Annotated in this window: 107 protein-coding genes and 1 pseudogene (2 of these 108 running past the window's edge); 69 read left to right on the top strand and 39 right to left on the bottom strand. The window is 62.9% G+C overall.

Features of this window, described 5'->3' with window-relative positions:
• The 7 genes from ABIE35_RS02375 to ABIE35_RS02345 all read left to right on the top strand — a co-directional run.
• Window positions 1-215, top strand: the 3' portion of a protein-coding gene (locus ABIE35_RS02375) for a carbohydrate ABC transporter permease (protein ID WP_354512263.1). Its footprint begins 658 nt before the window's first position; only the last 215 of its 873 coding nucleotides appear in the window; its start codon lies beyond the left edge, outside the window; its stop codon occupies window positions 213-215.
• A 41-nt stretch (window positions 216-256) separates the two neighbouring features.
• Window positions 257-928, top strand: a complete 672-nt coding sequence (locus tag ABIE35_RS02370; RefSeq protein WP_354512262.1) for a rhamnogalacturonan acetylesterase — start codon at window positions 257-259, stop codon at window positions 926-928.
• The gene (locus tag ABIE35_RS02365; RefSeq protein WP_354512354.1) at window positions 928-1,632 is read left to right on the top strand and encodes a DUF1961 family protein; all 705 of its coding nucleotides are present in this window, start codon (window positions 928-930) and stop codon (window positions 1,630-1,632) included. The genes ABIE35_RS02370 and ABIE35_RS02365 overlap by 1 nt, the downstream gene beginning before the upstream one ends.
• Before the next feature lie 51 nt (window positions 1,633-1,683).
• Window positions 1,684-2,715, top strand: a complete 1,032-nt coding sequence (locus ABIE35_RS02360; RefSeq protein WP_354512261.1) for an acetylxylan esterase — start codon at window positions 1,684-1,686, stop codon at window positions 2,713-2,715.
• A gap of 223 nt (window positions 2,716-2,938) precedes the next feature.
• Window positions 2,939-4,093 carry a 3-deoxy-7-phosphoheptulonate synthase gene (locus ABIE35_RS02355; RefSeq protein ID WP_354512260.1) on the top strand — a complete coding sequence of 385 codons (1,155 nt, stop codon included), beginning with the start codon at window positions 2,939-2,941 and terminating at the stop codon, window positions 4,091-4,093.
• Window positions 4,094-4,306: 213 nt separating this feature from the next.
• Window positions 4,307-4,519: a helix-turn-helix domain-containing protein gene (locus ABIE35_RS02350; RefSeq protein ID WP_017199160.1), complete on the top strand. Its 213-nt coding sequence runs from the start codon at window positions 4,307-4,309 to the stop codon at window positions 4,517-4,519.
• Window positions 4,520-4,683: 164 nt separating this feature from the next.
• Window positions 4,684-4,782, top strand: coding sequence for a 30S ribosomal protein bS22 (locus ABIE35_RS02345; protein WP_003792170.1), 99 nt, complete (start codon window positions 4,684-4,686; stop codon window positions 4,780-4,782).
• A gap of 230 nt (window positions 4,783-5,012) precedes the next feature.
• Here ABIE35_RS02345 and ABIE35_RS02340 read toward each other — a convergent pair whose 3' ends face one another.
• Entirely contained in the window at window positions 5,013-5,381 is a 369-nt protein-coding gene (locus ABIE35_RS02340; RefSeq protein WP_354512259.1) for an endonuclease domain-containing protein, read from the bottom strand.
• Window positions 5,382-6,123: 742 nt separating this feature from the next.
• Window positions 6,124-6,972: an HAD family hydrolase gene (locus ABIE35_RS02335; protein WP_354512258.1), complete on the bottom strand. Its 849-nt coding sequence runs from the start codon at window positions 6,970-6,972 to the stop codon at window positions 6,124-6,126.
• A 262-nt stretch (window positions 6,973-7,234) separates the two neighbouring features.
• Between ABIE35_RS02335 and ABIE35_RS02330 the strand changes: the two genes are divergently transcribed.
• Both ABIE35_RS02330 and ABIE35_RS02325 read left to right on the top strand, forming a co-directional pair.
• A complete protein-coding gene (locus ABIE35_RS02330) occupies window positions 7,235-7,489 on the top strand; it encodes a glutaredoxin family protein (protein ID WP_354512257.1) in 255 nt (84 codons plus the stop codon).
• 73 nt (window positions 7,490-7,562) lie between these two features.
• A complete protein-coding gene (locus ABIE35_RS02325; RefSeq protein WP_502921343.1) occupies window positions 7,563-8,270 on the top strand; it encodes a redox-sensing transcriptional repressor Rex in 708 nt (235 codons plus the stop codon).
• Window positions 8,271-8,319: 49 nt separating this feature from the next.
• On the opposite strand, the gene ABIE35_RS02320 is transcribed toward ABIE35_RS02325, so the two are convergent.
• From ABIE35_RS02320 to ABIE35_RS02310, 3 genes are all read right to left on the bottom strand, one after another.
• A complete protein-coding gene (locus tag ABIE35_RS02320) occupies window positions 8,320-9,066 on the bottom strand; it encodes a hypothetical protein (RefSeq protein WP_354512255.1) in 747 nt (248 codons plus the stop codon).
• A gap of 260 nt (window positions 9,067-9,326) precedes the next feature.
• Window positions 9,327-10,040, bottom strand: coding sequence for a hypothetical protein (locus ABIE35_RS02315; RefSeq protein WP_354512254.1), 714 nt, complete (start codon window positions 10,038-10,040; stop codon window positions 9,327-9,329).
• A 180-nt stretch (window positions 10,041-10,220) separates the two neighbouring features.
• On the bottom strand, window positions 10,221-10,772 hold the full coding sequence (locus tag ABIE35_RS02310; protein ID WP_026267054.1) for a YceI family protein: 552 nt from the start codon (window positions 10,770-10,772) through the stop codon (window positions 10,221-10,223).
• A gap of 207 nt (window positions 10,773-10,979) precedes the next feature.
• On the opposite strand from ABIE35_RS02310, the gene ABIE35_RS02305 reads away from it, so the two are divergent.
• The 10 genes from ABIE35_RS02305 to ABIE35_RS02260 all read left to right on the top strand — a co-directional run bounded on the left by ABIE35_RS02305 (window position 10,980) and on the right by ABIE35_RS02260 (window position 24,982).
• Window positions 10,980-11,645, top strand: coding sequence for a histidine phosphatase family protein (locus ABIE35_RS02305; protein ID WP_354512253.1), 666 nt, complete (start codon window positions 10,980-10,982; stop codon window positions 11,643-11,645).
• A gap of 4 nt (window positions 11,646-11,649) precedes the next feature.
• On the top strand, window positions 11,650-12,255 hold the full coding sequence (locus tag ABIE35_RS02300; protein ID WP_354512252.1) for a TlpA family protein disulfide reductase: 606 nt from the start codon (window positions 11,650-11,652) through the stop codon (window positions 12,253-12,255).
• A 5-nt stretch (window positions 12,256-12,260) separates the two neighbouring features.
• Window positions 12,261-13,016 (top strand): cytochrome c biogenesis CcdA family protein, encoded by a 756-nt coding sequence (locus ABIE35_RS02295; protein ID WP_014922639.1) that lies wholly within the window; start codon window positions 12,261-12,263, stop codon window positions 13,014-13,016.
• Window positions 13,016-14,725, top strand: coding sequence for a cytochrome c biogenesis protein ResB (resB, locus tag ABIE35_RS02290; RefSeq protein ID WP_354512251.1), 1,710 nt, complete (start codon window positions 13,016-13,018; stop codon window positions 14,723-14,725). Before ABIE35_RS02295 ends, resB begins: the two co-directional genes overlap by 1 nt.
• Entirely contained in the window at window positions 14,725-15,792 is a 1,068-nt protein-coding gene (ccsB, locus tag ABIE35_RS02285; protein WP_354512250.1) for a c-type cytochrome biogenesis protein CcsB, read from the top strand. The genes resB and ccsB overlap by 1 nt, the downstream gene beginning before the upstream one ends.
• Window positions 15,793-15,996: 204 nt before the next feature.
• Window positions 15,997-17,997 carry an Hsp70 family protein gene (locus ABIE35_RS02280; protein ID WP_354512249.1) on the top strand — a complete coding sequence of 667 codons (2,001 nt, stop codon included), beginning with the start codon at window positions 15,997-15,999 and terminating at the stop codon, window positions 17,995-17,997.
• A 3-nt stretch (window positions 17,998-18,000) separates the two neighbouring features.
• On the top strand, window positions 18,001-20,070 hold the full coding sequence (locus tag ABIE35_RS02275; RefSeq protein WP_354512248.1) for a LuxR C-terminal-related transcriptional regulator: 2,070 nt from the start codon (window positions 18,001-18,003) through the stop codon (window positions 20,068-20,070).
• A gap of 175 nt (window positions 20,071-20,245) precedes the next feature.
• Complete coding sequence (locus ABIE35_RS02270; protein WP_354512247.1) at window positions 20,246-21,481, top strand: IniB N-terminal domain-containing protein; 1,236 nt, start codon at window positions 20,246-20,248, stop codon at window positions 21,479-21,481.
• A gap of 142 nt (window positions 21,482-21,623) precedes the next feature.
• Window positions 21,624-23,510, top strand: coding sequence for a dynamin family protein (locus ABIE35_RS02265; protein WP_354512246.1), 1,887 nt, complete (start codon window positions 21,624-21,626; stop codon window positions 23,508-23,510).
• Window positions 23,507-24,982 carry a dynamin family protein gene (locus tag ABIE35_RS02260; protein WP_502921348.1) on the top strand — a complete coding sequence of 492 codons (1,476 nt, stop codon included), beginning with the start codon at window positions 23,507-23,509 and terminating at the stop codon, window positions 24,980-24,982. The genes ABIE35_RS02265 and ABIE35_RS02260 overlap by 4 nt, the downstream gene beginning before the upstream one ends.
• On the opposite strand, the gene ABIE35_RS02255 is transcribed toward ABIE35_RS02260, so the two are convergent.
• Entirely contained in the window at window positions 24,963-25,589 is a 627-nt protein-coding gene (locus ABIE35_RS02255; protein ID WP_354512244.1) for a hypothetical protein, read from the bottom strand. The genes ABIE35_RS02260 and ABIE35_RS02255 overlap by 20 nt on opposite strands.
• Before the next feature lie 6 nt (window positions 25,590-25,595).
• Complete coding sequence (locus tag ABIE35_RS02250; RefSeq protein ID WP_089596062.1) at window positions 25,596-26,036, bottom strand: PLD nuclease N-terminal domain-containing protein; 441 nt, start codon at window positions 26,034-26,036, stop codon at window positions 25,596-25,598.
• An 84-nt stretch (window positions 26,037-26,120) separates the two neighbouring features.
• Here ABIE35_RS02250 and ABIE35_RS02245 point away from each other — a divergent pair, with 84 nt between their 5' ends.
• Window positions 26,121-26,432, top strand: coding sequence for a DUF4229 domain-containing protein (locus ABIE35_RS02245; RefSeq protein ID WP_089596061.1), 312 nt, complete (start codon window positions 26,121-26,123; stop codon window positions 26,430-26,432).
• A gap of 61 nt (window positions 26,433-26,493) precedes the next feature.
• On the opposite strand, the gene ABIE35_RS02240 is transcribed toward ABIE35_RS02245, so the two are convergent.
• From ABIE35_RS02240 to ABIE35_RS02225, 4 genes are all read right to left on the bottom strand, one after another.
• Window positions 26,494-27,375: a 1,4-dihydroxy-2-naphthoate polyprenyltransferase gene (locus tag ABIE35_RS02240; protein WP_354512243.1), complete on the bottom strand. Its 882-nt coding sequence runs from the start codon at window positions 27,373-27,375 to the stop codon at window positions 26,494-26,496.
• Window positions 27,376-27,436: 61 nt separating this feature from the next.
• Window positions 27,437-28,576, bottom strand: coding sequence for an AMP-binding protein (locus ABIE35_RS02235; RefSeq protein ID WP_354512242.1), 1,140 nt, complete (start codon window positions 28,574-28,576; stop codon window positions 27,437-27,439).
• A gap of 9 nt (window positions 28,577-28,585) precedes the next feature.
• Entirely contained in the window at window positions 28,586-29,548 is a 963-nt protein-coding gene (locus tag ABIE35_RS02230) for a 1,4-dihydroxy-2-naphthoyl-CoA synthase (protein WP_354512241.1), read from the bottom strand.
• 21 nt (window positions 29,549-29,569) lie between these two features.
• The gene (locus tag ABIE35_RS02225) at window positions 29,570-30,007 is read right to left on the bottom strand and encodes a VOC family protein (protein WP_354512240.1); all 438 of its coding nucleotides are present in this window, start codon (window positions 30,005-30,007) and stop codon (window positions 29,570-29,572) included.
• Between the two features lie 65 nt (window positions 30,008-30,072).
• On the opposite strand from ABIE35_RS02225, the gene ABIE35_RS02220 reads away from it, so the two are divergent.
• On the top strand, window positions 30,073-31,026 hold the full coding sequence (locus ABIE35_RS02220; RefSeq protein ID WP_354512239.1) for a hypothetical protein: 954 nt from the start codon (window positions 30,073-30,075) through the stop codon (window positions 31,024-31,026).
• Here the strand turns inward: ABIE35_RS02220 and ABIE35_RS02215 are convergent.
• On the bottom strand, window positions 31,023-31,751 hold the full coding sequence (locus ABIE35_RS02215) for a CPBP family intramembrane glutamic endopeptidase (RefSeq protein ID WP_354512238.1): 729 nt from the start codon (window positions 31,749-31,751) through the stop codon (window positions 31,023-31,025). The two genes, ABIE35_RS02220 and ABIE35_RS02215, sit on opposite strands and share 4 nt — an antisense overlap.
• 51 nt (window positions 31,752-31,802) lie before the next feature.
• On the opposite strand from ABIE35_RS02215, the gene ABIE35_RS02210 reads away from it, so the two are divergent.
• Genes ABIE35_RS02210 through ABIE35_RS02200 form a run of 3 tightly spaced genes read left to right on the top strand, consistent with a single transcriptional unit; the run spans window position 31,803 to window position 34,345 of the window.
• The gene (locus ABIE35_RS02210) at window positions 31,803-32,747 is read left to right on the top strand and encodes a metal ABC transporter substrate-binding protein (RefSeq protein ID WP_354512237.1); all 945 of its coding nucleotides are present in this window, start codon (window positions 31,803-31,805) and stop codon (window positions 32,745-32,747) included.
• Window positions 32,744-33,478, top strand: a complete 735-nt coding sequence (locus tag ABIE35_RS02205; RefSeq protein WP_354512236.1) for a metal ABC transporter ATP-binding protein — start codon at window positions 32,744-32,746, stop codon at window positions 33,476-33,478. The genes ABIE35_RS02210 and ABIE35_RS02205 overlap by 4 nt, the downstream gene beginning before the upstream one ends.
• A 3-nt stretch (window positions 33,479-33,481) precedes the next feature.
• Window positions 33,482-34,345: a metal ABC transporter permease gene (locus ABIE35_RS02200; RefSeq protein ID WP_354512235.1), complete on the top strand. Its 864-nt coding sequence runs from the start codon at window positions 33,482-33,484 to the stop codon at window positions 34,343-34,345.
• A 1-nt stretch (window position 34,346) separates the two neighbouring features.
• Here the strand turns inward: ABIE35_RS02200 and ABIE35_RS02195 are convergent, their stop codons facing one another.
• Window positions 34,347-35,213: a DUF4097 family beta strand repeat-containing protein gene (locus tag ABIE35_RS02195; protein ID WP_354512234.1), complete on the bottom strand. Its 867-nt coding sequence runs from the start codon at window positions 35,211-35,213 to the stop codon at window positions 34,347-34,349.
• Window positions 35,213-35,719, bottom strand: coding sequence for a histidine kinase (locus ABIE35_RS02190; RefSeq protein ID WP_354512233.1), 507 nt, complete (start codon window positions 35,717-35,719; stop codon window positions 35,213-35,215). The genes ABIE35_RS02195 and ABIE35_RS02190 overlap by 1 nt, the downstream gene beginning before the upstream one ends.
• 204 nt (window positions 35,720-35,923) lie before the next feature.
• Between ABIE35_RS02190 and ABIE35_RS02185 the strand changes: the two genes are divergently transcribed.
• The 5 genes from ABIE35_RS02185 (at window position 35,924) to ABIE35_RS02165 (ending at window position 42,645) form a co-directional block, all read left to right on the top strand.
• Complete coding sequence (locus tag ABIE35_RS02185; protein ID WP_354512232.1) at window positions 35,924-37,606, top strand: ABC-F family ATP-binding cassette domain-containing protein; 1,683 nt, start codon at window positions 35,924-35,926, stop codon at window positions 37,604-37,606.
• 155 nt (window positions 37,607-37,761) lie between these two features.
• Complete coding sequence (locus ABIE35_RS02180) at window positions 37,762-38,109, top strand: molybdopterin oxidoreductase (RefSeq protein ID WP_089596049.1); 348 nt, start codon at window positions 37,762-37,764, stop codon at window positions 38,107-38,109.
• The gene (gene nirB / locus ABIE35_RS02175) at window positions 38,109-40,589 is read left to right on the top strand and encodes a nitrite reductase large subunit NirB (protein ID WP_354512231.1); all 2,481 of its coding nucleotides are present in this window, start codon (window positions 38,109-38,111) and stop codon (window positions 40,587-40,589) included. The genes ABIE35_RS02180 and nirB overlap by 1 nt, the downstream gene beginning before the upstream one ends.
• Window positions 40,586-40,942 (top strand): Rieske (2Fe-2S) protein, encoded by a 357-nt coding sequence (locus ABIE35_RS02170; RefSeq protein ID WP_354512230.1) that lies wholly within the window; start codon window positions 40,586-40,588, stop codon window positions 40,940-40,942. The genes nirB and ABIE35_RS02170 overlap by 4 nt, the downstream gene beginning before the upstream one ends.
• Window positions 40,943-41,181: 239 nt before the next feature.
• The gene (locus tag ABIE35_RS02165; protein ID WP_354512229.1) at window positions 41,182-42,645 is read left to right on the top strand and encodes an amino acid permease; all 1,464 of its coding nucleotides are present in this window, start codon (window positions 41,182-41,184) and stop codon (window positions 42,643-42,645) included.
• A 108-nt stretch (window positions 42,646-42,753) separates the two neighbouring features.
• On the opposite strand, the gene ABIE35_RS02160 is transcribed toward ABIE35_RS02165, so the two are convergent.
• A complete protein-coding gene (locus ABIE35_RS02160; protein ID WP_354512228.1) occupies window positions 42,754-43,623 on the bottom strand; it encodes a DUF1295 domain-containing protein in 870 nt (289 codons plus the stop codon).
• A gap of 95 nt (window positions 43,624-43,718) precedes the next feature.
• Between ABIE35_RS02160 and ABIE35_RS02155 the strand changes: the two genes are divergently transcribed.
• The 13 genes from ABIE35_RS02155 to paaZ all read left to right on the top strand — a co-directional run bounded on the left by ABIE35_RS02155 (window position 43,719) and on the right by paaZ (window position 56,602).
• A complete protein-coding gene (locus ABIE35_RS02155) occupies window positions 43,719-44,198 on the top strand; it encodes a MarR family winged helix-turn-helix transcriptional regulator (protein WP_354512227.1) in 480 nt (159 codons plus the stop codon).
• Complete coding sequence (locus tag ABIE35_RS02150; RefSeq protein WP_354512226.1) at window positions 44,195-46,063, top strand: AMP-dependent synthetase/ligase; 1,869 nt, start codon at window positions 44,195-44,197, stop codon at window positions 46,061-46,063. Before ABIE35_RS02155 ends, ABIE35_RS02150 begins: the two co-directional genes overlap by 4 nt.
• Window positions 46,060-46,479 carry a DUF2177 family protein gene (locus ABIE35_RS02145; protein WP_354512225.1) on the top strand — a complete coding sequence of 140 codons (420 nt, stop codon included), beginning with the start codon at window positions 46,060-46,062 and terminating at the stop codon, window positions 46,477-46,479. Before ABIE35_RS02150 ends, ABIE35_RS02145 begins: the two co-directional genes overlap by 4 nt.
• Before the next feature lie 9 nt (window positions 46,480-46,488).
• Entirely contained in the window at window positions 46,489-46,947 is a 459-nt protein-coding gene (locus ABIE35_RS02140) for an SRPBCC family protein (protein WP_354512224.1), read from the top strand.
• A complete protein-coding gene (locus ABIE35_RS02135; RefSeq protein WP_354512223.1) occupies window positions 46,947-47,603 on the top strand; it encodes a pentapeptide repeat-containing protein in 657 nt (218 codons plus the stop codon). Before ABIE35_RS02140 ends, ABIE35_RS02135 begins: the two co-directional genes overlap by 1 nt.
• 154 nt (window positions 47,604-47,757) lie before the next feature.
• On the top strand, window positions 47,758-48,984 hold the full coding sequence (locus tag ABIE35_RS02130) for a thiolase family protein (protein ID WP_354512222.1): 1,227 nt from the start codon (window positions 47,758-47,760) through the stop codon (window positions 48,982-48,984).
• Entirely contained in the window at window positions 48,984-49,811 is an 828-nt protein-coding gene (locus ABIE35_RS02125; protein WP_354512221.1) for an enoyl-CoA hydratase/isomerase family protein, read from the top strand. The genes ABIE35_RS02130 and ABIE35_RS02125 overlap by 1 nt, the downstream gene beginning before the upstream one ends.
• The gene (locus ABIE35_RS02120) at window positions 49,808-50,671 is read left to right on the top strand and encodes a 3-hydroxyacyl-CoA dehydrogenase family protein (protein ID WP_354512220.1); all 864 of its coding nucleotides are present in this window, start codon (window positions 49,808-49,810) and stop codon (window positions 50,669-50,671) included. Before ABIE35_RS02125 ends, ABIE35_RS02120 begins: the two co-directional genes overlap by 4 nt.
• A gap of 26 nt (window positions 50,672-50,697) precedes the next feature.
• Window positions 50,698-51,294, top strand: a complete 597-nt coding sequence (locus ABIE35_RS02115; RefSeq protein ID WP_354512219.1) for a GNAT family N-acetyltransferase — start codon at window positions 50,698-50,700, stop codon at window positions 51,292-51,294.
• 268 nt (window positions 51,295-51,562) lie between these two features.
• A complete protein-coding gene (locus ABIE35_RS02110) occupies window positions 51,563-52,450 on the top strand; it encodes an SGNH/GDSL hydrolase family protein (protein ID WP_354512218.1) in 888 nt (295 codons plus the stop codon).
• Window positions 52,451-52,605: 155 nt separating this feature from the next.
• Window positions 52,606-53,346: a tyrosine-protein phosphatase gene (locus ABIE35_RS02105; protein WP_354512217.1), complete on the top strand. Its 741-nt coding sequence runs from the start codon at window positions 52,606-52,608 to the stop codon at window positions 53,344-53,346.
• Complete coding sequence (locus tag ABIE35_RS02100) at window positions 53,343-54,359, top strand: glycosyltransferase family 2 protein (RefSeq protein ID WP_354512216.1); 1,017 nt, start codon at window positions 53,343-53,345, stop codon at window positions 54,357-54,359. Before ABIE35_RS02105 ends, ABIE35_RS02100 begins: the two co-directional genes overlap by 4 nt.
• Window positions 54,360-54,502: 143 nt before the next feature.
• A complete protein-coding gene (gene paaZ, locus ABIE35_RS02095; RefSeq protein WP_354512215.1) occupies window positions 54,503-56,602 on the top strand; it encodes a phenylacetic acid degradation bifunctional protein PaaZ in 2,100 nt (699 codons plus the stop codon).
• Window positions 56,603-57,408: 806 nt separating this feature from the next.
• Here the strand turns inward: paaZ and ABIE35_RS02090 are convergent.
• The 3 genes from ABIE35_RS02090 to ABIE35_RS02080 are packed head-to-tail and all read right to left on the bottom strand — an operon-like array spanning window position 57,409 to window position 59,863.
• Window positions 57,409-58,011, bottom strand: coding sequence for a TetR/AcrR family transcriptional regulator (locus tag ABIE35_RS02090; RefSeq protein WP_089596031.1), 603 nt, complete (start codon window positions 58,009-58,011; stop codon window positions 57,409-57,411).
• A 30-nt stretch (window positions 58,012-58,041) separates the two neighbouring features.
• Window positions 58,042-59,391, bottom strand: a complete 1,350-nt coding sequence (gene paaK, locus ABIE35_RS02085; protein ID WP_354512214.1) for a phenylacetate--CoA ligase PaaK — start codon at window positions 59,389-59,391, stop codon at window positions 58,042-58,044.
• A 7-nt stretch (window positions 59,392-59,398) separates the two neighbouring features.
• Entirely contained in the window at window positions 59,399-59,863 is a 465-nt protein-coding gene (locus ABIE35_RS02080; RefSeq protein WP_354512213.1) for a hotdog fold thioesterase, read from the bottom strand.
• 108 nt (window positions 59,864-59,971) lie between these two features.
• On the opposite strand from ABIE35_RS02080, the gene ABIE35_RS02075 reads away from it, so the two are divergent.
• The gene (locus tag ABIE35_RS02075) at window positions 59,972-60,550 is read left to right on the top strand and encodes a GNAT family N-acetyltransferase (protein ID WP_354512212.1); all 579 of its coding nucleotides are present in this window, start codon (window positions 59,972-59,974) and stop codon (window positions 60,548-60,550) included.
• Here ABIE35_RS02075 and ABIE35_RS02070 read toward each other — a convergent pair.
• Together ABIE35_RS02070 and ABIE35_RS02065 are read right to left on the bottom strand one after the other, a co-directional pair.
• Window positions 60,543-62,096 (bottom strand): putative bifunctional diguanylate cyclase/phosphodiesterase, encoded by a 1,554-nt coding sequence (locus tag ABIE35_RS02070; protein WP_354512211.1) that lies wholly within the window; start codon window positions 62,094-62,096, stop codon window positions 60,543-60,545. The two genes, ABIE35_RS02075 and ABIE35_RS02070, sit on opposite strands and share 8 nt — an antisense overlap.
• 2 nt (window positions 62,097-62,098) lie before the next feature.
• On the bottom strand, window positions 62,099-63,151 hold the full coding sequence (locus ABIE35_RS02065) for a hypothetical protein (RefSeq protein WP_354512210.1): 1,053 nt from the start codon (window positions 63,149-63,151) through the stop codon (window positions 62,099-62,101).
• A 107-nt stretch (window positions 63,152-63,258) separates the two neighbouring features.
• Here ABIE35_RS02065 and ABIE35_RS02060 point away from each other — a divergent pair, with 107 nt between their 5' ends.
• Window positions 63,259-63,429 (top strand): hypothetical protein, encoded by a 171-nt coding sequence (locus ABIE35_RS02060; protein ID WP_172323700.1) that lies wholly within the window; start codon window positions 63,259-63,261, stop codon window positions 63,427-63,429.
• A gap of 162 nt (window positions 63,430-63,591) precedes the next feature.
• Here ABIE35_RS02060 and ABIE35_RS02055 read toward each other — a convergent pair whose 3' ends face one another.
• Window positions 63,592-65,256 carry an ATP-binding protein gene (locus ABIE35_RS02055; RefSeq protein ID WP_502921342.1) on the bottom strand — a complete coding sequence of 555 codons (1,665 nt, stop codon included), beginning with the start codon at window positions 65,254-65,256 and terminating at the stop codon, window positions 63,592-63,594.
• A 180-nt stretch (window positions 65,257-65,436) separates the two neighbouring features.
• On the opposite strand from ABIE35_RS02055, the gene ABIE35_RS02050 reads away from it, so the two are divergent.
• Window positions 65,437-65,820 (top strand): DUF7793 family protein, encoded by a 384-nt coding sequence (locus ABIE35_RS02050; RefSeq protein ID WP_354512352.1) that lies wholly within the window; start codon window positions 65,437-65,439, stop codon window positions 65,818-65,820.
• 19 nt (window positions 65,821-65,839) lie between these two features.
• Window positions 65,840-66,649, top strand: coding sequence for a class I SAM-dependent methyltransferase (locus ABIE35_RS02045; RefSeq protein WP_354512209.1), 810 nt, complete (start codon window positions 65,840-65,842; stop codon window positions 66,647-66,649).
• Between the two features lie 63 nt (window positions 66,650-66,712).
• On the opposite strand, the gene ABIE35_RS02040 is transcribed toward ABIE35_RS02045, so the two are convergent.
• Complete coding sequence (locus ABIE35_RS02040) at window positions 66,713-68,932, bottom strand: S9 family peptidase (RefSeq protein ID WP_354512208.1); 2,220 nt, start codon at window positions 68,930-68,932, stop codon at window positions 66,713-66,715.
• Window positions 68,933-69,124: 192 nt separating this feature from the next.
• On the opposite strand from ABIE35_RS02040, the gene ABIE35_RS02035 reads away from it, so the two are divergent.
• The 8 genes from ABIE35_RS02035 (at window position 69,125) to ABIE35_RS02000 (ending at window position 79,248) form a co-directional block, all read left to right on the top strand.
• Window positions 69,125-69,922, top strand: a complete 798-nt coding sequence (locus ABIE35_RS02035; protein WP_354512207.1) for a glycosyltransferase — start codon at window positions 69,125-69,127, stop codon at window positions 69,920-69,922.
• The gene (locus tag ABIE35_RS02030; RefSeq protein ID WP_354512206.1) at window positions 69,919-71,361 is read left to right on the top strand and encodes a glycosyltransferase family 4 protein; all 1,443 of its coding nucleotides are present in this window, start codon (window positions 69,919-69,921) and stop codon (window positions 71,359-71,361) included. Before ABIE35_RS02035 ends, ABIE35_RS02030 begins: the two co-directional genes overlap by 4 nt.
• A 46-nt stretch (window positions 71,362-71,407) precedes the next feature.
• Window positions 71,408-72,973, top strand: a complete 1,566-nt coding sequence (locus ABIE35_RS02025) for a lipopolysaccharide biosynthesis protein (protein ID WP_354512205.1) — start codon at window positions 71,408-71,410, stop codon at window positions 72,971-72,973.
• Window positions 72,970-74,115, top strand: a complete 1,146-nt coding sequence (locus tag ABIE35_RS02020; protein WP_354512204.1) for a glycosyltransferase family 4 protein — start codon at window positions 72,970-72,972, stop codon at window positions 74,113-74,115. Before ABIE35_RS02025 ends, ABIE35_RS02020 begins: the two co-directional genes overlap by 4 nt.
• Before the next feature lie 30 nt (window positions 74,116-74,145).
• The gene (locus tag ABIE35_RS02015) at window positions 74,146-74,925 is read left to right on the top strand and encodes a PIG-L deacetylase family protein (protein ID WP_354512203.1); all 780 of its coding nucleotides are present in this window, start codon (window positions 74,146-74,148) and stop codon (window positions 74,923-74,925) included.
• Window positions 74,922-76,505, top strand: a complete 1,584-nt coding sequence (locus ABIE35_RS02010) for an ArnT family glycosyltransferase (RefSeq protein ID WP_354512202.1) — start codon at window positions 74,922-74,924, stop codon at window positions 76,503-76,505. The genes ABIE35_RS02015 and ABIE35_RS02010 overlap by 4 nt, the downstream gene beginning before the upstream one ends.
• Before the next feature lie 5 nt (window positions 76,506-76,510).
• Window positions 76,511-77,827: a hypothetical protein gene (locus ABIE35_RS02005; protein WP_354512201.1), complete on the top strand. Its 1,317-nt coding sequence runs from the start codon at window positions 76,511-76,513 to the stop codon at window positions 77,825-77,827.
• Between the two features lie 158 nt (window positions 77,828-77,985).
• A complete protein-coding gene (locus tag ABIE35_RS02000; RefSeq protein ID WP_354512200.1) occupies window positions 77,986-79,248 on the top strand; it encodes a right-handed parallel beta-helix repeat-containing protein in 1,263 nt (420 codons plus the stop codon).
• 19 nt (window positions 79,249-79,267) lie between these two features.
• Here ABIE35_RS02000 and ABIE35_RS01995 read toward each other — a convergent pair whose 3' ends face one another.
• Window positions 79,268-80,182, bottom strand: a complete 915-nt coding sequence (locus ABIE35_RS01995; protein WP_354512199.1) for a GGDEF domain-containing response regulator — start codon at window positions 80,180-80,182, stop codon at window positions 79,268-79,270.
• Window positions 80,179-83,598 carry a PAS domain-containing hybrid sensor histidine kinase/response regulator gene (locus tag ABIE35_RS01990; RefSeq protein WP_354512198.1) on the bottom strand — a complete coding sequence of 1,140 codons (3,420 nt, stop codon included), beginning with the start codon at window positions 83,596-83,598 and terminating at the stop codon, window positions 80,179-80,181. Before ABIE35_RS01990 ends, ABIE35_RS01995 begins: the two co-directional genes overlap by 4 nt.
• A gap of 223 nt (window positions 83,599-83,821) precedes the next feature.
• On the opposite strand from ABIE35_RS01990, the gene ABIE35_RS01985 reads away from it, so the two are divergent.
• Window positions 83,822-84,244, top strand: coding sequence for a VanZ family protein (locus tag ABIE35_RS01985; protein WP_354512197.1), 423 nt, complete (start codon window positions 83,822-83,824; stop codon window positions 84,242-84,244).
• On the opposite strand, the gene ABIE35_RS01980 is transcribed toward ABIE35_RS01985, so the two are convergent.
• On the bottom strand, window positions 84,241-84,870 hold the full coding sequence (locus ABIE35_RS01980) for an arsenate reductase/protein-tyrosine-phosphatase family protein (protein ID WP_354512196.1): 630 nt from the start codon (window positions 84,868-84,870) through the stop codon (window positions 84,241-84,243). The two genes, ABIE35_RS01985 and ABIE35_RS01980, sit on opposite strands and share 4 nt — an antisense overlap.
• Window positions 84,867-86,396 (bottom strand): tyrosine-protein kinase domain-containing protein, encoded by a 1,530-nt coding sequence (locus ABIE35_RS01975; RefSeq protein ID WP_354512195.1) that lies wholly within the window; start codon window positions 86,394-86,396, stop codon window positions 84,867-84,869. Before ABIE35_RS01975 ends, ABIE35_RS01980 begins: the two co-directional genes overlap by 4 nt.
• A 140-nt stretch (window positions 86,397-86,536) precedes the next feature.
• Between ABIE35_RS01975 and ABIE35_RS01970 the strand changes: the two genes are divergently transcribed.
• The 4 genes from ABIE35_RS01970 to lepB all read left to right on the top strand — a co-directional run bounded on the left by ABIE35_RS01970 (window position 86,537) and on the right by lepB (window position 90,232).
• Window positions 86,537-87,421 carry a helix-turn-helix domain-containing protein gene (locus ABIE35_RS01970; RefSeq protein ID WP_354512194.1) on the top strand — a complete coding sequence of 295 codons (885 nt, stop codon included), beginning with the start codon at window positions 86,537-86,539 and terminating at the stop codon, window positions 87,419-87,421.
• Between the two features lie 191 nt (window positions 87,422-87,612).
• On the top strand, window positions 87,613-88,254 hold the full coding sequence (locus ABIE35_RS01965; RefSeq protein WP_354512193.1) for a hypothetical protein: 642 nt from the start codon (window positions 87,613-87,615) through the stop codon (window positions 88,252-88,254).
• A 152-nt stretch (window positions 88,255-88,406) separates the two neighbouring features.
• Window positions 88,407-89,525 carry a PqqD family peptide modification chaperone gene (locus ABIE35_RS01960; RefSeq protein WP_354512192.1) on the top strand — a complete coding sequence of 373 codons (1,119 nt, stop codon included), beginning with the start codon at window positions 88,407-88,409 and terminating at the stop codon, window positions 89,523-89,525.
• Between the two features lie 2 nt (window positions 89,526-89,527).
• Window positions 89,528-90,232 carry a signal peptidase I gene (lepB, locus tag ABIE35_RS01955; RefSeq protein WP_354512191.1) on the top strand — a complete coding sequence of 235 codons (705 nt, stop codon included), beginning with the start codon at window positions 89,528-89,530 and terminating at the stop codon, window positions 90,230-90,232.
• Between the two features lie 28 nt (window positions 90,233-90,260).
• Here lepB and ABIE35_RS01950 read toward each other — a convergent pair whose 3' ends face one another.
• The 5 genes and pseudogenes from ABIE35_RS01950 to ABIE35_RS01930 all read right to left on the bottom strand — a co-directional run.
• Window positions 90,261-91,397 (bottom strand): hypothetical protein, encoded by a 1,137-nt coding sequence (locus tag ABIE35_RS01950; RefSeq protein WP_354512190.1) that lies wholly within the window; start codon window positions 91,395-91,397, stop codon window positions 90,261-90,263.
• Window positions 91,394-92,452 (bottom strand): polysaccharide pyruvyl transferase family protein, encoded by a 1,059-nt coding sequence (locus ABIE35_RS01945; RefSeq protein ID WP_354512189.1) that lies wholly within the window; start codon window positions 92,450-92,452, stop codon window positions 91,394-91,396. The genes ABIE35_RS01950 and ABIE35_RS01945 overlap by 4 nt, the downstream gene beginning before the upstream one ends.
• Window positions 92,449-93,492, bottom strand: a complete 1,044-nt coding sequence (locus ABIE35_RS01940) for a glycosyltransferase family 4 protein (protein ID WP_354512188.1) — start codon at window positions 93,490-93,492, stop codon at window positions 92,449-92,451. Before ABIE35_RS01940 ends, ABIE35_RS01945 begins: the two co-directional genes overlap by 4 nt.
• Window positions 93,489-94,094 (bottom strand): glycosyltransferase, encoded by a 606-nt coding sequence (locus tag ABIE35_RS01935; protein ID WP_354512351.1) that lies wholly within the window; start codon window positions 94,092-94,094, stop codon window positions 93,489-93,491. The genes ABIE35_RS01940 and ABIE35_RS01935 overlap by 4 nt, the downstream gene beginning before the upstream one ends.
• Before the next feature lie 15 nt (window positions 94,095-94,109).
• Window positions 94,110-94,397: pseudogene (locus ABIE35_RS01930) on the bottom strand (glycosyltransferase); the annotation flags it as partial.
• Between the two features lie 528 nt (window positions 94,398-94,925).
• Between ABIE35_RS01930 and ABIE35_RS01925 the strand changes: the two are divergent.
• Together ABIE35_RS01925 and ABIE35_RS01920 are read left to right on the top strand one after the other, a co-directional pair.
• On the top strand, window positions 94,926-96,035 hold the full coding sequence (locus ABIE35_RS01925) for a nucleotidyltransferase family protein (protein ID WP_354512187.1): 1,110 nt from the start codon (window positions 94,926-94,928) through the stop codon (window positions 96,033-96,035).
• Between the two features lie 84 nt (window positions 96,036-96,119).
• The gene (locus ABIE35_RS01920; RefSeq protein WP_354512186.1) at window positions 96,120-97,505 is read left to right on the top strand and encodes an O-antigen ligase family protein; all 1,386 of its coding nucleotides are present in this window, start codon (window positions 96,120-96,122) and stop codon (window positions 97,503-97,505) included.
• Here ABIE35_RS01920 and ABIE35_RS01915 read toward each other — a convergent pair.
• From ABIE35_RS01915 to ABIE35_RS01905, 3 genes are all read right to left on the bottom strand, one after another.
• The gene (locus tag ABIE35_RS01915) at window positions 97,499-98,962 is read right to left on the bottom strand and encodes a sugar transferase (protein ID WP_354512185.1); all 1,464 of its coding nucleotides are present in this window, start codon (window positions 98,960-98,962) and stop codon (window positions 97,499-97,501) included. The genes ABIE35_RS01920 and ABIE35_RS01915 overlap by 7 nt on opposite strands.
• A gap of 391 nt (window positions 98,963-99,353) precedes the next feature.
• Window positions 99,354-100,430 (bottom strand): LCP family protein, encoded by a 1,077-nt coding sequence (locus tag ABIE35_RS01910; protein WP_354512184.1) that lies wholly within the window; start codon window positions 100,428-100,430, stop codon window positions 99,354-99,356.
• A gap of 191 nt (window positions 100,431-100,621) precedes the next feature.
• Window positions 100,622-102,274, bottom strand: a complete 1,653-nt coding sequence (locus ABIE35_RS01905; RefSeq protein ID WP_354512183.1) for an alkaline phosphatase D family protein — start codon at window positions 102,272-102,274, stop codon at window positions 100,622-100,624.
• A 125-nt stretch (window positions 102,275-102,399) separates the two neighbouring features.
• On the opposite strand from ABIE35_RS01905, the gene paaA reads away from it, so the two are divergent.
• Genes paaA through ABIE35_RS01870 form a run of 7 tightly spaced genes read left to right on the top strand, consistent with a single transcriptional unit; the run spans window position 102,400 to window position 108,289 of the window.
• Entirely contained in the window at window positions 102,400-103,395 is a 996-nt protein-coding gene (paaA, locus tag ABIE35_RS01900) for a 1,2-phenylacetyl-CoA epoxidase subunit PaaA (protein ID WP_089596004.1), read from the top strand.
• Window positions 103,392-103,820: a 1,2-phenylacetyl-CoA epoxidase subunit PaaB gene (gene paaB, locus ABIE35_RS01895; protein WP_354512182.1), complete on the top strand. Its 429-nt coding sequence runs from the start codon at window positions 103,392-103,394 to the stop codon at window positions 103,818-103,820. The genes paaA and paaB overlap by 4 nt, the downstream gene beginning before the upstream one ends.
• A complete protein-coding gene (gene paaC, locus ABIE35_RS01890; RefSeq protein ID WP_354512181.1) occupies window positions 103,817-104,734 on the top strand; it encodes a 1,2-phenylacetyl-CoA epoxidase subunit PaaC in 918 nt (305 codons plus the stop codon). The genes paaB and paaC overlap by 4 nt, the downstream gene beginning before the upstream one ends.
• Window positions 104,735-104,739: 5 nt before the next feature.
• Window positions 104,740-105,300: a 1,2-phenylacetyl-CoA epoxidase subunit PaaD gene (gene paaD / locus ABIE35_RS01885; protein WP_354512180.1), complete on the top strand. Its 561-nt coding sequence runs from the start codon at window positions 104,740-104,742 to the stop codon at window positions 105,298-105,300.
• An 8-nt stretch (window positions 105,301-105,308) separates the two neighbouring features.
• Window positions 105,309-106,514, top strand: coding sequence for a 1,2-phenylacetyl-CoA epoxidase subunit PaaE (gene paaE / locus ABIE35_RS01880; RefSeq protein WP_354512179.1), 1,206 nt, complete (start codon window positions 105,309-105,311; stop codon window positions 106,512-106,514).
• A gap of 9 nt (window positions 106,515-106,523) precedes the next feature.
• A complete protein-coding gene (locus ABIE35_RS01875) occupies window positions 106,524-107,303 on the top strand; it encodes an enoyl-CoA hydratase/isomerase family protein (RefSeq protein WP_354512178.1) in 780 nt (259 codons plus the stop codon).
• 41 nt (window positions 107,304-107,344) lie between these two features.
• A complete protein-coding gene (locus tag ABIE35_RS01870) occupies window positions 107,345-108,289 on the top strand; it encodes a lipid kinase (protein ID WP_354512177.1) in 945 nt (314 codons plus the stop codon).
• 283 nt (window positions 108,290-108,572) lie between these two features.
• Here the strand turns inward: ABIE35_RS01870 and ABIE35_RS01865 are convergent, their stop codons facing one another.
• Entirely contained in the window at window positions 108,573-108,998 is a 426-nt protein-coding gene (locus ABIE35_RS01865) for a hypothetical protein (protein ID WP_354512350.1), read from the bottom strand.
• A 224-nt stretch (window positions 108,999-109,222) separates the two neighbouring features.
• Between ABIE35_RS01865 and ABIE35_RS01860 the strand changes: the two genes are divergently transcribed.
• On the top strand, window positions 109,223-110,686 hold the full coding sequence (locus ABIE35_RS01860) for a protein adenylyltransferase SelO (RefSeq protein WP_354512176.1): 1,464 nt from the start codon (window positions 109,223-109,225) through the stop codon (window positions 110,684-110,686).
• A 3-nt stretch (window positions 110,687-110,689) separates the two neighbouring features.
• On the opposite strand, the gene ABIE35_RS01855 is transcribed toward ABIE35_RS01860, so the two are convergent.
• The 4 genes from ABIE35_RS01855 to ABIE35_RS01840 all read right to left on the bottom strand — a co-directional run.
• Entirely contained in the window at window positions 110,690-110,869 is a 180-nt protein-coding gene (locus tag ABIE35_RS01855; protein WP_354512175.1) for a hypothetical protein, read from the bottom strand.
• 153 nt (window positions 110,870-111,022) lie between these two features.
• Window positions 111,023-111,439 carry a MarR family winged helix-turn-helix transcriptional regulator gene (locus tag ABIE35_RS01850; RefSeq protein WP_354512174.1) on the bottom strand — a complete coding sequence of 139 codons (417 nt, stop codon included), beginning with the start codon at window positions 111,437-111,439 and terminating at the stop codon, window positions 111,023-111,025.
• Window positions 111,440-111,552: 113 nt separating this feature from the next.
• The gene (locus tag ABIE35_RS01845; RefSeq protein WP_354512173.1) at window positions 111,553-112,065 is read right to left on the bottom strand and encodes a hypothetical protein; all 513 of its coding nucleotides are present in this window, start codon (window positions 112,063-112,065) and stop codon (window positions 111,553-111,555) included.
• A gap of 127 nt (window positions 112,066-112,192) precedes the next feature.
• Window positions 112,193-112,351, bottom strand: partial view of a DUF1349 domain-containing protein gene (locus ABIE35_RS01840; RefSeq protein WP_354512172.1) — the end only. It continues 420 nt past the right edge of the window; 159 of the gene's 579 nt are visible here — the last part of the coding sequence; its start codon lies beyond the right edge, outside the window; it ends in the stop codon at window positions 112,193-112,195.

Here is a 112,351-nt window from a genome sequence, read left to right as displayed (position 1 = left end):
ATAACAACATGTGGACCTTGCAGATGTACCTGCGCCAAGTCACGGCTGCCTCGGACCTCCTGGGTACCGGCAACGTGGATCCCTCCTATATCCCGCCGGAACAAGGCATCAAATTCGCCGTGATCGTGGTGGCCACGCTGCCCATATTGATCTTCTACCCCTTCCTGCAGAAGCACTTTGCCAAGGGCATGCTGATCGGTTCCGTCAAGGGCTAAGCGCGGTTCCGCTTCACGCCGCATCAACTGAAAGGACACCCATGAAAATCCTCCTCGCGGGCGACTCCACCGTTGCCGCCTGCCCCAGTTTCGAGTACCCCATGAGTGGTTGGGGTGCCCACCTTGCGCCCGAAACCTACTGGTGGGCTGCCGTCCATAACTACGCCAAGGGCGGTGCCACCACGGAGTCGTTCCGCGAGGAGGGTCTCTGGTATCAACTGATCAACCAGACTGTCCACGGAGATTTGGTGCTCATCCAGTTCGGGCACAACGACCAGAAACGTGAACACCTGGCCGCGCGCACGGGCTACACCGACAACCTCAAGCGCATGGTGGCCGAGGTCCGCAGCAAGGGCGGCATTCCCATCCTGTGCACCTCAGTGGAACGCAGGCATTTTTCGGACGGGCAGCTGGAGGTCACACTGGGGGACTACCCTGTGGTGGTCCGGGAGCTTGGCCTGGAGCTCGGCCTGGACGTTATCGACCTCAATCAGTGGACGCGCTCGCTCTACCAGGAACTGGGGGAGGAAGGTTCCAAGGAGCTCTTCTTCCACTTCGCACCGGGCGAGCACGCACACTGGGCCGGTGGCCTGGAGGACAACACCCATTTCCACAAGAAAGGTGCCAGGCGGATCGCTGCCTTCGTGGCGGAGCACCTGGAATCCCTCGGCTACGGTTTGTCTGCGACCCTTAGCGCGGGGGCGCGTGCGTGATGCACTGCAACCCGCTGCGGGGTCCTGCGGATGTGGCTGATTGGGTGGCAGAGGGGCCGGTTCAGTTCGGAACGCATGAGTTGGGAACGGACGAGTTGGGAACGGACGACGACGGCGGCCCGGTCTCGGGTGGCGACGGCAACACCGCTCTGGTCCTGTCGGGCTCCCTCGATGCGGAGGAGCACGGCGACCACGCGCATTGGACGCTCTGGTGCCCGGAGGAACTTCCCGATCACGTGAGGATCTCGTGGGAGTTCCTCCCGTTGGAGGAGCCCGGCCTGGCCATGGTGTTCTTCGCAGCCGCCGGCCACAGGGGCGAAGATCTGTTCTCTCCGACTTTGGCGCCCCGCACAGGCTTCTATCCGCAGTACCATTCGGGAGATATGGACGCCCTCCACGTCTCCTACTTCCGGCACAAGCACGCTTCCGAGCGCGCGTTCCGAACCTGCAATCTCCGCAAGAGCGCAGGCTTCGAGCTCGTGGCGCAGGGAGCCGACCCGCTTCCACCCACCGGGGATGCCGATGGGTTTTATCGCATGGAAGTGATCAAGGACGGCCCTCGGGTAGCCTTCTCCATCAACCAGCTGTTGCTCTTTGAATGGACCGATCCCGCGGACGTACCCCTCCGGGGCGGTTACTTCGGAATTCGCCAGATGGCACCCCTGAAAGCCGCCTACAGGAACCTCTCCATCAGCCAGCTGTAGCCCCTGACGCCCTGTGATGGCGCACACGAAACCATGACGTAGGATGTCCACATGCCCCTCTTTGACCTTCCCCTTGAGCAGCTCCGCGACTACACCTCAAACGTGGTCCCGCCAGCAGATCTCGATGCCTTTTGGGACCGCACCATCACCGAGGCCAGGGCCTTGCCGCTTGATGCTGTGTTCGAACCCGTGGACAACTACCTCTCAGTGATCGACACCTTCGATGTGTCCTTCGCCGGCTTCGGGGGAAACCGCATCAAGGGCTGGCTGCACCTGCCGGCACACCGTGAGCCGGGCCAGCAGCTTCCCGTGGTAGTTGAGTACATTGGCTACTCCGGTGGCCGCGGGCTGGTCAACCAGAACACCCGGTGGGCCCAGGCCGGCTACGCACACTTCATCATGGACACCCGCGGGCAGGGCTACGGTGGCGTCTCGGGCGACACTCCGGATCCGCACCCGTCAGCCGGTGGAAACAACTATGCCGGGCTCATGACGCGGGGTGCCGACCACCAGGACAACTACTACTTCCGACGGGTGTACGTGGACGCGTTCCGTGCCGTAGAAGCGGCGCAGAGCCATCCCGCCGTCGACCCCTCCAAGGTAGTCCTGGCAGGTGTCAGCCAAGGTGGCGGCATTACTGTTGCCGCCGCTGGGCTGACGGCTGGAAGACTCGACGGCGTCATCGCCGCGCTGCCCGACGTCCCGTTCCTGCAGGACTTCCCCCGCGCCATTGACATCACCCCACGGGGGCCCTACCCGGAGATCGCCGGTTTCCTGGGCCGGCACCGCGAAAAGTATGAGCCCACCCTGGCCGTCCTGAACTACTTCGACGGCGTACACCTGGGCCGTGCCGCCACCGTTCCTGCACTGTTCTCCGCTGCGCAAATGGACGACATCTGCCCTCCGTCCACCGTTTTCGCGAGCTACAACAGCTACGGCACCGGCTCCTCGGGTGCCCCGGACGGTGCGCCCGGCGGTGCGCCCGAAAAGGACATCGAGGTCTACCGCTTCAACAACCATGAGGGCGGCCAGGAACACCACTGGATCAAGCAGTTGCAGTTCCTGCGCAAACATTTGTCATGATGGCGGACGCGATTTGCCCGGTGTGAAGAACCGCGGTTATGGTGTGGCTATGACAAACCGTTGGTATGCGTATTTTTCGTTGGCTCTGGAGGGGCCCGCGTCTAACTGACACGCATCCAACTTTCCTTCAGAGCCAACAGGGCAGAGATCATTCTCTGCCCTTCGCCATATCCGGCGGGTTCTGAAAAGGGGCCCGCTCCGCATCCCGGAACAGGACCCAGACATGACCAGCATCGCTGCAGAACCCACCGAATCGCTCGAATCCCCTGACGCGGGAGCCGCTGACGCCGCGCATCCTTCCACCTCCAACCTTCGGGTGGCACGCTTCGAGCCGCTTCCGGCGCCCCAGGACCTCATCGCCGAGTTGCCGCTGGATGCCCGCTCAGCAGCCGTCGTCGACCGCGGCCGCGACCAGGTCCGCGCCATCATGGACGGTGTGGACGACCGCCTCCTGGTCATCGTTGGCCCGTGCTCCATCCACGATCCCAAGGCCGGGCTCGAATACGCCCGCCGTTTGGTGAGCCAAGCGGAGAAGCACAAGGAAGACCTGCTGATCGTCATGCGGACCTACTTCGAGAAGCCCCGCACCACGGTCGGCTGGAAAGGGCTCATCAATGATCCCCACCTGGACGGCAGCCACGACATTGCCGCCGGCCTTCGCGCAGCCCGTGGATTCCTGAAGCAGGTAACCGCCCTCGGACTGCCCACGGCCACCGAGTTCCTCGAACCGATCAGCCCGCAATACATGGCTGACCTCGTTTCCTGGGGAGCCATCGGTGCGCGCACCACTGAAAGCCAGATCCACCGCCAACTCGCCTCCGGACTGTCCATGCCCATCGGCTTCAAGAACGGCACCGATGGTGACCTGCAGGTGGCGATTGACGCTTGCGGCGCCTCTGCCGCCGAGCAGGCCTTCCTGGGAATCGACGACGACGGCCGCGCGGCCCTCGTAGCCACCTCCGGCAACCCGGACACCCACGTGATCCTGCGCGGCGGACGCAAGGGCCCCAACTACTCCCAGGATGATGTCGCGGCTGCTACCGCCAAGCTCGCTGCCAAGGGCTTGAACCCGCGCCTGATCGTGGACGCCAGCCATGCAAACAGCGGCAAGAGCCATCACCGCCAGGCTGAGGTTGCCTTGGAAATCGGTGCGCAGCTCGAAGCCGGGGAGACCTCGCCGATCGCCGGCGTCATGCTGGAGAGCTTCCTGGTGGGCGGAGCCCAGAACCTGGACACCGCCAAGCAGCTTGCGGGGGAGCAGGAACTTGTTTACGGCCAGAGCGTCACCGATGCCTGCATGGAATGGGATGTCACGGCCTCGGTGCTGGAGCAGCTCGCAGCCTCGGCCCGGAAGCGTAGGGCTGTGGTCGCGGCGTAACGTGCCCGATTCGGGGGTTCCCTGCGCATCATGACGTGCGCGCGGATTGCTGGCAGGGAACCCCCCTAAATGGCGAGATCAGAGCTGCGGGCTCTTTCACATTGGCCCCATCAGCCTCTAGAGTATCTAGCACATGGTTGTTTGATGGCTCAGCATCGGCACACCGTTCTACTGGGGGTGTCCTAACCGGCTGAGAGCAAAGGAATATGGGAAATGTCCGCAGAGACTAACTTCTCGAATGCGCGTTTCATGACGGTGGCCGAAGTGGCCGACGTCCTGCGTGTTTCCAAAATGACCGTGTATCGCCTGGTCCACTCAGGGGAAATGCCCGCCGTGAGGTTCGGGCGTTCCTTCCGGGTTCCTGAAGAGGCCGTTGCCCAGTACCTCAAGGGTGCCGTGGTGGACGGACAATCCGAGACCGCCTGAGGCTGCCGGGGTCCGTCCCGCGGACCGTGGTCACAGGGTGCCCCTCTGAAGCGGTACTCTGTTAAGGAACGTTTTACGTCAATGTAAGAATCTGTCAGTTGTACTTGTCTGCTTCCGCGGATCTGTTCCAACAGACAGGAACTTCTAGTTTGTAAGGAACTTTCGTGGGTTCAGTTATTAAGAAGCGCCGCAAGCGTATGGCCAAGAAGAAGCACCGCAAGCTGCTTCGCAAGACTCGCCACCAGCGCCGCAATAAGAAGTAGAGATACTTCATCAAGCGTGAATGCCCGTTGCCTCTCGAGGTGGCGGGCATTTTTGCACCCCAACCCTCTCTCACGTCCCTCGGGTTTGGTGGGGTTCTTCTCTCACGTCCCTCGGGTTTGGTGGGGTTCTTCTCTCACGTCCCGCGGGTTTGGTGGGGTTCTTCTCTCACGTCCCGCGGGTTTGGTGGGGTTCTTCTCTCACGTCCCGCGGGTTTGGTGGGGTTCTTCTCTCACATCCCTCGGGAAAAACCCGAACTGACCGCGGGATCCCGCCGTGCTGACCTGAGAGAGCTCTTGATCTTCTTCGTGGCTGAAGAAAAGTTGTCCGCCAAGTCATCCTTTCCGAATTTCAGGACCGTCCAGCCTGCTGCTTCGAACGCCTTGTCGCGTCGCCGATCGCTAAATATCTGGTCCCGTCCAAGATGATGGCCGCCGTCGTACTGTATTGCTACCCGCCAGCCGCGGAACCCCAAGTCCGCAGAAGGCGAAAATGGATCGTCCGGCCGGAGGCGCAACTGAAGCTCCGGTTCGGGGATGCCGGCGTCCAACATTGCCAAGCGGAGCAGTGACTCCGGCGCAGAGTCGGAGCCAACACGCATGAGCTCTAATGCTTCTCGTGCCCTAACGACGCCCTGTAGATTCCTGTGCCTGCCCACCATCTCGCGAAGTGCCTCCAATGTGGTGAACGGGGTATCACGTTCTTCGAAGTCCGGCCTGGGTCTGCGAATGAGCTCGTCACCCATACAGACGAGGTCGCCGAGCGGAAGGCGTCTGGCAAGATCCAACCAGGTACGCGACCGAGTGCTGATCCGGATGCCTTGAAAATTCTCTATCTCGTCGGCGGAGGCCACTACCGTGTGTCCGATGACGCCCTTGCGGCGGACGGACGGGAGATGCCGCGGCTTACTGAGATGCAACTCATTGGAATCAGACAGCCACGGTGGGAGGCGCACACCATGCAGCCTCGCAGCCGTTACATGGGATATCCATGCCCCTGGACTTGCGGCCGACAGCGACCTTGCAGCCGCCGATAGCTCGAAATCCCAATCCGATGGACGATAAAGGCCACGGCTGACTCCATCTATTCCTACACGATTCCAGAGGTGCGATTGCTTCAGGCCTGCGGCCTTGGCCTCGGCAATTGTGAATGGTGCGTTGGTAAGTCGGGGCGGAAGGGGCATCGCGTTCTGCATATCTGGCATTCTCGCCCAGAAACGCTTGAGTCATCGTAAGTTATCCACAGGCTCGGCGAGGCAGTCGAGGGATGTGAGAGAAGGTTTGGTTTAAGCCCGAGGGGTGTGAGAGAGGGGTTGGCTCAAGCCCGAGGGATGTGAGAGAAGGTCAGATGCGGGGGCCGCGGAACCTTGAGAAACCCCGCCACAGGCCATATACCGCTCCGCCAACTGTGGCGGCCTTGAGGCCGAGCGTTGCTGCGCGGCGACCGGAACGGAAGTCGTACACGGGCCAGTTGTTCTCGCGGGCGTGCCGGCGCAACTTGGCGTCAGGGTTGATCACCACGGGGTGACCCACCATGGTGAGCAAAGGTATGTCGTTGGCGGAATCGCTGTACGCCCAGCAATGATCCAGATCCAGGCCCTCGCGATCAGCGACGAGCTGGACCGCGACTGCCTTCGCCGGTCCGTGCAGGATGTCGCCCACGAGTTTCCCTGTGTACATGCCGCCTTCCACTTCTCCCACGGTGCCAAGGGCACCGGTCAGTCCGAGCCGGGTGGAAATAACCGTGGCCACCTCGATCGGTGTCGCCGTGACGAGCCAGACCTTGCGTCCAACCCTGAGATGCTGTTCCGCGAGTGCCTTGGTCCCCGGCCAGATCCGCGACTCGATCATTTCGTCGTAGACCTCTTCGCCCAAGGCTTTGATGTCATCCACGGTGATGCCGGCAGCAAGGGTAAGCGCCGAGTCGCGGACCGAGTGGACGTCTTCCATGTTCTCGCCGCGCATGACGAATTTGAACTGCTTCCAGGCGAATCCTGCCGCTTGCGACAACGTGAAAGCCTTGCGTTCGTACATTTTGCGGGCTACGTGGAAGAGGCTGGCGCCCTTCATCAAGGTGTTGTCGACGTCGAAGAAGGCGGCTTCGCCCGTGCGCTGCTGCACTTTGTCCTTCTGCGCAGCGGGCTTCTGCACCAAGGCATCTGCGACCACGGCGGCGTTCTTCTCCTCGGGCATGACTTGAGTCTAGTCAATCGCCGCGGTCAGCGTTCGAGGACGCACGGCGGCGTCACAGTAGGGCGGCGGATGTGAGAGAGGGTTGGCCGGTAGGGCGGGGGATGTGAGAGAGGGTTGGCCGGTAGGGCAGGGGATGTGAGAGAGGGTTGGCCGGTAGGGCGGGGGATGTGAGAGAGGGTTGGCCGGTAGGGCAGGGGATGTGAGAGAGGGTTGGCCGGTAGGGCAGGGGATGTGAGAGAGGGTTGGCCGGTACCTTTGAGACATGGCTATTCCCGACGTCGTTCTCCTCACCAAAGCTGACTGCCACCTGTGCACCGAGGCGCGTGCCGCCGTCGAGCGTGTCACCAGAAGTCTTGGCGTGCAGTGGAAGGAGCAACGGATCGACGGCGATCCCCAACTGCAGGAGCGTTTCGCGGAAGAAATTCCGGTGGTGCTGGTGGACGGTATCCAGCGTGATTTTTGGAAGATTGACGAGGAACGGCTCACCCGCACCCTCAAGAAGGCCCTGGAGGGCTGAAGGGTTACCCGTTGGTAATGGCTTTTGTTGAGTCCGGCCCGGGGGTCATAGAGTGGAACAACAAAGCGACGCAATGGAGAATACCGTGACTGCGCTGGAACCGTCCCCGGAGGCTGCAACCGGGGACAATGAACCTGCCACCAAGCAGATCCCGCCCGCGGCTGTGGCCCGGATGACGCTCTATTTGCGCGCGCTCAACTCCCTGTTGGCCGAAGGCGTGGAGCGGGTCTCGTCCGAAGCGTTGGCGGAAGCATCAGGTGTCAGCTCGTCCACCCTGCGCAAGGATCTTTCCTATGTAGGCTCGTATGGGACGCGCGGTGTCGGCTATGAAGTCCAGTACTTGAGCCGCCACATTGCCGCCGCCCTTGGCCTGACCCATGACTGGAAAGTCGCCATTGTGGGCGCCGGTAACCTGGGCAAGGCCCTGGCCCGGTATGGCGGCTTTGAGTCCCGCGGCTTCGACGTTGTAGCCATCTTCGACGCCGACCCCATGGTGATCGGCAACGAAGTAGGTTGGCTTCGCGTCAGCGACTCCGCGGAGCTTGAGCGGGTTTTGGAACGCACCCACACCAACATGGTGGTGCTGGCGTTGCCCGCCACCGTAGCCCAGTCAGTATGCGACCGCGTGATTGCCGCCGGGATCCGGAGCATCCTAAGCTTCGCTCCGGTGCTGTTGCAGGTTCCTCCGCACGTGAACCTCCGCAAGGTGGACATGGCCACGGAGCTGCAGATTTTGGCGTACCACGCACAACGGGCGCAGACACCGGGCCAGGCTGTTTAGCCTTCGCCGGGTCCGCGCCCGCGCTTGAAGCGTCTGGAACTCTGAGTGTTTAGCGGCCGTACGGGTTCTGGTAAGGGTTGCCGAACGGCTGCGCCTTGCGGAAGTACGGGGCCGACGCCGGCAGGTACAGCATGACGATCGCCGCGACTCCCAGCAGGATCACAATGAGCTGCAGGATGCCGTAGGTGGCACCGAACTGGAACAGGCCGGTGAGGCCCAGGACGGAGATGGCGGCGAAGACGGTCCCCAGGATCCGTGCCCAGTTCTTGCCCTTGCGGACGGGGAAAGCGACCAAGGCGTAGAGGCCGAGGGCCAGAATCGCGCCGACGACGGCGCTGACGCCGATCACACCGCGCATGCTTTCCATGGACCCTGCGGGGATGTCGGTACCCTGCTGGCTTGCCTGCTGGTTCATGGCGTTGATGAAGGCATCAGCACCAGTGGTGGCCAACAGGAGCGAGCTGATGGCGGAAAGAACGCCGGCTGCGACGATCATCCAGAAGGCGTAGTTGACCATGGGCGGCACAGCGGTGGGACCGGGCTGCTGGCTTGGCCAGTTGGTGTCCTGTCCGTATTGCGGAGCGGCGGGAGCCTGACCGTACGTGGGTGACTGCTGGCCGTACTGCGGTGCGGCTGGGCTTTGCTGGCCGTACTGCGGCGCGGCTGGGCTTTGCTGGCCGTACTGCGGTGCGGCTGGGCTCTGCTGGCCGTACTGCGGTGCGGCAGGCTGGGTGCCCGGCTGCTCGGGCTGGTTGGCATCGCCCGGGTTTGACGGCGGGTAGGGAGGGTTGCTCATGGCATTCCTTTGCTTGTTCGACTGCTGGTGCGGCCGCCGGGATCAGCAAAATGACCCTGCCCCCAGCGTGGTTCTGCTTCCACCGTACCTCCCGGGTCTGACGCTGCAGGTGATCCCACGCAGGTATTTCCGGCTCACGGCAAAAATCATCATGTTGGCTTACGCCTTCATGATGAAAGCCGCGGCAATCCGAGAGGATTTACCGCGGCCTTCAGCCTGTACACCGTCGATAAGGCACGACGACGGCAGTTGCGTCAGCGCTAAGCGTGACCCTTGACTGCCTTGAACCAGAGTTGTGAATTCGGAAGCCACATCAGAACTACGGCTACGGCGCTGACGAGGAAGCCGAACCAGTTGCTACCAAGGCCCGTGCTGGAGCCGCCGGCGCTGGCCGCACTGAAAATGGTGAGGAGCAAGGAGATGCCGGCCACGATGGTGAGGGCGAGGCGGGCCCACTCTTTCCCTTCCTTCATCTTCATCGCCAGGACTACCTGCGCCGCTGCCACGGCCAGGGTGAGAATCAGGATGATCAGCAGGATGGCTGCAACGCCGGGTGCGAACGCGAAGAGGGCAATGATCGCGAAGAATCCGATCAGCCCGAACAGCAGGCCAAGGAGTCCGGAGATCACCCAGATGAAGTACGAAACCTTCAGCTCGGTGGGAAGGCCCTGGGTCTTGAACATTCCCGAGAATCCGCCCTGGGGCATGACGTCGTTGAAGTTGCGGGGTCCGTCAGTGGGCATTTCGAAGTGGAAACCAGGCTGCCCCGGGGCGGGCTGTCCAGGGCCTGCCTGCGGTGGACCGGACTGGGCCGGACCGGGCTGTGAGTATTGGCCCGGTTGCGACGGCGGCTGGTAACCCTGGGGTGGCTGGTAGCCCTGCGGAGGCTGGTAACCCGCAGGAGGAACATTGCCGGGCTGCGGAGGCTGGGAGCCGGGCTGCTGTGGCTGTGGTGCTTCGTCTGGGGTACTCATGGCATCACTGTAGACCGCAGGTTGTAGGTTGCATAGGAACTTCGGAGCCAACTCGCAGGGAAATACAGGCTGTTTGCCGAACAATTGCGGGGTGACTTCCGTAAAAGCGAAACGGCGCCCCCGCACAGCCGGAGACTGTGGGTGGCGCCGTTGGGGTGAATCCGCCTCAGGAGCGAGGGCCTATGCAGCGGCCGGCGCGATGAAGGCGAGTTCCAGGTTGATGACAACCTTGTCGCTGACCAGCACGCCACCGGCTTCGAGGACGGCGTTCCAGGTGAGGCCGAAGTCCTTGCGGCTGATGGTGGTTTCGCCGGAAACGCCGGCGCGGGTGTTGCCGAAGGGATCCACTGCGACACCGTTGAATTCGGTTTCGATGGATACTTCCTTGGTCACGCCCTTGATTGTGAGATCGCCCACGAGGTCGAAGCTGTTGCCGTTGGCCTTGACGTGGCGGGACACGAAGGTGATTTCCGGGAACTTCTCCACGTCGAAGAAGTCTTCGCCCTTGACGTGGCCATCGCGGTTGACGTCTCCGGAGTCGAAGCTGGCAGTCTGGATGGTGGCGCTGACCTTGGAATCGGTGAGGGTTTCGCCAACCTCGAGGGTGGCCGAAGCGTCCTTGAACTGGCCGCGAACCTTGCTGATGCCTGCGTGGCGGACGGTGAAGCCGATTTCGCTGTGCGAAGCGTCGAGGGTCCAGGTGCCGGTGGTGACGGAAGCGGGGAGAGTCATCATGGTGTTGCTCCTATATCGATTGGTAGGTACTGCGTGCTTGCCCGGTCGAACTCATTGCTTGAAGCGTCAACCGAGCTTCGTGTCTAGTATAAACATGCATATGCATCTTTTATTCCAACTCCGGGGAACATTTCGGAAAAACTTTGAGTTCTACTAGCGGTAGAAGATTTCGGATCGCCCCGCTTCTTTGAGAAACTGGTAAACATGCCCCAAGCAACTGTCCACCTGCTTCGCCATGGCGAGGTCCATAATCCCGACGGCGTCCTGTACGGCCGCCTGCCGGAATTCCACCTCTCCGAGCGTGGCCGGGAGATGGCCCGTATGCTGGCGGACCACTTTGTGGCACGTGCCGGCCAGGGTGCCAAGATTGTCCACTTGGTCGCCTCACCGCTGACCCGTGCCCAGGAAACGGCCATGCCCACTGCAGAGGCCCTGAACCTGGAGATCACCACCGAGCCCCGCATCATCGAGGCCGAGAACCACTTTGAGGGGCTCCACCCCACCAAGAGTGAATTCCTGAAGCCCAAGCACTGGTTGTACTTCCGCAATCCGCTGCGGCCATCCTGGGGCGAGCCGTACAAGGAGCAAGCGGCCCGGGTTCTGGCCGCAGTTGAAGACGCCCGGGTCAAGGCGGTTGAACTGGGTGGCGACGGCGCCGAAGCCATCCTCGTGAGCCATCAGCTCCCCATCTGGTCAACCCGTTTGACGGCAGAGGGACGCCGCCTGGCGCACGATCCCCGCAAGCGCGAATGCACGCTCACCTCCCTGACGTCCCTGACGCTGGACGGGAACGGCAAGATCGTGCGCGTTGAGTACACCGAACCTGCTGCCGTCCTGCTTCCGGGCGCGGCGAGCACCCCGGGGGCATAGAAGCATGGACAACAACCTCTCACGTCGCGGTGTGCTGACTGCCGGTGGCGTCCTCCTCGCAGGACTGACCATGGGTTTGTCCGCGTGCGCCCAGGAAGACTCCCTCGCCAAGCAAGCCAAAGCCGGCGATAACAAGAACTACGTTGCCGGTGACGGTTCGGTGACCGAATTCGCCAAGGCGGACCGTGCCGCCCCAGTGGCGCTGAAGGGCACCCTCTTCAACGGCAACCAGGTCAAGCCGGAAGACCTGCAGGGGAAAGTCACGGTCTTGAACTTCTGGTTTGCTGCCTGTGCACCTTGCCGCATCGAGGCGCCCCAACTTGAAGCCCTGCACCAGGACTTCAAGGACCAGGGCGTCCAGTTCTTCGGCGTCAACCTGCGCGACGAACAAGCTACCGCTGAGGCCTTCGACAAAACCTTCAACATCACCTACCCGAGCTTCAACGACAAGGACGGGGCTGTGCTCCTGTCCGTGTCCGGCATTGTTCCGCCGGGTGCAGTGCCCACAACATTGGTCCTGGACAAGGATGGCAAGGTTGCCTCCCGCGTGCTCGGCGAGATTGAGAAGAGCACTTTGAAAGCCCTCATTACTTCCGCAGTGGCCGAGTAGCACCCATGAACAGTCCCTTCGCCGAGACGATCCTCAACGGATCGCTGCTGCTGGCTGTGCCGGTGGCGTTGCTGGCCGGGCTGGTCTCCTTCCTTTCGCCATGCGTGCTGCCACTGGTCCCCGGTTACCTTGGCTACGTCACTGGACTGACCGGCGTCGACCTCCAAAAGCAGCGGCGTGGCCGCATGCTGGCCGGAATCGGCCTGTTCGTCCTGGGCTTCTCGGTAATTTTTGTTCTCCTGGGCGGCGCCTTCGGGCAGTTGGGCACGTTGCTGACCGGCCCGCAGAACGCCTGGATTACGCAGTTGCTGGGCATCCTGGTGATCATCATGGGCGTGGTGTTCATGGGCGGCTTCGGCTGGTTGCAGCGCGACGCGAAGATCCATGCCAAACCGCCGGCCGGCCTCTGGGGCGCACCGCTCCTGGGATTGACCTTTGGCCTGGGCTGGGCGCCCTGCATTGGACCGACGTACTCCGCGGTACAGTTGCTGAGCTTGTCCGGTGGTTCCTCGGCAGCCAAGGGCGCGCTCCTGGCGTTCGTCTATAGCCTTGGACTGGGCATCCCGTTCCTCCTGATTGCGCTGGCCGTCCGCCGGGGCATGGGCGTCATGTCCTTCTTCCGCAAGCACCGTCTGGCCATCCAGCGGATCGGCGGAGGCATCCTGATTTTGCTCGGCATCCTGATGGCCACCGGCGTGTGGGGAACCTGGGTGACCGAGTTGCAGTACTGGTTCCAAAACGATGTGAAGTTGCCAATCTGATGAGCGAGTCCGTGAAAGCCACAAAGAAGTCACCGTCCGCTGAAAGCACCCGCACAGCGGAAGGGAAACTCCAGCAGGCCAAGTCCGAGGCCGCACTTCCTGCCCTCGGGTTCAAGGGCATGCTCCGGTGGGCCTGGACCCAGCTGACCAGCATGCGCACAGCGTTGTTCCTGCTGCTCCTCCTCGCCGTTGGAGCAGTGCCTGGCTCCCTGTTCCCGCAGCGGCCGGCGAACCCTTCGGTGGTCACGCAGTACATCAAGGACAACCCGTCCTACGGCGAGCTCCTGGACGCGTTGCAGCTTTACGACGTCTACTCCTCGGCCTGGTTCTCGGCCATTTATATCCTGCTCTTTATCTCGCTGATCGGCTGCGTCACCCCCCGCGCCATCGCCCATTACAAGGCCATGAAGTCCCAGCCGCCCCGCACCCCCAAGCGCCTTTCGCGCCTGCCGGAGTACGGTACCTTGGCGGTACCCGCCGACGCCGGGATCCCGGCGTCGAAGGCCATCAACGATGCCGCCGGGCTGCTGAAGAAGCGCGGCTACCGCGTGGAAGTCAGGGACGTCGACGGCGCCCTGCCGTCCTTGGGTGCCGAGCGCGGCTTCCTGAAAGAAGTGGGCAACCTGGTCTTCCACACCTCGCTGATCGGTGTGCTGGTGTCAGTGGCCATCGGCGGCCTCTACGGGTACAGCGGCCAGCGGATCCTGGTGGAGGGCGACACATTCGTCAACACCCTGGTGGGCTACGACCAATTCACGCCCGGCACCAACTTCCAGAGCAGCGCGCTGCAGCCGTACTCCGTCCAACTGGACAAGTTCGAAGCCAAGTTCGACCGTGAATCCCCAGGCAAAGCAGGCCAGCCGATCGACTACACGGCCGAGGTATCCACCAAGGAAGGACCGGATTCGCCGGTCAAGAAGGAAACCCTCAAGGTCAATGACCCCGTTTCCCTCGGTGGTACCAGCCTCTACCTGACCGGCAACGGCTACGCACCCATGGTCACCGTCCGCGACGGTGAGGGAAATGTTTCCTTCCAGGGTCCCGTCACGGCCAAGGTCCAGGGCGACAACTACTACTCGTCTGTGGTCATCAAGGTCCCCGACGCGAAGCCGGAACAGCTTGGCTTTGTGGGCTTCTTCCTTCCCACGGCGTTCGTCACCGAAGACGGCACCTCGTTCAGCGCTTCGCCGGAACTCTTCAACCCCCAGCTGAGCCTGAATTCCTTCTACGGAGACCTCGGCCTGGACAAGGGCGTGCCCCAGAACGTGTTCGAACTGGACGTCAAGGACTTGAAACCGCTCAATGCCCGGGACCTCGCCGCAGGCGGCATCACCTTGACTCCCGGGGCTACCGTGGACCTGCCCGAAGGCAAAGGCAGCATTACCTTCGATGGCGTCAAGAAGTACATCGGCGTGGACATCCACCACAACCCCGGCCAGCTCTACGCGTTGATCTTCGGTTTCCTCGCAGTCGCAGGCCTGGTCATGTCGCTATACATCAACCGCCGCCGCGTCTGGGTCCGCACCGGAACCCACGCGGACGGCCGCACCATGGTGGAATACGGCTTGCTGGCCCGCGGTGAAGATCACCGCCTGGCCGGCGAAGCAGCAGCACTACGCGAGATCTTTGCCCGGGAATGGAACATCCCACAGACGCAGGACACCGCTACAGGAACAGCAGGATCTTCCTCAACCTCGAAGGACCAGTAATGCCCGTCATCAACGAAACCCTGGGTCAATACAGCGAACTGTTCATGCTGTTGGCCGCCGGCACGTACACCGTGGCGTTCATCGCCTTTGCCTGGGACCTGGCCAAGAGCAGCAAGATGCTCCGCGCCGTGGACCTGAAGGCTGCGGCCAGCACTGCGGGCGAGAAGGTCACGGTTGCTGCAGGCCGCGTCGCGGGAGGCTTGGGAGGCCCCGACGCCGGTGGGCCGGCAGGCCGCGCTGAGCGTCCGACGTCGGGCCTCACCTATGAGGGCGGCACCGCCGCCGGCGACATGAAGTACGCTGGCGAACGCCGCGCCCCTGCCCGCGTGGCCGTGGCCCTGACGGTGTTGGGTGTCCTCATCCACGGCGCGGGCGTTGTCACCCGTGCGTTCGGTGCAGGGCGTGTGCCGTGGGGCAACATGTACGAGTTCCTCACTACAGGTGCCTTTGTGGCGGTAGCTGTCTTCCTGATCGTCCTCATCCGCCGAGACCTGCGGTTCCTGGGCACGTTCGTGATCGGGTTGGCCATCATCATGCTGGTGGCCGCATCGGCTGCTTTCTGGACCCCGGTGGGTCACCTGGTTCCGGCACTGCAGAGCTACTGGCTGATCATCCACGTCTCCATCGCAGTGCTCTCCTCAGCGTTGTTCACACTGACGTTCGCCATGTCCGTGCTGCAGTTGCTGCAGTCGTACCGCCAGAAGAGCCTCGCTGCGGGCCGTGCGGACAAGCTGGGCTTCATGCGCCTGGTCCCCAACGCGCTGAGCCTTGAGAATCTCTCCTACCGCATCAATGCCATCGCCTTCATCGGCTGGACGTTTACCCTCATGTTCGGCGCCATCTGGGCTGAAAAGGCCTGGGGCCGCTTCTGGGGCTGGGACCCCAAGGAAGTGTGGACCTTTGTGATCTGGGTTGTCTACGCCGGCTACCTGCACGCGCGGGCCACCCGCGGCTGGACCGGAACACGCGCAGCCTGGTTGTCTATTGTTGGCTACGCCTGCGTCATCATCAACTTCACTCTGGTGAACACGGTCTTCAACGGCCTGCATTCCTACTCCGGGCTCTAAACCAATTACCCAGCCGTCATAGGGACCAGAGCCCCGGTCCGGGCCTGAGCAGGGGCGTTGTCCCTGGCTTGGGCCCGTCCCTCGAGAAACAACAAAACGGTGCACTAAACAAGCCTTTTGCCTGTCCAAGGCAGGTGCTACCTTGTTCAGAACCCGCTTGTGATGCAGCCCGCTAGCGACGCGCCGTGTTCTTTTGAGGTAGCTATGAACTATGTTCTCGCCATTGACGTCGGGACGAGTTTTACCGCAGCAGCCCTGGTTAAGCCTGACCAGGGTCCAACCCCTACACCGGAAATCCTCCCGTTGGGATTACATGGCAGCGCCGTGCCCTCGGTGTTGTTCTACGCCGACGACGGCCGTGTGCTGGTAGGCGAAGCGGCCGAACGCCGGGGCCTGGACGATCCCCACCGTATGGTGCGTGAGTTCAAACGCCGGATCGGGGATTCCGTTCCCCTCGCTGTCGGCGAGGGGTGGCTGGCCCCGGAGACTGTGTACGCCACCATGGCCCGGTGGGTGGTGGACAGGGCCGGGGAGCGGGAGGGGACGGCGCCGTCGTCGATCATCATGACGCACCCCGCCGCCTGGGGCCAGCACCGGACCTCGGTGGTCCTCGCAGCCCTCAACACGGCAGGTCTTCAGGACATCACCCTGATCAGTGAGCCGGAAGCTGCGGCCCTGCATTACGCCTCCCAAACACGGGTGGAAGACGGCAGCATCATTGCTGTTTACGACCTCGGCGGAGGTACGTTCGACACCGCCATCCTGCGCAAAGCCGGAGCCGGGAACTTTGAGCTGCTGGGACGTCCCGACGGTATTGAAACCCTTGGAGGCGCGGACTTCGACGCCGCCGTCCTGCGGCACGTGATGGACCACGTCCAGGCATCAGGGGACGTGGATCCTGAGGCGCCGGGCACCCTGGCAGCCCTTTCGAGGCTGCGGCGGGAGTGCCGTGAGGCCAAGGAAGCGCTGTCCCTGGACAGCGAATGCAGTGTGGCAGTTTCGCTGCCGGGCACACAGCAGTCTGTGCGGTTGGTCCGCGCCGAATTCGAAGCGCTGATCGAGGAACCCCTTCGGGAAACCGTGGAAGCACTGGAACGAAGCTTGCAGAGCGTCACTGTGGACTCTCAGGATCTGAGCGCCGTGCTGCTCATCGGTGGGTCATCGCGCATTCCCCTCGTGGCCCAGATGATTTCGGTGGAACTTGGCCGGCCCATCGCCGTCGACGCCGACCCGAAGTCCTCCATCTGCCTGGGTGCGGCGGTGGCTGGTTTGCGCTCAAGGGGCGAAGTCGCCGTGGATGCGGCGGTTGCGGCCGCTGGAAGGGCAGCGGCTGACGCCGTGGTGGCAAGTGTTCCGCTGGAGCGTCCGCATACCGCCAGCCGGGCCCCGGCCCTGGGCGTCCTCGCAGCAGCGTCCACAAAGCCCGGCCGTCATGCTCCCCGACCGCGTGTCCGGCTGGCAGCGGCTGCGGCTGTAGCGGCGGCCGCATTGACCATCGCTACGGCGACGGCGGCACAGAGTCCCGAAGGCAGTGGACTGTTGGCTGCCGTGTTGGGCAACCAGGCCGCTGATGTCATGCGCGACGGCGGTCCTCAGGCTTCCGGGGGCCAAAGCAGTGATGCTGGTGGCGGGAAGACCGGGGAAACCCCGACGGCCGGCAAGCCAACGGGCGGACTTGAAGCCAGCGCCAGGGCCGGGGTTACCAAGTCAGGGGATGGGATGAGGAAGAGCCCGGCCCGGACCGGAACCACGAATGCCGGAACTGGATCGGGGGCCGCTGCGGGACCCGGCGCAGGATCTGCCGCCGGACCTGCCACCGGCACCTCCCCGGGCACCTCATCCGGTGGAACCGCCACCGCCACTCCTGCGGCGCCGGGCACGGGAACCCCCGCTGCTCCGGGCACCACCCCGGCTCCCAGCACACCCACACCGGTGCCTTCTGGTGGCGCCGCCAGTGGGCCTACCCCGCCCCCCACCACGCCACCACCGGTCATAGAACCTACGACCCCGGCTGATCCTGTCACGCCACCGCCGTCGCCCGAGCCAACAGTGCCGCAGCCTGAACCGACGCTCACGCAAGACCCCCCACCGCCGTCACCCGAGCCAACGCCGGAACCGGTACCCCCGCCTATCACGGCTGATCCCTTACCCGAGCCCTCGGAAACGGGCACCATTCCGGATCCAGCGATGCTTCCGGCGGTGTAGCCCATGACGGGACATGACCCTAAGCCCGGGCACCTTCCACCCGGGCCGGACGATCACCCGTTCAAGGAACCTGCCGCCCTTCACGAGGCAGCGCCACACCCTGTTCCGGAGCTTTCCGGGGATTCCGCGAAGGTCCGCGAGCTGCTCCTCGCCCTATCCGTGGGGTTCACGCTGCCTTCACCCCTGCCGCGTGGCCTTGAAGGCCATGATGGCCTGGACTCGATCATCACTGCAGCCATGGATGCGGGCTTGCTGCTGGCCGACGGGTCCGTAGTGGGGACGGTCCAGCATGCCTTGCTGCATGGAACCCCGGCCTCCCGCATCCGTGCGCTGCAGCGTGAGCTCGTGGACAAGGTCCTGGACGAAGGCCGTCCCTTGGGAGACCTGGCCCGCGACCTCGCCAGAAGTGGGATGCAGGATGCCCGCGTTGCCGCGGAACTCGAAGAGGTGGCAAACAGCGTCCTGGACTCGGATCCGCGTCTGGCCGTGGATCTCTATGCCGAAGCGCTTCTTGCCGGGAACAAGGAGCTCCACATTGCCGCGAAGCGTGCCCAGGCCTTGGCCGCCACCGGGGATCTGGACGAAGCTGGCAGGATCGTTGACAGGCTGCTCGCCTTGCCCGAACCTCCCCACCTTCGCCTGGGGGTGGACGTGGCCGCCGCCGTGTGGGCACAGCGGGGAATGTTGTCCCGGAGTGCTGACACGTACAGCTGGCTGGGGCCGGACAGGTTGCAGGGGTCTGCCCCGCTGGCCGCAGTGGCTATGATCGGCGCCGGAAATGCCGTGCTGGCTGAAGAGATCATGGCTGCCGCCGTGCCGTCCGGTTCGCCAACGCTGCTGGCGGTGGCTTTGACGCTCACCCAGGAGGGCCTGCGGCAGACCCTTGGCCCCAACCCTCAATTGGCCCTGCCGGAGCTCATCAGGGCCTCGGACATGATGAACGCCTCTGGCGCAGCGATTCCTTTGCCGGAGACCCCGGGGGCCCTGGCGGCCCTCTGCGCACTCCACAGTGGGGAACCGGCGGTAGCAGACACTGTGCTCAGGGCGGCGTTGGCCGCGGGCCAGGGCGGGGATGCTGCCCGACCCCGGTTGTTCCTCCTGCAGGCCTGGACTGCCATGCAGCAGGACAACTCTGATGAGGCCCGATTGGCCATCAACGAGGCAGTCAAGGCAAACCATTGGTCCTTGGCGCCCCGCGACGAACTGCTGCTGTCAGCGCTGGAGGTGGGGCTCGCACGGCGTGGCAGCGACGTGCACGCTCTGGTGTTGGCGTGGGACCGGGCCCGGGAAGCCATGATGCACGTAGCTGTGGATCTCTACAGTCTCCTGCCGTGGGGTGAGCTGATGGTTTCTGCTGCACGGCTGCGCGAGACACGTCGGGTCTCGCACTATTTGGACGGCGCCTGGGAGCTCTTACAAAGGTTGGGGAACCCGCCACTGTGGTCAGTGCCGCTGCACTGGGCGGCAGTGCAGGCCGCGCTGCTGAGCGAAAGCCCCGCTGAGCTTGCGCCGCACGCTGCCGCGCTGGTTCGGGCTTCGGAACACAGCCACCTGGCGTCCGTTCTTGCCGTGGGTGGCAAAGCCTGGGTTTCGGTGTTGGCCGGCCGGTTTGAAGCGTCCGACGTCGAAGCGGCGGCCCGCGGGTTGGCCGCCGTCGGGATGCCTTGGGAAGGGGCGCGACTGGCGGGCCATGCCGCCGCGCACGCGGAGGAACGGCGCGACCTGGTGCGCCTGCTGGCCTGCGCCAGGGACATCCATCCCCAGGGCGCTTTGGCCGGGGCGGGCCACGATCGGCTGGAGGAGCCGCACCATGGTGGTGCGGGTACCCCTGCACCGGACGGCACCAGCCCGGGTGCGGGGGATCCGTCCGGGCTGAGCGCCAGGGAACGCGAAGTGGCTCGGCTTCTTCTTGAAGGCAAGACGTACCGGGAGATCGGTGAAGCCATCTACATCTCGCCACGCACTGCCGAACACCACGTGGCACGCATGCGCAGGCGCTTGGGGGCCGACAACCGATCGGACCTCCTGGTCCGCCTGCGCCTTGCCTTGGGGGAGGGGTACCCGCCTCCGTGAGCGGCAACCCCCTCCACCCCCTAACGGAAAACCCCGCTATCCCCTAACGCTGGGGCAGGCGGTAGGGGGACCACCCCCGATGCCCGGTCCCTCACCACGGCCATACGTTGAAGGGGAGCCCGGCAAAGGCGCCGGGCCATTTACCACCCACCACAGAATTTGAGGGAGCATTCCAATGCCTACACTCGCACAACAGCTCGTGCAGTTCCTGATGAGCCTGTTCAACGATCCCGATGCAGCCGAGGACTTTGTCCGCGACCCCGAGGCTGCCTTGGCCGCAGCCGGCCTCCGTGACGTTTCCTCGGCCGACGTCGATGCTGTTCGCCCGGTGGTCCTGGACTACGCACCGATCAACGCCCGTTCGTCGTTCGACCGCGAATACAACACCGGCGGCAACCATGCCTCCACTGGCGGCGGCGGTGGCTGGGGTGGCCATGATGACGACGACGATCACGGCCACGGTGGTGGCGGTGGCGGCGGTGGCTGGGGTGGCCATGATGACGACGACGATCACGGCCACGGTGGTGGCGGTGGCTGGGGTGGCGGAGACGACCACGATGACCACGCCCACGCCGTTCAACAACTGGTCCACGTGGTGAACAACTACTCCTACACCACCACTATCGATGACCGCGATACGATCACCGATCAGTCGGTAAACCAAAACATCTGGGCTGACGGCGATGTCACGCAGCTCTTCAACCAGGACGCTGTCATCGCCTCGGGCGACGGTGCCATTGCCGCCGGCGACGACGTGAAGGACTCCGGCAACACCACCTCCACCGATGACCACTCAACAGATAATTCGCTGACCATCAATGAGTCGGGCCCTGGCGACGTCGAGGTGGGCAACACGGACATCGAGGTCAAGGATTCGTTCAACGACAATTCGGACAACTCGGTGACCAAGGACTCCTACAACACCGACGTTGATGTCGACGTGGACATCGAGGACTCCTTCAATGAGGACAACTCCTCCCACACTGACAACTCCCACACCAACATCCACAACACCGATTCGTTCAACAAGGACTCCTACAACACGGAGAACGAGTTGGAAGTCGGCGACGTGGACGTGGAGTACACGAACATCGAGAACTCCACCATCATCAAGGACAACGAGGTGGAGCTGGAATACACCAACGATCACTCCACCAACGTGGAACTGGAGGACGTCCAGGTCAACTACGACTCCACGGTGATCCAGGACAACGAGTTGGAGATCGACAACTCCAAGGAAATCGACGTGGAGGACGTCCAGGTCAACTACGATTCCACGGTGATCCAGGACAACGAGCTCGAGGTTGATAAGTCGAGCTACACCAACATCGAGGACAACGAAGTTGACGTCGAATACAACGACATTGACCATTCGAACGTCATCGCCAAGAACGACGTTGAGATTGACTAGCGGAAAAGAGGTCCACACGGCGTAGCGGGAGCTGCGGCGCAGAGCACCCCCAGCAGTGCCCGGCAGGCGGATGGACTCCTGCCGGGCACTTCGTGGCCCCTCCGGACAGCAGCACCGGAACAGGCAGAACAAAGGACACACCGTGGCGGAAACAGTACGGATGACCACATTGGTGGAGCAGGGCATGGCGCTGGTGGGGGAGCGGAACGACCTTCGACGACGCTTGGAAAACACGCGCAACCGCCTCCAGGATCCCAGCGTTCGCGTGATCGTGGTGGGTGAGTTCAAGCAAGGCAAGAGCCAACTGATCAATGCTTTGGTAAATGCGCCCGTCTGCCCTGTTGACGACGACATTGCCACCACTGTGCCGACGGTGGTACGGCAGGGGGACCCGGCGTCGGCCGTTGTCCTGGTTCCCGCTGCGGATGGTGGCACGCTGGAAGGCGCTCGTGCGGAACTCGAAAGCGACGGCCACGAACGAACGCTTGAACGCCAGCCCGTGCAGTTGGACCACCTTGCGGACTACGTCTCCGAGAAAGGCAATCCGGGCAACACGAAGAACATCGTGGCGGCGGAGGTTGTGTTGCCAAGGAAACTGCTGGCGGGCGGACTGACAGTAGTGGATTCGCCCGGGGTGGGTGGGCTGGGGTCAACGCACGCACTGACCACCCTGACGGCCCTTCCGACAGCGCATGCCATGGTGTTTGTCTCCGATGCGTCCCAGGAATACACCGAACCGGAGATGCGGTTCCTGCGCCAAGCCATGCGCATCAGCCCCAACGTGGTGTGCGTGCTGTCCAAGACCGACCTCTATCCGAGCTGGCGGCAAATCGAGGACCTCGACCGGAAACACCTTGCCGAGGTGGGGCCGGACATACCCCTGTTCCCTGTCTCTTCGGAGCTTCGCCTCCAGGCGGCGCGTCTGCAGGACACGGAATTGAACGCCGAATCAGGGTTTCCTGCGCTGATCCACCACTTGAGAAACAACATTGTGGGGGAGGCCGCCAGAATTCAACGTCGATCCGTTGGCCATGATCTCTTGTCCGTGGCCGAAAACCTGAGGCTCGCCCTGCAATCGGAGCTTGGTGCCCTGGAGAATCCCGAGGGCACGCCGCAGATGATCGCCGGCCTCAACGCGGCCAAGGAGGACGCGGATTCGCTGCGCAAACGGTCGGCGCGCTGGCAGATCACCCTCAACGATGGCATCGGGGACCTCATCGCGGACATGGAGTACGACCTGAAGGACAGGTTGCGCCGGATCCAACGCGACGCGGAAACCGCCATTGACCAGGGGGATCCCGGACCCGCCTGGGAGCAGTTCACCCAGTGGCTGGAACAGAGCACGGCTGCTGCGGTCTCGGATACCTTCGTCTGGACCAGCGAACGGGCCCAGTGGCTGGCCACCCAGGTTGCGGATCACTTTTCCGAGGACGAGGTAGCCCTCCCGGCGCTGAAAGTGGCCGACACGGGCGGCGTGCTGGACCCCGTGGCTGACATCCAGGAGATGGACAACGGGCGTCTGGGACCCCTGCAAAAGGTGCTGATCGGGATGCGCGGATCCTATGGAGGCGTCCTGATGTTCGGCCTCCTGACTGGCATCTTTGGGATGGCCCTCATCAACCCGCTCTCCGTCGGTGCCGGCCTCCTGCTGGGACGGAAAGCCTTCCGCGAGGACAAAGCGGCCCGGCTCAAGCAGCGCCAGGCCGAAGCCAAGATTCTGGTCAGGAAGCACGTGGACGATGTTGTGTTCCAAGTCGGAAAACAGCTGAGGGACAGGCTGCGGCTGGTCCAACGGGCCACACGGGACCACTTCACCGAGATCGCCGAGGAGCACCATCGCTCCTTGTCTGAATCCGTGGCGGCTGCCCAAAAAGCTGCCGCAACCTACGCCGTGGAACGGGACATGAGGATCAAGGAGATCCGGGGCCATCTCAAGGCAGTGGACACCATGGCCAGGGAAGCACAGCAATTGCTTGAAACTCCGTCCATGGAAAACCAACCCAAAACCTCAACCGTCCCGGCCGGCTGATGGAACCCGGGATTGCCGGAGCCACGGACCTGCTCCGGCACGCACGGGAAGTCTTCCGCGATGACGCCGCTGCGCTGGCGGTGGTGGACGAGTTGGACAGACGGCTGGAAGGGCCGTTGCGCATCGCTGTTGCCGGGATGGTCAAGGCCGGGAAATCAACACTCCTCAACGCGATCATTGGCGAGGAAATCGCGCCCACTGACGCCGGCGAATGCACCCGCGTGGTCACGTGGTACCAGTACGGACACACTCCGAAAATCACGGTGTATCCGTTCAGGGGCGGACCTCAGAACCGCCCCGTGACCCGCGGGGACGGCCGCCTGGTGTTGTCCTTGGGCGATATTCCGGCTCAGGATGTGGAGCGTCTGGTGGTGGACTGGCCATCAGCCAGCCTGAAGAACCTCACCTTGATCGATACTCCCGGCATAGCCTCGTTGTCCGAGGACATTTCCGGGAGATCGGCGGCTTTCCTGATGCCGGAAGACGAACCCACGGCAGCTGACGCCGTCATTTATCTCATGCGGCACCTGCACGCCTCCGATGTCCGGTTCCTCGAATCCTTCAAGGACACCGCCGCCGGACGATCCGGTACCGTCAATGCCTTGGCCGTCCTGTCCCGGGCCGATGAGATCGGCGCCGGAAGGATCGACTCCCTGATTTCCGCAGCGGTCATCGCCGACAGATACAGCCGGGACCAGAACCTCAAACCCCTGGCCCTGGGTGTGGTCCCCGTGGCCGGACTGCTGGCACAGAGTTCACGGACCATGCGCCAGGCGGACTATGAGGCCATGGTGATGTTGGCGCAGATGGACCGGAACCAGCGGGAACGAATGATGCTGTCCGCAGACCGTTTTGCCCGTTTCGAGGATCCGCAAGGCCTCCACCCGGCCACCAAGGCATCGCTGGTGCAAAGGTTTGGCCTGTTCGGGATCCGGTTGGGTGTTGCCCTGATCCGGGGCGGGACCACTGGTCCCACTGAACTGGCCCATGAACTCGCACGTCGCAGCGGGCTGGGAACCTTGCAGGACGCCATCAGCTATCTCTTCCAGACCCGTGCCGACGCACTCAAGGCGCGTGCCGTCGTCGTAGGTTTGGAGTCATTGGTCCGCGGAGCTCCCCGGGAGCGGGCGGCGTCGCTGGAATCGGCGCTGGAACGGCTTCAGACTGGCGCCCATGAGTTCCGGGAGCTCAAACTCCTTGCCGCTTTGCGTACGGGTGGCGTGGGACTGGACGACGAGCTGGAAGCTGAAGCTGAACGCCTGGTGGGTGGTCGCGGCAGCACTCCCTCGCTGAGGTTGGGCGTGGACCCGGATACGGTCCCCGGTCAGATCAGCGAGGCTGCCCGGGCCTGCTTGAACCGTTGGCGGCTGATCGCGGAAAATCCCTTGACCGAGCCGTCGGCGTTGGAGGCGTGCCGCGTTGTCATGCGAAGCTGCGAAGGAATGCTGGCGGCTATGCCGGCCCATCGCTGAGCCGTTCGCTGAATTTTTCGCTCAGGAGCCAGGCGGTGGTCGAGGGGAAAAACAGCAGGATCAGGCCTGCCGCGGCAAGGATGAACTGGGACGCCAACAACACCGTGGCCAAGACGCCGTCCGGGCCTGGAGCCACCACAAAGTCGGCCGTGATGACTGTGACGACCGCGTGCAGGAGGACCAGGGGCGCGAGTGTCCACCGTGCCCAGACGCGGCGTTTGAAAAGGACCGCCAGCAGGACCGCTTCCATGGCCACCACCAACGTAATCATGGCGAGACTGCCCAGAAATACGACGGCGGTGGACCCCTCGACAGCTTGGGCGTCACCGTCGGGAACCATGCCTCCTATGACGCCTTTCAGGCGTTCAAAGTGGGCGTCACGGCCAAGGAAGCCAAAGACGACGACGGCGATTCCCGCCACAAAGCTGGCGACCCAGAGGGAGCGGGAGAGCCGTGCGGTGCCTGGAGGCACTACGGCCGCGGTAATGGGAGGCGGCACTGACAGGGACATGCCTGGACGGGGTGGTGGTGCGGGACGCGCTGTTGGCCCGATGGCTGATGGTGTGGTGGAAGGTAACTGCCGTGAACCATCAGCTTGCTGGGCCATGTTCGCCTACTTCAGCTCGTCGGTGTCATGGGGATCCGGCTCACTGCGCTTGGTGTCGCCGGGTTTGAAGCCGTTGCCTGTTGCCTCACCGGAACCATCGGAGGGTTTGTCGCCGAGCTCGCGTTCCTTGGCTTCAAGGTCTGCCTTGAGCTTCTTCAGGCGGTCATCCTCGGCCTGGTTGCGGCGGCGGGTTTCCAGGTTACGGAGGAATTCGGGGTCATCGTCCGGAGCAGTGGGATAGCGGCGGACCGGCTTTGCCGTGGGCTTGCCATAGGGCCGGCCGAAGATGAACCAGAGGATGGCGCCCAGCAACGGCAGGACAATCATCACGATGATCCACGCGGGTTTGGAAATACCGCGTGTTTGGTGGCTGTCCGTGCGGATGACGTCCACCAGGGCATAGACGAAGATGACCAGAACAATGACGACGCCTACAACCCGGAGCATGCACCAAGTCTAGTCGCCGTAAGCCCATCACTGGACGCCCTCTACCGGCTGTGATCAGAGTGCAACCATGGCGGCTAAACTTGGATGGTGGCTTTCCTGAAGTATTCCCTCATTCGCCTGGCGCTGTTCGTGCCGTTGTTCGTACTCTTCGCCTTTTTGGGGGTTGGCTGGATCCTGGCGGTCATCTTTGCCGGGCTGATCGCGTTCGCCATCAGCTACCTCTTCTTCCAGAAACAGCGCGACGCCGCCACTGCAGCCATGCGCGAACGATTCTCCGGGCGGGCCAAGCCCATCCGCACTGCCGGCGAAGTTGAGGACGCCGCCGTCGAGGACGGCTTGGTGGAAAAGAACCCGGACATCGCCGTCAACAACGACAAACGCCCGGGTTCCGTCTAGGAGTTTTTGTACAGCTAACGCCCCCAAGAAGCCTTCTTGGGGGCGTTAGCTGTACAAAAACTTAGAAGCCGCGGCTCAGGATCAGTCCCAGCGAGAACAGCAGGCTGTAACCGAGGTTGATCATGCCGGTCTGCTTGAGCACGGGGATGAGGCTCTTGCGCTTCTTCCCATTGACCATCAGCCACGCCGGCATCAAGCACGCTGGGATCAGCAGCAGGACGATGAGCATCCAGGGCTTGGTGGGCGCCAGCACGATGACCAGCAGGATGGCGACGGCCAGCATCAACACGTAGCTTTCACGGGCGTGCCGGTCGCCAAGGCGCACCGCCAGGGTCCGCTTTCCGGCGGCTGTATCAGTGGGAATGTCCCTGACATTGTTGGCCATCAGCAGGGCGCAGGCGATGAGGCCTGTACCAATCGCACCGATCACGGCGGCCAGGCTGACCTGGCCGGCCTGGGTATAGGTGGTGCCGAGGGTGGCCACGAGCCCGAAGAACACGAACACGAAGACATCGCCCAAGCCCATGTAGCCGTAGGGATTCTTGCCGCCCGTATAGCCCCAGGCTGCCAGGACGCAGCCGATACCCACCAGGATCAGCCACCACGTTTGGGTGATGATCACCAGGATCAGGCCACAAATCATCGCGGCGCCGAACAGCCCGAACGCGGCCCACTTCACTTGCTCCGGCAGCGCTGCGCCGGAGCCTACAAGACGCAGGGGACCGACGCGGTCCTCATCGGTGCCACGGATGCCATCGGAGTAGTCATTGGCGTAGTTGACGCCGATTTGGAGCATGAGCGCCACGAGCGCAGCCAGGATCGCGTTCGGCAGCCGGAACGCTTGGAGCTCGTACGCCGCTGCCGAACCGATCAGGACGGGCGCGATGGCCGCGGGCAGTGTGCGGAGCCGGGCTCCTTGGATCCATTGTGCAGCTGTCGCCACGTGTAGTACCTCGTGTATTTCGCGGTTGATCTTGAGTCAGTTTAGGGAGGGAAGAACGTGTCTATTGTCCCTGATGCAATTCGGAAAGCCGTTCAATCATGGCCAGCCGGTCCGGTTTCCCGTTGGGCAGCATGAGCAGTTCCTTGTCAGCGAACACTGTTTTCGGCGCCAGGACTCCCAGTGCGGCCTCGCGTCGGGACGTGAAGCCCTTGATGCCTTCGGGGCTGGGATCGGTCACTGCTACGAACGCTGCCACGGCTTGCCCCCACTCGCGCGACGGGACACCGGCGACGAAAGCCGCGGTGACGCCGTCGAGCTCCTCCAGCTTGCCCTGGATGTAGGCGGCGGAGGCTTTGACGCCGCCGGTGATGATGACATCGTCTGCCCGGCCCAGCACGGTGAGCTTGCCGTCCTCGTCCAGCTCGCCGAGATCGCCGGTGACGTACCAGCGCACGCCGTCTTCCTCAAAGAAGGCGGCCTTCGACGCGCGGGCTGCGTCAAGGTAGCCGGCGGCCACGGTGTCGCCACCGAGCAGGATGCGGCCTTCCAGCTCGCCCTGGCCAATGCGGACCTCGACGCCGTCCAGCGGCTGGCCGTCGTACACGCACCCGCCGCAGGTCTCGGCTGAGCCGTAGGTGGTGACCACCTTGAGTCCCTCCGCATGGGCGGAGGCAAGGAGATCCGGCGACGCCGGTGCGCCGCCCAGCAGGATTGCGTTGAAGCGGCGCAGCACGGCCAGGGTTTCGGGCGCGGGGGAGTCCAGGAGCCGTTGCAGCTGCGTGGGAACCAGGGAGGTGAAGCGGACCTTGTCCGTGAGTTCCTCAGCCGCCGCGGTGAAGGCCTCGGGCGTGAAGCCGTCAGACTGGTCCATGACCCACGGCCGGGTGCCTGCGTACAGCGACCGGACCAGGACCTGCACTCCGGCCACATACTGCAGCGGGAGCGCGAGCAACCACTGGCCCTCACCGCGCAGGGCCATGGCAGTGGACACGGACGAGGCCGCGAGGGCGTCGATGGTCAGGACGGTTGCCTTGGGCGTGCCCGTGGAACCGGAAGTGCGGACCACCACAGCGGCATCCTCGACGCCGGTCTCCACCGGGATCGCCTGCGGCTCGCCGTTGTCGCCAGTGACGATTTCGACGGCGGGGCCCTCGCCGTGGAGGGCAGCCATCAGTGCTTTGAGTACGGGATCGATGTCCACAGGGGAGTCCTAGAAGTAGTAGGGGAAGCTGGACCAGTCGGGGTCGCGCTTCTGGAGGAACGCTTCCTTGCCCTCTACGGCCTCGTCGGTCATGTAGGCCAGGCGGGTGGCTTCGCCGGCGAAGACTTGCTGTCCTGCCAGGCCGTCGTCGGCCAGGTTGAAGGCGAATTTGAGCATACGGATGGCCTGCGGGGACTGGCGGGCAATGTCCGCAGCGTACTCCAGGGCCACTTCCTCCAGGCGTGCGTGGTCCACGGCCTCGTTCACGGCGCCCATCCGCACCATGTCCTCGGCGGAGTACTCGCGGGCCAGGAAGAAGATCTCCCGCGCCGCTTTCTGCCCGATCTGGCGGGCCAGCAGCGCAGAGCCATATCCGGCGTCGAAACTTCCCACCGTGGCGTCCGTCTGCTTGAACTTGCCGTGCTCGCGGGAGGCGATGGTGAGGTCGCTGACCACGTGCAGTGAGTGGCCGCCGCCCGCCGCCCAACCATTGACGACGGCGATGACCACCTTGGGCATGGTCCGCATTAGCCGCTGCACTTCCAGGATGTGGAGCCTGCCGGCACGGGCGGGGTCGATAAATTCAGCAGAGTCTCCCGGGGCGTCTTCTACGGCATAGCGGTAGCCATCGCGCCCACGGATCCTTTGGTCTCCACCCGAGCAGAAGGAGTGCCCGCCGTCCTTCTCCGAGGGCCCGTTGCCGGTGAGCAGCACCGTGGCGACGTCAGGGGTCATGCGTGCGTGGTCCATGGCGCGGTAAAGCTCGTCCACGGTTCCCGGGCGGAAGGCGTTGCGGACTTCGGGGCGGTTGAAGGCGATCCGGACCGTGGGGAGGTCCTTGGCCGTGCCGTCCGCGGAACGCTCTACCTGCCGGTGGTAGGTCATGTCCTTGAAGTCATCAAAGCCGGAAACAGTGCGCCAGCGTGAGGGGTCAAAGACGTCGGAAACCTTGGCAGGGAGTTGGTTGTTCACAGTCCGAGTCTAGTAATGGCCTTAGCTGATGCAGAACTCGTTGCCCTCGGGGTCCGCCATGGTGTGCCACTCGTGGGGTCCCTGGCTGGCGGTCCAGAGGTGTTTTGCTCCACGGGCCTCCAATTGTTTCCGCACCTCATCCTTGTCCCGGCCGTCCAGGCGGACATCCCAGTGCACGCGGTTCTTGACGGTCTTTTGGTTGGCATCGGTCTGGAACAGGATGCGCCGGCCGGTCTTGGGGTCCGTGTCCTCGGCAGGCACGATCGCGCAGCCTTCGGCCCAGACCAACTTGCCGTTGTGAGTGATGGTCTGGTCTTCGGTGGCGTAGCCCTGCTCGATCATGGAACGGATGAACGCCTCGTCCTGTGGTTCCACGCTCCACTCAAGGGTCTCGGCCCACCAGTCGGCGAGGTCATGGGGCTTCTTGCAATCGACTACTACCTGGATGTTCAGTGTCATGCTCCCCACGCTATTCCCGACGCCGGATGGCTGGTAGGTCTTTGCGGTCATTTTTGGTCCGGGTTTTGGAAGGTCTGCTGGTCACGGCCAATCAGGACCGGAATGGAGACTTCGCTGCTGCTGCGGCATGGTTAGGGCAATTCCCGCTGCTGGAACCGGCCAAGGCCCTGGCGAAGGTTCGGCTGGATGCGTGGTTGGCCGCCGAGCTTCCTCCCGTGGAGGCGTGGGAAAGCCTTCCGGCAGCGATGGCTCCCGGGCATGCCTGCTTGGCCAGCTCTGGAATCCATCGGTTCCGCGGTGGCCGGAGCGTGATGTCAGTCTTTGGCGGGTGTGACGACGTTTCGTCCGGCATCAGCTCCGGACTGGCCACCAATCCCACCTTCCTGCGCTTCGGTCAAGGTGAAGCGGTCCTGACTGATGTGCGGCTGTCGCGAAGCTTCTTCGACCTCGGGCCGTTCCGCAGCCAACGCGCCGTTGTTGATGGTCCCGCGATTCGCCTCGGCGATGAGCTGAGCGCCAACTTCTACCTTCCGCTGCCGGTGGATGTGCAGCGTTCCGACGGCATCTATCCTTTGGTCCACGAAGGACGCTTCAGCGCCTCCATGGACTTCGACAACCGGCCCACCGTGGAGCACCGCTTGGCAACGTCCATCACGGTCACACCGAATGCTGCGGACGGAACGGTGGAACTGGAGCTGGACTTCGACGGCGCCGAAACCTCGTACGCCCTGGAGCTGACCTTCCGCGCGGGTGGGCAGCTCAGCGGGGTGGAGGAGGCCGGTACCGTGTCCGGGACCTTCCAGCTGACCTCCGGGATGGGTGCCTACCGCGTGGGGAATGACGTGATCGAGTTTGGCCCCGGCAACGCCGCAGACCCGGACAGCCCGCCTGTGTATAACCCGGGGGAGGCCTACCGCTATCCAGGAGGCTCGAACGCCAGCTACGGCGTGAAGGTCTACATCACAGGGCGGACCTCGGGCAGCCACCGGGTGGTGCTGACGGGCAAGAGCGTGTCTTAGCTGGGCAGCAGCTCGGACGGGATGGCGTAGATCAGGACAACAGCCATGAGGTTCTTGGCGGCGTGGACAAAGTAGGAGAACATCAGGTTCTTCCCCGTCCAGACATAAACCGCCACCAGGACCACGGCCATGCCCAGGTATGGTGCCAGCGCGGACAGCACCAGTCCTTCGCGGCCCACTACGTGGATGGAGGCAAAGACCACCACGGAGATCACGCAGCAGATCCAGATGTTCAGGTACCGCGACAACTTGCCGATCAGCAAATGCCGGAACAGATATTCCTCAACAAAGGGGCCCAGCAGCACCAGCAGGGGCACCATGAGCCATGCAGGCACCTGCTGCAGGAGACCTTGGATCCCCAGTTGGTTCTCTGAGCTTTGAGCTGTGCCGAAGGCCGCCACCAGCAGGGCCGTGAAGATGAGCATCACCACGATCGCCAACGGGACCATGCCCAGGGTGAACCATGGGCGGGTGCCCAGGATCTTAAGGTCCCTGCCGATCACCCGCCAGGCTGAGGTCACCGCGAATATTCCGACGCCGGCATAGAAGACCGCATTGACGGCGTAGGATGCGGTGGCAGGGTCCGGAAAGAGCTGCAGCATCAGCTGCTCCACGGATTCACCCGCCAACGTGAAGTAGGCGGTAAAGGCGAGGTAGGCGGCCACTGCGGCGGCGTCAAGGGCAGTGAATCTGTACAAAGATGCCTTGGTGGAAAGAGTGCCCATATGACCAGCCTAGCTTTGCCGGGTGGGCCTCGCTTGGCTACACTTTTCGGTATGCCTAACTTTTCGTTTCGGCGCGCCAAAGATGTCCGCCGTTTCGCTGCTGTCCTGACCGTCATTGCCCTTGCCCTGGGGATCTCCGCCTGTGGCGGGAATTCCTCCGCGGGAGGTGATGACAAGCCAGTGGTGCTCACAACGTTCACTGTGTTGGCCGACGTCGCCAAGAACATTGCCGGGGACAAACTCCGGGTCGAGTCCATCACCAAGGCCGGGGCCGAAATCCACGGCTACGAGCCCACACCCGGCGACATCCGCAAAGCAGCCCAAGCGGACCTGATCCTGGACAACGGGCTCAACCTCGAAGCCTGGTTTGCCCAGTTCGTGGAAGACCTGGACGTGCCGCACGCCGTGGTGAGCGACGGCGTCGAGGTCATGCCCATTGCCGAGGACTCCTATCAGGGCAAGCCCAACCCGCACGCCTGGATGTCGCCCAAGAACGTCCAGATCTACGCCAACAACATGGCCAAGGCCTTTGCGAAGCTGGATCCATCCCATGCTTCAGAGTTCGAAGCCAACGCCAAGGCCTACAACGCCCAACTGCAGAGCGTGCAGGACGAGATGGTGTCCAAGCTTTCCGTTCTCTCGGAGAAGCAAAGGGCCCTGGTCACCTGCGAAGGCGCTTTCTCCTACCTGGCCCGCGACGCCGGCCTCAAAGAGGTCTACATCTGGGCAGTCAACGCAGAGCAGCAGGCCACACCACAGCAGATCACCCGGGCCATCGAGTTCGTGAAGGAAAACCAGGTACCTGCAGTCTTCTGTGAATCCACGGTGTCGGACGCCCCCATGCAGCAGGTGGTGGGCGCAACCGACGCAACATTCGGTGGGACCTTATACGTGGATTCCTTGTCCGAAGCTGACGGACCGGTTCCCACCTACCTCGACCTGATCCGCCACGACGCCAAGGTCATCACCACGGCACTCACAGGAGGAACATCATGAGCACCCCCGCGATTGCCGTAGAGAACGTCACGGTCCACTATGGTGAGGTCCTGGCCCTGGACTCTGCGTCCCTGACCCTGGAACACTCCCGGATCTGCGGCTTGGTGGGGATGAATGGCTCGGGCAAATCCACCCTTTTCAAGGTCATCATGGGCATGGTGAAACCCGATTCAGGCCGGGTACTCATCAACGGAGAGCCACCCGTGAAGATGCGCAAGGACGCCGGGATCGGCTACGTCCCCCAAAGCGAAGACGTGGACTGGGCCTTTCCCTTGTCCGTCCGGGACGTGGTGATGATGGGCCGCTACGGGCATCTCGGATTCACGCGCCGGCCCCGCAAAGCCGACCGGGACGCCGTCGAGCACGCCTTGGAGCGGGTGGAGCTGAGCGAATTCGCCGACCGGCAGATCGGTCAGCTGTCCGGTGGACAGAAGAAAAGGGCCTTCGTGGCCCGTGGGATTGCCCAGGGAGCAACCATGATGCTGCTGGATGAGCCCTTCGCGGGAGTGGACAAGCGGTCCGAGGCCACCATCACCCGGCTCCTCCGTGAGTTGGCGGAGGACGGCGCCACCATCCTGATTTCCACCCACGACCTCCACGCCCTGCCCCAGCTCTGCGACGAAGCAGTGTTGCTGATGCGCAAGGTCCTCATGCACGGCAGCCCGGACACCGTGCTCCAGCCCGAAAACCTGGCCATGGCCTTCGGCCTCGACGTCATGAACAGGGGCTGAACCGTGGAGTTTCTCCTGGAACCCCTGAGCTACGACTTCATGGTGCGGGCGCTCGCAACCACGGCCATCGCCGCAGTGGTCTGTGCGGTGCTGAGTTGCTGGCTCGTCCTGATCGGCTGGTCCCTGATGGGCGACGCCGTCTCTCACGCGGTGCTTCCCGGCGTCGTCCTCGCATATATCGTGGGTGCCCCGTTCGCGTTGGGTGCTTTGGTGTTCGCGCTGGTCGCGGTGACGTTGATCGGGGTGGTCCGCAACACCAGCCGGGTCAAGGAGGACGCTGCGATCGGCATCGTGTTCACGTCGCTGTTTGCCTTGGGCCTGGTCCTGATCTCGGTGACTCCAAGCCAAACCGACCTGAACCACATCATCTTCGGCAACCTGCTGGGCGTCAGCATCCCCGACCTTATCCAGGTGGTGGTGCTGGGCGTGGTGGCCTTTGCGATCCTGATTCTCAAACGCCGGGACCTTACGCTCTTCGCCTTCGACCCCACGCATGCCCATGCGATCGGCCTCTCGCCCCGAAGGCTTGGCGCGCTGTTGCTGGGTTTGTTGGCACTGACCTCGGTTGTTGCCCTCCAGACTGTGGGCGTGGTGTTGGTGGTGGCCATGCTGATTATCCCGGGCGCCACCGCCTACCTGCTGACGGACCGGTTCTCGCGGATGCTGGTTATTGCACCGGTGATCTCCGTGGTGTGTTCCGTGGCCGGGATCTACCTCAGCTATTACCTGGACACAGCATCGGGGGCCATGGTGGTGCTAACCCAAGGCGTGGTGTTCGCGTTCGTGTATCTGTTCAGCCCGCGGCAGGGGCTGATAGGGACTCGTCTGGCGAAGGTTCGTCGGAAGCGGGCTCTCGCCTCGGTGTAGCTCAGGCGTGCGTTGTTGATGGTGAACGCGTCACTGTGATGTCGCCGAAGGCGTTGCGGGCACGGATCTCCACTGTGTCCGAAGATTCGCCAGGTCCATGGGTGACGTCGAGTGCGTTGCGTACCCGTCCATATTTGGTCTTGAGGTCAAGCCATGCCGCAGTACCCTCGCGCACGCCGATGGATAGCGCGCCCGCTGCCGTCTGCACCGTGAGGGCACCCGCGGCCACTTCCCCTACCGTGATGTCACCGTTGGACGTTTTGGCTGTTGTGGAGAGGCCGGCCCGTTCCAAGGAGACGTCGCCGTTGGCGGCGCTGATGCTGAGCTCGCCGGAAGCGTGCGAGATGTAGGTGTTGCCGTTCCCGTTCTTTACGGTGGCAGCCCCGTCGATGTGACGGACGCGGATCTTGCCCGAGCCGGTCTTGATCCTGGAACGTCCTGACGTGCGTTCCACCGTGACGTCACCCATGTCCGTGTGGGCTCGGAGCTCCCCGCAATGGTCGATACGGATGTGGCCCAAGTCGGTCTTCAGGTCGGCGGTGCTGAATTCGCCCTCGCAACGGAGGTCTCCCATGGCGGTCTTCAACTCCAGGCTGCTGCCGATGGGCACCTCCACGGCGATCTCCACTGCGCCACCGTCGCTGAACCAGCTGTGGCGGAATGCGGGGTGAAGCCTGACCTGCAAGCGGCCGTCCAAGTACTCGACGGTGGTTTGCTCAGCCATCCTGACGTCCAGGCTTCGTTTTGCCTTGCGGGGCTGGACCGTCACCTCGGTTTCGGGGTGGTCGCGGGCCACGACCCGGATATCACCGCGGACGGAGACGTCCACCACGACGGCGATCGGCTGGGGAGTCTGGAAGGTCGCCATCAGCGGGCCCATCCCGTGAAGTTCTGTTCGCCGGGTTCGCGGTCGGTTTTTCTGGGTGAGCGGGTGCCGTGGAGCGCTTCGGTGACCGCCCGGACCAGCCACGAGTTCACGGACACACCATCCCTGACGGCGGCCTCCTCAACGTGTTGCTTGAGCTGATCCGGAAGTCGGAGCGTAGTGCGCGAGATGCTGGTGCCCTCGAAGTCTTCCGGGGCGATGGTGCCCAGGACCGATTGCTCGATCATTGCCTCGAAGTCCCCGCTTGGGGGATTGTTGACCACGAATTCCGGGTCGCGGCCGCGGAGCCTCACTTCCACCGAGCCGGGGGCAAGCTCCAGGGTGATCTCGCTTGCGGCGTCGGAGAGAGCCTCGAGGAGGACCAGCCGAACTGTGGACTCCACCGCGGCGGTGAGCCGTTCGCTGAGGGCCCGTGCTTCCGGACCTCCGGCCTCGGCAGCGGTGTCCAGTTGGTGCTGGACGGCGGTGACGTACTGGCTAAGCTGCATGGCACCATTGTGACGTCATGATGGTGTCATTACAAGAGTTTTCTGTCTCCCCGTGGTGTCGCTCGTTGTGCCCCAGCTTGACGGCGCAACGTTCGGCGGGCAGGCTGGAGCGATGAAGTCTTGAGCGCAGCCCATTATCAACGGCTGCATCCCCAGTACCCACACGGCTTTAGGCCACCCACTGCGGACTTGCGAGGATTCCTCTTGACTGACCACCTTTACCTTTCCGGCGTTTCCCACGGCTACGGGGACCGCGAACTCCTCAACAACGTTGACCTCGTTATCCACCACGGCGAGCATGTGGCAATCGTCGGCGAAAACGGCGCGGGAAAGTCCACGCTGCTGCGGCTGCTGTCCGGCGTGGAAACGCCCGACGACGGCGCGGCTGGCCTGAGCGGAAACCCCGGCTACCGCGTGGGCTACCTCGCGCAGACCCATGGTTTCTCCGAGTCCGTGACCGTAGGAGATGCCATAGACTCCTCCCTGGCGTCGCTGCGCTCCCTGGAAACCCGCATCCTGGACCTCGAATCAGGCCTGGCCGACGCAGACGCCGAGGAGCTTGAACTCTACGGAAGCCTGCAAACGGCGTACCAGCTTCGCGAGGGCTACGCTGCCGAATCCCGGGTGGAAGCAGCGCTGGACAAGCTGGGGCTGGGAGGCCTGGACCGCCGTCGAACGCTTGGTTCTTTGTCCGGCGGCGAGCAGGAGCGGGTGGCGCTGGCATGCTTGCTGGCCGATCCTGCCGAAGCGTTGCTCCTGGACGAGCCCACCAACCACCTGGACGCGAACGGTACCGCCTGGCTTGAGTCCCGGTTGGCTGCACATCGCGGCACAGTAGTAGTGGTCTCGCACGACCGTGTCCTGCTGCGCAAAGTGGCCACCACCATCATCGAAGTTGACGCCGACCGTCGGTCTGTGAACCGCTACGGGAACGGCTACGAAGGCTACCTCCGCGAGAAAGCCGCCGAACGTGCCCGTTGGGTCCAGGAGTACGACGAATGGCTGGACGCCATGGCTGCCGAACGGCTTCAAGCTGCCACAGTTGCCGACCGTATGGGATACGGACGCAAGCGCGACAACGACAAGATGGGTTTCGGGTTCAAGGCCGGAACCTGGCAGAGCGCGGTCACCAGCAAGGTCCGCAACGCCCAGGAACGGCTCCGCCGGCTCGAAGAGAATCCGGTGGACCGCCCACCGGTGCCGCTGACACTGGCAGCTCCGCTGGGTTCTGTGACTGGGGTGATGTCCGAACCCGCGGTGGAAGCCCACGGCGTCAGCGTCCCTGGGAGGCTTCAACCCACCGATCTTAGGATTGAAACCGGCCAGAAGGTACTCATCACCGGGCCCAACGGAGCCGGCAAATCCACGTTGCTGTCCGTACTGACGGGGAACCTGGAGCCGGTCGCGGGGTCTGTGGCCATCCACGGCAAGGTGGGCTATCTGCAGCAGGAGCTCGACGTTCCCACGCGGCCGGGGCTGCGGTTGCTTCCCGCATTCGCCGCTGGTCTCGGTGGCAACATCGATGAACATGCGGAAGGCTTGCTTCGCCTGGGTCTATTCCGGCCCGCCGAGTTCCACGTGCCGGTTGGTGGCCTGTCCGCGGGGCAGCAACGCCGCCTCGCCTTGGCCCGGCTGCTCCTGGGCGGGTACCAAACCATGGTTGTGGATGAGCCCACCAACCATCTGGCACCAGTATTGGTGGAACAACTGGAGGCAGCATTGGCCTCGTTCGCCGGGACCCTGGTAATCGTGAGCCACGACCGAGCCTTGGGCGAGTGGTTCGATCACTGTGCCCGCGTCGACGGCGGCCGTGCCGCCGTCTCCGGACGGAGCCCGTCGGCGGGTTCATGGGTCCGCTATGGGATGCAGGGCGGCGAACTGATGTAGTGCTCGTTGCGCTGGTCCTCACGCGTTTTCCGCCTGTGTGAGTTGTTCGCAAAGGGATCGTTACCCCCTGTCCTGCGGGCGGAAACACGGCATCGAGTGTCCTGAAACAACGGCGGAGCACCATGGGAAGGGAACCGGCCGAAAGGACTTGTCCCGTGATCATCCAGAATCTCTTCCTGCAGGGTATCTACCACTTTGAAGGAACCGGGCTGGATAAACCGGTTCCCATCCACGCCGAACTCTCGCACTTTGTTCCGGATGGCGTGGTCAACCAGACGCTGTACTTCCGTGGTGGCAATTCCAGCCCCGAACTGATCACCGTGGTGTTGATGCGCGACCGCATTCCCCTGCGCTATTTCCCCATCGGGGCCAAGGGCGATGTCCACATCCCGCTCAGGGTGGTGGAAGACACCGAAGGCGGGTCCGTGATCGAACTGTTCATCGTGGCCCCTGCCGGGGTGCGGGGAACCGTGGTGGTGGATCTCGGCATGGTGGAGCACTGATGAAAAAGCGGCTGGTAGTGATCGGAAACGGCATGGCCGGCGCCCGGGCCGTGGAGGAAATCCTGGCACGGGGTGGTGCCGGTCTTTTTGACATCACCATGTTCGGCGACGAGCCCTATGGGAACTACAACCGGATCATGCTCAGTCACGTCCTGTCGGGCGAGGAAAGCGATGCGGACATCTTCCTCAATGCCCTGCCCTGGTACCAGGAAAACAACATCACCCTCCACGCCGGCGTCCGCGTGGATCGGATCGATAAGTTCAGCCGGCATGTCTTCGCCGCCAATGGCCGTGTGGTCCAGTACGACTACCTGATCATCGCTACGGGCAGCCGCTCCTTCCTGCCACCCATGGAGGGCATCTACACGCCCAGCGGGACGGTCCGGCATGGCGTCTTCACCTTCCGGACCATGGACGATACCCGCAGGATGATCCAGTTTGCCCAGCACCAACACCAGCGCGATCAGCAGAGCAGGGCTGTTGTGATCGGTGGTGGATTGCTGGGGCTGGAGGCAGCGCGGGGGTTGCAGGCCTACGGCCTGGACGTGGCCGTGGTCCACTCGGGTGGGCACCTGATGAGCGCCCAGATGGGGCCCGACGGCGGTGCGATACTGCGGCGAAGCGTGGAGGCGCTGGGCATCGAGGTCCACACCGGAAGCCGGACTACGGCGATCCTGGGATCGGACCGTATCACCGGAGTGGGCCTGCGCGAGCAACCCGACCTCGACTGTGACATGGTGGTGGTCACCGCAGGCATCAGACCCAACGTGGATGTCGCCGTCGTCAGTGGTTTGGCTGTGGAGCGCGGAATCGTGGTGGATGACCACCTGCTGGTGATGGACGAAGAGGAGATCTACGCCGTGGGGGAGTGCGTCCAGCACCGCGGTGAGGTGTATGGGCTGGTGGCGCCTTTGTGGGAGCAGGCCGCCGTGCTGGCCGACCATGTCACGGGCGTGGACCGCTCGTCGATGTATCTGGGGTCCAGGACCGCCACCAAGCTGAAGGTGGCCGGCGTCGACGTCGCTTCAATGGGACTACATGGCCCGGAACGGGACAGCGACGAGCACATCGTGTTCTCGGAACCCAGCCGTGGTGTGTACAAGTCGATCGTGATCCGCGACAACAAAATGGTGGGTGCCACCCTGCTGGGTGACAGCCGCAAGGTGGCCTACCTGACCCAGGCTTTTGATCAAGGCTTGCCCCTTCCGGAGGAGCGGCTCTCGCTGATGTTCGACCTCGGGTCACCTGGGGAGGAAGAGAGCGTTGCCGAGTTGGCGGAGAACGCCCAGGTCTGCAATTGCAACGGCGTCTCCAAGGGGGCGTTGGTGTCCGCGGTCCATGGTGGGTGCACATCGGTGTCCGCTGCCATGGATGCCACCCGGGCTGGAAAAGGCTGCGGCTCGTGCAAGCTCATGGTCACCCAAGTGGTGGAGTGGGCCGCCGGCGGTGCTGTGGAGGAAGACCCGGCGGCCAACTACTACGTGCCCGGAATTCCGTTGGACAAGGCTTCCCTGATGGTGGAGATCCGGTCCCGTGGACTCCGTTCCGTGTCGGAGGTCTTTGCCGCCCTGGCTCCGGGCAGCGCTGAGGATGCCAGATCCAAGATGGGGCTGGCATCGCTGATGAAAATGATGCTGGCCGGGGACTATGTGGACGAACGCGACGCCCGGTTCATCAACGACCGCGTCCACGCCAACATCCAGCGCGACGGCACCTTCTCCGTGGTCCCGCAGATGAAAGGCGGGGTGACTTCGGTGCAGCAGCTACGGCGGATCGCGGACGTCGCCGAGAAACACAACATTCCCTTGATCAAGCTGACCGGCGGGCAAAGGATCGACCTCCTGGGGGTGCCCAAGGAAGAGCTTCCGCAGGTCTGGGCCGATCTGGACATGCCCTCGGGGTACGCCTACGGCAAGAGCTTCCGCACGGTCAAGACTTGTGTTGGGAAGGACTATTGCCGGTTCGGAACAGGGGATTCCACGGGATTGGGGATCGGGTTGGAGTCCAGGTTCCAGGGAATTGAAGCGCCGGCCAAGCTGAAACTCGCCGTCTCCGGTTGCCCCCGCAACTGTGCGGAGTCCTTGGTCAAAGATGTGGGTGTGGTGGCCGTGGAAGGCGGCCGCTGGGAAATTTACATCGGCGGAGCCGCGGGCGCCCATATCCGCAAGGGCGATCTCCTGGGGACTGTGGATACTTCGGAAGAGTTGACCCTCCTTGCAGGCCGGTTCATGCAGTACTACAGGGAGAAGGCCAACTGGCTGGAGCGGACGTATGCGTTTGTGCCGCGGGTGGGGATCGAGCACCTCCGCAGCGTCATCATGGACGATTCCGAGGGGATCGCGGCCCGCCTGGATGCTTCCATGCAAGCCTCGGTGGACAGCTATGTGGACCCTTGGAGCGAACGTGATGATCCGCTGACGCCTGGCCAGTTCCGTACCTCCCTGCCCTTGACGGTCCTGCCGCAGGTGCCGGTCCGATGAGTTCGCAGCCAGTGAGCGCCGGGTCCGTGTCTGCCGCTGAAACGAACATCCAGCGCGTACTTGGCCCCGTTGACCAAATTCCGTTCGGTGAAGGCCGGGCGTTTGGCGTCGACGGGGAGCAGGTGGCGGTGTTCCGCCTGCGGGATGGAAACCTGCGGGCCGTCTCGGGTGTCTGCCCGCACAAGGGTGGCCCGATCGCGGATGGCACCATCGACCAGCAGGTGGTGATGTGTCCGCTCCATCAACACGCCTTTGAACTCCAAACAGGGTGCTCCACCACGGGCGCCAAGCCCCTGCGTGCCTACAGAGTTTTCGCAGATGAGGCCGGAAATATGGTGCTGGAACTGGACTGAACAGCATCGGTTCCCAGTCGGGTTTTGGCCCTTATCCACAGCTCCTTGTTGCCTGCGTCACGGGCATTCGGGTTAATCCCGTAAGATAGACGGGTTGCGCGAAGCTTCGGCATTCTGCGTTCTTTGTCACACTTCGGGTCCTCCAAAGCGGAAAAGCTCGAATTTTGTGTGCCAAAGCCGCCTGTGTTCCGGCATAGGCGTGACACCTACAGCAACACCCCAACCCACAAGGAACAGCTGTGCCGCAAAGTACTCCCACAGATCTCCAGAGCTCCAAGGCCTCATCTGCAGCCTCGGACTCCAACCTCAGCGCCGAGGGATACCAGAAGACCCTGAGCCGCCGTCACGTCACCATGATCGCCATGGGTGGCGCTATCGGCGTCGGCCTCTTCATGGGTGCCGGCGGCCGTCTGGCCTCCACCGGCCCGGCCCTGATTTTCTCCTACGCCATTGCCGGCGTCATCGCTTACCTGCTGATGCGCGCGCTCGGTGAACTCATCATGTACCGCCAGACCTCCGGCTCCTTTGTGAGCTACGCCGGCGAAATGTTCGGCAAGAAGGGCGCGTTCCTTTCGGGCTGGATGTACTTCATCAACTGGGCCATGACGGGCATCGCAGAGCTGATCGCCATCGGCCTGTACTTCCAGTTCTTCTTCCCGAACGTGCCCATTGAACTGTCCGCCATCGCAGCGCTGGTGCTGTTGGTGGCCGTGAACCTGTTCAGCGTCAAGGCGTTCGGCGAGTTCGAGTTCTGGGCTTCCTGCCTCAAGGTCGCGGCCATCGTGATCTTCCTTGCCGTTGGCACGTTCATGGTTGTCACCAACGCCAAGGTGGGCGACGGCAACGCGTCAGTGGCCAACCTCTTCCACGAAGACGGCGGCATGTTCCCCAAGGGCGGCCTGGTGATGATCCTGGTCCTCAACGCCGTGATCTTCGCTTACAACGCCATCGAGCTTGTTGGTATCACCGCAGGTGAGATGGAAAACCCCGAACGTGAAGTTCCCAAGGCGATCCGCGCCGTCGTGGTCCGTATTGTGGTCTTCTACGTTGGTTCGGTGACGCTGCTCGCAATGCTGCTGCCGTCCGACCAGTACGTGGCCGGCACGTCGCCGTTCGTTACTGTGTTCGGACAGATGGGCCTCGGCTGGATGGGCGATGTCATGAACATGATCGTCATCACCGCCGCGTTGTCCTCCTGCAACTCGGGCCTGTACTCGATCGGCCGTATCTTCCGCACCATGGCCAACAACGGCCACGCCCCGCAGTGGCTCACCAAGATGTCCACCCGCCACGTGCCGTACGCAGCTATCCTGGCGATCGGCGGCGTCTACCTCGTAGGCATCCTCCTGAACATCTGGCTGGGTGGCTCGCACGCGTTCGACCTCGCACTGAATACCGCGTCCATCGGCGTGATCTTCACCTGGGGTTCCATCTTCGCAAGCCAGATTGCCCTGCGGAAGAAGCGCGGCAACGTCTCTTCCCTGCCGATGCCCGGTTCGCCGTGGACCAGCTGGTTGGGGCTCATTGCCTTGCTGGCGATCACCGTGCTGATCGGTTTCGATTCCATGACGGACAAGGAAACCGGCGAGGTCTTCCTGCTGGGCCTGTGGACCCTCGCTACCATCCCGTTCTTCGCCCTGGTGCTGTGGCTTGGCTGGCAGAAGGTCAAGAACAACAAACCCAAGAGCGAGCTTTTCAGCTAAGACTCGTCCGGTTCACAGCGTTTCAAACGTACGACGGCGCGTGCCTCCTTCCGGGGGCGCGCGCCGTTCGCGTTGTGGAACCTCCCGTTGTGGGGCCTGCTGTGCGCCCTAGCCGAGCTTGGGGATCAACACCGGGGTGCACTTCTTGTAGGCCTCGTACCCGGCCTCGCCGCCCCAGGTCTTGTCGGCCTTCTTTTCCAGCAGGGGGATGCCGCTGACCTTGGTGAGCAGGAGGGCCACGAAGATCGGGGAGATCAGTGCGACCCACTGCCAGCCTTGGAGTACCGGGATGGCGATGATGGCAACTCCGGTCCACAGGAGGATCTCGCCGAAGTAGTTGGGGTGCCTGGACTTTGACCACAGTCCAGTGGAGATGTACTTTCCCTTGTTGGCGGGGTTGGCCTTGAACCGGCTCTTCTGCAGGTCAGCCACGATCTCGATGACGAATCCTGCCGCCCACACCACGAATCCGAGGACGGCCAGCCAGTCCAAGGCCACCCGGTTGGTGCTGGTGATGGCCACCCATGCCGCTGCCGCCGTGAAGACCACCCACAGTCCTTGCATGGTCCAGACGTTCAGGAAGCGGACGAATGATGGCTTGATCTCGTCGAACCGGTCGTCCTTGCCGGACTTGTGGATCCGCCGGGACAGGAAGGTTCCCAGGCGGAGGGCCCACGCGGTAACCATGGCCGCAAGGAGCAGCGAGCGGGCGTCAATCCCGGGTGTGGCAAGCACCAACAGGACGGTGATGGCTACATAGGTCAGTGAGCCGGTCAGATCGAAGTACTTCTCTGTCTGTGCTTTGAAGGAAGGGATGAAGACAAGCCATTGAATGATGAACGCGACGGCGACTGCGGCCGCGAAGACAGGGACCCCGGCCAGGCTTGTTCCGTGGTGGCTTCCGGCCGCGGCGACGAGTCCGCCCAGTAGCACCACCACGGGAAGGGCAATCAGGCCCTTTCTCTCTGAATCCTTCACGACAGTGTTCCTTTCACGGCGGCTCCAGCGGTGCACCCACAACGCCGATTTCCTAGCCTGCTTGATGTTCAAACTAATTTGATTACTATATAACCATGCAAAACCATGAAAAGGCTATCGGAGCGTCGGACCACCCGACCTCCCGGACCTTGCAGGGGCTGTTCGGCTTGGCTAACGAGACCGAACGCGAGGTAGCCCGGGCCCTCGGACTTAACCTCACTGACTACAGGGCACTCACCGTCCTGGCTGATTCGGGACCCGTCACCGTGGGGGCCCTCGCCTCGGACTTGGGAGCTACAGCGGCCACCACTACTGCGCTGGTCAGTCGTTTGGAGTCGCACGGGTTCGTTGAACGCCTGCGCAGCACGGAAGACCGGCGACAAGTGCATGTCAACGTCACCAGTTCGGCATCCCACCAAGTCAAGGACCTGCTGCAGCCGCTCCTGTCCGCTGCCACTGCGTACGTGGAGGCGCTGCCCGCTGAACACCAAGCCGTCATCGGTGATTTTCTCGACGCCGTCATGGGCCTGATGCAGGAGCACCTGCAATCCCTGTCCGCAGAGGGTGCCCGTTGAGAGAATTCACCTCCCCGCCGCTGGTTGACGCGGCCAACCACCGCAACGCCACCGAGTTGCTCATGCAGCGCGTCCGGACGAACCCCGGGCACATCGCTTTTGAAGTCCGTGCCGCTGATGCGGCCATCTCCGATCCGTGGCGGCAAGTAACCACGGAGCAGTTCGTGGGCGAGGTCCGGGCGCTGGCCAAGGGTTTTATTGCGGCGGGTATCCAGCCGGGGGAGTCCCTGGCCATTATGTCCCCCACCCGCTACGAATGGGCACTGGCCGATATGGCTGCCTGGTTCGCCGGCGCCGTCGTGGTTCCCGTCTACGAAACCTCAGCGGCACCGCAGGTGACGGCGATCCTGGCCGATGCCGACGTCAGGCTCGCCGTGGGCGGCACGGCCGAACACGCAGCTTTGCTGGAACAGGGTTTCAATAAAGCAGGAATCCAGCCCCTGGGGATCTGGACCATTGATTCCTGGCCGGGATCGGACCTGGCCGATTTGGTGGCCCGCGGCGTCGGGATCCCGGACAACGCCGTGGAGGAGCGCCGCTTGCTGGCCGATCTCGACTCCGTTGCCACCATCGTGTACACCTCCGGCACCACGGCGGCGCCCAAGGGGGCACTCATCACGCACGGCAACTTCGTGGGGCAGGTCCTGAACGTCGCTGGAGCCTACACGGAGGTGGTCCGGGAGGGTGGAAACACCATCATCTTCCTGCCCATGGCCCATGTCCTGGCGCGAGGACTCCAGCTGATCTGCCTGGCCAACGGCATGCGGATTGCCCACCTCTCAGACCCTCGGGACGTGGTTCCCGCGCTCGGCGCTCTGAAGCCCACGTTCCTGGTGGTGGTTCCGCGTGTGCTCCAGAAAATCCAGGCATCAGCCGCTGCCGCCGCAACGCAAAAACGGCTGGGTCGCGTGTGGGCTTCGGCGCAAAGCACGGCAGTGGAGTGGGGCCGGTTTGCCGAAGCGCACGACGCCGACCCTGCCGTCCGTGCCTCCGCCGGCCTCCGCATCCGGCGGGCTCTGTTCGACCACCTTTTCTACGCCAGGCTCCGGAAAGTGGTGGGCGGACGCCTCGATTACCTGCTGTCCGGCGCCGGCGCGCTTGATGCGGACCTTTCCCTTTTCTTCCGAGGGCTGGGACTTCCCGTGATCGAAGGCTACGGCCTGACGGAAACTACAGCCCCACTGACGGGGAACCTGCCCGGGTCCATCAACTCGGGTTCCGTGGGCGTCCCCATGCCCGGGACCACCGTGCGTCTTTCAGACCAAGGTGAAGTACTGGCCCGCGGTGTGGGCGTCTTTGCCGGCTACCGGCGGCAGGCGGACAACGCCGAGGCATTCGTCGACGGCTACTTCCGGACCGGGGACCTCGGCGAGCTGGACCATCTGGGCCGGCTCACCTTGAAGGGCCGGATCAAGGACGTCATTGTCACCGCCGGAGGGAAAACCATCTCCCCGGCCATTTGGGAAGGCTACGTGGAAGGCGACCCGCTGGTTGCCCATGCCGTGATGGTGGGGGAGGGCAAGCCGTATCTCGGTGGGCTGGTGCTGCTGGACCCCGAAACCTTGGCGGCGTGGGCCGAGCGCGAGGGCATCGCAGATCTGAAGGGCCTCCGGATCCCCGACGACGGCGGCGCAGTCCAAATCGATGACGTCCGGCTTCTGGCCGTGATTGGCCAGGCCGTCAGTGCCGCGAACGCGAAGATCGCACGTTCCGAGCAAGTGCGTCGGTTTGTCTTGCTGCTGACCGACCTCACGGAGGCCAACGGAATCGTGACACCCACCATGAAACTCAAGCGCGGGGCTTTCACCGAACGCGCACGGCACATCGTGGACAGCCTCTACGCTGACACCCGGCGCCAGGGATGAGCCGCGGCCTGAAGCGCTGGCTCCTGTCCTACGCACTGGCCGCAGTGATCTTTGCGGTGATCGACGTCGTCTGGATCGTCACCGTGGCGCAGCGGCAGTACGAAAGCCAGATCGGGCACCTTATTGCGTCCAGTCCGCAGCCGATCGGGGCAGTGCTGTTCTACGTGGTCTTCGTCGCCGGGATAGTTCACTATGGCGTGCGGCCAGGGAAGGCGGACCTGACGATGGGTCGACGGGTTGCGGATGGAGCGTTGTTTGGCTTCTTCACGTACTCCACCTGGGCGTTGACGGCGCTCGCCGTGCTCAAGGACTTCCCACCGATGGTGGCGGTGACCGACATTGCCTGGGGTGTTGGTGTCTGCGCTGTGGTCACTTGGCTGACTGCCCTGATTGGGACTGTCAGGGGTCGGGTCTAGGCTCGATGTATGGAACACACCACCACCCTGACGCAGCACATTAACGCAGGCCCGGAGAAAGTCTGGGCCGTTATCTCGGACATCCCGGGCTCGGCCGGCACCCTCTCCGGCATCGACTCCGTCCAGTTGCTCAGCGAAGGCCCGTACGGCGAAGGCACGCGCTGGAAGGAAACCAGGACCATGATGGGCAAGCAGGAAACCGTCGAAATGTGGGTGTCCCAGGCCGACCCACCGCGCAGCACTACAGTGAAGGCGCATCAGGGCGGCGCTGACTACACCTCGCGCTTCACACTGTCCGGGCGCGACGGCGGTACGGACCTTACGCTGACGTTCGGCGCCGAGGTCCTCAAGCCGTCGTTCCTCAGCAAGGTCGGTATGGCTCTCTTCGGGAAAATCGGCATGAGCATGGCGCGCAAGGCCCTCGCCAAGGACTTGACGGAGATCGCAGCCAAGGCGGAATCCCTCTGATGGCGGCTGCGAAGATTGCGGCCCCTAAGATCTCACCGGTCCGTTTGGAAGAATTGCGCGACGACGACGCTCCGGACTTCCAGCGTGGCGAACGGTATGACGGCGTCAGGTGGACCAAGGTTTCCGCCGACGGAGAGGAGCTAAGTGGCTCCGACTTCATCGAATGCGAACTGAACGGTGTCTCCTTCAATGAGGCGCAGTTGCGGGGTGCCACGTTCCGCGAGTGCATTCTGGCCGAGCCCTACGCGCCGGTCTTCACTGCCGCACGCAGCTCTTGGCAGGACGTGGAAATCAGCAACCCTCGGTGGGGCTCGGCTGAACTCTATGAGGGAAACTGGCGCTCCGTCCGGATCGACGGCGGCAAGCTGGACTATGTGAACCTGCGCGGCTCCAAGCTCATGGACCTCCAGATCTCGGACTGCATCATCAATGAGTTGGATCTCGGTGGCTGCGCCGGGACCAGGGTAGCCCTGAAGAACTGCACCATCGGTACCTTGGACGTCACCGGGGCCAAGCTCAAGGACGTTGATCTGCGGACGTCCGAGTTCCGTGGCATCAACGGCCTGGCCGGGCTGGCGGGAGTTGTTATCGACGACTACCAACTCAGCCTCATGGCGCCCCTTCTGGCTGGTCACCTCGGGATCCGGGTGGTGTGATCCCGGGTTACGGGGCTCCTTTGGGTCCCTTGCGGGCCGGCCAACAGATGACGTCAGCTGTTGACCGGCCCGCCGGGCCGTGTAATCTTTATAGAACGAACGGTCGGTATATTATTCCGGGCCGGTCCCTTTCACTTTCGCAAAGGATGTTCTCATGGTCGAGGCTTTTCTTGTTGGCGGCGCACGGACGCCTGTAGGTCGCTATGGTGGGGCGCTGTCCTCCGTCCGCCCGGACGATCTCGCAGCATTGGTGGTCCGGGAAGCAGTGGCACGTGCCGGCGTCGATCCTGACTCCATTGACGAGGTGATCCTCGGCAACGCCAACGGCGCCGGTGAGGAAAACCGGAACGTGGCCCGTATGGCCACCATTCTTGCCGGACTTCCCCTCCACATCCCGGGCATCACGGTGAACCGGCTCTGTGCCTCCGGGCTCAGCGCGATCATCATGGCCAGCCACATGATCAAATCCGGTGCCGCTGACATCGTGGTGGCCGGTGGCGTCGAGTCCATGAGCCGCGCCCCGTGGGTCCAGGAGAAGCCCGCCACGGCGTTCGCCAAGCCCGGGCAGATCTTCGACACCTCCATCGGCTGGCGTTTCGCCAACCCGCGCTTCACCAAAGGCGAGCTCTCTCGCGACGGCAAAATGACCTACTCGATGCCGGAAACGGCTGAGGAAGTAGGCCGTGTGGACAAGATTTCGCGAGAGGACGCTGACGCCTTTGCCGTCCGTTCGCACGAACGCGCGCTGGCTGCCATTGCCGGTGGTCGCTTCAAGGACGAAATCGTTCCCGTGACGGTCAAGACCCGGAAGTCCGAGACCGTTGTGGACACCGACGAAGGACCCCGTGAAGGCACCACCATGGACGTCCTGGCGGGGTTGCGACCCGTTGTGCCCGGCGGATCCGTGGTCACTGCCGGAAACTCGTCCACGCTCAATGACGGCGCCTCGGCCATCATTGTTGCCTCTGAAGCAGCCATCAAGAAGTTCGGATTGACGCCACGCGCCCGTATCGTCGACTGCGCCTCAGCGGGTTGCGAGCCCGAGATCATGGGCATCGGTCCGGTGCCGGCCACGCAGAAGATCCTGGCCCGCACCGGGCTCACTGTGGACCAGTTGGGCGCCGTTGAACTCAACGAAGCTTTCGCCACGCAGTCGCTCGCCAGCATGCGCCGCCTCGGGTTGAACCCAGAGATTGTGAACAACGACGGCGGCGCCATCAGTTTGGGGCACCCGCTCGGTTCCAGCGGCTCGCGTATTGCGATCACGCTGCTGGGGCGTATGGAGCGTGAACTCGCCTCATTTTCCGGACCTAAGCTCGGATTGGCCACGATGTGTATCGGCGTTGGACAAGGTACCGCGATGTTGCTGGAAGGCGTGTAATGGCACTGAACCCGGAAGACTTCACCACCCTCCTGATCGAGGAACGCGAAGACCGCCTCACTGTCCTGCTGAACCGCCCCGAGGTCCGCAATGCGATTGACCAGACCATGGTGGACGAGCTTCACCAGGTGTGTGCTGAACTGGATCGGAACCCCAAAGTACTGATCATTGCCGGGACGGACGGGGTGTTCGCCTCCGGCGCCGACATCGGGCAGTTGCGCGAACGGCGCCGTGACGATGCCTTGCAGGGAATCAACTCCACCATCTTTGTCCGGATCGCCAAACTTCCCATGCCCGTCATCGCGGCCTTGGACGGATATTGCCTGGGCGGGGGCGCTGAACTCGCCTACGCGGCGGACTTCCGGATCGGGACTCCGAGCGTTCGGATCGGAAACCCGGAAACCGGCCTGGGAATCCTCGCTGCCGCGGGTGCCAGTTGGCGGCTCAAGGAACTCGTGGGAGAACCGAAGGCCAAGGAAATTCTCCTCGCCGGTGCCGTGCTTCGGGCAGAAGAAGCCCTGCGGATCAGCCTCATCACCGAAATCCACGAAGCCCCCGAGCTCATGGAGGCGGCGCACGAACTGGCCGATCGGATTGGACGCCAGGATCCCTTGGCGGTGCGCATCACCAAATCCGTTTTCCACGCTCCGGCCGAAGCCCACCCGCTGATTGACACACTGGCCCAGGGAATCCTTTTTGAATCCCAGGCCAAGTTTGACCGGATGCAGGCTTTCCTTGACAAGAAATCGGCGAAGGCAGCCCATGACACGGACGCATCCGCCACTTCCGCTCCGACTTCCGGCAACGACGACAGGACCCAGAAATGACCGAAGCTCCCGCCATCCCGCACGTCGTAGGAGTCCTGGGCGGAGGCCGGATGGGTGCCGGCATCGCCCACGCCTTCCTCGTCAAAGGTGCCACTGTGATTGTGGTGGAACGCGATCACGAGGCAGCGGCCGGAGCGCAAGGTCGCGTTTCTGAGGCCGTCGCCAAGTCCGCCGCCCGCGGGACCCTGAACGAGACCCCCGACCAAGCGATGTCCCGCTTCAGCACCTCCACGGACTACGAGTCGTTCATCCACTGCGGCCTCGTGGTGGAGGCCGTGCCTGAGGACTACGACCTCAAAGTGTCGGCGCTGAAAGCTGTGGAGGAGCACTTGTCCGCCGATGCTTTCCTGGCATCGAACACGTCCTCGCTCTCCGTCACCGGGCTCGCCAGCGAGCTCCGCCGGCCCGCCAACTTTGTTGGGCTCCACTTCTTCAACCCGGTGCCCGCCTCCACCCTCATTGAAGTGGTGCTGGCCAAGGAGACGTCTCCCGAACTCGCTGTTGCGGCGAAAAGCTGGACGGAGGCACTCGGCAAGACCGCCGTCGTCGTTAATGACGCTCCCGGGTTCGCTTCCTCCCGCCTCGGCGTCGCGATTGCCCTCGAGGCTATGCGCATGGTGGAGGAAGGGGTGGCGTCCGCGGAAGACATCGATGCTGCCATGGTCCTTGGCTACAAGCACCCCACGGGCCCGTTGAAAACTACCGACATTGTTGGCTTGGACGTCAGGCTTGGCATCGCCGAATACCTTCAGTCCACGTTGGGTGAACGTTTCGCTCCGCCGCAGATCCTGCGGGACAAAGTGGCTCGGGGTGAACTCGGGCGTAAGACGGGCAAGGGCTTCTTCGACTGGAAAGACTAACGCCAGCGGGCGGTTAGGCTAACCGGGTGACTTCTATCGAACCCATCACCCTGACCGGAAAATTCGTGACGCTGGAACCGTTGAGCCAGGAACACCATGACGGGCTGGTGGATGCAGCCCGTGACGGCGACCTCTGGAAGCTTTGGTACACCTCGGTCCCGACGCCGGAAGGGATGGCGGCTGAAATCGATCGCCGCTTGGACTTGCTGGCGAAAGGCTCCATGGTGCCTTTCGCCACGCGCTCCAACGCCACGGGCAAGCTCATAGGGATGACGACGTACATGAACATCGACCCTGAGACCCCTCGCGTGGAAATCGGATCGACGTGGAACGCCGCGTCATCACACGGCACGGGGACCAATCCGGATTCGAAGCTGCTGCTGCTCCGGCATGCTTTCGAGACACTGGGATGCCCGGCCGTGGAATTCCGCACCCACTGGATGAACCAGCAGTCCCGGGAAGCCATTGCCCGGCTCGGTGCCAAGCAGGACGGCGTGCTTCGGAACCACTCGCGCAGCGCCGACGGAGCGCTCCGCGACACCGTGGTGTTCTCCATCCTCGAGCACGAATGGCCCGCCGTGCGCAACGGCCTGGAGTTCCGGCTGGCGAAATACGGCGCGTAAACGCGAAGACTGGCATGAGCGTGCGCCGAGGGGTGAGCTCTCGCCTTTATGAGGCCCAGAGAAAGTGCCGAGAGCCAAACCCTCGGCCAATGCCAGAAGCCCGGAACCTTTTCGGCTTCGATCCAGCGTCAACGTCTTTCCGTGGCACCCCATCAGGCGTACTCTAGCCAACACATTGCCCCGGTAGGCGGCCGAGTGGTGGGGCGAGCCGTGACCTCCGCACCTTCGGAGTGCCGGAGCCCCATTTGAGCGGTACGAAGGGGAAATCATGGCAACTCATCAAGCACGACGACGGCTGGCGGCTTTGGCGGGCGGGCTCGCTGTCCTGGGACTTTCGTTGGGATTCGTGGGGAGCCCTGCCACTGCAGCACCGCCACCATCCGCTGACTACGTGGCACTCGGTGATTCGTACACGGCGGGGACCGGTGCAGGAGGGCTCTACCGGGACGCACTTTGCTGGCAGAGCCACCCTGGCTATGTGGATGTGGTTGCGGATACTGGCCGGGTCAACTTACTTGGGAACCTCGCTTGCCACGGAGCCCTGCTGTCCTTTGATCCGGAGCAGCCGAGTCCCTTCTATAACGGCGCACCAACGGTACTCGAGCAGATCGCACTGGGCCAAACCGCACTCCAGAATGCCGAGTTGGTGAGCATCACCGCCGGTGCCATCGATGCCGGAAGCCTCTTGGCGCTTCAGGCTTGCGCGACTCCGGACACGGTGACGTGCGCAGGGACCGTCAACGGGATCATCGCCAACCTCCCCGTGCTTGAGGCCGGGCTTGAGGGTATCTACCAAACGATTCGAGCTTCGGCTCCGCAGGCCACCGTTGCTGTGCTGGGCTATCCGCGACTCTTTGATCCCGTGAACGGCGCACCGGTCATCCCCGTCCAGAACCAGACAAAGGTCAATCAGGCCATCGACGCTCTCAACTCAACCATCGCCAAAGCGGTCGCTGACAGCGGGACCAACGCGAAGTTCATCGACGTCACCAAGAGGTTCGCCGGCCACGCCGCAAATTCCCTGGTGCCGTGGATCGTCCTGGACTTCCGGCAGCCTCTCCCGGACGCCAACTTCCATCCGAACATTGCCGGGCATCAGGCCTACGCCGCCGCGCTGGTCTCCGCGGTCAAGCCTGCCCAGCTGTCCAAGCGATAGGTCTACCCGTCCGTCGAGGGGCGGGCTTTCGGCAGTATGCCCACCCGAATGTGCCGAAAGCTAACCCCTCGGCGCACCTTAATGAGCCGAGAGCTAACCCCTCGGCGCACCTGAAAGCTCACACACGCGCCCTCCCATGTGCTTAGCTGGCTGCTATGGAGGGGACATCTGAAGCTCACCGAAGCGTCCACTGGGACGGCGCCGTGAACGCGTGGCGGATCGCCGGAGACGTGTACCGGATGGGCCGTCATGAGTGGGTCACCGAGGTCGGGTGGCAGCAGATGTACGACGACGGCGTCCGCACCGTGATCGATCTCCGCGCCTCCCGCGAGCGTCGCCAACGCGACACCGATCCTGAGGTGCCGGACGATGCGAAGGCGCGAATCGACGTCGTACATTGCCCCACTGAGGATCCGGATCACCGCCGCTTCAGCGAGCTGTTCGGCCCGTACTTGAAGGATCCGGCGAAGTATGGCGATTACGTGGATCTGTTCGCGGAGAAGATCGCGCCGGTCTTCAAGGCCATTGCGGCGTCGCCCGGCAAGGTGGTGATTCACTGTTCGGCGGGGAGGGACCGCAGCGGGGTGATCGCGCTGATGCTGCAGCGGCTGGCGGGTATGAATGATGAGGACATTGTTCGTGGCTACGAGCTTGCGGCCCGGGGAATCAATGAGCGGCATCGAACGCATGGTGCCCCGCATGCCCATGATCCGTATCTTCCCGATGACGAACTTGAGGCCATGCTGGAGCAGAGAAGGGCGGGCCTGCGCGAGTTCCTCGAGGGTCTGGACGTCGTGGCTTTCTTGCGGGCCAACGGCGTTGTGGAACACGAGGTTGACGCGCTGAGGTCAAAGCTCGGCTCGGGGGCCAGTACCGCTGCTACCATGCAGGATTGATCACACTTCCCCAACGGAATGGACCCGCCATGAACGCCGGTGCCCGCGTCACCATCGTGACCCGAACCAAGAATCGTCCGATTTTCCTGGCCCGGGCCCTGGACGATGTCTTCGCCCAGTCATTCCAGGATTTCGAGTTGGTAATTGTGAACGACGGCGGCAACCCGGCCGACGTCGATCGCCTCACCTCCCAGCGGACTGACGGCGAGCGGGAGCGGATCACCACCCTCCACCATGCCGAGTCCGTGGGGATGGAAGCGGCGTCGAACGCGGGTATCAAAGCCGCATCCGGTGAGTTCATTGTGATCCATGACGACGACGACTTCTGGGCCCCGAACTTCCTGGAGAGCACCGTGGCTTATCTGGATGATCCTGCTCATGGAGCCGAAAGTGGCGTCATGGTCCGGACGGAGATCGTCATCGAGGAACTGGTGGGGGGCCGGATTGAGCCGATCCGCCGTGAGCTCTTCTGGGCGGATATGCAGCAGATCACCCTTGCGGACATGCTGAAGATCAACCGGGCCGTTCCCATTTCCTTCCTGTACCGCCGGAGCCTGCACGACGCCGTGGGCTACTACAACGAGGACCTCCCCGTGGTGGGCGACTGGGAGTTCCACTTGCGGACCCTCAGCCACTCGCGCGTGGGATTCATCGACGGCGAACCGCTCGCGTTTTGGTCGCAACGGCCGGAGTCCGAGGGCCATGAGGGCAACAGCATTTTCGCAAAGGCCGCCGAGCACGCCCGCTACGATGCCTTGGTCCGCGATGAGCATCTTCGCGATGGCGTCGCCCAGGGAGGGCTTGGCGGGATGTTGTACCTGACGCGCGTCCTGGCTGAGCAGGAGGAGCTCATCCGCGCCCAGCAGCGACGCCTCGACGAAACCGGCGCCAAGCTGGACCATGTTCTGGAGCGGCTGGATGCCCTGAACCAGACAGTCATTGCACGGACCAGTGTGGGGGAGTTCCTCAAGAAGCCGCTGTTGTTGGCCAGGAAGTTGGGTGGCCGGGGCTGAGGCCTCCCGCAAAATAACTGCTGTACTCCTCCGGGCATTCATGTACCCTGTATATATTACCGAACGGCCGGTCAGTAATGTTTGCTCTCGGGTAGCACAACAGACCGTGCCGATTTCACGTGCCTTGGAAGGACCCGTCGACGATGACTACTACCGCAGTCGCCCCGGAAACCACAGCCGTTGCAACCGTCCCCAGCTATGTTCAGGATGCCTGGTGGACACCGGCGCCCGATGCCAGGAAAGTCCCGGTTCGCGATGCCAGCACCGGAGAAGTCCTGGCCAACGTAAGCACTGACGGACTGGACCTTGCCGCCGTCGTGGACTTCGCCCGCACCACAGGCCAAACTGAACTCGGCAAGCTGACGTTCCACCAGCGTGCGCTCAAGCTCAAGGAGCTTGCCCAGTACCTCAACGGCCGGCGCCAGGAGTTGTACGAGTCCTCGTCCCAGAGCGGCGCCACCAAGATCGACAACATGATCGACATCGACGGCGGCATCGGTGTCTTGTTCACCTTTGGTTCCAAGGGCCGCCGCGAACTGCCGAACTCGCAGGTTGTGGTGGACGGCCCCATGGAGGTCCTGTCCAAGGACGGCTCGTTCGCTGGCGAGCACATCTACACCCGCATCCCCGGCGTCGCAGTGCAGATCAACGCGTTCAACTTCCCCGTGTGGGGCATGCTGGAGAAGTTCGCTCCCGCCTTCCTCGCCGGTGTTCCCACCATCGTGAAGCCGGCTACGCCCACGGGCTACGTCGCCGCCGCTGCCGTCAAGGCCATTGTTGAATCGGGTATTCTCCCGGCCGGTTCCCTCCAGTTGATCTCCGGTTCCGCGCGCACCATCCTGGACGAACTCGACTACCGCGACCTCGTATCCTTCACGGGTTCGGCGTCCACTGCCAACTCGCTCAAGGGCCACAAGAACGTGGTCCAGGGTGGCGTCCGTTTCACGTCCGAGACCGACTCGCTGAACGCTGCCATCCTTGGCCCGGACGCTGTGCCCGGCGCCCCGGAGTTCGACGCCTTCGTCAAGGCCGTCGTCACCGAAATGACCGTCAAGGCCGGCCAGAAGTGTACAGCCATCCGCCGCATCATCGTCCCGCAGGCGCTTACTGCCGAGGTCGCCGCCGCCGTTGGTGCACGCATCAACGAGCGCGTGGTGGTGGGCGACCCGCGCGCCGAGGGCGTCACCATGGGCGCCTTGGCGTCGCTGGAGCAGCTCGCCGACGTCCGCGCGGCTGTGCAATCAATGCTCGACGCCGGTGGCGAGCTTGCGTACGGATCTCTTGATGCGCCGTCGGTCACCTCAGTTGGCGGCGAAGTGGGGGTTGTGGAAGACGGCGCATTCATGTCGCCCGTTCTCCTGAGCTGGGCGGACGCCGAAACCGAGGAAGTCCACTCGCTCGAGGCATTTGGTCCGGTTTCCTCCGTACTCGGTTACTCGGATCTGGCCGATGCCGTCCGCCTGGCAGCCCGCGGTTCCGGCTCCTTGGTAGCCTCCGTGTGCACCAACGATCCTTCGGTGGCGCAGGAGCTGGTGCTTGGCATCGCTGCCCACCACGGCCGCGTCCACATGCTCAACCGTGAAGATGCTCGCTCCTCCACCGGTCACGGATCCCCGGTTCCGCACTTGGTGCACGGCGGTCCGGGCCGCGCCGGTGGCGGCGAGGAACTCGGTGGTATCCGTTCCGTCCTGCATCACATGCAGCGCACCGCCATCCAAGGCTCCCCGAACATGCTGACCGCAGTCACGGGCCAGTGGCACACCGGCGCGGACCGCAACTTCACTGTGGAGACCGAGGGCGAGCACCCGTTCCGTAAGCACCTGTCCACCCTCCGGATCGGCGACGCGGTTCGCTCGGAACTCCGGGAGGTCACGCTCGAGGACATCACTGCGTTTGCCAACTCCACGGGCGACACGTTCTACGCCCACACCAACCAGGAAGCCGCCGAAGCCAACCCGTTCTTCCCCGGCATCGTGGCCCACGGCTACCTCCTCCTGAGTTGGGCGGCCGGCCTCTTCGTGGAGCCTGCGCCGGGTCCCGTCCTGGCCAACTATGGGCTCGAGAACCTGCGCTTCATCACCCCAGTGGCGGCGGGAGATTCGATCCGGGTCACGCTGACAGCCAAAAAGATCACCCCGCGTGAGACGGACGAGTACGGCGAAGTTGCTTGGGACGCTGTCCTGACCAACCAGAACGACGAAATCGTAGCCACCTACGACGTCCTCACCCTCGTGGAGAAGTAACCCTCTCTCACGTCCCTCGGGTTTGGGTGGGTCGCTCTCTCACGTCCCGCGGGTTTGGGTGGGTCGCTCTCTCACGTCCCGGGGGTTTGGGTGGGTCGCTCTCTCACGTCCCTCGGGTTTGGGTGGGTCGCTCTCTCACGTCCCGCGGGTTTGGGTGGGTCGCTCTCTCACGTCCCGCGGGTTTGGGTGGGTCGCTCTCTCAGGTCCCGCGGGTTTGGGTGGGTCGCTCTCTCAGGTCCCGCGGGTTTGGGTGGGTCGCTCTCTCACGTCCCGCGGGTTTGGGTGGGTCGCTCTCTCACGTCCTTCGGGTTTGGGTGGGTTGCTCTCTCAGGTCCTGGGGGCTCAAGTGGAAACTGATGCGCCGGCGATCGATCGAACGCCTTCCCGCGTGATGGGGAAGGCGTTCGGCGTTTCGGTTGCGGGCGGACGGGAGAGCGCAAGACGAAGCTACCTGTCGACTGTGTCCTATCGCCTAACCCATTTCCCGTGATCTGGTCTGACTCCTCAGCGCCGTCTACGCTTTCCAGCCCGGCGTGTCAGGCCAACCCCGAATCCACCGTTATCCCGACAGTCCCGAGACGGTCCGGTTGAAGCACTAGGGATGTGCAAGAGGGATGGCCGGAAGCCTTAGGGAGGTGAGAGAGGGATGGCCGGGAGGGCGTGGGAGGTGAGAGAGGGATGGCCGGGAGGGCGTGGGAGGTGAGAGAGGGTTCGGCTGAAGCTCTAGGGATGTGAGAGAGGGTTCGGCTGAAGCCTTAGGGATGTGAGAGAGGGTCGGCCGGAAGAGGTAGGGATGTGAGAGAGGGTTAGGCGGCCGTGTGGAGGCCGTCGAAGGCCATGGTGATGACGTCGTCCGCGAGCTTCTCCGGGGACAGGGAGCCGCCGGGCTTGTACCATTCCACGATCGAGTTGATAGTGCCGAACAGCAGGCGCGTGACGGTGCGGGGATCGATGTCCTGCCGCAGGGAACCGTCCTCGCGGGCCGCGGAGATGAGCTCGGCTACCTTATGGTCGAACGCGCGCCGGCGTTCCAGGGCGTCGCGCTCAATTTCCGTGTTGCCCCGCAAGCGCAGGAGCAGGGTGACGAACGGCAGCCGGTCCACCAGTACCGCAATGGTCTGCCGCAGCACGAACTCGAGCCTTGCGTCGGCGGGCCCGGAGGTGGCGGCGGGCTCCTCGAGGATGGCCTCAAGGCCGCCCAACGCGTGGTCCAGGGCGAGCTTCAGCAGATCGCCCTTGGACGGCACGTGATGGTAGATGGCTGACTTCGAGATCCCGAGGTTCTCGGCCAGGATGCCCATGGACGTAGCGTCGTACCCGTGGCGGTTGAAGACGTCGACGGCGATGCGGAGCACCGACTGCTGGTCATAACCGGGCCGTCCGCGCTTGGTGGTGGTCTCAGTAGGCATGCTGGCATTTTCTCACGATCTTTTGAAAGCTCAGGCCTTGGGGCGCATGTCGTAGATCCGGCGAAGCTTGCCGTTGGACCGCTCAAGGGAACCGGGCTCTACAACGTCCACTACGCAAGATGACCCGACGTGAATCTTGATCTGCTCACGCAAGGTGTGCGCCGCCGTCGTGCCTGCCTCGGGGGATACCGCCTCGCGGCGCTCAATGCGGACCGTCAGCGAATCCATGCGTTTGCCCTCGGGGCGGGTGATTTCCAGCTGGAAGTGCGGGCTGAGCTCGGGGATGCGCAGCGCGATTTCCTCGATCTGTGAGGGGAAGAGGTTCACGCCGCGGAGGATGATCATGTCGTCGCTGCGGCCGGTGATGCGGCCCATGCGGCGGTGCGCCGGGCGGGCGGTGCCGGGGAGCAGGCGGGTAAGGTCCTTGGTGCGGTACCGGATGATCGGGAGCGCTTCCTTGGTCAGGGACGTGAAGACGAGTTCACCGGGTTCGCCGTCGCCCAGGACTGTGGAGTGGTCGAACGGATCGATGATTTCGGGGCGGAAGTGATCCTCCCAGATGTGGCAGCCGTCCTGGGTCTCAACGGCTTCGCCGGCGACACCCGGGCCCATGACTTCGGAGAGGCCGTAGATGTCCGAGGCCTTGATGTTCATGGTGGTTTCGAGCTCGTGGCGCATCTCTTCGGTCCACGGCTCGGCTCCCAGAACGGCGTACTTGAGAGAGGTGGAGGTGGGATCGATGCCTTGGTGCGCCATGGCATCGGCGATGGTGAGCAGGTAGGTTGGCGTGGCCAGGATGGCGTCCGGCTTGAAGTCCTGGATGAGCTGGATCTGGCGTTCGGTCTGGCCTCCGGACATGGGGATGACTGTGCAGCCGAGCGCTTCAGCGCCGGCGTGCGCACCCAGTCCGCCGGTGAACAGGCCATAGCCGTAGGCATTGTGGACCTTCATGCCGGGCCGGACGCCGGAAGCGCGGAAGGAGCGGGCCACCAAGGTGGCCCAGTTGGCGAGGTCCTGCTTGGTGTAGCCAACTACGGTGGGGCGTCCTGTGGTGCCGGAGCTCGCGTGGATGCGTGCCACTTGGTCCTGCGGGACGGCGAACATGCCAAAGGGGTACTCCAGCCGGAGGTCTTCCTTGGTGGTGTACGGGAACTTCCCCAGGTCACTCAGTTCGCGGAGGTCCGAGGGGTGCACGCCGGCTTCGTCGAACTTGCGCTTGTACAGCGGCACCCGATCGTAGGCGTAGGCCACGGTGTGCTTCAGGCGGGTGAGCTGCAGGGCCTCGAGTTCGTCGCGGGAGATGGTTTCTTCACGGTCCAGCACGGGATCAGTTGCCTTCGAGGAGGAAGCTGCGGGTGCGGCCACGGTGTTCTGCGTCATGGGGTTCCTACTTCTTGGAGATGGTGCGGCTGCGGCCACGGAACTCGGCAATGAGTTCCCCTGGCCCGGCGTCCGCGGAGGAGGGGGTGTCGGGTGAGGCCGCATAAATCTGGATGTCGTAGAGGCCGCTTCGGCCGGTGCTCGCGCGGCGGTTTGCGACGGCGGTAATCACCTGGCCTTGGAACGCGGGCTTGATGAAGTTGATGTCGACGCCGGACGCCACCGTGATGTTGGCGGCTTGCTTGGGCGTGGGGTTGGCTGGGTTGCAGGCCAGTGCGAAGGCGGTGTCCCCGAAGGCGAAGATCATTCCGCCGTGGGCCATGCCGAATCCGTTGAGCATCTCCTGGCGGAGGTGCATGCGGATGGTGGCGTGCCCGTCGTCGAGCTTGAGGACCTCGATGCCCATCCATTCGGACGCGTAGTCGTTCGTCAGGATGTGGTGCGATGCACCGGAGAGGGTTGTTTCAACCATGCGTCATTGCCTCCAGCTTTATTTACCGAATGTTCATTAGGTAATCCCAGATCGCGCCACGTGTCAAGACTGGACCAGTATTCGCCTGCACCTAGTAGCCTCGGAGTCATGCCCGAAATTGAGCTCCCCATCACCACAGACCGACTCATTCTGCGCCGCTTCGAAGCCGAGGACCTCGATCGCTTCCACGGATATCAGTCGCTTCCCGAAACTGCCCGGTTCCTTTTGCGCAACGAGCTGACCAGGACCAAGTCCATGGAAGTCCTGGGCCGGTACGCCAACTTCGAGTTCAACCAGGAGGGCGACTGGATTTGCCTGGCCATCGAGCGGAAGGACCACGCGGGCCTCATGGGCGAGGTGGTGCTGAAATGGCTTGAAGGGACAGGGCAGGCAGAGGTGGGCTGGATTCTCCATCCTGATGCCCAGGGCCATGGCATTGCCACCGAAGCCGCGGAAGCCGTGCTGAGGCTGGCGTTCGAGACACTCTCATTCCACCGCGTTGATGCCAAGTTGGATGCCCTCAATGAAGGATCGGCCGGCATCGCCAAGCGCCTGGGCATGCGCCTGGAAGCGACGCTGGTGGACAACTGGCACTACAAGGGCCAATGGGCCACGGAGAACATCTACGCGATTCTCGACTCCGAGTGGCGCAACCGGCACCATCCGTGGACGCGGACCATCAAGTGACGGGCCACGTCTTGTGGTGCTTCAGCTGCTCGGTCAGCTGCTCTTCAGGCAGCGGCCTGCTGAAGTAGTAACCTTGGCCGCTGGTGCACCCGATGCTGAGGAGGTATTCGGCTTGGTCGGCACTTTCGACGCCTTCCCACACCGCAGCCAGACCACAAGCACGGATCAGCTGCAGCACGGCGGCAAGCAGCGCGGGTTGCGAAGGGTCGCTGCCCAGTGCTGAGAGCAGGGTCCGGTCCACTTTGACGGTGTCCACCGGAAGCTGGCGCAGGTAGCTGATGGATGAGTAGCCGGTGCCAAAGTCGTCGATTTCCAGTCCCACACCCAGTCGACGCAGGCTGTTGAGCGTGTAGCGGTCCAAGTCGTTGCCTTGAATGACTGCGCTCTCGGTCAGTTCCAGGACCAGGAGCGACGGGTCCAACCCGGCCGAAGCCAGAGCCTCCCGGACGTCTTCAATGAACTCCAGCCGCTGCAGGTCCGCCGCCGAAACGTTGATGCGCATGCTGAAGTTGTGGCCCGACGTGAGCGGGTCGGTGCGCCATTGCTTCAACTGCCCGACGGCGGTGCGGAGCACCCAGCCGCCCAGATCGGAAATCATTCCCGTTTCCTCGGCAATGGGGATGAACTCGTCCGGCATGACGAGTCCGCGGGTGGGGTGGTTCCAGCGGACCAACGCCTCCACGCCTTCGATTTCGCGGGTATCCAACCGGATGATCGGCTGATAGTAGAGGACAAGCTGCGAGCCGGTGATCGCTTCCTTGAGTTCGCCCACCAGCTGGTTCCGCATCTGCCTGGCGTGCAGCATAGCGGGTTCGAAGACTCTGAGCCTGCCACGTCCGTCAGCCTTGGATTCGTACATGGCGATGTCTGCTTCCATCATCAGTTCCTCCGCTTGGTGGCCGGGATCGGCCATCCGGAGGCCCATGCTGGCACCGCAACGCAGGTGCTGGCCGTCAATCTCCATGACGCCCACCACTGCGGCGAGGATGCGGTTGCCGATGGAGGCGGCGATAGCGGGCGTCACGTCGGGGATCAGCACCGCGAATTCGTCTCCGCCCATGCGGGCCACCATGTCCTGATCGCGCACGGCGCCGGTGATCCGATTGGCCACCGTTTCCAGGACCTTGTCCCCGATGGTGTGCCCCAGGGAGTCGTTGATCGCTTTGAACCCGTCCATGTCCAGGAGGAGGATGGCTGCCTTTCGGCCGCTCTGCGCCCCACTGGCCTGGGCTTCGCTGAGTGCCGCGGCAAATGCTGAGCGGTTGTTCAGGCCTGTGAGGGGATCGGTCATGGCCATGTGCTGCATCGCCAGATGGGCTTCGTTGAGCTGCTGGGTACGGGCCCGCACCCGTTGCTCCAGCTCTTCATAAACGATCTGGAGATCCTCGGCCAGGAGGTTGGTGCCCATGATCACGGCATCGATTTCATCGCGCGCCTCTGAGACATCGATTCTGGTGTTGAGATCCCCGGCGGCCAACCTGACGATTCCGTCCAGGAGCAGCCCGAGGCGTGGGTCGTCGCCGGAGTACATTTTCCCTTCGGACATGCTCACCCCCCGTGTGGCTCGCCTCGTTGTTCATCGCTTCGGCGAAGGTACTCCCGAACGGCTGCGCTGCGTTCGGGCAATGCGGCCTGTTCGAACAGCATGGCAGCTTTATCGAACGTCACCAGTGCATCCTGCCGTCTATCGGATTCAAGCAGGGTCCGGGCCAAAAGGAAATGTGCTTCCGCCGAGGTCTGCGTGGCCAGAATGGAGGAGCGGGCGCACAGGGGTTCAAGGATAGCGGTGGCTTGCTGCATATCGCCGCTGAGGAAATACCAGTGGGCGCGGACCAGCGACATTTCCAAGTGGTCCCGCTCGGAGCCGCCCACAATATCCGTGGCGAGCTCTGCCCTTTCAATGCAGCGGAGGGTTGCAGCGTCACTGAGTTTTGCCTGAAGGCGCATTTCGGCTGATGCCCTGTTGAATCGTGCCCACAAATCAACGTCCTTGGACGGTGAAAGCCGTTCGGCCGCGAGATCGTGGTAGCGGCCGCCGTCGGCAACACGATTGGCAAGGAAGGCAACGTTGCCAATCACCCAATAGCCTTTTCCGGCAGTGTCTTCATCGACGTCGTCGGTCAACAGGGTTTCCAGGACGAGGCATTCGCTCCAGGCATCGTCCAGGAGCCGGCTCTCCGCCAATGCGGCGATCAGGGCGCGCTGGGCGAGGATCTGAACGTACAGCAATTCGGCGTCCCCGGCCGCGAGTTTGGCCGCCTTCGCAGCCATGGTGGCAGCCTCGGGGAGCCTGCCCAGGCCCTGGTATGCCACGGCAACCATGGTTCCTGCTTTGGCCCCGAGTTCGGGGGAGGAAGCGGTCAGGCCGTGATTGTTGAGCTCCACGGCGACGTTGAGGTATTCCTCGATGCGGCCTTGGTCCCGGAGGCATTCCGCTTGCAGATACCGCATGTTCCACCAGGATTCGTCATCTCCGGCGGCGGTGGACAGCTCGGCAGCCTCTCCGGCCAGGCGGTAGGCCTCGCCGAAGTCCCGTTCCTTCCACTTGGCGCGTGCCGTGAGACCGGCAACGAAGTGGGAGGTGAGGTGCGGACTTTGCATGTGCCCATTATCCATGTCATTGCGGAAGAAAAGCTCGTATAGTTTGCACCGTGACTTTATTCAAGTCACAGACAACAAATTCGCATCAGTACGAAAGGGCATAGCGGATGAAAAAATTTGCGGCAACCCTGCTCATGGCGGCGGTTCTGGCAGTAACGGGTTTCGCTGCCCCGGCTAATGCCGAGCCTACGCAGGACAGCACGGCAATCGGCTGGTGGCCTAACAGCTACACCACCACGAAGACGAACACCACCAGCATCGGTTGGTGGCCGAACTAAACATTGGGGGAGCGCCTCTCAAGGCCCTATAACGTCAATTGATGCCCCGGGCTGCAGCCCGGGGCATCAATTTTTGTTTCGCAGTATGTCGAGCATTAGTGACGGTAGACCACTGGCACGGACCTCACGTTGACACGGCTGTCACACCGGGCAGGGGTGCTATTACGGCCCGCCCACCGGCAACTCCACGGATACCGTGGTGCCGGACCCCAAGGTGGAATCCAGCAGGAGGCGGCCCATGTGGCGGCTGATGATGTCGTGCGCTATCGCCAGTCCAAGCCCACTGCCGGGGACTGCCGCGGATGTGGCGTTGGAGGCCCGGTAGAAGCGGGTGAAGATGTGGGGGAGATCGTGCTCGGGGATGCCCAGACCGTTGTCTGCGATCTCCACCAGAGCCAGCCCGCCGCCCTCCGAGTCCGAGACGGAACTGGTGATGCCCACCCGGCCGCCCTCGGGTGTGAACTTGATGGCGTTGGCCACGATGTTGGTGAACACCTGTTCCAGCTTCGCCTCATCGGCCGTAACCTCGATGTCGTCAGTCCCTTCGGTGAAGGACAACGAGACGTGGCGGGACTCTGCTAGTGGCCGAAGCGTGGCCACCACCACCTGGAGGAGCTTGGCAATATCCACCGGTTTGAGGTCCAGGTTGCTGCCGTCCTGCATGGACACAGTCAGCATGTCCTCGATGAGCCTGCGGAGGCGGTTGGAGTTCCGGGCGATGACGTCCAGCATCTTCCTGATACCGTCGGGAACCGGCCCGCCTGATCCGTCCTGGATCATGTCCAGATAAGCGGTGATGGAGGTCAGCGGCGTCCGGAGTTCATGGTTGACGGTGGCCAGGAAGTCGGTTTTGGCCTTGTCCAACTGCCTCAGCTGGTGCAGGACCCGCTGTTGGGCACTGATGAGGTGGCCTTGGATGAGTCCGTGGGCCACGTTCCCGGCCACGTGTTGCATCAACGCGATCTCGGGACGGGTCCAGTCGTGCCGTTCCCGGACGGTCGAGAGCAGGATGATACCCATCGCGGTGGCTCCCTCACCCACTGGGAGAAGGACGGTGGACACGGGGTCGAGCTCGCCGGACCACTCCCGCAGGGCCTTGGCGATCTTGGAGTCGGGGTCTTCGCGGTGGTCCGCGACCGCCAGGACATCCGCATCCGCCCACAGCCTGTTGGCCGCCTCGATGATGGCGTTTTCGCTCTCACCCAGCCTCGCGGGTAGCAGCGGAAGTCCGGGACGGTTCCACTGTGCACGAATGCTGGGAACACGTTCGTCGCGGAAGGTAGCAAACCAGACGTGGTCCACGTCCAGCGCTTCACCGAAGCCGCGCACCACATGGTCTGAGATCAACTGGGGATCGTTGGTCTCCCGGATCGCCGAGGAGACATTGCGGAGGCTTTCGCGCAGTGCTTCGATTTCGCCGCGTGAACGTGCACGCTCGGCCGCCCGGCCGATCAGGGTTTCAACCCTGTGCACCAGTTCCCCGGATCGCACAGGGCTGATGACGTAGTCCGCTACGCGCCAGGATTCCACCTCCTGGAGGTCCAGGGATTCCAGGGAGTCAAGGATCAGCAGCATGGGAACTCCGGGGCTGCGCAGTCCGTGTGCCAGGGAACTCTCAGCCACTGCTACCGAGGGGGTGAGGTGCTGGAGATGGGCGGCCAGGGCCGCGGTATCCACGGCAGGGAAGACGTTGAATCCCGCTGCGGCAAGGGCGGCCGTCGTAGCGGCCAAGCGGTCCTTGTCTGAATCCGCCACTACGGCGGAGCGGGCATGCTGTTCGTCGGCAACGGTCTCGCCCACTGAGCCCCTTCCGTTCCAACGGTTCATTCACGGTGTTTTCATGATGTGGCAACACCCTATCAGCGGCATTGCGGCCAGAGGTGACCATGCGTCAAATGGGTTGGATAAGTCCTGGGACACACCTTTACTTTGCCCTTGGGATTCGACAGCCTTGAGGGTGTCAGCAGAGGGAACCGCTGCAGCAGCACCAACCGCGCAAGGAGCACTGTGGACCACCCGGCAACACCGCAGGACCATCAAGAGGTGACGTTCGAGCTGGAGCTCGAAGAACCAGGCATTCTTCGACTGACGTGGCCGCGCGGGGCAAGGATCAAGGAACCTGACGCCCAACGTGCCATGGACCGGGTGAACGAGCTCTGCGGCGAGGAACGCCATCCCATGATCGTGGACATGGCCACCACGGACGATGTCACCCGGGGTGCCCGTTCCGTGTTTGCCAAACCGTGCCAGGCCAACCGCATCGCGCTCTGGGGGTCATCTCCGGTGGACAGGGTCATTGCCAACTTTTTTCTGGGCATCATGAAGCCACCGTGCCCCACCAAGTTCTTCACATCTGAAACAGAAGCGTTGGAGTGGCTGGTGGAGGCCTAGCGCCACCTATATTTGGAGAATGTTCTCCGCTTTGAGGAAGTACCTGCTGATTCCCCGCCTCATCAGGCTCTCTTCCGCTGCGCCCAAGGATCCCCGCACTGCCTGGGACCGGTTCTGGGGCGATATCCGCTCGACGGGTGCCACTGGCGACGTCCTGTGGGACTCGGGCAGTGACCATGAACTCAACGGCTATCTCCCCCAAATGGCTCAGTTGGACCCTTCCTTGCCCGTGGTGGACGTCGGATGCGGCAACGGCAGTTTCACGCGCTTGCTGGCGCAACACTTCCCGCACGCATTGGGGTTGGACTACTCTGCAAACGCGGTTGAGCGGGCACGGCAGGAGTCAGCAGGAATCACGACGGCGTCATACGTGGTCTGCGACATGACGGCACCGGACGCTGCGGAGACCGTCGCTACGGCCCTCGAAGCGGCGGGCTGGACGGGGGACGCAAACATCTTCATCCGCGGTGTCCTGCACGTCCTGGACCGAAGCGGCCGCGCCGCGTTGGCTGCCAACCTGCTGCCCGTCGTCGGGACCCGCGGCGGCGTGTTCCTGGCTGAAACCAACTTTCCGGGCACACCAGTGGACTACGTCAGCCATCTGGGCGCCACCCGCAACTCCATCCCCGCCCCGTTGGAGTGGGCCATCCGCGGGCTGCCGATGCCCGGCCGGTTCGGGGCGGCACAGCGGGCCAAGGCCTTCGCGGCGTCGGATTGGAACCTTGTGGAGGAAGGCTCGGCGAGCATCGAGACGCGCCCGCTGAGCAACCCGTCCACCCCGGACCTGATCCCTGGATACTTCGCACTCCTCCGGGCCCGCCAGCGCTGAGAGTTTTTGTACAGCAGATGCCCTCAAAAGGCCTTCATGAGGGCATCTGCTGTACAAAAACTCCTACTTCAGGCCGGCTCCCGGCAGGAGTTCGGTGGCTCCAAGGGAGTCGGCGACGAACGCGTAGTCCCAGGCCCGCTCACGCCACTGGACGTACCGGCCCGAGGCTCCGCCGTGTCCGCCGTCCATCTCGATCTTCATGACGATCGGCTCCGAACCGGTGGACACGGAGCGCAGCGCCTGAACCCATTTGGCAGGCTCCACATACAGCACTCGGGTGTCATTGAAGGATGTCACCGCAGCGATCTTGGGGTAGGCTACGGCCCCTACATTCTCGTACGGAGTGTAGGACTTCATGTAGGCGTAGGCTTCGGGGTCCGTGATGGGGTTGCCCCATTCCTCCCATTCCAGGGCGGACAGCGGAAGCTCGGGATCCAGGATGGTGGTCAAAGCATCCACGAACGGCACCTGGGCCACCACGGCAGCGTATTTTTCCGGGGCCATGTTCGCGACTGCTCCCATGAGCAAGCCTCCCGCAGATCCACCCATCGCCGCGATGCGGGACGGGTCGACCCACCCCGATCCAGCCAGCCAATCCGTGGCCGCGATGAAGTCCGTGAAGGTGTTTTTCTTGCTGAGCTTCTTGCCGTCCTCGTACCACTGGCGGCCCAATTCGCCACCGCCCCGGATGTGGGCGATCACCATGACGATGCCGCGGTCCAGGAGGGACAAGCGGGCCACGCCGAAGCCCGGATCCATGCTCATCTCGTACGAGCCATAGCCGTACACCAGCCCTGCGCCCGTGCCGTCCTGCTGTACCGACGCGTGGCGCAGCACTGACAGCGGGACCCGGGTGCCGTCGTCGGCCGTTGCCCATTCGCGGGTGGCCACATAATCCTTCGCCGTGTAGCCGCCCAGAACGGGGCTTTCCTTGCGGAGGAGCAACTGGCCGGCGGGCAGTCCGGCGGTAGGGAGCACAAAGTCGTAGACGCGCGACGGAGTGAAGTAAGACGTGTAGCCCATGCGGATGACGGGAGCCTCGTAGTCCGAACCTGCCACCCCGGCGGTGTAGAGCTCTTCGTCAAAGGCCGGCTCCACCGGTGCACCCTGGGCCTCGGTGCCGAGGCCGGCCAAGGGGAGCACCTGGACCCGTTCGATGGTGTCCTTGCGGACGGAGAGCACCAGGTGCGTGGACGTCACGCCGGCGCCGTTGACCCGGACGTCGTCGGAATGTTCGACGACGGTACGCCAGTCCTGCTCTCCCAGCGGCTTGGTGAGCTCGGCCGGATCCACCAGGCTCACCATCGAGTTGATGGCGTCCTTGTTGTGGGTCAGGAGGAGTGTCTCCTTGCCGTCCAGGAGGAAGGGCTCAGCCTCGTACAGAATATGGTGGTCGCGGGAGATCACAGTGCTGAGGCCGGCGTCGTAGTCGTCGAAGCGGAGCAGTTGCGTCTCGCTGAACTCCGAGCAGCCGATGCTGAGCACCAGATGGCGGCGGTCCGCGGAGAGATCGAACCCCAGCCACATGGCGACGTCGTCCTCCTGGTAGAGAACCTCGTCCTCGGCCACCGGCGAACCAAGGACGTGGGCCTTCACCTGGTAGGGGCGCCAGGAATCATCCACCACGGTGTAGAAGAGGCGCGTGCCGTCGGGCGAGAAGGCCACTCCGTAGAAGATGTCTTCAATGACGTCCGGGAGGAGCTTCCCGGTGCGCAGGTCCTTGATCCTGAGGGTGAACCGTTCGTCGCCTGAGTTGTCCACGGCATAGGCGTAAAGGTTGCCGTCAACCGTCACCGCGGCACCCCCGACGCTGAAGAATGGCTGGCCCTCGGCTTCGATGTTGCCGTCCAGGAGGATTTGTTCGCCGTCGATTTCCACGCCGGGCTCCACGGACGGGGGCGTCCAGTCCGCTACGGGGTCCCCGGTGTCGTGGGCCAGGACGCGGCACTGGATGCTGTACTCCTTGCCTTCCACCGAACGGCTGTAGTACCACCAGCCGTCCTTGCGGCTGGGCACGGACAGATCCGTTTCCTGGGTGCGGCCCTTGATCTCTTGGAACATGGCTTCCCGCAACGGTTCCTGGTGCGCTGTGACGGCTTCCTGGTAGGCGTTCTCTGCCTTCAGGAGGTCCACCACCTCAGAGGATTCCTTGTCCCTGAGCCACTCGTAGTTGTCCACAAAAACGTCGCCGTGGTGTTCACGGCGTGTGGGGACCCGCTTGGCGACAGGAGGCACCGCTGTTGATTCCGGAGCAGCGGCAGGGACGGAAGATGTGTGGCTCATGTGGCCACTCTATAGACGGGCCCAGACAAGGAACCAGCAATTTCGCTCAGAGCGCCCGGCGCCGCTCCCGGTATTGAGAGTGGTCCATGACTTGGAGCACTACGGCTGGATTGGCGTCATGACTTCCGGGGTGCCCCCACTCCTTATATTGCGAGCACGTTTTGTGCCGTACCCGGATTTATGGAGGTTCAGATGGTCCTTCTTCAACAGCACAGTGTGCACATAGGCAAGAGAGGGAGTCTGCAGGCACGCCGACATTCAGACTCGCTGCGCCGCTCCCGCGTGGATCTGGAGGTGGTCATTCCCGCCTACAACGAGGCCGCGAGAATCCCCGACACCCTGAGACAGACCGTCGATTTCCTGGCCAACCAGCCGTGGTCTTCGCGGATTGTTGTGGTGGACAACGGAAGCGTTGACGAGACCGCCGCAGTGGTCCGCGGGATCTCCCGGGAAGAGGGGGACACCGTTCCCATTTCCGTGGTGGGGTGCTCCCGGAAGGGGAAGGGCGCGGCAGTACGTCGCGGCCTCCTCAGCGGAACGTCCAGGTTTACGGGCTTCTTCGACGCCGACCTCGCCACACCGCTGGAAACCCTCACCGAGACCATGGCCCATCTCTCCGACGGTGCCGCGGCGGTGATCGCTTCACGCCATGCACCCGGCTCAACCATGGTCCGGCCCCAACACCTCGGACGACGGGTGGGCGGCACGGCCTTCCGCGCACTGACCAAGTCAAAGGTCAAAGGCATACGGGACACTCAGTGCGGCTTCAAATTCTTCGAACGGGATGCCCTCACAGCCGCCATGGTTCAGTGCCGCAGCACTGGTTTCGCTTTCGACGTTGAGCTTCTGCTGCGCCTGCAGGACAACAACGCCAGCATCATCGAACTTCCCGTGGCGTGGACTGATGGAGCCGCATCAACGTTCCGCCCCTTCCAGGACGGGATGGCCAGCTTTGCCTCGGTGATCCAACTTCAAAAGGCAACACCATGATCTCCGGCCTTCCAGACGTCAATTCACCAACCCTTCTCGCTGGAAAGCACGTGCTGGTCCTCAATTGGCGTGACGTCCAGCACTCACAAGCCGGCGGCGCCGAGCAGTACATGCATGAGATTTCCAAGAGGTGGGTACAGAACGGCGTCCAGGTCACCTGGTTTACAGGGCGCGACGACGGCCAGTCACCTGAGGATGTCATTGATGGCATCCGCATCCTGCGCGGAGGGGGAGCCCTGTCCATTTATGGACATGCCGCGCTCCGGCTTGCGCGGACCGGCGGGCAATTTGATGCCGTGGTGGACTGCCAGAACGGGATACCGTTCTTTTCGCCCTTGTTCCTGCCACGGGACCTGCCGATCATCCAGGTGATCCACCACGTCCACCAGGAGCAGTTCCGCACCAGGTTTTCTCCGCCTTTGGCCGCCGTGGGCCGGTTCCTGGAAAGTTCGGGAGCCAAGACGGTGTACGGCCAGCGATCCATCGTGGCGGTTTCACCCTCTACCCGGTTGGAACTGAGGAAACTCGGCTTTTCGGGTCCTGTCCACGTGGTGCCGAACGGAACCATCGACATTCCGGACGAAGTTGCCGCCCGTGCACCCCACCCGACCATCGCCGTCGTCAGCCGCTTGGTGCCGCACAAGAGGCTGGACCTGCTGATGGGCCAGTTCGCCGTGGCAGTGCGGAGCATTCCAAAGTTGCGGATGGACATTGTGGGGGACGGCCCGGAACGGGCCCGGTTGCAGCAGTTGGCCATGGACCTTGGCCTGGACCACGAAGTAACGTTCCATGGCTACCAGCCCAATGAGGTCCGTGACAGGTTGTTGAGCCGGGCTTGGCTGACTGCCTCCACCTCGGCGTCAGAAGGTTGGGGCTGCTCGGTGATCGAAGCCGCCGCGTGGGGCGTTCCCTGCTTGGCCCTGCGTGTTCCAGGCATACGGGACTCCGTAGTGGAAGGCAGAACCGGTTGGCTGGTGGATACTCCCCAGGAATTTGGCGCCGCCATGGTTGAAGCCCTCACCGCCTTGAGTGAGCCGGACTCGGAAGCGTTGGTCTCAGCCGAGTGCCGGGAATGGGCCCGCTGCTTCACCTGGGACCGCAGCACCAGACTGCTCACAGGCGCAGTTTTGGAGGAGGAGAAGATACGGCGCGACGGCGCGGATGCAGGTTGGTGCCACTCGGACCTTTCCACCATGGCCCGGTTCGTGTTGCCTGAAGATGCCGATCTTCAGTCCATCCTGCACCGGACGGATGAAGTTGCAGTTGCGGATGATGGACATGTCGCGGTGCTGATGAAGGGCCGTGACGAGTTCGAGGCCTTCGCGGCAATGCAGAAGATCGGCGTGATGTCTGCGGAACTCCGTTCCGCCGGACGCACTGCTTTGCTGGCCGGCCCAGGGAGCGCCTTCGCTCCCGCCGACGCCCTTGATGGCCAGTAGCGGACGTTCATCCATGGATTCATCCCAGAAAACAATGACTCTTGCTGTGCAGGAAAGACCCCGGTCACACATCAGGGCCTCGGAAAAGGACCCAGGCATTGCCTCAAACAGCGGCTTCCTTGCCGTGTCCGCAGGGTTTGTAGGCGTGATGAGCTACGCCTGCACGCTTCTCATGGCCACCATGCTCGACACCGCGGAGTACACGAAGTTCGCCGCCGCGGCGATGATCCTGGGGGTGGTGGGGATCGTGGCCAATGCCTTGGTCCCGCTTCCCTTGTCGCACGTTGTTGCCGTCCACCCGGCAGGCTCCGAGGAACGGCGTAAAGGCGTGGCCTTCTCAGTCTTCGTATCCTGCTTGGCTGGGGCAGCCGCAGCAGCAATCTCCGGCAGTGTGACGCTTGCGCTCGCCGACCCCGTCCTGGCCGTAGTGGTGGCGTTGGCGGCCTTTGTCATCTTCGTGGCGAATGCACCCGCAGGCTGGTTGCAGGGTGAGCTCCGTTTCACCTGGTATGCGCTGTCCACTGTGGGCGAGGTTCTCCTGAGGCTTATCTTCAGCGTGGTGGTGATCGCCATGGCATGGGGTGCCGGGGGAGCGGTCCTAGGTTTCGTCGTGGGGTGCCTGGCGCCGTTAATGGTGCCGTGGTCCTTCTACCGGGACTTGCGGTGGCGTCCGCGGGTTGTGCTGGAGAAGTGGAGATGGGCCGAGACCAGTGACATCGCCTCCGTTCTCGGCGTTGTCTCCGTGCTGGTGGGCATCGACGTCGTGGTGGTCGGTTTCCTTGACGGCGGATCGGCCGCCGCAGCAGGTTTCCAGGCGCTTGCCACTATCGCGAAAGGGCCTGTCTACGTGGCGGCCGGTGTCGCGTTGGTGGCCTTCCCCTTGCTGCGCACTCCCGGTGCCAACGCGGGCCGGGTTCTTGGTGCTGCCTTCGCGTCGTTCGGTCAACTTGCCGTGGTGGCTTTCGCCATCATCGCCACAGCTCCACCACTGATGGCCGGATTCATTGTGCCGCAGAAGTACCACGGTTCCTTGGGGCTCCTGCCGTGGTTGGCAGCGTCCGGCCTGGGCTATGCGGTCCTCATGGTCCTGTCCACGGTTCTGCTAGCTCTGCGGGCCTACCGCCGATGCCAGATCGGCCTGGCCTGCGCGTGCCTCCTGGTGGTGGGTGGGCTCTGGGTTGGCTGGCAGGTGAACGCCGTCACCGGCATGGCCGTGGGCTCCGCTGTGGGCGCCCTGACAGCGGGCGTGGTTCTGGCGCTGCTGGCGCGTCCCGTCCTGTTAGCAGCACACCCAGGCAGGGGAGCCAGCCCGTTCCTGGTCCTGGCCATCGCCCTGATAGTGGCACTGGCAGTGGCCGCCCACCTTCAGCCCCTTGCGTGGCTGGCCTTGGCTACCGTCAGCGGCCTCTTGGTTCTCGCTCATCAACGGGGGCTGCTGCCACACGGGAACGACTTCAAAATTCGACGACGACGGAACGTTGGCGGGCGGTCGGCTGGCACCCGTGCTGGTGGCAGCCGCCGTCGGGGTTTCAAGCGCGGAGGTGACCGCCATAGTCACGGCGACCACAGTCCATGGCCTCCCAACGCCCGAAGGATGGAAAGACAGCTATGAGAGTTTTGCATTTGGGATTCGAAGATCCGCGCATGCCGGGGGCCGGCGGGGGATCCGTGCGGACGCACGAAATCAACCGTCGGCTTGCAGGCAAGGGTTATCACATCACGGTGCTCACCACCCGGTATCCGGGCTGGACGGAACGTGTGGAGGACGGCGTGCGCTACGTGCCGATCGGGTATGGATCCGGCCGCAATCGGCTGACCCGGTTGGTGGCATACGTGGCACGACTGCCGTTCGAAGTGAGCCGGCGCCGATCATCGGTTGACTTGGTGGTGGAAGATTTCTTCGCCCCGTTTTCCACCATGGCAGCCCCGCTATGGTCCCAACGCCCCACCATTGGGGTTGTCCAGTGGCTCCATGCCAGGGACAAGGCCCGGCAGTACAAGTTGCCGCTGCATTGGATGGAGCGGCTGGGGGTACGGAAGCACCGAAGACTCATCGCTGTTTCGCAGGGCATAGCCGAACGGTTGAAGAAACTGAATCCAAACGTTCATGTGGACGTGATCGGCAACGGTGTGGACCCCTGTGTGTGGAGCAACCCGCCGCGCCATGGGAAGGATGTCCTCTTCATCGGTCGTCTGGAGTACGGGCATAAGGGGCTTGACCTCCTCCTGCAGGCTTGGTCCCAAGCGTGCAGCAGGGTTGAGGGAAATCTGCTGATTGCCGGCACCGGTCCGGACGAAGACAGGTTGCGTGCAGCCGTCCAGGAAGCCGGCCTGTCCGAACGTGTTCTCCTGCTGGGATGGTTGTCCGGGGAAAGGAAGTACAAGACCATCAGCGAGGCCCGTCTGGTGGTGGTGCCTTCCCGGCACGAGACGTTCGGCTTGGTGGCCATTGATGCCTTGGCTGCTGGTACGCCAGTGATTGCTTTCGACATCCCATGCCTCAGAGAGATCCTCCCCGCCGGGACCGGATGGCTTGTCACCCCCTTTGACGTCACTGCTTTCGCCCATCAGATTGCCACTCGCTATTCCCAGCCAGGGCTGGAGCAGGTGGCTGTGGAAGGACGCCGGTTTGCCGCCGGCTACAACTGGGATGCACTCGCAGACCTGCAGGCTCAGGCCTACGTCACCGCACTGGGTGAACTGAACACCTCCCAACCCCGGCAGGAGCAACTCCGCCGTGCAGAAAGGGCCTGAATGCCGTTCCAGTCCAGAGTTGATCGTTCCATGGCCGGAGACGCCCCATGGCTGTTCTTGTCACCCCATCTGGACGATGCTGTGTTGTCCTGCGGGGCCCTCATCGAATCGCAGGCCCAGGGGCGTCAGATCATCGTTGCGACTCTTTTCACTGAGTCATCTCCCGCTCCGCACACCCGCGCGGCAGGGTCGTTCCTGCGTCAGTGCACGGTCCCGGATGCCGGGGAACTCTTCGAGGCCAGGAGGTCGGAGGACCGGGCCGTGCTGGAAGACATGGGAGTCCAGTCCCTGCATCTAGGGGAAGTGGACGCGCTGTTTCGACGCCGGAGCAAGCCACCCAGGTTGGGAAGCAGTGCCTGGGACAGGCTTCTTCCGGAACTGACGCACAGATACCCCACCTACCGGTTCGACATCGCCTTGGGCAGAATCTCCCAGGGAGACCGGGAGATGATACGTCTGCTCAGCGCACGGGTCGCCGGGCTCTTGGAGCTGACCGGGGCGGAGCTGCTCTTTTGCCCCGCGGGAGTGGGCCGGCATGTTGACCATCTGATTACCCGCGACCTTGGCAGGGACCACCCGGCAAATCTCGTGATGTACTCGGACTTTCCCTACGACCTGTTGGCCGGACCGGATGAAGCGTACCTGTCCAACAGAGGATTTGTGCGGTGGTCATGGGACATGGGCCTGGATACTAAGCCCGGCCGCATCAGACAGTATGCCACGCAGGCCGACGCCTTGTTTCCTGCAGGGGAGATCCCTCTGATTCCGGAAACGTACTTTGTGCCCGCAGAGCCGTCAGGCGTGCGATGACTTCGCTTCACCGCGCTGAACCGGCAGCGCTGAAGTTCACAGCACGACGGTCTGCCGGGAAGCGGCGTCAGGTAATCCAGCACCCGCTCTGGGTCGCAGCGCTTGTGGGAGTGCTGGCTCTGGTATTTCGGGTATTCGGAGTCCAACGGGCAAACGATGTCTTCATCGACGAAGTGACGTACGCAGATTTGGCCCAACAGATGGCAGACGGGCAGATGCCAACAATTCTGGACACACCCTTTTTCCTGCATCCTCCGGGCACCTACGCCCTCAACGCCCTGGTCATCCGTGGCTTGGGCCTTCAAGGGAGTTCGATGGATTTGGCGCTGCAATTGCGGTGGGTCAACTGCATCCTGGGGGCAGTGACGGTGGTGGTGTGCTTCCTGGTGGTTCGCCGCCTGGTGGGCATCGGAGCTGCCGCGGTGGCAGGGGTGGTCCTGGCAAGCGATCCTTTTGTCCTCCGCATGGATGGCCGTTTGATGATGGAGACGCCGGCAGGTTTGGCCGTTCTGACGGGCTGGCTTCTGGTCCTCGTGGTGCTTGACTGCCGGAAAGGACGGGCACGTCCGTGGCTGGAAATCAGCGCTGGCCTGGTGTTCGGGCTGGCCATCGTCATGAAGGACATGACGGCCGTGTTCACCGTGGTTCCGCTCGTCGCCGGCGTGTTCTGGCGCAGAACCATACCGCCGTTCACTGCCTGGCGGATTCTCGCCGCAGCCTTGGTTCCCTATGCGGTGTACCTGGGTTTGTTGACCGCCATGGGACTTCTTCCACAGTTCGTCGACCAAAAATCGTTAGGCATTCTGAGGATGGTGGGTGCCGTTCAGATGACCGGTTTCAATTCGGTTTCCGAGGTAAGCCTCGCAGAACGCCTCGTGGACCTGGTGGGACGGTTCGGCACCAGCTACATGCTCCTGGGACTTTCCGTACTGGCCGGCGCCGTTGCTGCTACATCGCCTGCGGCCAATCGCCGCGTTATAGGTTTGTTCTCGATATTCACAGGTTTGGTGGGGGTCTATTCGGTCTTCTTTGGTGCTGCAGAAGAACAATTTGGTTACTGCGTGGTCCTTGCAGGCGTGGTCTCACTACCCGTGGCTGCAGTGATGGTGGTGACGTGGCGGCCCCGGCTTGGACGGTTTGTGGTTGTTGCGACGGCACTCATAACTGCCCTCAGTCTTTTTCTGGGGGTTCAAGCACGCTCCGTGGTGGATGACGGGCTCATCCAAGCCAGGAATTGGATGGTTGCCGAGCTGCCCGCGTCGGCAAGAGTGGGCTTGACGTCCGTGACGGGTGAATTCGCCTTGCTTCCGCATGAGAATTGGGAGGTCCTGCCCTCGTTGGAATCCTTGAGGGACGGGGACGCCCAATACGTTCTGACCCAAGGCAGGCAGCTAAGCCAAGGGTACGGTTTTGCTTCTCCTGGCTTTTTGGACTGGCTGCAGAACAATGCCCGGCCCGTCTTTACCTTTAGTGGACCAACGTCGGGTGAGACCGTGGTGTGGCGATTGGATCGAACCAAGCTGGAGGCGGCCGTTTCAGGCGGACTGGTACTGCCGCCTGTATCAGGTGGGTACAGGTGAAGCGCGTGGCCCTTTCGCTGGTGCTGTCGATCGTGATGGCTGCCATGACCGCCGGATGCAGCGCTGGCTCCCAGCGTGCAGTACCGGAGCCTTTGGCATTTGGAGTTTTAGGCGCAACCTGTGAACCTCAACGCCTCGCGGCGCTTCGCCAGGCCGGGGTTTCGATCGTGGAACTGCCTGTGGCTTGGGACCGTTTCGAGCCTCGCCAGGGAAGGGTGGACGGCCAGTATGTTGCCGCCGTCGTGGCACAGCTGGAGCAGTGCCGTCAGGCGCGCATCAAGGTGATTTTGTCCCCCGGTCTGCACTACCCGCCCGCATGGGTACGAGGACTGCCTGGTGGTGAGTTGAGGGGAAGCAAGGGAGGCGTGCCACGGGGTAGCGGTGCCGAGCTGATCTTCAGCTCCGAGGTGAGAAAAGCCGCCCACAGGTACTTGGCGCGCCTTGTCTTGCGATTAGGGCTGGACCGCGGAATGGAGAACATTGCAGCAATAAGGGTCGGGACAAACTCCAGCGGGGAACTGGGGTATCCGGGGCCAGACGACGGTGGCAACGAGCGCGAGTTTTGGGCGTTCGGCGACGCCCCACAAAAGGGCAAGGGTTTAGCCGAAGGGGTGGCACTCTCCCCGATGCCGGGATGGGTGCCTGGCTCGGCTGTATGGAATGGCCTGGCTGTGACTGGCCAACAGGTCCATGAATGGTGGGACTGGTACGCCGGATCGGCTGTGGAAGCAGTGGTGTGGCAGGTCAAGGCGTTGCGTAGTCTGGGTTATCAGGGACGGGTCCACGTTCCTGTCGCAGGCCGCGGCGTCCTGCCTGCTGACAAAGCAAAGGCTGTTGCCGGGCATCTGGATGGGCGGGCGAACCCTGATGGTGCCCAGGAGCGCGGCCTGGATTACCTGGCACAGTTCGCCGTCTTGTCGATGGTTCCCGGCGTGGACGTGGACTTCACCGGGCTGGATGACGTGTCGGCAGCCACGGCCCGTTCCACCGTTCCGCGCCAGGATCTGTGCAGCCCCGGCGACGAAGAGACGGCGGTCAAGGAAGACGTCTCATCGTGGTCCTCGCAGCGGTATACGAGCGCCTTGGCCCGACGCGCGGGACTCGGCTTGGTGGGGGAGAACCCCGGTCCGCCGGACTTCCCGTTTACGGGCGGTTCCTTATTGTCGGACAGTCTTGCCGAACAACTGCGGAACGCTCCCGGCTACGCCGTGGACTGTGGAATGACCATGTTCCTGTTCGGCTTTGAAGAGAATTTGTTCGACGACGGCGAAGGTGGGGTCACCCTGGATGACTACAAAGAGGTCATCCAGCAGAGCCACTGATTCTGGCGGCAGTCCTCGGGCCGGCGTCATGTTCGGCGAGCTGCGCTCACTTATTAGATGAGTCGGCCGCGGACCCCGCTGCCGACCACAGGGTGGACGCGGGAATTGCGTACATAGCGTTGTCGCCTTGCTGACAAGGTTCGATGAGGAGAACATCCATGACCAATGGCAAAAATGCCGCCGTACCCATGCCCCTGTCACCCAGCGGTGCAGAGGGCGGCACTTCCTTCACGGTTGCCCGGCCATTGCGCCGTGAGGATTGGTGGAAACAGCGTCTACCTCGATTCCTGTCGGCCCTCGGTCCCATGCTCTTGGTACTGACGTGGATGGCACCTCTCGCCGCCCCGGCAGCAGCCGCGATCCCCCTCCAAGGTTTGCTGCCCCTAGCCGTGACGTCCTCTGCCTGTGTCCTGAGCGGCGCCACAGGAAGTAGCGCCACCAGCATCTACGCAGTCACCGCCACCCCCAACGACTCCGTTGATGACACCGCAAGCATCCAGGGCAGAATCAATGCGGCCGGTATTGCCGGCGGAGGAGTGGTGAAACTCTCAACGGGAACCTACATCATCAATGGAAAACTGCAGATGCAGAACAACGTCACGCTTGAAGGTCAGGGGCCGGGCACAATCCTCAAGGCCGGCCCTTCGTTCACGAACAACACCGGACCTGCTGGCGGATATCCCCTGGTGACTACGGCGGGTGCAGACAATACAACGCTGTCGCACTTCACAGCAGACCAGTCCGGGGACACCTTGAACGGCAATGTGGCGGGACGCCTCAATGAGTACGTGATTGATGTCCGCGAGTCCATGAACTCACTCGTCCAAGACGTCCATACCAAGAACCCGTTCACCTACTCGATCGCCTTTGTTGGCGGTTCCGGGTGGTGTGTCAGGGACAGCAGCACCCAGTCAGCCACCAACGGTAAGTACGTGGAGCTGGACGGCATCCACGCGATGAACACCAGTGACGGTGACATCGTGGGTAACATCGTGGATCAGCGCAAAGGCACGGATGGTGACGACGGTATAGCTGTCCACACATTTGGCGACGAAGACGTTCACGACATCCGGATCGCCAACAACAATGTGCGTGGCGGCCGGCATGGTGCTGGGATCGACCTCGCTGGAGGATCCGGTGTCATCTATAACATCAACCTCACGGGTAATACCGTCTGGGGCTCTCCGCGTGGGTTACACGACGCATACTATGACGGCACGAAGCAAATCCACCACATACAAATTGTGGGCAACACCTTTATGAATAACGACATCAAGACAACGGGCGGTGCCGTTGACTTCGAAAGGCCGGTGACGTACGTGACGATGACGGACAACACCGCGTGCAACTCCGGGGACTATCGTCTTCCTCCAGGTACAGGGAACATCAACGCCCGGAATACCTACACTGCGTTGTGCTGATGCGAGCCACTGATCCTGTTCATTCCATGCGGAGCGCGCTCGCCAGGTTCACCCGGTTTCGGCCGGAGGCCTTCGCCGCGTAGAGGGCAAGATCGGCTTCACGCAGGAGTTGCTCGCTGCCTGCCCGGTGCCCGTCCGTGAAGGCCGAGACTCCGGCGCTGATGGTCAGGACACCGTCCGGATCTCCGGAGTGCTCGATCCGCAGGCCATGGACCGCGGACCGGACACGTTCCATGACGGAGGTGGCGGTGGCAGGGGACTGGTCTTGAAGGACCAGGAGGAACTCTTCGCCACCAAAGCGGTAGACGGCGTCGGCTTTCCTGACTTCGCGGGCAAGGGTTGTTGCGATCGCCACCAGCGCGGCATCACCGGCCTGGTGCCCGTAGATGTCGTTGTAGCTCTTGAAGTTGTCCACGTCCACCATGGCAAGGCAGTAATCGTGATTCTCGAGGCTGCGCAGCAAGCCAAGGTCCTCGGTGAGTTTCAGGCGGTTGTGCAACTTGGTGAGAGGGTCAGTGCGCGCCTGCTCGGTCAGTGCCGATCGGTAGCGGGCAAGGTCTGCGTGCAAGGAAGTGATCCGCTGGGCAGCCAGGAGCCTGATGTGAAGGCTGAAGGGGTCCAAGGGCTTGGTGACGTAGTCGTCCGCACCGGCCTCCATGCCTGCCAGCACATCCTTTCGGGAACCGTGCGAGGTCACCAGGATGATGTACGTGTAGCTGTCCTCCTCGGACGCACGGATGGCGCGGCAGAGGTCCAGCCCGTTGAGGCCGGGCATCATGAGGTCCGTGACTACGGCTTCGGGGCTGTGCTCCTGGTAAAGCTGCCAGGCCGAGTCGCCGTCCTCCGCCACGATGCACTCATGGCCGGACTGCTCGACGGCGGCCTTGGTGATCATCCGGGAGATTTGGTCGTCGTCGGCGATCAGGACTTTCATGAAGCTCCTTGGAGAGTGCGTTCGAGGGCAACGTCCACCTGCTCGAGTTCTGCCTGCAATTGCGTGAGCACCGGCATGCCTATTGAACCCAGGTTCGGTCCCGCCTCGCGGCCGAGCCGCTCCAGCTCCTTGCACAGGACAGCGGCGCCGGCTGCTCCGATGTTGGAGGCCGCGCCGGCGAGTTTGTGCGCGGCCGCTTCCACGGCAGCGGCACTCCCCGCGCCCAGCGCGGTGCGCAGTGCTTCCAGGGTGGTTTGGGCGTCCTGCCGGAAAGCCCGGATAGCGTCGGGCAAGAGGCCCAGGCCGTCCGCTGGCCCAAGCTCGCGGAGGATCTGAAGCCTGGCGTGGTCCAAGACAACAGCGTTCGACGCCGATGCTGCCGCCGGCATGCGTTCGACGCCCGCCGGCACCTCCGTGACGCCCACCGCAGCCTCGGACGCGGTCCCGCCCACCGCCGTCGACGTTTGCTCTTGTTCCGGAACCCAGCGCGTCAGTACAGCGGCGAGCTTGGCGAGGTCCACGGGTTTGCTGAGGTAGTCGTCCATGCCGGCGGCGAAGCAGCGCTCGCGGTCCTCGTCCAGTGCCCCCGCGGTCATGGCGATGATGGGAATGCGGGCTGCGTGACCGTTCCGGGCGCGGATGGCCCGGGTGGCGTCGAAGCCGTCCATCACGGGCATGTGGCAGTCCATGAGTACGGCCGCGTACCTTCCGGACAGGGCTGCGGTCACTGCTTTGGCGCCGTCGTCCACGATGTCAACGTCGTAACCCAGCCTGTTGGCCATCCCGCGGGCTACCAACTGGTTCACCTCGTTGTCCTCGGCCACCAGGAGTTTGCCCAGCCGTGGCATCGGTTCGGCCAGCGCAGTTGCATCCAACTGCACGGGCTGCGCAGGTGATCCCACGGTCCGGGTGGCCATCAGGCGCAGGAGGCGGTTGTAGAACTCTGAGCTTCGCACGGGTTTGGTGAGGTATTCCCGGATTCCCGCGCTGACAAGATCCACCCTTTCCACCTGCATGGTGGACGTCAGCAGGATGATGCCAGGCGACCCGGAGACGTGACTCTCGCCCTTGATCTGGCGTGCCAGTTCCAACCCGTCGGTATCGGGCATGCACATATCCACCACGGCGATGTCATAGGGGTGTTGTGTTAGCACGGCTGTGCGGTACTCGTCCATGGCGGAGGCGGCGTCGGCGACAGCCACCGGCAGCATGCCCCAACTCGCCAATTGCTTTTCCAGCACAAGGCGGTTGGTTGCGTTGTCATCGACCACCAGGACCCTGCGGCCGGCGAGCGTAGCCGGCAGGGTCCCTGTGTCGGAAGCGTCCGGGCCAATGGGAAGGTCCAGGACAAACCAGAATTTGCTGCCTGTTCCCGGCTCGCTTTCCAGTCCGATGCTCCCGTCCATGACTTCGGTGAGGCGCCGGGAGATGGCCAAGCCCAGCCCCGTGCCTCCGTACCGGCGGGTGGTGGAAGCGTCGGCTTGGGCGAAAGACTCGAACAAGCGGTGATGGTCCTCGGCGCTGATTCCAATGCCGGTATCCCTGACTTCGAACCGCAGTGAGGCGTTGTCTGCATCCCGGCTGACCATGGAGATCTGGATCTCGACTTCGCCGGCGGGGGTGAACTTGACGGCGTTGGAGGACAGGTTCAACAGGATCTGCCGGATGCGTCCGGCGTCGCCCATAAGGCGTGCCGGTACGTCGGGGTGGCAGTAGGAGATGAGTTCCAGATTTTTGCCCTGGGCCGCCTCCGCAACCAACCCGGCCACCTCGTCCACCAAAGACCGGGGGTCGAAGGAGGTGACGTCCAGGTCCACTTTCCCGGCCTCCAGTTTGGAGAAGTCCAAGATGTCGTTGATCAGGGTCAGCAAAACCTCGCCGGCGCCTTTAACGCCCTGTGCGTATTGCCTCTGGCCCTCGCTGAGCGGCGTGTCCATCATGAGCGAGGTCAGCCCGATCACCGCGTTGAGGGGAGTGCGGATCTCGTGGCTCATGGTGGCCAGGAACTCGGACTTGAGCCTGCTCGCTTCCAGCGCCGCCTCACGTGCTGCAAGAAGCTCGACTTCGGCAGCCCTGCGCTCGGTGATGTCGCGGGAGATGGTGGCGACTCCGCTGATGCCGCCCTCGCCGCGGACGGGGGACAGGGTTACCGAGACGGGGATGGTGGCGCCGTCGCCGCGTTTGCGTTCCGTCTCATAGTTCTGCACTTCACCGCTCCGGGCGGTGGATTCCAAAGCTTGCCGTTCTTTCTCCAGCAGGTGGGCCGGGACAAAGAAATCGCCCTTCCTGCCGATGGCTTCCGACGCCGGGTACCCGAAGATACGCTCCGCCCCGGGGTTCCAGCTGGTGATGACGCCATCGGGTGTTTCACCGATGATGGCATCGCCGGAGGAGTTGACGATTGCACCCAGCCCCTCAAGTTGGGCAGTCCGTTCGGCCACCTTCGATTCAAGGTCCCGGGTCAGCGTCACATTTTCGACGACGATCAGCACCTGCCGCACAATCACGAAGACCACCACCACCAACCCGGTGACCAGCAGGACGGGATCCGTCCCAATAGGGCGGCTGCGGGAGAAGAACACTGCACTGAAGACGGGCAGATAGGGGAGCAGTTCGAGGGCCGCGGCATAGGCCCTGCCGTCTTTGCGCGTACTGTCTGCTTCCGGAAGCAAAGGGCTGAGTCCCACCAGCAGGAAGGCGAGAACCCATCCGAACGCCAAAGGTGATCCCGTGACTCCGCTGATGCCTTGGATCGTGAAGCTCATATACGTCAGGTCTGTAATGGCGAGGATCCAGAAGCCAAGGCCCATGCTCAGCCAAGGCAATCTGCGTCCGCGGGCCGCGCGCATGGTCAGCACAATGACCACCGAGACCATGAAGACGTCTGCGATGGGATAGGCCATCTGCGTGATCCGGGCAAACGCGTCCTGGTTCGTGGCCCCGGCCAAGGGACCCAAAAGTGAGCTCCACGCTATGAAGAACGTGGAGCTCGCAACTACTCCGGCGTCCAGGACGGTGCGGCGCAGAGGAAGACGCAGCCCTTGGCCCCTCAGCAGCAGGATCAGGCCAATGGAGGTGGGCAATGCGTACCAAACAAAGCCAATGTCCGCGAAGGACGGGAAGGGGTATTGGTGGTTCAGAGTGATGCCGTTGAAGGTCCACACAATTTGCCCGGCGCTCCAGATGGCCAGGCCCGCCACTATGAACCAGCGGCCCGTGGACTTGTCTTGTCCTCGCCGGGCCGCGATCGTGTGGGTGGTCAAGGCGGTGAGTACGGCCAGAAGGATCGCCAGGTCACCCGCGAGTTGCGCCGTCGTCGTTCCTGTTCCGCTTACCAAGCCGACGGCCAGCAGCACTAAACAGAACGCAATAGGCACCAAAATCGAGCGCCAGCCATGCCGAGCCGACGAACGCATCGGAAGAACCCCGTGCTTCACTCCTGCCACTGAACCCCTGCCTTCGAAAGTGGCCCCACCAAAAGCGAACAACGCGTCTTGCCTGCGCTGAGGAGAGCATACGCCGAAAACACGCCCGAAGAGCAGGGCAGGCCGCAAGGAATGTGGACGATCTCAAGGGGCGGACGCCATGGACCCCTATAGTTGATGGCTGCAGGCACGCACACGGTAGAGGAGGTTGCTGGTGGTTTACCCGAAGGTCGCCCGTCGCTGGATCCAGGTCATGTTCGGCGCGTACCTGGTGGCGTTGGCCTTGGTGGTCTTCCTGCCGGCGCGTGAAGCCAGCACCGTCACTGGGTTCGTGGGGGTCATTGCCGGGTGGCTTTCGCTGCTTGGCCTGCCGCTCGGCGCCGCCGCAGTGGGCGTGGAGTTCGCTGCCAACATTGTCCTGTTCATCCCGTTCGGGGCGTTTCTCCGCCTCCTCCGGCCCGCGCTGTGGAACTGGTGGGCGACGGGGCTGCTCGCCGTAGGATCGTCGGCCTTGATCGAAACGGTGCAGCTGGTGGTTCCGGGGCGCGTCACAGCGTTGTCGGATGTTGTGGCGAACACCTTGGGAGCCTTGCTGGGCCTCGCGGTGATGAAGAGGTTTGCGACGACTTTTGCTTAGAGGTGCTTCCGGAGGATGTCGGCAACGTCCTTGCAATGCCCTGCAATGCGCTGGGCAACGTCGCGGTGCACGGCCTCGCTGGCGTTGATGGGGTCCGGGATATCGTCCTCGTCGCGGAGTTCGGCGGTGGACCGGATGGCTGCCGTTCGGCTGACCAGACCGGCCAGGGGAGTGTTCGTCACTGCGCCAGTCACCGATGCCCAGCTGGCGGCGGCCGGAGCTGCCATGCCTTCGCCGGCAGGGACCTTCGCTGCCGCGCGGGCGAACTCGGCCATAGTGAACGTGCGCTGCGCGGCACCCGGATACTTCTTCACCAGTTCGTCGCGCTGCTTGCGGGTCATGGTCAGCACCAGGCCGGCCGCCTCAACAACCCCGGCCGAGATCTGCCGGCCCACCGAGCCGTCCGGGTTGCCGCCGTACTCCCTGGACAGGGCAGCGGGAAGCGGCTCCATGGGCGCCCCTGCCGCAGCGTGCAGGCCGGCGCTGACCACCTGAAAGTTGCTGAGGCCGTTGTCATGGAGCTGGGCACGGATCAGTTGCTCGGCGAGCGGTGACCGGCAGATGTTGCCGGTGCAGACGGTCAGAATGGACGACGGCGGCTGGGCGACTTGGTTGGTCAGGCTCACAGGGCGTTGGTACTTTCGCGGCGGCGGCCACGGCGCTGGTCGGTCAACTGGACCTGCTCTGTCGCGGCCACGGGAGTCGATTCCGCGGCGGGAACGTGGTTGGCCTTGGCCGCTTCCTCGCCGGTGTCCTTGCGGTTGTAGTAGGTGTAGTACTGGTAGCCGTAGTCCTCGCCCTTGGAGGATTTGCGGGAAACTCCGTTGATGATCAGACCCAGTGGCCTGCCCTTGACGCGTTCGAGGTTCTGCAGGGCACGCTTCAGTTGGTCGTAGGTGGTCTTGCCTGCGCGGCTCACTACCAGGGCTCCGTCCGTGCGGGCGGTGAGGATTGCGGCGTCGGTGACGGGCAACAGCGGCGGGGCATCCACTAGGACGATCGCGTGCTTGGCAATGTCTTCAAGCAGGGTCCGCATGACGTTGGACCCCAGGAGTTCGCTGGGGTTCGGGGGTACAGAGCCGGCGCCGAGCACAAAGAGGTCGCCGCTTTCGCCCCAGGGTTGGAGGACGTCGTTGAGGGTGGCCCTGCCGATCAGGACGTCCGTGAGGCCTACGTTGGTCAGCAGCCCAAACGTCTTGGCCACGGTGGGGCGGCGGAGGTCACCGTCCACCACAACAACGCGCTGCCCGGAGGCGGCGATGGTTTGGGCAAGGTTGGCCACCACAGTGGTCTTTCCTTCACCCGGGAGGGCAGAGGTGACAACGATGATGCGGGGAGGCTCATCCACGTCCATGAACTGGAGGTTGGTCCGCAGTTCACGGATGGCCTCGGCTACGGCGTAGTCCTGGTGGTTCTTGTTCTCAAGATCGTTGCCGCCGCGGGACAACACGAGGCGGTTGACGCCGTCGAAATTGTTGTGGAACGGAATAGTTCCAATGACGGCGACGCCGGTCTCGGCTTCGAGCTGGACTGCCGAACGGACGCGACGGTCGAAGATGTTCCTGAGCAGTGCGTACCCGATCGCCAGGAGCAGGCCGGCAACCACGCCAATCATCACCGCGAGCCTGGTGTTGGGGGACGTCGGCGTGGTGGGGAGCTGTGCGGCGTCCAGCGAGCGGAAACTGACGATGGACGTCTCACTGCTGTTGCTGCCCTTTTCAAGCTCGGCAACCTGCTCCCCGACGGCCCGGACCCAGGCCTCGGCCAGGTCGCGGGCATCCTCCGGGCTGCTGGCCTGTGCGGAGAATTTGAGGGTGGCGGTGTCTTGCGGGTTCTGGGCCGAAATACGGCTGATCAGTTGCTCAGGAGAGGTCCCTTGGAGCTTGAGGTCCTGGATGACGGTTTCTGCCACAGACCGGGATTTCGCGACGTCCAGGTAGGACTTTGCGCGGGATTTGGAGTAGCTCTCGCCGGCCATGGCCGTACCGAGGTCTTTATTGACGCCTACCGAAATGATGCCGCTGGCATCGGCGCTGAAGACCTTGGTCTGGGTCAAAGTCCAGCCGAATGCGACTATTCCCCCCAACACGGTAATGGCAATCACTGAAATCCAGTGTGCCCGCAGGACCTTCCAATAGTCCGTGAGCTCCATGAAATTGGTCCCCCTGATGCTGTGTGGCGTCGACACGTCGACACAAAAAGAACGCAGTTCTTGCACTGCGTTGTAAGTATCGTAACGTGCTGACCTAAAGGGGATACCCACCTCTCGGTGGGATGGGGGGTTTATGACAAATGCAGGATACTGACTTTCTCCAAATGGGAGCGGTGTACTTCGCGCAGGATCAACACGGTCTTCAGAGGCATGCCGAATGCGTATTTGGTGAGCTGACCATTAGTTCACTTTCGGGGGATTTCAATGCCCCCGATGCCACGGGACACGAGGACACCGTGGACATTTACTTCGTCGCGTCCGGCCATATCCGGGACCCGCGCTCAGGGACGCACCTCCCGGGCGGCGAATCGGTTGTTGTTGTCCCTGGCGGCAGGGGCTTGCAGTCGCCGTTTGTCGGGCAAGCGGACGCGAAACGGATCCGGATCCAGAGAAGCGCGGCGGAGACTTTCGTCCCCCATGCACTGGACAGCGTGACCGTCACTCCCGTCCGCTCCCGGCTCGATGCTGCTGCTGAGGCCTTCATCGGCGCCATCCTGAATCAGCCCGCCCGGCACGGTTCTGCCATCGAGCTGTACGCCACCGAGCAGATCCTTCTTGAACTGACGGGCAGCCTCCTGCTGGATCACTGTGGAGTTTCCTGGGATTCCACGTCCTTGACGTCGGTGCTCCGGGACCAGGCCATGGCGGTCATTGCCCAGCGTTGCGCTGACCGGGAGCTGAACCCGGAAGCCGTGGCCAAGGCTGTGCAGTCGTCACTTCGGAGGGTGCAAGCCGCGTTCGCGGAGGTGGGAAATTCCATTGCCGCGGAGATTCGCCGGCAACGCGGCAGGCTGGCGCGAACGTTGCTCACCGATGCCCGTTACGACATCCTCAGCATCCAACAAATCGCCGAGCAGACTGGGTTCGGGACAACGGCTGCCCTGCGCCGGGCGCTGGATGAGCTGTACGGCTGCGGGCCGCGGGATCTCAGGGAACGCCGGGGAATCGACGCTTCCCAGTCATGAAGATTCACGTTTGTGGCAGGGGCAGAGGACGTTCCGCGCAGACCTTGAACCGTTGAGCGACAAAACTTCCGGCGAGGGCCAGATCTGCGCTTTGAGGCGAAAATGCGTGGGTAATGTCTATCCCTGATGGGGGAACTCGGCAAGTGCTGGATTCCAACCGATGGTTTTCATTCCGAGTTGAGAGAAGAACAATGAGCGACGAAGTCACCGTTTCCAAGCCGCACTCCCGCCGCGCCGTAGTCAAGGGTGCCGCCTGGTCCGTGCCGGTCATTGCCGCCGCTGTTGCAGCCCCGGCTGCCGTAGCGTCCGTGAACACTTTGAGCCTTGCTTTCACGGCCTCCTCCACTTCGCTTCTTTCCCTCACCCTGCTGGATGGCGGCGGAACGCTTACGGCCACGGCCCTGGTCACCGTTCCCACCACCCTGACCTTCACCAATGGTCCGGGTGCGGTGGCGGAGACTGCTACGGTCACGGTGGCTGTCGCCCGCCCTGCAGGCATCAATATCAGCGTTGGCCGGGCCCGCGGCTTTGGCGTGTACTCCTTCGACGGTACCCTCACCACCGCCGGACAGCGCACGGCCGTCTACCAGTCGGCACCCATTATTGGCCAGTACGGCTTCCCGGCTACGACGTGGACCAACGACGTTCCCGTCTCCGTTGCCAGCAATGGCACGCTGAACGTTCCCATCGTCTTCGGCCTGGCGGGTGTAAGCACTGGAGTTGGTATCAGCGCTTTGGCAACATTCCCCGTCACAGTTACCGTGGTTATTGGTGGCCGCACCCTTACTGCCACAAGCACTATCTCCGTTCCTGTCGGTGCGGGTCTCCTTTAGGCTCTTTTCGAAGGAGTTTTCAGACGAAAACGCGTCAGTCTTGTGGGCTGGCGCGTTTTCGTGTGTTCCGGGAATGCACATTAGGGTATGTGAAGGCCGCCAGCAGTAATCATTCCTAAGGTGGTATGGCCCGCTGAACTTAGGTGGAGTAAATGCAGACTGATGACATCCTGGTCAATGCGCTGGGCGGTTTAGTCAGGATTCGATTCGATTTTTCAAGGCAACAGTTTGATGAAGCGCGCCTCGGAAAATTCCGCGGACCATGGTCTGATGCAATGCCGGAAAAGACCGCGACCCCAGGTGTTGGGGATATCGTCGCCGAGCTCCTCTGGTCTTTCCCGGACGACGATGGCCTCCCAGGTTCCGTAGCGGAGCTGTCCACCCACACAACATTGGCAGCCATCGAGGCACAACGAGGCCGCCTGCTGATGCTGCACGCCGCCGGAATCGCACAACCGTCCGGCCAAGTGCTGGCATTCATCGGTCCCTCCGGCAGGGGCAAGACCACCTTGGCGCGGCACTTGGGTGCCAAGTATGGCTACGTCACCGACGAGACCGTTGGCATCGAGGCCGACGGTAGTGTGCATCCCTACCGAAAGCCACTGTCCGTCATCCAGCCCGGCGAGGCGTACAAGGAGCAACTTGCCCCTTCTGTGCTGGGCCTTGGTGAGCTGCCCACTGCGTCGCTTGCCCTTGCCGGGCTGGTGCTGGTTTCCCGGCGCGATGGTTTTTCCGGTGCGCCCCGGATTGACGCATTGGGGTTATGCGAAGCCCTGGTCGAGATCGTCCCGGAGATCAGCTATCTGGCCGACATGGACAAACCGCTCCAAACCATTGCATCGCACGTCGACCGCTGCGGCGCGATTCGGCGGGTCACCTACAGTGAGGCCTTTGAGGTCCTGCCCCTCGTCCCGGAGCTGTTGGCGTGGGAACCACCTGAGGCATGGGAGGCCGTCCTGCCCGGAGAGGAAACCGCCGGCGTGAGGAGTCCGATGGCGCCGGAGTCATATCTACCTGCCCCGGTGCTGGACGCAGTGGAAGCCGGTGGGCTGACTGCCGTCCTGGACGGCAATCGAATTGTCCACGTCCTTGATGGAGTGGGGCCGCTGGTCTGGAGGGCGCTCTGCGAGGGCCGCGATTTTGCTTCGCTTGCGCAGGAGGTGGAGCGCCAGTTTGGTGCTCCCCCTGAACAGAAGCTCGAAGAAGCAGTGGCGGGGATTCTTTCAACTCTTGCAGATGCCGGCCTGCTCGTACGCGTCCCGGCCCCATAACCATGGGTCCCGATACTGCGAAAGCTGCCAGCCGGCGTCGTCGATTTCTTCGTTCGCCGTGGAGCCATGCGCTGCTGGCCTTGATTCTCGTGGCACTGATCCAGGGTTTGCTGGTGAAGATTTATCACGTGCCCACTGGCTCCATGGAGCAGACACTCAACGTGGGCGACCGGGTGCTGGTGAACCGGACTGCGTACTTCGCTTCGGTGCCTGACCGCGGGGACGTGGTTGTCTTCCGCAAACCGCCGAGCTGGGGGCCCTCGCCTGACCGTAGCTTCCTGCGCAGCAGCGTGGGCTGGTTTGGTGAACTGACCGGCATTGGCCCTGCCAACACCGAGTACTTGGTCAAACGGATCATTGGGGTGCCCGGTGACACTGTTGAATGCTGTGATGGCGCCGGTGCGGTCAAGGTCAACGGGGCCGCCATCAGTGAACCGTACATCCATCAGGATTTCCCCCTCCACCCAGGATCCCTTGACTGCTCGACGACGTTAAAGTCACCGCGCTGCTTTGAGCCGGCCATCCTCAGCGAGGGGCAATATTTGCTGCTGGGGGATCACCGGTCTGTTTCGGAAGATTCCGTCTCAGCATGCAGAAACCCCGCGGCCCCTGCCGACTGCCTCAGAACTGTTCAGCGGGGGGACATTACGGGACGTGTCGATTGGCGCGTCTTCCCCTTCGATAAGTGGGGAGCTTTGGGTTCCTGATTCTTCGTCTGCGATGGGGACCAACGTGTCAGGCCTGCTGCAGCGCCTTGGAGACCGAACGGTACCTCGCGTACAGCAACAGACCTGTTACTGATTCCACGATGGTGAGTCCCAGGAAAAGCACTGCCAGTGAATCGCTCCAGAGGATCAAGGCCACGCTGACTGCGAGATACAACAAGGACGACACGATCCTGATCCAGAAAACCTGGCCCACCATCCCTGCGCGGCGCAGATAGGTGAAGGGAAGGGTTCCCGGGATGCTGACCAGTTTCCAAAGACACGCCAGTGCCAGGGCGCCGAGTGTCACCACGTTCCAGGCAGAGCCGAACAGGTCCTGGAACACGCCAAGAATCTCCAGGACCAGAATGAGCGCTATGGCCAGGACGCTAAGTGCGGACATGCCCAGGGTCAGACTTCTCGATTCTGCTCCGAGCAGCCGCGTCCGCATGTACCCGAGAATGGGCTGAAGCGCTCCGAGGACCGTGATGGTGGCCTTGAGGGCAACAGCTTCCTCATCCCGTTGAAGCAGGTACACCGTGGCCACAATGCCCAACGGGACCAAGGCCACCATGGCAGTTTCAAGAGTGATCCAGGCCGTTGGGGCCAAACGTGGGCGCCCCGAGGCCTTATAGGGGGTCTTCAGGGCACGGATCACTATGGCGGCTGCCATGGATGCGCCCAAAACCGAAACCGCCCACGGTAAATCTTGTTGTGCAAGGACCAGGGCAGCGCCCGCACCCAGGACCAGCGCGGCAGCAGTCAAGGCCTCCATCTTCCACCCAGCCGTATAGGCGGCATGCATCCGCCCTATCTGGAGGGCCACCATGGCGCAGGGCAGGCCAAACGCCAGGACCGCAATGGAGCTCGGGAAAATGACCATTGCCAGTGTTCCCGCAACGCCCAAAGCCGTGGCCCAGGCCGGGATGTACGTCTTGTCGACCAAACGGGAATCGGCCATTCGTGGCTCGAGCAGACCCGCGGCGATCACACCGGCGCAAAAGGCGCCGACGCTCAGGATGAGTGCTATCTGAGCCTGGCCTTCGAGGGCGAAAAGGCGGGCTGCAACGGCCTGGAATGCCGCTGGGACGATGGCCGTAACAGCTCCTGAGGCCACCATGACCAGCGGTTGGAGCACGTTGCTCCGGGTGACGGTAGCAGTGGTCATGCTGTGACGCCCGAGACTGCCTTCTGAAGGCTCGCACCCAGCGCCTTGTAGGCCTCGTCCGTGCTTGCGGCAGAACGGTTCACCGCAGCGTCGTATTCTTGGCGGGCCGTCTCATTTTCCAATAGGCGGTGAATGTGGGCGTGAACCGTCTCCGGATCAAAACTGAACGCGTTGTGGACGTACTCTTTGAGTCCCAGATCCTCGAACGCAGCAAACCCTTTTCGCTCGTATGACAGGTGAATAACATAGTGGCCTGCCTGCAAAGCCATGAGCGCAGCATGCAACCGCACGGCTACCACCACCCGTTTGGCGGCGGCGCCATTCAGGAAGTCCCCGCGGCTGAGGATCCGCCGCGGGTTGAGGCTCTGCATGGGGGAGAGGTCCTGGTTTCCACCGGTTTGACTCTGTACGTAACCGTCGAAGGACCCCAGCAGGTCCGCCAGCTCGATGACGGGAGCAGGGAGGCCACCACGAAGGTTTCGTACCGAGTACACGGGAGTGGCTTCCACTGGCTGTGTGGTCCGTGCCGGGACGCGGAGGACTGCCATGTCGGGGACGCGTCGGACGACGGACGGCAGCCCGAGCTCCTGGACCGTGCGGTCATCGCGGGCCCAAACCTGGCTGAGCCTACCCAGGTGCCTCCTGAACCATGGGGTACTGCCCAGCCTCAGGGGACCGATGCTTTGGGGAAGATAGACAACCTTTGCTCCATGCCGGCTGGCTGCCCGCAACTGGACACCATGGACCAAAAGCGCTTTGGCCAGCTCAACGCAGTTTCCGCCGCGCAGGTAGCCACCGCCAACGCCCACAATAAGGTCGAAGCTGTCTAGATTCCGCAGGGTCGCGAGGTAGTCACGGTCATAGCCGCGGAGGGACGGCTTGCTTCGACGTAGTGAGACGCCAGGGAGATCAAAACTCCCAGGATCGGAGGCACACAGTGTGAGATCGATGGCCTCGGACGGGAAGGTCGCAGTGATGAGTTCGATTGCTTCGGTGACCAGCATGCCGTCGCCGATGTTGTCAGCACTGTAGCCGTGGAGAATGAGGACTTTCATCGCTGCAACACCTGCTCGTAAACCTCGGTATGCGCGTCCACGCTGGCATCCCAACTAAAGCGCTTCGCCCAAGCGAGGCCGGCCTCGCGTGAGTGTCCGTTCGCCGCGGAACTGCCAAGAGCCCCTGCAATGCCACGGGCGATTGAGTCGGCATCGGTGTCCTCGAACAGCAAGGCCGGACCTGCCACTTCCTTGAGGGAGCCGCGGTCCGAACAAATGACGGGAACTCCGGAGGCCATGGCTTCGAGAACAGGAAATCCGAAGCCCTCGTAAAGGCTGGGGAAGGCGAAGAGGGCTGCATGCTGCATGAGCGCCACCCGCTCATCGTCATCAACGAAACCCAGATGTTCAATGCCGGCAGACTCAATCGCTGCCATGGTCTCAGCCGCGTTCCATGCGGGCTTTCCCGCGATGACCAATTTTGCGCCGAGGCCCTTGAGCTGGGGCAGCGAGAACGCCCGTATAAGTTCAATCAAGTTCTTCCTCGGTTCAATGTTTCCGAGGTAAAGCACGTAGGGCGTGGATCGAAGGTGCTGAAGCCGGTCGCTGAGAGCCCGTGGCTGAGCAAAGTACTCAGTGTCGATGCCATGGGGAATCGTCGTAATAAGGGCCGGGTCTATTCCGAACACCTCGGAAACATCGTCTGCACTGGACTTGGAGACAGTAATGACCGCATCCGTTGAGTGAATGGCCCGCTGGACCCGGGTTCGCCAGATCTTTTCCTGCCGGGCCGATCTCGCCGTGGTGATCCAGCGGCTCGCAACGCCGTGGACGGTCACCACCGAGGGAGCACGGGTGGGCAGCAGCGGACCGGTGTCAGCGCTGTAGTGCAGCACAAAGCCAGGTTGCGCGGGCACCGTAAGACCTTGCCATGTCTCCATGAGGGCGGTGAGTGCCGCACGTTTGGATGAGCCAAGTTGGCTGATCTGGACGCCTCTCAGCTCAAGGCCTTTGGCGATCTCCCGCGCATAGGTGGTGTTTCCGCCAACGTGGCGGGAGAGAATCCGGGACGGGAACGACACTTGCTTGAGTCGGTTCAACGATCAGGCCCTTTCAGGTCATAGAGGTCACGAAGAGCAGTGTGCAGGGTCGAACGATTCATGCGGGCCAGCAGGGAGCGGTTCGCCGCCAGCGCAAGCTCTCTTGTCCCGGCATCGCTGAGGATGGCGGCCACAAGACCGGCCACTCCGTCGGCGTCACCTGCTTGCAGCAAGCCGGAGTCTCCCAGGGCGCTGATGCTGCGGGCAGCAATGGGAACGCCTTGGGCAGCGGCATCGAGGATGCTGAGGGGAAAGCCTTCATACGCGGCGGAATGAACGTAGACGCTGCTGGAAGCGAGGGATTCAGCCACTCCCGGGTTGTCGAGCCAGCCGGTCACCTGGATTCCGGCCCGTTCAAGGCCTCGTCGCAGTTCCGGATCGCCGTCCCCAATCCACTGAAAGCGCACGGATGGCACCTTGCTCCGCAGGGCAGCGGCAACCTCGCTGAAGAACGCAGGGTCCTTCTGCCGGGCGATTCTTCCCACCATGGAAACCACCGGTATGGCTCGGCTGGAAAGCGGTCCATGCTCGGCTGGTCGGGAGGCGACAGTAGGCAGGTTGGGGATGGCGACGCACGTAGCGGACGGGCTCAGCGCACGCACCAGTTTCTCCTCATGGGAAGACAGGGTCCCGAATTTCCAGGTCCTTTGTGCGAGGAATCTCTCGGCACCTCGATAGAGTGCCCGCTTCACGGGGGAGGTGTTTGGGTCGTCATGCTTGAAGCAGTGGGGTTCGTAGACCACTGGGGCCGCTATGCGCCGCGCGCGGGTGTAGAGACCGGGGAAGCTGGAGTGGGCGTGGACAACCTGGGGCATCAGCAGATCGACGGTGGTGCCAACCGTGGCAATGCGTTTGAAGAGCCCTGGCCCCAGATCGTGGTGCTCAACGGCCAAGCCCTGCCACACAGGCGCAGGCTGCCCTTTCTGAAAAGGCGACAAAACCAGGTGGGTGAACTCCTTGGGGCTGTTTTCAATGTAGCTCCGGACAGCTTTTGGGACCCCGCCCTCGATGCGGTCAACCACATGAAGAATCCGACTGGAATCAGTGGCTACCAACCCGCACCTGCTTGCGTCAACGCAGAGTCGATTTGTTCATTGCGCGACTGGTAATAAAGTCCATGCCAAAATTCCGCCATTTCCACGCTCCCCCATTCATCGGCGCATCAGATGTAGACTCCCGGCCCGTGGCAGTGCCTCACCCTAAATTTGATGTGAGGACGTAGCAACAACGGAGCCCGTCTGGTGTTCGACCAAAGTCAAGGATAACCGATCCACGGGCATATTCGGGCTTGTGTGGATTGTTTACTGTAAGCGTCCTGATTAATCTGCCGACTTTGAATTGCGGTAGATTTATCAGGACTGAAAATTACAGATGCGTGCGGGAATCTCGAGCTGTTCCACGCCGTTCACAGGGGTCCCGGGGGAGGGCGGCGAATGACGAGCTGGGTAGCAATCGCTTATGGCGCATTGGACCTCCGTGGCTGGCACGAAAATCAGACGGACGTCGAACTGATGCTTTTGGCAACCGTGCCGTCGGAACCCATAGGCTTGGCCGGCGTGCCGGCCGTCCTCTGGCGGAAACTTATGGATGGTCCAGTGCCGGACGCCGGCCTCGACAAAGCCGGGCAGGCCCTGGTCCGCGAGTTCGCGGCGGCGGGCATCGCGTCCGATGACCCTTCGCATCCAGCACGGATATTCGAACTCAGGGCGCCGTGGATGTCCTCACCCGTCCATGAGATGGTCTATGCCTTGGTTGCCAGTGTTGCCCGCGACCATGGAGTCGACGCCATTTCCATTAAGGGGCCAATGCTCCACCGCCAAGGCCTGCGGGAGAGGGAGCACTCCGGTGATGTGGATGTTTGGGCCGATCCCGCACATCTCGAGGTTCTATGCACCGCACTCGAATCATGGGGATGGAACGGAAGGACGGACCAATGGTCCGGCCTCTCCTTCAACCATTCGGTGGCTCTTGAACCTGGCTCGTGGGGCTGTGAGGTGGACGTGCATCGACACATTCCCGGATGCGCGGATGACGACTCAGCCGTTTTCGCCAAGGTGATGGAAAACTCTCAAGCCACCCTGTTCGCAGGGGTACCGATGCTGACGCCCGATCTCCCGGCGCACGCAGTCATCTTCGCTCTCCACGACCTCCGGCCGGAGGCAAGGCATGGGAAAACGGCAGTGGAAGCCGGAGAGCACGCTGAAAAGCTGCGGCTCGGGGGACAGCAGGTGTTGCAGTTTGCCAACAGCGTGAAGGCTTCAGCCGTCCTCGAGCCCGCCCTTCGGCTCGCATTCCCGGCGGCGCATCTTCGGGTTGATCATGAAGTCCCCCTGAATTGGAAGTGGCGTGAAAGCAAGGGATGGTGGCGGGCCTACTGGATGATTTTCAGGTCTCTTCCTGCCGGAGAACGCTTGCTATTCATCAGGCGGGCGGTGTGGCCCCAGGCGGAGGTCCTGGCAGCTTCCGACGGACGAGCGGGCCGTTCCACATCAAGTCTCATCGGCGCCAGGTTCCGCCGGATTGCGAAGCTCTTCCGCCGGTAGGAGAGAGCTTTGAACGAGTGAAGTTTGCTGGAATGCAGTGCAGATGATCGGTCATGGGGGCCGAAGAAATTCAGGGGCGTTTGTATGCGGAATCAGATCAGTCACGGTGTGGGAGCTTTGAGCAGGGACATCGTGGAGCAGGGCACGGACGCGTCACCGCAAGAGCCTCCCGTGCTTCCACGGGCCAGGCCGGAGTCCCTCCGGAAGGTCCTGACCACAGGGCCGTGGTTCCAGCGCTTCATGCTGCTCAGCGTCGTCTTCATGCCGTTCCAGTATGCACTGACCGTCCCTGTGGGTTTCCCGCTTAAGATCAGTGAAATCCTCGGGATCATGGGCATCGCCACGTATGTGCTTGGCCGGAGAGCCATGAGGAGAAAACGGGACCTCGCCAGTGTGGCCGTGGCTGCCCTTGCCCTTGCGACTGTCTTCTCTGCCTTGGTCAACCTCACCCCGGGCAGCGGTGGCCTCAGGTCGGTTGGCTATGACAGGGGCTACGAAACCGATCTCCTTCTGTACAGCGGATACGCTCTTCTGGCGCTGTGTTACTGGTCTGTCCTCCGGCGTGTGGACCGGCAAAGGACCGTGCGGGCAATCGTCGCATCGATCTGGCTCTGCGGAGTGGCAGTCCTGATGCAGTGGGCCTCCGCCCTGTCCGGAAACACCCAACTGATCGGCACCCTTGGCTTCCGGACACTGGGCGTCGATGACACGGTGGAGACTCTTCGTTCAGGGCCCTTCCTGGAAGGGCAACACCTGGGCTTCTTCGCCGGGGCGGCAATTCTGGTGGCCCTGTACAACAGAAGCTACCTGGCTGCGGTGGTGGCGGCCTTGTCAATTCTGTATTCCCAATCCACCACAGCCTATGCAGGACTTGCTGTTGGAATTGCGATGATAGTCATCCTCAAGTTTTCCAGGGTAGTGGTTCCCTTGATCGCGACGGTACTGGTTGGGGTTTTGGCACTGCTCTTTTCTGAAAGCCTGAGGACCACCCTTGGCCGGCAGCTGGCAAAGATTGGTTTTACCGAATTTGCTCCGGACTACCAGTACGCCACAACGTCATTGAACCTGCGCGGAGTGAAATCCCAGATTTCCTTTGATATGAGTTCAGACAATCCCATTTTTGGAGTGGGGCCCGGACGCTATGGTGCCTATTTCGACCAATATGTCAGCGGCCGCCAGTTGCCTTGGATTTACTCCACGGACCAGACGCGTCCCATCGCGGAGAATGCCTACGCCCATGTGGCGGCTGAACTTGGCTACGTCGCTCTCATCGCCTTTGGACTCCTTATTGTGGTCCTTCTGTGGCGGAACTTCAGGAATGCATCCTTGCTGGGCATGCTGGCTGTCTTCACAGCACTTGGTGTATCCACACAGTCGTCATGGACGTTCTTGCCGATCTGGACCTTCTTCGCCCTGCTGGCGGCTGACGACGCGTCGAAGCAACCGTTGATGAAAGCGCAGGGTCAGTAGGCGCCGTCTTTCCCAACCACGGCCTTGGCCGTTCGGAAGAGGATGACGATGTCCTGGGCCAAGGACCAGTTCTCCACGTAATAGAGATCCAGGCGGATCGATTCCTCCAGTGAAAGATCGTTGCGGCCGCTCACCTGCCACAACCCGGTCATGCCCGGCTTGACCAAGAGGCGCCTGACGGAGGCGAAGTCATACATCTCCACCTCGCGGGCCACCTGAGGGCGAGGCCCAACAAGACTCATGGTGCCGTTGAGCACGTTGAGGAGCTGCGGCAGCTCGTCGATGGAGTATCGCCGGATCCATGCACCCAAACGGGTGACCCGGGGATCGTCTTTCATCTTGAAGAAGATGACGCTGTCCTGGCTTTGGGCCTGGAAAGCCTCCAAGAGAGTCTCAGCATTGTTGCGCATCGAGCGGAACTTGATCATTTTGAATGACTGGCCGCCTTTGCCAATCCGCTCTTGGAAGAAGAAGGCAGACCCGGGGCTGTCCAGTTTGACCAGGACGGCTATCACCAGCATCGGTACGGAGAGCAACAGAAGCAACAAGGAGGAAAGGCAAACGTCCAGGGCGCGTTTGGCAAATGCCTTCATGCCACTGAGTTTCGGCGTTGTGACGTGGATCAGTGGAAGTCCCGCAACCGGCTGCATGTGGATTCTGGGACCGGAGATGTCCGTGAGGGCAGGGGCAACGATCATACCGATGTCACGGGCGGAGAGTGCCCACCCCAGCTGCCGCAGGAAGGCAGGGTCCAAATGTGCCCCGCCGCAGACCGCCACTGTGTCTGCTCCGGACTCGTCGATGGAGTCGAGGACCATGTCCACACTGGGATAGGAGCCCAGAACGGGCAAATTGGTTCTAGCCGTCGACGCTGATTCGGTGAGGAGGGCTGCAACTGGTTTGTAGCCGGACACTATGTGCTGATTCAGCTTGTCTGACAAGTGATTGACGTTGTTGGGCGCACCAATCAGGAGCACTCTGTGGAGATTCCGTCCCTCGAGCCGGCTCCGGTGCAGGGTCCGCCGTTGGGCGAACCGGACCAAAAGGAGCAGTACGACGCCAAGGGGGAGGGCCACTGAAACGTATCCCCGTGCCGTCTGGAGTTGGAAGACATAGGAGACGACCGCCAGACATCCGAAGAGCCACAGCGATGATACGGCGACCCGCTTATACTCGTCAGTTCCGGTGCCAAGAACTTTACGGTCCCTCGTGCCGCCGAACTCCAACGCGGCAGTCCACGTGAGAATGAGGACAACGGAGAGCGTCGAGTACGACAGCTCCGCGTCTCCGCCGGCAACGGTGACATCTTCGGTGCCGAACCGCAAAAGATGGGCTCCACCTACAGCTATGACAACGCAGGCAAGATCAAGAAATCTCATCTTGATGCTCTGGGTGCGCAACCACGTAGAGCCTGCAGCGAAAGCGACGTCGCGGGAGGCCGAAACAAAGGCAGTCATGGCGGTCAGCTCAAGAACTGCAGAGTGGCAGCGCGGAGTTGCCTTATGGTGATCCGTGATACCTCGTACCACAACACAACAGTTTTATTCACGAACCAGCCCCCATAGCCATGCCCCCACACCCCCTGAGGGGCGAACAAAGTTGAATGCGTCGTAACACCAGGCGGTGTGACTTGACGTTTCAAAGTAATCGTAAAGGCACTTTAGGTGCATCTCAAATTGCAGCAGATGCCCAATGCGTGATTTTCATCAAGGCGTGAATTGGAAGGTTACTGGGAAGATCCATTGCGCGCAGAATTCAAAATAAATTGTGCAATCAAAGGCTGCTGATAAAGTCTAAATTGCGCAAATTATGGTACTTTTTGCGTAGACGGCGGTGAAACCCGAGCGGTCAGTTGCCCTTTTCGAGGCCGTGCGCCGTCACGTACTGGCCCAACTGGTCCTTCGACAGGGCTGATGCGATCTCAGAGATTGCGGTGGTGTCCGCTACAACAATGGACTGACCATCGGCAGAGGTTCCCGTGCCCAGCGTCGGGAGGGTGAACATCACGGTGTCGGAGGCCCGGATGTCCTTCATTCCCAGGGCAAGGCTTCCGATTGCGGCCGCATCCAGGCTCTTATCCACGCTGATGAAGGGTGAAACTGAGGAGACCATGTTGTTGATAGTGATCGGGTTGGTCAGGGTTTCCCTGGCTATGGTCTTGCTGATGATCGCTTTGAGGTAGGCCTGCTGGTTGCGCACCCGCTGGTAGTCCCCGTCGCTGAAGGACTTCCGTTCGCGGACAAAGGCGAGTGCTTCATCGCCGTTGAATGTCTGTGGCCCGGCTTCATAGACATGCCCCTTCATGGGGCCCGAGTTGGGTGAGAAGGGAATCTTGACGTCGATTTCCACTCCGCCGAGGGCGTCCGTGAGGCCCTTGAAGCCTTCGAAGTCCACCATTGCCACATGGTCGATGCGTTGCTGGAAGAGGGATTCCACCGTCTGAACCATCAGTGGGACGCCGCCGTATGCGAGGGCCGCGTTGATTTTGGATTCGCCCCTACCCGGAATATCAACCCAAAGATCCCGCATCAAGGACACAGCGTAGACGTTCTTTCGATCAGCAGGGATATGCACCAGCATCAAGGTGTCAGCACGTTGATCGGTGGAAGCATCGGTTTCCACGTCCACCTCGGAGGAGCCCCGGGTGTCGCTGCCCATGACGAGGATATTCATCGCAGCTGTGCCGTTGATGGGTTCGGATTTTTGGGGGCGGGTGGACTCGTCCGGGAATGCGACATCGATCTTGGTGGTCCCGGAATTGAAGGTCTGTGCCAGATTAAATATGTAAGCGCCGGCAACCAATCCCACCACCAGTACCGCGGCGGCGAAGCCGAGCAGTACGTTCCGCGCCGTTTTCTTGCCACTCTTCCGACGTCCGGAAGGGGACACTTCAGGTGAATTGTCGGTATCTGTGGGGAGTGTCATATGTTCCTCGGTGTCGGCATCAGCAACGTTCATTCTATCAAGCGGAAAACAAGCTGCTTGAGCTCAAAATTTTTGGCACAGTTAAGCCCGCTGCCGGTTCTCATCCAATTGCAGTATTGGACGAGCATAATGCGACGAGAGCCTCGGTCAAGAGTAATTTGACCGGGACTCCGCCCAGGAAGATTCCCTGCCTACCGCTCCGGTGTAAGTGCCTTTGAATACAGCACCGCACCGTTGGCGTTACGGAGGCTCACAGTAAAGAGGCCATCGGCGGCCAGGTCCACATGCCCGAAGTACTGATTCTCACCATCGCGCGGTGATTCGCCCGGGAAACGCCCTGCCTTGGCGAACAGAACTTGGGGCCCAAAGGTCCTGTCCATCTCACTGGGACCGAATGAGCCCGCGTTGATCGGCCCGGCCACGAACTCCCAGAAGGGGTCGAAGTCAGTGAAGGAGGCCCGCTCGGGGGAGTAGTGGTGCGCCGCGCAATAGTGCACGTCAGCGGTCAGCCATACCGTGTTCTTGACCCCGTACTTCTTGAACGCGCTCAGTACGCCGGCAATCTCGAGCTCGCGGCCCAGGGGAGCTCCGTGATCCCGGTTGGCCAAGCTTTCCTGGTTCACGGCGCCGTCGGGGACGATGATGCCCAGTGGCAGGTCTGCGGCGATCACTTTCCAGGTCGCGTTGGATTTCCGGACTTCCTTGATCAGCCACTCCACTTGCTCCTGGCCCAGAATGTTCGTGGCGTAGGGTTCCTTGCCGTCGGTGTTGGGAGATTTGAAGGTCCGCATGTCCAGGCAGAAGATATCCAGTTGCGGTCCGCGCGAAATCTTCCGGTAGATGCGCGCCGGCTGGTACTGCCCGGCGTCGACCTTTCCTGGGCGCCAGAGCGCCGCGGCGTCGGGGATCGGCATGTTTTCCTGCCAGGCTTGGCGGCCCCGGGCGGCAAGGACGTTGACGTTCCGTTCGGTGTAGCGGGGGTCGTCCAGGATTTCGCCGGGGTACCAGTTGTTGGTGGTTTCGTGATCGTCCCACTGTGCAATCACGGGGACGTCGGCGAACATGGCGCGCATGTTGGCATCCAGTGAGTTGTACCGGTGGCGGCCGCGGTACTCCTTGAGGGTCTCGGCCACTTTGGTGACTTCCTCGGTGACGATGTTCCGCCACACTTGTCCGTCTTTTTCCGTGACAGTGGCGGCGATGGGGCCATCGGCGTAAATGGTGTCGCCGGAGTGGATGAAAAAGTCCGGGCGGGTGGCATGCATGGCCTTGTAGCCGCGCATCCCGCCGAGGTCCTCGTTGATGCCCCAGCCTTGGCCGGCGGTATCGCCTGTCCAGACGAAGGACTGCGAGGACGACGACGGCCTGCCGCCTCCGCGCGCGTCTTCAGTACCGGCGTCGTGCTTTCCGGGCGCTGTGCTGAACGTGCCGCGGACTGCCTCGCCGGCTCCGTTGTCGTCTTCGAAGTTCAGTTCCAGTGCGAATCGGGTGCCGGCGGGGAGTCCTGTGGCGTGGATTTTGGCCGTGAAGTCGCTGGCTTCGGTGGCGAGGGGGCCGCGGATGGTGCGGCTGAAACCGTGGCGGCCGCGCAGGACTTCGCCGGAGTCGTCAACTGCCTGCAGCAAGGCCGTGAGCCTGCCGGGGCCTGATGCGCGGGACCAGAGAACGGCGGAGTCGGTGGTGACGTCGCCTGTTGCAATGCCGGTAGGGAGCGTCAGCCGCTTGCGGACCAGCGGCACAGCGGACGGGGCGGCGGATGCGGGAGTGGCGTTGGTGGCCAGGCCGGTCAGGGCCAGGCCGGCGAGGGACGTCTTGACGAGGGTGCGGCGCGTGAGGTCAGTCATGCAGTCCACTCTGGTCAGCGCCCGTGAACGGAAGATGAGGTGGAGGTAAAGGAACCCGGACCTTGACTGAAAACGCCCGCTCCGCATATTCTGAACGAACGGTCGGTAATTTATTAGGAGCAACCATGGCATCGCAGAATCTGCAGTCAGTGCCCGCTGAGCTGTCCCCGGAAGAGCAGGAGCGGGAGGCAGCCGGACAGGCATATTTTGATCGCATCATTTCGGAGGACTCGCGCATTGAACCGCGCGACTGGATGCCGGCGGCTTACCGCAAGACTTTGCTGCGCCAGATCTCGCAGCACGCACACTCGGAAATCATCGGCATGCAGCCGGAAGCCAACTGGATCACCAGGGCACCGAGCCTGAAGCGCAAGTCCATCCTTATGGCCAAGGTCCAGGACGAGGCCGGCCACGGTCTTTACCTGTACTCGGCCGCCGAGACCCTGGGTCAGTCCCGGGACCAGATGATGGAAGACCTGATTGCCGGCAAGGCCCGGTACTCGTCCATCTTTAACTACCCCACGATTTCCTGGGCGGACATGGGAGCCATCGGCTGGCTTGTTGATGGTGCTGCCATCTGCAACCAGGTGCCCCTGTGCCGTGCCTCCTACGGTCCTTACGGTCGCGCAATGGTGCGCATCTGCAAGGAAGAATCGTTCCACCAGCGCCAGGGTTTCGAGATCCTGCTGGAGCTCGCCAACGGTACGCCTGCGCAGAAGCAGATGGCCCAGGACGCAGTGAACCGCTGGTACGCGCCGTCGCTGATGATGTTCGGCCCGCCGGATGACGATTCACCCAACTCCAAGCAGTCGATGGCCTGGAACATCAAGCGCTTCAGCAATGACGAGTTGCGCAGCCGATTCGTCGGCATGATGGTGGAGCAGGTCCGGGTCCTCGGCCTGACCCTGCCTGACAAGGACATCCGTTTCAACGAAGAAACCAAGAAGTGGGAGCACGGACCCCTGGACTGGAACGAGTTCAAGGAAGTCCTGGCCGGCCGCGGTCCCTGCAACTCGCAGCGCGTCGAGCGCCGCCGTGAGGCACACGAAAACGGTGCCTGGGTTCGCGAAGCCGCGGTGGCCTATGCCCGCAAGCAAGCACAGAAGGAAAACGCAGCATGAGCCCTCACGGTAACCCGGAAGCACCGGCCAGCGCCGCCAGTGAAATCGCCCGCGAGGCCCCCAAAGTTGCGGCCACCAACGTTGAAAGCACGACGCCGGCACCCGCCTCAGGCCCGGCCGTCACCCCGCGCGGCGCCACGGAAGAAACGCCCTGGTCCCTGTGGGAGGTCTTCGTCCGCTCCAGCCGCGGCTTGTCCCACGTGCATGCCGGTTCCTTGCACGCACCGGATGCGGCCATGGCCCTCCGGAACGCCCGCGATCTCTACACGCGCCGCAACGAAGGCGTCTCCATCTGGGTTGTTCCGGCCGAGGCGATTTCCTCCAGCGACCCTGACTCCAAAGGCTCGTTCTTTGAGTCCCCGCAGGGCAAGGATTACCGCCACGCAACGTATTACACCAAGAGCGAAGGCGTGAAGCACCTGTGAATACAAGAGACACTGACTTCGCCATTGAAGGCCACGGGGACATTTCCGTCGGCGTCCACGGGGCCGGAGCTTCCGGCGACGGTTCAGCCAGCGCCACCCGCATCACGCCGGGCAATGCACTGCGCCCCGAGGACATCGCGCTGGAAATTAGCCGCGGCCAGGTCAAGCCCACCGAGGATGTTGCAGAGTTCGCCCTGCGAATCGGCGACGACGGCCTGATCCTCGCCCAGCGTCTGGGCCACTGGATTTCCCGCGCCCCTGAGCTCGAGGAGGACATTGCCTTGGGCAATATCGCCTTGGACCAGTTGGGTCACGCACGCTCGTTTCTGACCTATGCCGGCGCCGCTTGGGGCAAGTCCGAGGACGACCTGGCCTACTTCCGCCGCGAGCACGAGTTCCGTTCCGCGCACCTCTTTGAACAGCCCAACGGCGACTTTGCGGTCACCATCGCACGGCAGTTCATTGTGAGCTACTACCAGTACGAGCTCTACACCGCGCTGACCGCCTCCACGGATGCCACCCTCGCAGCCATCTCCGCGAAGGCCGTTAAGGAAGTGGATTACCACCGCGATCACAGCGCGCAGTGGGTGCTTCGCCTTGCCGGCGGCACGGATGAGTCCCGCGCACGCATCATCCAGGGTTTCAAGCTCGTGTGGCCTTATGTGGACGAACTCTTCGAAGACGACGAGCTGACCACCCGACTGGCCGAGGCTGGTGTAGCCGTTCAACCCTCCACCCTCCGTGCCGGGTTCGATCGCCTCACCGGCCAGATCATGGCCGAAGCGGAGCTGGACATTCCCGGCGTCCCACAGTCCCTGGGCGGCGGCCGCCGTGGCAAGCACTCCGAGTTCCTGGGCTACATCCTCGCCGAAATGCAGGTCCTGGCCCGCGAACACCCGGGCGCGAGCTGGTGACCACCATGGCGACGCAGTCACGGACGCAGGAAAAGACCGCCGAGCAGCGGGCCTGGGACATCGCGTCCACGGTCTGCGATCCGGAAATCCCTGTCCTCACCATCGAGGACTTGGGGATCCTGCGCGGCGTACGGGTTGTCCCGGCGGCCGAAACAACAGACCAGCACGACGGCGGCCCCGCAAGTTCCGCCGTCGAGGTCACCATCACGCCCACGTACTCGGGCTGCCCGGCGATGGACGCCATTGGTGACGACCTGCGGACAGCCTTCGAGAAGGAAGGCTACGCGAGCGTGCGCATCAACCTGGTGTTGTCCCCGGCGTGGACCACGGACTGGATGACCGATTCCGGCAAAGCCAAACTGGAGGAATACGGGATTGCCCCGCCCAGCGGCATGGCTGCCGCGGGCGGCCACTCCGGCCCTGTCCGCCTGAGCCTTGCCGTGAAATGCCCGCAGTGTTCGTCGCTGAACACCAAGGAACTCACCCGCTTTGGTTCCACGTCCTGCAAGGCGCTGTTCGTCTGCCAGGACTGCAAGGAACCGTTCGACTACTTCAAAGTCCTCTAAGGAACTCCATGACCACCGAAACCCAGACAGCCAGCCGCCGTCGTGCGTCTTTCCATAACCTGACCGTCTCGGAAGTCCGGCGCCTGACCGACGATGCCATTGAGGTCACGTTTGGTGTTCCCGCCGAGCTTGCCGGGCAGTACGACTACCTGCCCGGCCAGTACGTGGCCCTCCGCACCACGTTGCCGGATGAGCAGGGTGAGCCGCACGAGGTCCGCCGCAGCTACTCGATCTGCGCAGAGCCGCGCAGCTTCGAGGATGGCAGCAGCGAGATCCGGGTGGCCATCAAGAAGGACCTGGGCGGCCTCTTCTCCACGTGGGCCAATGCCGAGCTGAAGGCCGGTGACGTTCTGGACGTGATGAGCCCGCAGGGTGCTTTCATTTCGCGGCACGGCAAGGACGGTTCGGCCGTTCAGCACAACGTCATGAACTCCATGAACCACCCGGAGGAGCTGGCGGGGGAGCCGGGCAACTTTGTGGCGATCGCCGCTGGCTCCGGGATTACCCCGGTCATCGCGATTGCGCGCACGCTGCTGGCGGCCAATCCGGAGACCACGTTTGACCTGGTTTACGCCAACAAAGCTGCCATGGACGTCATGTTCCTCGAAGAGCTGGCTGACCTGAAGGACAAGTACCCGTCGCGCCTGGCGCTTCACCATGTGTTGTCCCGCGAGCAGCGGATCGCGCCGCTGATGACCGGGCGTATCGATTCCGAGAAGCTGCAGGCGCTGCTCAGCAGTGCCATCCGTGCCGAGGATGTGGACGAGTGGTTCCTGTGCGGGCCGTTCGAACTGGTTCAGCTGTGCCGCGACACCCTGGCTGCCCGTGGCGTTGAGCCCGAGCACGTTCGCTTCGAGCTGTTCACCACTGGCCGTCCGGACCGGCCCGAGGGCAACGCCGGCCGCCCCGTTGTGGAGGACGAGTCGCAGGATACGTACAAGATCACTTTCACGTTGGATGGTCTGACCGGCGACGTCGCCAGTCCCACCCACGCCCGCGAATCCATCCTCAACGCTGCTTTGCGTGTCCGCCCGGACGTTCCGTTCGCGTGCGCCGGTGGTGTCTGCGGCACCTGCCGCGCCAAGCTGATCACCGGTACGGTGACCATGGATGAGAACTACGCCCTTGAACAGGACGAGCTGGATAAGGGCTACGTCCTTACCTGCCAGTCCCACCCCACCAGCGAAGAAGTTACCGTCGACTTCGACGTCTAAGGAGTCCCCATGATCGAGCTCTCCATTGCCAACGGCATTGCCGAGATTGTCCTCAATGCCCCCGAAAAGCTGAACTCGCTTAACGAGGACGCGCTGGCCGAACTGGATAAGGCGTACGACGACGCCGCTGCCGCCGCCTCACGTGGTGAGGTGCGGGCACTGCTCCTTCGCGGCGAGGGTCGTGCCTTCTGCGCGGGCCGTGACATTGCTGCCGTTACTCCCGAAACCGATGACGCCCAGGCCTACCTCGGCGGCCTCGTGGAGCCGCTGTTGAAGAAGATGGCCGCCTTCCCTGCACCCACGTTTGCTGCCGCACATGGCGCTTGCCTGGGCGTCGGGCTGGGACTGTTGTTGGCCACGGATGTTGTGTATGTGGCGGACAACGCCAAGTTCGGCTCACCCTTTGCCAAGCTGGGGGCCACGTTGGACTCGGGCGGGCACTGGTACTTCACCGAGCGCTTGGGCATGCACCGCACGCTGGACCTGATCTACACGGCCGATCTCATGTCCGGGGCCGAAGCCGTGGCACAGGGTATGTTCAGCCGGGCGATGCCAGCCGACGTTTTGCTGGACGAGACCCGCGGAATTGTGTCGCGGGTGGCCGTCGGCGCCACTGAAGCCTTCAACGCGTCGAAGGAACTTGTGGCCCATATCCGCGACCAGCGCCTGGGCCTCTGGGCTTCCATGACCGAGGAAAACGCCGAGCAGGCACGGCTGTGCAAGACCGACGACTACGCGGAGGGCTTCCGGGCATTCCAGGAGAAGCGGGCACCGGTTTTCAAGGGGTAGCCGCAGGTTCCTCCAAGGCAGTTGGGCCTAGCATTGGTCACATGATGGCTCCCCAACAAGTGCGCTCAGCGGCCGTGGTAATTAATGCGGCATCACGTCGAGGGGCTGCAGCGAGCCAACTGGCCGTGGACGCAATGAAGCAATCAGGCGTGCCGGTCCGTTCCGTGCATCCGGTGACGTCGGGCGCGGGTTTGTTCGATGCCCTGCGCCAAGTGATTTCAGAAGGACACGACCTGGTGGTGGTGGGTGGTGGTGACGGCACCGTGACCTCTGCCGCCGGACTCCTCGCCGGGACCGACGTCATACTCGGCGTCCTTCCGTTGGGCACCGCCAATGATCTGGCCCGAACGCTTGAGATACCGAGCGGTCTCTCTGAGGCCTGCGCCGTTATCGCGGACGGAAAGGTGGTGGACATTGACCTTGGCCGGGCCAATGGCGAGCCGTTCCTCAACGTCGCGTCGGTGGGGTTATCAGTAGGTGTCACGGAGGCTCTTAGTCCCCGCCTGAAGCGGCACATTGGGCCTTTGGCCTACGGCATCGCCACCGTGCGGGCTTACGCCCGGCACCGACCCTTCCGGGCGCGCCTGGAATTTCCGGACGGCGACCACGGGCCGATGGACCTCGACCACGTGCTTCAGGTGGCAGTGGGCAACGGCAAGCACTACGGCGGCGGCAACATGGTTGCTCCGATGGCGGGGATCGATGATCACACCCTGGATATTTACGCGATCTTGGCGGCACCGCTTAGAGAGCACGTCAAGATTGCACGGTTACTCAAGGATGGCAGCTTTATTGATCACGACCGGGTTCACCACCTGGCGACCCGAAGGGTCCGTTTGGTCACGGACCCGCCGATGTCCGTGAACCTCGATGGCGAAATCGCGGCGGTAACTCCCACCGAATTCAGTGTTCAGCGGAACGCCGTGCATGTCATGGTGCCGCAGGGCAGCAACAGCGCCTCGCTCGACGGACCGATGCGGGGCTGACCCATAGAGAGTACTGCCGCCGCAGGCGTCGGCGGCTTAAACTTTGAGGACACGCATTGAACGCAGTTTGCGGGGTAAGCGTGCTTCGAACGGAGATGGCCATGCTCCAGAAGATGATGTGCAAACTGAACCTCCACCACCACTGGCACGTGGAGTCGGCAGAGGATGGCAGCGGGCGTTACAGGCGCTGCACCAGGTGCGGTAAATATGATCGCGACTGGGACGGCAGCGGTTTCATGCACTGACTTTGCCGACACCCGGTTGCAGCGTGGCGGAGGGAGGCTCACTTTATAGCAAACACGAAAGCTTCCATCCGGAGACCCTGGCCGGTTGTGCCGATTGTGACGTGCTGTCCAGCGTATGAGGTTGCCTTCTGGATCCAGCCGATGTTCTGGACGTGTGCCGTTGCCCCGAGGTTGTAGCCCGGGGTCCAGAGCTCGACCGCTTCAATCGCCAGGCTCCGCCCCTGGGTCCCGAGTGTGATCTGTCTGTTACTGGTTGAAGTGCACTGGACGGCCTGCCACCCCAGTGTGGCAACGTGCGCTCGACCGCAAAACTGACGGGTGTTCACCTGATACACACGGATCGCTTCAAGCCGTAGCCCTTGCCCTACCGTTCCGCTGTTACTCGTCCACCCGACGTTCTGCACGTGAGTATAGACATGAAAATCGCCCGAGTTGTAGGCCACCGATGCCGGCGCAGAACCCATCACTGAACCAACGCTCAATGTCAGCACCGCCAGTAAGGTACTAAGTCGGCGTCGGCCGCGTCGTACAGTTTTCAGGTTGTCGCGAACTCGCATGCTTGATCCTTCGGTTAGGGGGCAAAAACAGCCAAGCGGGGTGTACCCGTCACTTCTATGAGTGACATCCAAATGCAAAACGTGACGCGCGTGGCAAAACCAGATGTGATGCAAAACTATATCCTTGAGTGATGAGTGACATAGCGCGTTCCACCATCGCTTTCGAGGGGCACTTCGCCCGGGAATTTCCGGAGCTCGCTGTTCCCTGGCGGGCGGAGGAGGCTCCCGAACCGCAGCTTTTGGCACTCAACGAGCCACTCGCCGTCGAGCTGGGTTTTGATCCTGGGTTCCTTCGGAGTCCCGAGGGTATTGGGCTGCTGACTGGTAATGCGGTCCCGGAAGAGGCAACTCCTGTGGCACAGGCCTACTCGGGCCACCAGTTCGGCTGGTATTCACCGCGGCTTGGCGATGGGCGGGCGCTCCTGCTCGGCGAAGTTGCCGGAGCTGACGGGAAACTCCGCGACATCCACCTGAAGGGCTCGGGGCGCACGCCTTTTGCGCGGAATGGGGACGGCCGTGCGGCTGTTGGACCGATGCTGCGGGAGTACATCCTCAGTGAGTCAATGCACGCCTTGCACATTCCCACTACCAGGAGCCTTGCTGTCGTAGGGACGGGACGTCAGGTTGCGCGTGAGACGCTCCTTCCTGGGGCGGTTCTGACGCGGGTTGCCAGCAGTCACTTGCGGGTGGGCAGCTTCCAATATGCCAGGGCCACGGATGACCTGGATTTGCTTCGCCGGCTTGCTGATCATGCGATCGAGCGCCACCACCCGTCGTCGGCCGGTGAAAGCAACCGCTACCTTGCACTCCTCGAGGGCGTCATTTCAGTCCAGGCGGCACTTGTGGCGCAGTGGATGCTGGTCGGGTTTGTGCATGGGGTCATGAACACGGACAACATGACAGTGTCCGGCGAAACCATAGATTATGGTCCGTGCGCCTTCATGGAAGGCTTCGATCCGGGAGCCGTGTACAGCTCCATTGACGAGATGGGACGCTACGCCTACCGTAGCCAGCCTGTTGTGGCGGAGTGGAACCTGGCCCGTTTCGCTGAGTCGATCGCGCCGCTCATTCACGAGGACGAGGAGCAGGCGGTGGCCCTTGCCGTTGAGGCGCTCAATGGGTTCCGCCAGCAGTACAGCGCTGCCTGGTTCAACGGCATGAAAGCCAAACTTGGGCTGCCGGAAGAAATTGACGACGACGTTGCCTCGCCTTTGGTGGACGACTTACTGGAGCTGGTCCAGGAGGCGCGCGCGGATTACACCTCGTTCTTCCGCAGCCTCGGGAAGGCGGCCCGTGGGCAGGTTGAGCCCGCCCGCGGGACCGTTCTTGACATGGCAGCGTTTGACGCATGGCTGGAGCGTTGGCGTGCACTCACGCCGGACGCCGACGCCATGGACAGGGTCAACCCGATCTATATTCCACGCAACCACTTGGTGGAGGAGGCGCTTGCTGCCGCGACTGAGGGTGAGATGGGCCCGGCAGAGCGGTTGCTCTCAGCCGTCTCCGACCCTTGGACGGAACATCCCGGCCTGGAAGAGTACGCCATGCCGGCGCCGGAGAGCTTCGGACCCTACCGAACCTTCTGCGGCACCTAGGGGTTAGCTCCAGGCGGCTCGGACCACCATGTCTGCGCCTGCCGCCAGATGCTGACCGGTATGCCCTGCATCAAGGACGCAGACGTCCTCTCCTTCTGGAGCACGTGTTGATACGAGGCACTCTGTGGCCCTGAAACTCAGGAGATCTACTGGAAGGGTGTCGCCGATTTTAAGATCACTCATGGTGTCCTTTTGGTTCGCCCGGGTGTCACCACTAATGCGGCCGGCCCGGTGTGGTGGAGGAGATAGTTTTCCCCTGGGACGCCGGACTTCATCAGCGGATAACTCCATACTGCCCTGATGGATGATTTCCGTCTACGTGGGACTGCCTAACTCTCAGCTGAAGTTGGAGTGGCGAACGATTGCCAGTAACTCTTCGCGCAGATTCCCCGAGTCCAACATGATGGCGGACAGCACGTTGTTCTCCAAATGGTGGGATTGTTCCAGTAGCGCCAACCCCAGATCGGTAATCGATACCAGTTGGCTGCGGCGGTCGAAGCGATTGGGCTGTCGGTGGATATAGCCCCGGGATTCCAGCCTGGACAGCAGCGGTCCCATGGTTTGCGCTTGAACGCGGACGCTTTGGGCAAGTTTCCCGGGGGCGATAGGCCCTGCCGTCGCCACGGTTTCCAGCGTCAATACTGCCGGATAGGTCAACCCCAGGGGCCGCAGCTCATCGTTCCAGGCCAGCTCCACCAGTCGTGCCGCCGTGGACAGCAGCCGGCTGGTTGGCCATAGGTCCATGTCAGGCATTCAGGCCCCCAAGGCTCTCCAAAATAGTCAGCTTACTTACTAGGCTACATCAGGCCGGTGCTGAGCTGGGGCTGCGTTGCAGTAAGTGTGTGACGGAGGGACTCGCCGTTGAGTCAGGAGAGGTCGAACGCAGAACGTCCCACGGCTCGCTCGGCACCGTGCACCTGCAGGGCGTGCCGCATGGCTTGGCGGTTGTCTTCGGCAAGTTCAGGGTGGCCGGCCACCCGATAGAGGTCCGCGGCCCACTGAAACTCATCGGCAGCGGCACGGAAACGGGCTTCGTCGAAAAGACGTCGGCCGATGTGGTGGCGAACGTAGGCCTCTTCTTCTGGTGACTGGACCGTTCGCAACGCCTTTTCGTGGAGTACGGCTGCGTCGTGCCAGCGGTACTGGCGTTGATTGACCTGCGCAAGTATCAGCAACAGCTCGCGGCGGTCAGGTGTGTGGGGCAGCAGCTTGAAGCCTTCGTCGAGGGCTTCAGTGTCCCGGCCCAACAGTGCCAAGTACCGGACGCGCTCCACCGGCGGGCACTCACCAGCCAACGCAGCTTCCACCGATTGGCGGTTGATCGCCACGTCGCGGAACGTCGTAGGGTCAGTACGCCAAAGACTCGCAGTTTCTTCCACAGTGATGTGCCCCCCACAGGCTTGTTTTGGAGCCAACTGAGTTGCAGCACTGTTCAATGGCAGGCCGCAGGAAACTCCATAATCTCATGAACGACGGGACCCGCAACCTCGTTCCACTCTGTCGGCATCAGTGGAGTTGGCTGTCCGCTGGCGTAGCCCGCCAAGAGTGAAAGGGTACGGTCAACCCTGCGCGTGTTGGTGCGCAGGTGAACGGCCCCGCGACGGCGGTCACGTCGGGTGCCAATGGCACAACCCGCACCAGTTGGAGTTCGTTGTCGCCTGAGGC

The organism is Paenarthrobacter sp. 4246 (genome assembly GCF_040546855.1).
In the GTDB taxonomy this organism is placed as follows: Bacteria; Actinomycetota; Actinomycetes; order Actinomycetales; family Micrococcaceae; genus Arthrobacter.
This window is presented reverse-complemented; position numbering and strand designations above follow the sequence as displayed.

What these genes read in the sequence shown, in the direction of transcription:
- ABIE35_RS02340 (WP_354512259.1), bottom strand. Translation starts at nt 5,381, where the DNA reads ATGCGTGTTGGCTCCGACTCTGCGCCGGAGTCACTGCTCCGCTTGGCA.
- ABIE35_RS02255 (WP_354512244.1), bottom strand. Translation starts at nt 25,589, where the DNA reads ATGGCCCAGCAAGCTGATGGTTCACGGCAGTTACCTTCCACCACACCA.
- ABIE35_RS02110 (WP_354512218.1), top strand. Translation starts at nt 51,563, where the DNA reads ATGGCAACTCATCAAGCACGACGACGGCTGGCGGCTTTGGCGGGCGGG.
- resB (WP_354512251.1), top strand. Translation starts at nt 13,016, where the DNA reads ATGAGCGAGTCCGTGAAAGCCACAAAGAAGTCACCGTCCGCTGAAAGC.
- ABIE35_RS02330 (WP_354512257.1), top strand. Translation starts at nt 7,235, where the DNA reads ATGGCTATTCCCGACGTCGTTCTCCTCACCAAAGCTGACTGCCACCTG.
- ABIE35_RS02020 (WP_354512204.1), top strand. Translation starts at nt 72,970, where the DNA reads ATGAGAGTTTTGCATTTGGGATTCGAAGATCCGCGCATGCCGGGGGCC.
- ABIE35_RS02125 (WP_354512221.1), top strand. Translation starts at nt 48,984, where the DNA reads ATGGCACTGAACCCGGAAGACTTCACCACCCTCCTGATCGAGGAACGC.
- ABIE35_RS02275 (WP_354512248.1), top strand. Translation starts at nt 18,001, where the DNA reads ATGACGGGACATGACCCTAAGCCCGGGCACCTTCCACCCGGGCCGGAC.
- ABIE35_RS02130 (WP_354512222.1), top strand. Translation starts at nt 47,758, where the DNA reads ATGGTCGAGGCTTTTCTTGTTGGCGGCGCACGGACGCCTGTAGGTCGC.
- ABIE35_RS02035 (WP_354512207.1), top strand. Translation starts at nt 69,125, where the DNA reads ATGGTCCTTCTTCAACAGCACAGTGTGCACATAGGCAAGAGAGGGAGT.
- ABIE35_RS01925 (WP_354512187.1), top strand. Translation starts at nt 94,926, where the DNA reads ATGACGAGCTGGGTAGCAATCGCTTATGGCGCATTGGACCTCCGTGGC.
- ccsB (WP_354512250.1), top strand. Translation starts at nt 14,725, where the DNA reads ATGCCCGTCATCAACGAAACCCTGGGTCAATACAGCGAACTGTTCATG.
- ABIE35_RS02310 (WP_026267054.1), bottom strand. Translation starts at nt 10,772, where the DNA reads ATGACTCTCCCCGCTTCCGTCACCACCGGCACCTGGACCCTCGACGCT.
- ABIE35_RS02105 (WP_354512217.1), top strand. Translation starts at nt 52,606, where the DNA reads ATGGAGGGGACATCTGAAGCTCACCGAAGCGTCCACTGGGACGGCGCC.
- ABIE35_RS01850 (WP_354512174.1), bottom strand. Translation starts at nt 111,439, where the DNA reads ATGCCTGACATGGACCTATGGCCAACCAGCCGGCTGCTGTCCACGGCG.
- ABIE35_RS02140 (WP_354512224.1), top strand. Translation starts at nt 46,489, where the DNA reads ATGGAACACACCACCACCCTGACGCAGCACATTAACGCAGGCCCGGAG.
- ABIE35_RS02015 (WP_354512203.1), top strand. Translation starts at nt 74,146, where the DNA reads ATGGCCGGAGACGCCCCATGGCTGTTCTTGTCACCCCATCTGGACGAT.
- ABIE35_RS02030 (WP_354512206.1), top strand. Translation starts at nt 69,919, where the DNA reads ATGATCTCCGGCCTTCCAGACGTCAATTCACCAACCCTTCTCGCTGGA.
- ABIE35_RS02195 (WP_354512234.1), bottom strand. Translation starts at nt 35,213, where the DNA reads ATGGCGACCTTCCAGACTCCCCAGCCGATCGCCGTCGTGGTGGACGTC.
- ABIE35_RS01865 (WP_354512350.1), bottom strand. Translation starts at nt 108,998, where the DNA reads ATGGGTTCTGCGCCGGCATCGGTGGCCTACAACTCGGGCGATTTTCAT.
- ABIE35_RS01995 (WP_354512199.1), bottom strand. Translation starts at nt 80,182, where the DNA reads ATGAAAGTCCTGATCGCCGACGACGACCAAATCTCCCGGATGATCACC.
- ABIE35_RS02205 (WP_354512236.1), top strand. Translation starts at nt 32,744, where the DNA reads ATGAGCACCCCCGCGATTGCCGTAGAGAACGTCACGGTCCACTATGGT.
- ABIE35_RS02145 (WP_354512225.1), top strand. Translation starts at nt 46,060, where the DNA reads ATGAGCCGCGGCCTGAAGCGCTGGCTCCTGTCCTACGCACTGGCCGCA.
- ABIE35_RS02370 (WP_354512262.1), top strand. Translation starts at nt 257, where the DNA reads ATGAAAATCCTCCTCGCGGGCGACTCCACCGTTGCCGCCTGCCCCAGT.
- ABIE35_RS01920 (WP_354512186.1), top strand. Translation starts at nt 96,120, where the DNA reads ATGCGGAATCAGATCAGTCACGGTGTGGGAGCTTTGAGCAGGGACATC.
- ABIE35_RS02055 (WP_502921342.1), bottom strand. Translation starts at nt 65,256, where the DNA reads ATGAACCGTTGGAACGGAAGGGGCTCAGTGGGCGAGACCGTTGCCGAC.
- ABIE35_RS02315 (WP_354512254.1), bottom strand. Translation starts at nt 10,040, where the DNA reads ATGAGTACCCCAGACGAAGCACCACAGCCACAGCAGCCCGGCTCCCAG.
- ABIE35_RS02325 (WP_502921343.1), top strand. Translation starts at nt 7,563, where the DNA reads ATGGAGAATACCGTGACTGCGCTGGAACCGTCCCCGGAGGCTGCAACC.
- ABIE35_RS01990 (WP_354512198.1), bottom strand. Translation starts at nt 83,598, where the DNA reads ATGCGTTCGTCGGCTCGGCATGGCTGGCGCTCGATTTTGGTGCCTATT.
- ABIE35_RS02350 (WP_017199160.1), top strand. Translation starts at nt 4,307, where the DNA reads ATGTCCGCAGAGACTAACTTCTCGAATGCGCGTTTCATGACGGTGGCC.
- ABIE35_RS01910 (WP_354512184.1), bottom strand. Translation starts at nt 100,430, where the DNA reads ATGACACTCCCCACAGATACCGACAATTCACCTGAAGTGTCCCCTTCC.
- ABIE35_RS02070 (WP_354512211.1), bottom strand. Translation starts at nt 62,096, where the DNA reads ATGTCCGAAGGGAAAATGTACTCCGGCGACGACCCACGCCTCGGGCTG.
- paaA (WP_089596004.1), top strand. Translation starts at nt 102,400, where the DNA reads ATGGCATCGCAGAATCTGCAGTCAGTGCCCGCTGAGCTGTCCCCGGAA.
- ABIE35_RS01945 (WP_354512189.1), bottom strand. Translation starts at nt 92,452, where the DNA reads ATGAAAGTCCTCATTCTCCACGGCTACAGTGCTGACAACATCGGCGAC.
- ABIE35_RS01960 (WP_354512192.1), top strand. Translation starts at nt 88,407, where the DNA reads ATGCAGACTGATGACATCCTGGTCAATGCGCTGGGCGGTTTAGTCAGG.
- ABIE35_RS02000 (WP_354512200.1), top strand. Translation starts at nt 77,986, where the DNA reads ATGACCAATGGCAAAAATGCCGCCGTACCCATGCCCCTGTCACCCAGC.
- ABIE35_RS02065 (WP_354512210.1), bottom strand. Translation starts at nt 63,151, where the DNA reads ATGCAAAGTCCGCACCTCACCTCCCACTTCGTTGCCGGTCTCACGGCA.
- ABIE35_RS02190 (WP_354512233.1), bottom strand. Translation starts at nt 35,719, where the DNA reads ATGCAGCTTAGCCAGTACGTCACCGCCGTCCAGCACCAACTGGACACC.
- ABIE35_RS02080 (WP_354512213.1), bottom strand. Translation starts at nt 59,863, where the DNA reads ATGGTTGAAACAACCCTCTCCGGTGCATCGCACCACATCCTGACGAAC.
- ABIE35_RS02295 (WP_014922639.1), top strand. Translation starts at nt 12,261, where the DNA reads ATGAACAGTCCCTTCGCCGAGACGATCCTCAACGGATCGCTGCTGCTG.
- ABIE35_RS02320 (WP_354512255.1), bottom strand. Translation starts at nt 9,066, where the DNA reads ATGAGCAACCCTCCCTACCCGCCGTCAAACCCGGGCGATGCCAACCAG.
- ABIE35_RS01860 (WP_354512176.1), top strand. Translation starts at nt 109,223, where the DNA reads ATGAGTGACATAGCGCGTTCCACCATCGCTTTCGAGGGGCACTTCGCC.
- ABIE35_RS01905 (WP_354512183.1), bottom strand. Translation starts at nt 102,274, where the DNA reads ATGACTGACCTCACGCGCCGCACCCTCGTCAAGACGTCCCTCGCCGGC.
- ABIE35_RS01975 (WP_354512195.1), bottom strand. Translation starts at nt 86,396, where the DNA reads ATGGAGCTCACGGACTATTGGAAGGTCCTGCGGGCACACTGGATTTCA.
- ABIE35_RS02155 (WP_354512227.1), top strand. Translation starts at nt 43,719, where the DNA reads ATGCAAAACCATGAAAAGGCTATCGGAGCGTCGGACCACCCGACCTCC.
- ABIE35_RS02040 (WP_354512208.1), bottom strand. Translation starts at nt 68,932, where the DNA reads ATGAGCCACACATCTTCCGTCCCTGCCGCTGCTCCGGAATCAACAGCG.
- ABIE35_RS02075 (WP_354512212.1), top strand. Translation starts at nt 59,972, where the DNA reads ATGCCCGAAATTGAGCTCCCCATCACCACAGACCGACTCATTCTGCGC.
- lepB (WP_354512191.1), top strand. Translation starts at nt 89,528, where the DNA reads ATGGGTCCCGATACTGCGAAAGCTGCCAGCCGGCGTCGTCGATTTCTT.
- ABIE35_RS01870 (WP_354512177.1), top strand. Translation starts at nt 107,345, where the DNA reads ATGATGGCTCCCCAACAAGTGCGCTCAGCGGCCGTGGTAATTAATGCG.
- ABIE35_RS02245 (WP_089596061.1), top strand. Translation starts at nt 26,121, where the DNA reads ATGGTGGCTTTCCTGAAGTATTCCCTCATTCGCCTGGCGCTGTTCGTG.
- ABIE35_RS01915 (WP_354512185.1), bottom strand. Translation starts at nt 98,962, where the DNA reads ATGACTGCCTTTGTTTCGGCCTCCCGCGACGTCGCTTTCGCTGCAGGC.
- ABIE35_RS02225 (WP_354512240.1), bottom strand. Translation starts at nt 30,007, where the DNA reads ATGACACTGAACATCCAGGTAGTAGTCGATTGCAAGAAGCCCCATGAC.
- ABIE35_RS01965 (WP_354512193.1), top strand. Translation starts at nt 87,613, where the DNA reads ATGAGCGACGAAGTCACCGTTTCCAAGCCGCACTCCCGCCGCGCCGTA.
- paaZ (WP_354512215.1), top strand. Translation starts at nt 54,503, where the DNA reads ATGACTACTACCGCAGTCGCCCCGGAAACCACAGCCGTTGCAACCGTC.
- ABIE35_RS02335 (WP_354512258.1), bottom strand. Translation starts at nt 6,972, where the DNA reads ATGCCCGAGGAGAAGAACGCCGCCGTGGTCGCAGATGCCTTGGTGCAG.
- paaK (WP_354512214.1), bottom strand. Translation starts at nt 59,391, where the DNA reads ATGACGCAGAACACCGTGGCCGCACCCGCAGCTTCCTCCTCGAAGGCA.
- ABIE35_RS02045 (WP_354512209.1), top strand. Translation starts at nt 65,840, where the DNA reads ATGTTCTCCGCTTTGAGGAAGTACCTGCTGATTCCCCGCCTCATCAGG.
- ABIE35_RS02270 (WP_354512247.1), top strand. Translation starts at nt 20,246, where the DNA reads ATGCCTACACTCGCACAACAGCTCGTGCAGTTCCTGATGAGCCTGTTC.
- ABIE35_RS02250 (WP_089596062.1), bottom strand. Translation starts at nt 26,036, where the DNA reads ATGCTCCGGGTTGTAGGCGTCGTCATTGTTCTGGTCATCTTCGTCTAT.
- ABIE35_RS02355 (WP_354512260.1), top strand. Translation starts at nt 2,939, where the DNA reads ATGACCAGCATCGCTGCAGAACCCACCGAATCGCTCGAATCCCCTGAC.
- ABIE35_RS02280 (WP_354512249.1), top strand. Translation starts at nt 15,997, where the DNA reads ATGAACTATGTTCTCGCCATTGACGTCGGGACGAGTTTTACCGCAGCA.
- ABIE35_RS02060 (WP_172323700.1), top strand. Translation starts at nt 63,259, where the DNA reads ATGAAAAAATTTGCGGCAACCCTGCTCATGGCGGCGGTTCTGGCAGTA.
- ABIE35_RS02300 (WP_354512252.1), top strand. Translation starts at nt 11,650, where the DNA reads ATGGACAACAACCTCTCACGTCGCGGTGTGCTGACTGCCGGTGGCGTC.
- ABIE35_RS02010 (WP_354512202.1), top strand. Translation starts at nt 74,922, where the DNA reads ATGACTTCGCTTCACCGCGCTGAACCGGCAGCGCTGAAGTTCACAGCA.
- ABIE35_RS01855 (WP_354512175.1), bottom strand. Translation starts at nt 110,869, where the DNA reads ATGAGTGATCTTAAAATCGGCGACACCCTTCCAGTAGATCTCCTGAGT.
- ABIE35_RS02360 (WP_354512261.1), top strand. Translation starts at nt 1,684, where the DNA reads ATGCCCCTCTTTGACCTTCCCCTTGAGCAGCTCCGCGACTACACCTCA.
- ABIE35_RS01970 (WP_354512194.1), top strand. Translation starts at nt 86,537, where the DNA reads ATGCAGGATACTGACTTTCTCCAAATGGGAGCGGTGTACTTCGCGCAG.
- ABIE35_RS01950 (WP_354512190.1), bottom strand. Translation starts at nt 91,397, where the DNA reads ATGACCACTGCTACCGTCACCCGGAGCAACGTGCTCCAACCGCTGGTC.
- ABIE35_RS02170 (WP_354512230.1), top strand. Translation starts at nt 40,586, where the DNA reads ATGAGTTCGCAGCCAGTGAGCGCCGGGTCCGTGTCTGCCGCTGAAACG.
- ABIE35_RS02365 (WP_354512354.1), top strand. Translation starts at nt 928, where the DNA reads ATGCACTGCAACCCGCTGCGGGGTCCTGCGGATGTGGCTGATTGGGTG.
- nirB (WP_354512231.1), top strand. Translation starts at nt 38,109, where the DNA reads ATGAAAAAGCGGCTGGTAGTGATCGGAAACGGCATGGCCGGCGCCCGG.
- paaD (WP_354512180.1), top strand. Translation starts at nt 104,740, where the DNA reads ATGGCGACGCAGTCACGGACGCAGGAAAAGACCGCCGAGCAGCGGGCC.
- ABIE35_RS02135 (WP_354512223.1), top strand. Translation starts at nt 46,947, where the DNA reads ATGGCGGCTGCGAAGATTGCGGCCCCTAAGATCTCACCGGTCCGTTTG.
- ABIE35_RS02305 (WP_354512253.1), top strand. Translation starts at nt 10,980, where the DNA reads ATGCCCCAAGCAACTGTCCACCTGCTTCGCCATGGCGAGGTCCATAAT.
- ABIE35_RS02090 (WP_089596031.1), bottom strand. Translation starts at nt 58,011, where the DNA reads ATGCCTACTGAGACCACCACCAAGCGCGGACGGCCCGGTTATGACCAG.
- ABIE35_RS02120 (WP_354512220.1), top strand. Translation starts at nt 49,808, where the DNA reads ATGACCGAAGCTCCCGCCATCCCGCACGTCGTAGGAGTCCTGGGCGGA.
- ABIE35_RS01875 (WP_354512178.1), top strand. Translation starts at nt 106,524, where the DNA reads ATGATCGAGCTCTCCATTGCCAACGGCATTGCCGAGATTGTCCTCAAT.
- ABIE35_RS02215 (WP_354512238.1), bottom strand. Translation starts at nt 31,751, where the DNA reads ATGGGCACTCTTTCCACCAAGGCATCTTTGTACAGATTCACTGCCCTT.
- ABIE35_RS02210 (WP_354512237.1), top strand. Translation starts at nt 31,803, where the DNA reads ATGCCTAACTTTTCGTTTCGGCGCGCCAAAGATGTCCGCCGTTTCGCT.
- paaB (WP_354512182.1), top strand. Translation starts at nt 103,392, where the DNA reads ATGAGCCCTCACGGTAACCCGGAAGCACCGGCCAGCGCCGCCAGTGAA.
- paaE (WP_354512179.1), top strand. Translation starts at nt 105,309, where the DNA reads ATGACCACCGAAACCCAGACAGCCAGCCGCCGTCGTGCGTCTTTCCAT.